Below are 114,725 nucleotides of genomic sequence, written 5' to 3' on the forward strand. Positions count from 1 at the left end.
CAGATGTGGAAGCCCGGTAACGGGTGGAGCTGACTGGTACTAATAGGCCGAGGGCTTGTCCTCAGTTGCTCGCGTCCACTGTGTTAGTTCTGAAGCAACGAACGGTTGCTGGTTTCTAGAGCTAGAACATAACTACAAAGTGTGCTTGTTCGCTCGAAACCGATTAGGGTTTCGGTGGTCATAGCGTTAGGGAAACGCCCGGTTACATTCCGAACCCGGAAGCTAAGCCTTTCAGCGCCGATGGTACTGCAGGGGGGACCCTGTGGGAGAGTAGGACGCCGCCGAACAATTTTTCAAAGGACCCCTGGTCCAGCGTTCAACGCTGGACCAGGGGTCTTTTTTGTTTTTCACCTCTTTTACGCCGAAGCGCGGCCATGGGTTGGTTGCGCAAGAATGACTAGCGGTACCCCGAAGACAGGAGTCACACCCATGTCCAACTCTCCCGACGATCGTCCGGAGCGCGAGCCTCGGCGCAACGACGGCGGTGACAGGGGCGGCTTCCGTCGTGACGACCGTGGCGGTGACCGTGGTGGCTTCCGCCGCGACGACCGCGATGGCCGTCCGACCGGTGGTGGCGGCGGTTTCCGTCGTGACGACCGCGGTGGGCGTCCCGCCGGCGGCGACCGTCCTTCCGGCGGTGGCTACCGGGGCGGCGGCGACCGTCCGACGGGTGGCGGTGGCGGCGGCGGCTTCCGTGGCGGCGACCGTCCTTCCGGTGGTGGATACCGTGGCGGCGCCGGCGGCGACCGTCCTTCTGGTGGTGGCGGCGGTTTCCGTCGTGACGACCGTGGTGGTGACCGTCCGTCCTTCCCGCGTCGTGATGACGAGCGTGGTGGGTTCCGTGGCGGTCGTGACGACCGTGGTGGGGACCGTCCGTCGTACCCGCGTCGCGACGAGGACCGTGGTGGGCGTCCTGCGGGTGGTGGCGGCGGTTTCCGTCGTGACGACCGTGGTGGCGACCGCCCGTCCTTCCCGCGTCGTGACGACCGTGGTGGGGACCGTCCGTCGTACCCGCGCCGTGATGACGAGCGTGGTGGGCGTCCTGCGGGTGGTGGCGGCGGTTTCCGTCGTGACGACCGTGGTGGCGACCGTCCGTCCTTCCCGCGTCGTGACGACCGGGGTGGCGACCGCCCGTCCTTCCCGCGTCGCGACGACCGGGGTGGCGACCGTCCGTCGTACCCGCGTCGTGATGACGAGCGTGGTGGGCGTCCTGCGGGTGGTGGCGGCGGCTTCCGTCGTGACGACCGTGGTGGCGACCGTCCGTCCTTCCCGCGTCGTGACGACCGTGGTGGGGACCGTCCGTCGTACCCGCGTCGTGACGACGACCGTGGTGGGTTCCGTGGCGGTCGCGACGACCGTGGTGGCGACCGTCCGTCGTACCCCCGTCGCGACGATGACCGTGGTGGGCGTCCTGCGGGTGGTGGCGGCGGTTTCCGTCGTGACGACCGGGGTGGCGACCGTCCGTCGTACCCGCGTCGCGACGACGAGCGTGGTGGGCGTCCTGCGGGTGGTGGCGGCGGTTTCCGTCGTGACGACCGTGGTGGCGACCGTCCGTCCTTCCCGCGTCGTGACGACCGGGGTGGCGACCGTCCGTCGTACCCGCGTCGTGACGATGACCGTGGTGGGCGTCCTGCGGGTGGTGGCGTCGGCTTCCGTCGTGACGACCGCGGTGGCGACCGTCCGTCCTTCCCGCGTCGCGACGACCGGGGCGGCGACCGTCCGTCGTACCCGCGTCGTGATGACGAGCGTGGTGGGTTCCGTGGCGGTCGTGATGACCGTGGTGGGGACCGTCCGTCCTTCCCGCGTCGTGATGACCGGGGCGGGGACCGTCCGTCGTACCCGCGTCGTGATGACGAGCGTGGTGGGTTCCGTGGCGGTCGTGACGACCGTGGTGGGGACCGTCCGTCCTACCCGCGTCGTGATGACCGGGGTGGCGACCGTGGTGGGTTCCGTGGTGGCCGCGATGACCGCGGTGGCGACCGTGGCGGCTTCCGCGGGCGTGACGACCGGGGTGGCGACCGTGACTTCCGGGCCGACCGTGACCGGGACCCGGTCAAGCGGCTTCCGATCGACGACGACATCACCGGCCACGAGATCGACGCCGATGTGCGTCAGGAGCTCCTGAGCCTGCCCAAGGGCCTGGCCGAGGAAGTGTCGCGGAACCTGGTCATGGTGGCCCGGCTGATCGACGAGGACCCGGAGCAGTCGTACGCGTACGCCCGCATCGCCCTGCGTCTGGCCTCCCGCGTCGCCGCCGTCCGCGAGGCCGCCGGCTTCGCCGCGTACGCCACGCAGAAGTACAGCGAGGCGCTCGCCGAGTTCCGTGCCGCGAAGCGGATGACCGGTTCCGTCGAGCTGTGGCCCGTGATGGCCGACTGCGAGCGCGGCCTCGGCCGTCCGGAGCGGGCGCTGGCCATGGCCGGTGAGCCCGAGGTGCAGAAGCTGGACAAGGCCGGCCAGGTCGAGATGCGTCTGGTCGCCGCCGGTGCCCGCCGTGACATGGGCGAGCTCGACGCGGCCATCGTCACCCTGCAGAGCCCGGAGCTGGCCTCCAGCTCCGTGCAGCCGTGGACGGCCCGCCTGCGGTACGCCTACGCCGACGCCCTGCTGGCGGCCGGTCGTGAGGACGAGGCGCGCGAGTGGTTCGCCAAGACCCTCGAAGCGGACAAGGAGGGGGCGACCGACGCCTCCGACCGCCTCGCGGAGATCGACGGCGTCGAGTTCGTGGACGCCGCGACCCTCGCGGACAACGCTCACGACGACGACTCGGACGCCGACTTCGGCGACGAGGACGACGAGGACGACGGCCAGGACGACGCCGAAGTCGCCGCCGCCGAGCGCGCGGGTGACCAGGCCGAGTACTACGACGAGGACGACGACGAGTACGAGCCCGTCGAGGACTCCGACGTCGATGTCACCGACGAGATCGTGGTCATCGAGGACGACGAGGACGACGAGGACGACGAGGACGACGAGGACGACGAGCGCGACGACGAGCGCGACGACGAGCGTGATGAGCGCGACGACGAGCCTGACGACCAGCGCGATGAGCTCGACGACCGCGATGCCAGGAACGAGCGCGACGAGCGCGACGACCGGGTCTGAGCGGCCTGACTGACACGCACGAAAGGGCGGTACCCCACCGGGGGTACCGCCCTTTCGTGCGTTCGGGCCCGACCGACCGGCGGGCCGGCGATCAGTCGAGGCTGCGCAGGACCAGGCCCGTCGCCGGCTTCGGTCCGAAGGACGTGGACTTGCGGGGCATCGTGACGCCCTGGCGGGCCAGGTCCCGCACCACGTCCTCACGTACGGGGTGCAGCAGGACGGCCGTGCCGCCGTGCCGTTCGGCCATGGCGACGGTCGCGGGGGCGTCGTGGATGTACGTGATGTGGTCCGGTGCGTCCGGTACCCGCCACAGGGTGTCCAGCAGGGAGGCGTGCAGCACCGTCGCGTCGAGCCGGCGCCAGGCCTCGGGGCGGTCGCGGCGTACGGTGCGGGCGATCAGCTCCGGGTCGGGGTCGGTGACCAGGTGGAAGGTGCCGTCCCCGGTGAGCAGGAAGGCGTTGCCGCGTTCCGATGCGTCCCCGAGGACCTCCAGGGCGAGCGGCAGGGGCCCGTCGACGGGGCGGACGCGGAAGTGCCCTTCGAGTGCGGCCAGCGCGTCGGCGAGGGGGAGGCGGCGCAGCATCCGGTGGATGGCGCGGACCTGGAGCGGGTAGCGGGCCGTGTCGACGAGGAGGACCAGGCCGAAGTCCCACGGGGTGGGGGAGCCGTGCTCCTCCTGGAGGCGCAGGTACGTCGCCCAGCGGTGGTGGCCGTCGGCGATGAGGGCCTGGCGGTGGCCGAGGTCGGCGGCGACGGCGGCCAGTTCGGACGGGTCGGTGACGGCCCACAGCCGGTGCAGGAACCCGTCCTCGGTGACGGTGGACAGCAGGGGGGTGCGGGTGGCGGCCGCCTCGACGACCGCAGCGGCTCCGGTACCCGGTCCGTCACCGCGGTAGGTGAGCAGCAGCGGTTCCAGGTTCGCCGACGTCGCGCGCATCAGGCCGGCGCGGTCGGTGACGACGTCCGGCATGACGTCCTCGTGCGGCAGGACGATGCCGGCGTCCGCGGTCGACAGGGCCAGGGCGCCGACGACGCCGCGTTGCAGGAGAGGGCCCTTGCGCTGCTCGTAGACGTAGAGCGCGGCGTCGGGATCGGCGCTGAGGACGCCCTCGGCCAGCCAGTCGTGGAGGGTGCGGGCGGCCTGCTCGTTGCGGGCGGCCGGGGTCTCGGCCTGCGGGAGGATCAGCCGGACGATGTTGTGCGGGTCGGCGGATTCGAGGTAGTCGACTCCGTCGGGTCGTACGACCACGTCGTACGGCGGCGAGGTGACGGCGGACAGGCTGCCGACGCGTTCCGGGACGTAACGCAGTCCGTGGAAGGGGATCAGGCGCAGCCCGTGCTCCGCGTTGCCAGGTGTGGTCATTGGTGCATGGTAAGACCCGTCTCGCGATGCGGGATGATCGGGGGAGCAGTGGGTAGCGCAATATCGGACAAGTTCGATCATGTGAGGAGCGCACCGGATGACCCGGCAGAGCAGGACCAGTCCCGCGGGCAGTGAGCGGAGTCTGCACCAGTCGTACGACACGGCCCTGCTGGACCTGGACGGGGTGGTGTACGCGGGGGGCCGCGCGATTACGCACGCGGTGGACTCCCTCGCGGTGGCCCGGGAGGAGGGCATGCACCTCGCCTACGTCACCAACAACGCGCTGCGGACGCCGGAGGCGGTCGCGGAGCACCTCGGCGAGCTCGGCATTCCGACGGACGCGGCCGAGGTGATCACCTCGGCGCAGGCGGTGGCCCGGCTGATCGCCGATCAGGTGGAACCCGGCGCGAAGGTGCTGGTGATCGGGGGCGAGGGGCTGCGGGTCGCGTTGCGCGAGCGCGGGCTGGTGCCGGTGGACTCGGCGGAGGAGGAGGGGCTCGCGGCGGTCGTCCAGGGGTACGGGGGGCCGGACCTGGCGTGGGGGCGGTTCGCGGAGGCCTCGTACGCCATCAACCGGGGGGTGCCCTGGTACGCGTCGAACACGGACCTGACGATTCCGGGCGCGCGCGGGATCGCGCCGGGCAACGGGGCGGCCGTGGAGGTCGTACGGATCGCGACGGGCGCGGAGCCGCAGGTGGCGGGGAAGCCGCTGCCCCCGATGCACCGGGAGACGGTGCTGCGGACCGGGGCGAAGCGGCCGCTGGTGGTCGGGGACCGGCTGGACACCGACATCGAGGGCGCCCACAACGGGGACGTCGACTCGCTGCTCGTGCTGACCGGGGTGACGGACGCCGCGCAGTTGCTGCGGGCCGAGCCGAAGCACCGGCCGACGTACGTGGACCGTGACCTGCGCGGGCTGTTGACCGGGCAGCCGGAACCGACGGAACGGGCCGGTGCCTGGCGGTGCGGTGGCTGGAGCGCCGTGGACAGGGGCACGTACCTGGACGTCTCGAAGGCCTCGGACACCGGGGGGACGCCGGGGGCGGAGGCGGACGGGGACGCGGGCGCGGACCCGGACCCGATCGACGGGCTGCGGGCGCTGTGCGCGGTCGCCTGGTCGGCGGCCGGGGACGGCTCCTACGCGCACGACGTGGCGAAGGCGCTGGCCAAGTTGGGGCTCTGAGGCGGGCGTTCAGCCGGGCGTTCAGTCGGGCCTTCACCCGGGCCTCCCCCGGGCGTTCCCGCGGGTGTTCGGCCGGGTCGTTCGGATGAACGTATTGTCGACTAGGTAGGTTAGCCTAACCTTCGTGTTGGTCGACAGTCCCCCCGAATCCTCCGCGTCCGAGCGGAGCACCGTGCCGGTCCCCGCCGGTCGCCCGCGCCACGCCGCGCGCGCGGCCGGGCTGCTCGGCGCGGTCGCCGTACTGGCCCTCGTCCTGGTGGCGAGCATCGCCGTCGGGGCCAAGCCGATGTCCCTCGGCGAGGTCTGGCACGGCCTGTTCTCGTACGCCGGAACCCCGAACGACGTGGTGGTGCGGGACCTGCGGGTCCCGCGCACCCTCCTCGGGGTGCTCGTCGGGTTGGGCCTCGGCCTGTCCGGCGCGGTGATGCAGGCCCTGACCCGCAACCCGCTGGCCGAGCCCGGCATCCTGGGCGTGAACGCGGGCGCCGCGGCCGCCGTCGTGTCGGCCATCAGCTTCTTCGGGGCCGCCTCGCTGACCGAGTTCGTGTGGTGGGCCTTCCTCGGTGCGGGCGTCGTCTCCGTCGCCGTCTACGTGCTCGGGGGCAGCCGCAGCGCGACGCCGGTGCGCCTCGCGCTCGCCGGTACGGCCGCCAGCGCCGCGCTCGTCGGCTACATCAACGCCGTGCAGCTGACGGACTCCAAGGCGCTGGACAAGCTGCGCTTCTGGACGGTCGGTTCGCTGTCCTCCGCGACCATGGACACCGTCCAACAGGTCGCCCCCTTCCTGCTGGCCGGCGCGGCCCTCGCGCTGCTGCTGGGGCGCCCGCTCAACGCCATGGCCATGGGCGACGACACGGCGCGGGCGCTCGGCACCCACCTGACGCGGACCCGGATCGCCGCGATGGTCGCCATCACCCTGCTGTGCGGGGCGGCGACCGCGGCGTGCGGGCCGATCGTGTTCGTCGGGCTGATGATCCCGCACCTGGTGCGGGCCGTGACCGGGCCGGACATGCGCTGGGTGCTGGTGTACTCGGCGGTGCTGGCGCCGGTCCTGTTGCTGGGCGCCGACGTCATCGGACGGGTCGTCACCCGGCCCGCGGAACTGCAGGTCGGCATCGTCACGGCGCTGATCGGCGGCCCGGTCTTCATCCACCTGGTGCGGCGCAAGAGGATGGCCCAGCTGTGAGCGCGAACGGTACGAAGACCGCGGCCGTCGCCGGCGCCGCCGCTCCGAAGGCACGGCTACGGGCGCTGCGCGGGCCCGGGCGGACCTCGCTGCGCGTGGAGCCGCGCGCGCTGGTCACCGGCGTGCTGCTGGCCGTCGCGACCGCGGTGCTCGCCGTCGTGCTGATCGGCACCGGCGACTTCGAGATCGCGCCCGCGGACGTCGTACGGACCTTGTTGGGCAACGGCAGCCCCGCCCACGCCTTCATCGTCAACGACCTGCGGCTGCCCCGGGTCCTCGTCGCCGTCCTGGTCGGCGCGGCCCTCGGGATGTCCGGCGCGGTGTTCCAGTCCGTCTCCCGCAACCCGCTCGGTTCGCCCGACCTGCTGGGCTTCGGGCACGGCGCGTCGGTCGGCGCGCTCGTCGTCATCGTCGTCTTCAACGGCGGCGCCGGCCAGGTGGCGCTGGGCGCGCTGGTCGGCGGTCTGCTGGCGGGCGCCGCCGTCTACCTGCTCGCGTACAAGCAGGGGATCCAGGGGTACCGGTTGGTGCTCGTCGGCATCGGTTCCTCGGCCGTGCTCGTCGCGGTGATCCAGTACCTGATGACCAAGGCCCAGGTCGTCGAGGCCACCCGGGCGATGGTCTGGCTGACGGGTTCGCTGGCCGGCCGGGACTGGGCGCAGGTGTGGCCGCTGCTGGCGACCTGCGCCGTACTGTTCCCGCTGGTCCTCGGGCAGAGCCGGGCGCTGCGCACGATGGAGATGGGTGACGACGCCGCGTACGCGCTGGGCGTGCGGGTGGAGCGCACCCGCATGGTGCTGGTGCCGGCGGCGATCGTCCTGACCACCGCGGCGGCCGCGGCCGCCGGGCCGATCAGCTTCGTCGCGCTGGCCGCGCCCCAGCTGGCGCGGCGGCTGAGCCGCTCGACCGGCTCGAACCTGCTGACCGGCGCGCTGATGGGCGCCGTCCTGCTGCTGGCCTCCGACCTGGCCTCGCAGCGGGCGTTCGGCGCGGACCAACTGCCGGTGGGTGTGGTGACCGGGCTCGTCGGCGGTCTCTACCTGCTCGGGCTGCTGGTCTCGGAGCGCAAGGCGGGTCGCATATGAGGGCGCGGGCCGGCGGAACCCGCCCCGGCGATCAACGCGACGACGAGTCCGGCGACGCGCTCGGCATCGGCAACCAGTCCGGCAACCAGTCCGGCCCTACGAGGAGTACGCACGTGCAGCGGCTGATCGCGGAGAACGTCACGCTCGGCTACGACCAGCGGATCATCGCGGAGAACCTGTCGGTGGAGATACCCGACCACTCCTTCACGGTGATCGTGGGCCCCAACGCCTGCGGGAAGTCGACACTGCTGCGGGCCCTGTCGCGGATGCTGAAGCCGTCCACGGGGCGGGTGCTGTTGGACGGGCAGGCCATCGCGTCGATGCCCGCCAAGAAGGTGGCCAGGACGCTGGGCCTGCTCCCGCAGTCCTCGATCGCCCCCGACGGCATCACCGTCGCCGACCTCGTCTCGCGCGGCCGGTACCCGCACCAGGGACTGCTGCGCCAGTGGTCGCCGCAGGACGAGCGGATCGTGAACGAGTCGATGGCCGCCACCGGGGTCGGCGAGCTCGCCGACCGGTCCGTGGACGAGCTGTCGGGCGGGCAGCGCCAGCGGGTGTGGATCGCGATGGCGCTCGCCCAGCAGACCCCGCTGCTGCTGCTCGACGAGCCGACGACCTACCTGGACATCCAGCACCAGCTCGACGTCCTCGACCTGTGCGCGGAGCTGCACGAGGAACAGGGCCGGACCCTGGTGGCGGTGCTCCACGACCTGAACCACGCCGCCCGCTACGCAACCCACCTGATCGCGCTGCGCGGGGGAGTCGTCGTCGCTCAGGGGCCGCCCGCCGAGGTGGTCACCGCCGAGCTGGTGGAGGAGGTCTTCGGGGTCCGCTGCCAGATCATCGAGGACCCGGAGACGGGAACGCCCCTGGTGGTGCCGGCGGGCCGCTCGGCCCGTACGCGCGCGGCCGCCGGAGCGCCCTGAACCGCGGGGCCCCGCCCTACAGCAGGGACTTCAGGCGCAGCAGATCGCGGAAGCCGGCCTCCAGCCGGACCCGGCCGGAGGCCCAGGCCTTGGGGAACTTCAGCTCGCCCGCGACCAGCGCGAGCAGGTCGTCCCCGGTCATCGCGAGCCTGATCTCGGCCTTCGTACGGGGCGGGCCGGGCTCGACCGCGTCCACCCGGATCCGGCCGTCGTCGAGCCGGCCGGTGAAGGTCCGGTCGAGGTCGGTGATGTGACAGCTCAGGGAGCGGTCCAGGGCGGTCGCGCCGCGCACGTCGCCCTCGGCCCGCGCCAGGTTGTCGGAAAGTCGGTCGAGTGCTTCGCGGCACTCCTCGATCGTAGCCATGGTGATCACGACCGTACCGCAGAGCCGTGCGCGGCCGTCGACGCGCTTCGCGGTAGCGTCGCACCATGACCGACGAACGACCGGAGAGCGCCGCGGACCGCCCCGAGGGGCCAGGAACGGCGTCCGGCGAGGACCTCGCGTCGGAGTCCGCCGCACCGGCCGCGCCCGCTCCGCTGGGCGTCGTACGGACCCCCACGGGCCACGCGGGCGTCGACGGCCATCTGGAGCGGCTGGCGGACGCGGACCGGCTCGCGGCGGACGGACACGTCGAGGTGTACGAGGATGTGCACAGGGGACTGCGCGAGGCGCTGACCGTGCTGGACGCACCGACCGTCCCCGGACCTTACGAAAACAGGAGCTGAACCGATCGTGGCAGGAGTGGCACGCCGCCGCCTGGACGCCGAACTCGTACGCCGCAGCATGGCCCGCTCGCGGGAGCACGCGGCCCAGCTGATCGCCGCCGGTCGGGTGACGGTGGGCGGAACCACCGCGACCAAGCCGGCCACCCAGGTCGAGACCAGCGCGGCCCTCGTCGTGCTGAAGGACGACAGCGACCCCGAGTACGTCTCCCGGGGCGGCCACAAGCTGGCCGGCGCCCTCGCGGCGTTCGGGCCGCAGGGCCTGGTCGTCGAGGGTCGGCGGGCCCTCGACGCGGGAGCCTCCACCGGCGGCTTCACCGACGTGCTGCTGCGGGCGGGCGTGGACCACGTCGTCGCCGTCGACGTGGGCTACGGGCAGCTCGCCTGGTCCCTGCAGAGCGACGACCGGGTCACGGTGAAGGACCGCACCAACGTCCGCGAGCTGACCGTCGAGCTGATCGACGGGATCCCGGTGGACCTGGTCGTCGGCGACCTGTCCTTCATCTCGATCGGGCTGGTGCTGCCCGCGCTCGTACGGTGCACGGCACCCGGCGCGGACCTGGTGCTGATGGTGAAGCCGCAGTTCGAGGTGGGCAAGGACCGGCTCGGCAGCGGCGGCGTGGTGCGCAGCACCGAGCTGCGCGCCGAAGCGGTGCGCGACGTCGCGGCGCGGGCCTGGAAGCTGGGGCTGGGCGTGGTCGGGGTGACGGCGAGCCCGCTGCCCGGGCCGTCGGGGAACGTCGAGTACTTTTTGTGGCTGCGGGCGGGAGCACCGGCACTCGACCCGGGGGATGTGGACCGTGCAGTGGCGGAGGGGCCTCAGTGACAGATTCGTCGGCGTCAACGGGTTCGGCATTTCCGACGGGTCCGGGAGAACCGGATCCGGCGGCTGCGCGCACCGTGTTCCTGGTCGCGCACACGGGGCGGCCCGCGGCCATCCGCAGTGCGGAACTGGTCGTGCAGGGCCTCCTCAAGTCGGGCCTCGGGGTCCGCGTCCTGGAGCACGAGGCGGCGGACCTGCCGCTGCCGCCCGAGGTGGAACTCGTCGCGGAGTGCACGCCCACGGTGCTGGAGGGGTGTGAGCTGCTGATCGTGCTGGGCGGCGACGGGACCCTGCTGCGCGGGGCGGAGTTCGCGCGCGGCTCGGGCGTTCCGATGCTCGGCGTCAACCTCGGCCGGGTCGGGTTCCTCGCCGAGGCCGAGCGCGACGACCTGGACCGGGTCGTGGACCGTGTCGTCACCCGGGAGTACGAGGTCGAGGAGCGGATGACCCTCGACGTCCTCGTACGGACGAACGGTGACGTGGTCCACCGGGACTGGGCGCTGAACGAGGCGGCCATCCAGAAGGTGTCCCCGGAGCGGATGCTGGAGGTGGTCCTGGAGATCGACGGGCGCCCGGTGACCGGCTTCGGGTGTGACGGGATCGTCTGCGCGACGCCGACGGGCTCCACGGCGTACGCCTTCTCGGCGGGCGGACCGGTGGTGTGGCCGGAGGTGGAGGCGCTGCTGATGGTGCCGATCAGCGCGCACGCGCTGTTCGCGAAGCCGCTGGTGACCTCGCCGGACTCGGTGCTGGCGGTCGAGGTGCAGACGGGCACCCCGCACGGCGTGCTGTGGTGCGACGGGCGGCGGATGCTGGAACTGCCGTCCGGGGCCCGGGTGGAGGTCCGTCGGGGCACCGTTCCGGTGCGGCTCGCCCGGCTGCACCACGCGTCCTTCACGGACCGGCTCGTCGCGAAGTTCGCGCTGCCGGTCTCGGGCTGGCGCGGCGCGCCCCACTAGGCGCAGGGCGTCCGAAGCCGCCCTCGGGGACCGTCCCATAAGTCGGTATTGGTACACGTGTTCGAAACGCTCGGGGTGGGTGCTGTCCCATGGCACCGGTGAAACCTCGGTATCGTCGTCCCGTGCTTGAGGAGATGCGGATACGGTCGCTCGGGGTCATCGACGACGCTGTGGTCGAGCTGTCGCCCGGATTCACCGCGGTGACCGGCGAGACCGGCGCGGGCAAGACGATGGTCGTCACCAGCCTCGGCCTGCTGCTCGGCGGCCGCGCCGACCCGGCCCTGGTCCGGATCGGGGCCAAGGCCGCGGTGGTCGAGGGCCGCATCGTCCTGCGCCCGGACTCGCCCGCCGCCCTGCGCGCAGAGGAGGCCGGGGCGGAGCTCGACGAGGGCGTCCTGCTGATCAGCCGGACCGTGTCCGCCGAGGGGCGCTCGCGCGCCCACGTCGGCGGCCGCTCCGTGCCCGTCGGCCTGCTCGGCGAGCTCGCGGACGAACTGATCGCCGTGCACGGCCAGACCGACCAGCAGGGCCTCCTGCGGCCCGCCCGGCAGCGCCAGGCCCTCGACCGGTACGCCGGGGACGCGGTCGCCGTCCCCCTGGAGAAGTACGCCGGCGCCTACCGCAGGCTGCGCGCCGTCGCCGTCGAGCTGGACACCCTCACCACCCGGGCCCGGGAGCGGGCCCAGGAGGCGGACCTGCTGCGCTTCGGCCTCGACGAGGTCGCCGCCGTGGAACCCCTGCCCGGCGAGGACGCCGAGCTCGCGGCGGAGGCCGAGCGGCTCGGACACGCCGAATCGCTCGCGTCGGCCGCCCAGGTCGCCCACGCGGCCCTCGCGGGCAACCCCGAGGACCCGGAGGGCATCGACGCGAACACGCTCGTCGCGGGCGCGCACCGGGCCCTGGAATCCGTACGCGCCCACGACCCGGTCCTCGGCGCGCTCGCCGAGCGCATCGGGGAGCTCGGCATCCTGCTCACCGACGTGGCCGGCGAACTCGCGGGGTACGCCGACGACCTCGACGCCGATCCGCTGCGGCTGGCCGCGGTGGAGGAGCGCCGGGCGGCGCTGACCCAGCTCACCCGCAAGTACGGCGACTCCATCGACTCCGTGCTCCAGTGGGCCCAGCAGGGCTCCGCCCGGTTGCTGGAGCTGGACGGGGACGACGAGCGGATCGCGGAGCTGACCGCCGAACGGGACGCGCTGCGCGACGAACTGTCGCTGCTGGCGCAGGCGTTGACGGACGCACGCGGCGAGGCGGCCGAACGGTTCGCCTCCGCCGTGACCGCGGAACTGGCCTCCCTGGCCATGCCGCACGCCCGCGTGACGATCGACATCCGGCAGACCGAGGACGCCGAGGGCGTCGAGGTCGGCGGCCGCCCGGTCGCCTACGGACCCTCGGGCGCCGACGAGGTCGAACTGCTGCTGGCCCCGCACCCGGGCGCCCAGCCGCGGCCGATCGCCAAGGGCGCCTCGGGCGGTGAGCTGTCGCGGGTCATGCTCGCCGTGGAGGTCGTCTTCGCCGGGTCCGACCCGGTGCCCACCTATCTCTTCGACGAGGTCGACGCGGGCGTCGGCGGCAAGGCGGCCGTCGAGGTCGGGCGGCGGCTCGCGAAGCTGGCCAAGTCCGCGCAGGTCGTCGTCGTCACCCACCTTCCGCAGGTGGCCGCCTTCGCCGACCGGCAGTTGCTGGTGGAGAAGACCGTCGACGGGTCCGTGACCCGCTCGGGCGTCACCGTGCTGGAGGGCGAGGACCGGATCCGCGAACTGTCCCGGATGCTGGCCGGGCAGGAGGACTCGCAGACCGCCCGGGCCCACGCCGAGGAACTCCTCGACGCGGCGCGCGCCGACGCCTGACACCGCCGGAGGGGCCCGCGGCGACGTCCGCCCCGGGCCCCTCCGGCACGTCCGGGAGGGTCGGGGCAGGGCTCCGGCCGGCTCCGGGGTGACGTCGAAGTAGCCCGTGTGGGTGAGGCCTGCGGACGTCGCGCGGTATCCCGTACGGGATCCGCACCCGTATGGTCCCGGAACGCGCGTGCGGACTGGCATCCTGGGCGACGTCCCTGACTCCTCCCCCTGGAGCTTCGGCCCGTGAGCAGCTCCCCGGTTTCCTTCCCCGCCCCCGCACAACCGTACGGGCGGCCCCCGCTGCGCACCGTCCAGATCCTCGGCGGTGCGGGCGCGGGCAGCAGCGCCCACGTACGGTCCCTGACGACCGGTCTGGCCGCGCGCGGGGTACGCGTGACGGTGTGCGCCCCCGTCGCGTCGGAGGGGGAGTACGACTTCACCGGCGCCGGCGCCGAGTTCACGCCGGACGCCGCGAGCGCGCTGCGGGCCGCCTGCGCCGGGGCGGACCTGGTGCACGCGCACGGCGTGCGCGCCGGCATGCGGGCCGCCCTGGCCCTGCGCGGCCGACGGGTGCCGCTGGTGGTGACCTGGCACGGCGGCGCCCCCGAGGCGCCCGGCCCGTTCGGCCGCCTCGGCCGACTGCTGGAGCGGCACGTGGCCCGCACCGCGGCGGTGGTACTGGGCGCCTCCTCCGACCAGGTGGACCTCGCCCGGCTGCGCGGGGCGCGCGACGCCCGACTCGCCGCCGTGGCGGTACCCGCGGGGCTGCCCGACGGGGCGGAGCCGGTGGTCGACGCGGACAAGACCCGGGCCGAACTGGGCGTCGTGGAGCGGCCGTTGGTCATCGCCGTCGGGAGCCTGGTGGCCCGGCGCGGGTACTCCGTCCTGCTGGACGCGGCGCGCGCCTGGCGGGCCCTGGACCCGGTACCGCTGCTCGTCATCGCGGGGGAGGGGCCGCTGCGGGCCGAACTGTCCCGGCGCATCGAGGAGGAGGGCCTGCCCGTACGGCTGCTGGGCCGGCGCCGCGACGCCGACCGGCTGCTGGCCGCCGCCGACGTCGCCGTGCTGCCGAGCCGCTGGGAAGGACGCTCGCTGCTGGCCCAGGAGGCCCTGCGGGCCGGGGTGGCCCTGGTTGCCACCGAGGTCGGCGCGGTGCCCGAGCTGGTCGGCGACGCGGCCGTGCTCGTCCCGTACGGGGACCCCGGCGCGCTGGCCGGCGCCGTGGCCGCGCTGCTCGGCGACCCCGGGCGGCGCGCGGACCTCGCGGCGGCCGGGCGGGCCCAGGCCGCGACGTGGCCGTCCGAGGACGACACGGTCGCGCAGGTCCTGTCGGTGTACGACGAGCTGATGGAACGCGGCCGCTGACGCGGGCCGCCCCCGGGTCCCTCGGAGCGCGGACGCCGACGCGGGCCGCTTCAGGGGTGCCTCAGGACGCTGACGCTGACGCCCGCCGCCCGGGTGCCTGAGGACGCCGACCCTGACGCGGGCCGCCCCAGGGGGGCCTCAGGACGTCGACGCTGATGCCCGCCGCCCCCGGGTGCTTCAGGAGGCCACCACGTGCCGGCGGGCGCGCAGGGCCAGGCTGAGGGAGAGCACCGTCTCCGGGTCGTCCAGGTCCGCGCCCAGCAGCTCGGAGATCCGCGCGAGGCGGTTGTAGAGGGTCTGGCGGTTCAGGTGCAGCTCCCGGGCCGTCTCCGCCTTGCGCCCCGCGTGCGCCAGGTACGTCTCCAGGGTGGGCAGCAGCGGCGGCCGGGACGCGGCGTCGTGGACGCGCAGCGCCCCGATCGCCCGGTCCACGAAGGCCGCCAGGTCGGGGTGCTCGCGCAGCCGCCACAGCAGCAGGTCGATGTCCAGGCGGCGGGCGTCGTACCAGGGCCGGGGCGGGAGCCCGTGGGCCGCCGTGGCCGTCTCGGCGGCGTGCCGCAGGCCCGCCGAGGCGGCCGCCCAGCTGCCGCAGACACCGACGACCACCGCCGGGGGCGCCCCGGCCCGGTCCAGGCCCGCCCGCTCGACGCCCGCCCGCAGCGCGGCCGCGACCCGGTCGGAGACCGTGGTGCGCTCCGACTCCGCGCGCAGCGACACCAGCAGCGGTACCCGTCCCTCCACCGGACGGACGCCCAGCAGCACCGGGACCCCGACCGACGCCAGCTCTTCCAGCACCGCCCGGGCCAAAACGGCCCAGTTCCCCGAGGCCCCCAGGTCGGTGGACAGCCGCATCACGATCGGCAGCAGCGGTCCCGTACCCGGTCGGAAGCCCAGCACGCGGGCCTGCGCCGGGGCGTCCTCCGCCGAGATGCGGCCCTCCGCCAGGTCCGTCAGGAAGTCGCCGCGGCCGCGCGCCGCCAGCTCCTCCTCCTGCCGGGCCTGCATCAGCACCACGGCCAGCACCCCGGCCGTCCGCTCCGCCGCCATCCGGTGCACCGGCAGCAGCGGCGCCGACACCCCGGCCAGCACCAGCCGGGCCCGGACCGAACCGGTGCCGTGACCGCCACCGGGCACGTCGATCACCACCGCGTTCCCCGAGGGCTCGACCTCGCGCTGACCGCGCAGCCCCTCCCACACCTGGAGCGGGTCCGCCGCCGCGTCCCCGGCGACCGGGCCGGCCGCGTACAGCAGCTGCCCGTCGGGTGTCTCCAGGAAGACCGGGTTCGCCGTGAAGTCGGCCAGGATGCGCAGCACCTGCGGGATCCCACCACCCTCCAGCAGGGCCTCCGTACAGCGCCGGTGGACCTCCTCGGCCCGCTGGAGCAGCGCGTAGTGGCCGTTGACGATCTCGGTGTGGACCTCCTCGGTGACCGCGACGAACGGCACCTCCCGGTGCAGTTGCACCAACGGCAGGCCGGCCGCGCGGGCCGTCTCCACCAGGGTCGCCGGCAGCCGCGTGAAGCGCGGCCCCAGCTCGACGACCAGCGCGGCGATGCCCCGGTCCGCGAGACGGCGTACGAAGGCCCGCTGCTCGGCGGGCCGGGTGCCCAGGCCCAGACCCGTGGTCAGCAGCAGCTCGCCGCCCTTGAGCAGCGAGGCGATGTTGGGGACCTCGCCCGCGTGCACCCAACGGACGGTCCGACCGAGCCGGTCGGCGCAGGCCACCACCTCCGGGAGACCGCCGCGCAGCCCCGGCAGCTCCAGTGCCCGCTGAACCGTGATCCCGCCCTGATTGTCCATGTCGCCGGACGCTACCAGGGGGTCACGCGGGAGGAATGTTGTGGTTGAAGCGGAACACGTTCTCCGGGTCGTACTCCTGCTTCACCATCCCCAGCCGGCGCATGTTCTCCGCGCCGAGCCCGGCCACGATCCGCCCCGCGCCCTCGTTCCCGGTGAAGTTGAGGTAGACCGCGCCGGTCGACCAGGGCGCCGCGTCCGCCCGTACCTCCTTGACCCACTGGCGGCACGGCTCGTCGTCCGCCGGGTCCTCCCAGATCGCGAACGGGTGCACCGCCCAGGCCGCGTCCCGGTACGGCACCGGGTAGTCGGCCGGCCCGTCGGCGATCGCGCCGCCCTGCGGGAACACCAGGTGCTGGGTGCCCGTCGGCACCGGCATGGTGCCCGCCCGCGCGCAGAACGCGTCCACGAAGGCGTCCGGGAGGCCCGTCAGGTACTCCGCCGACCAGTAGTTCCGCAGCCCCGGCGGGTCGTCGATCATGCACTGGAGATCGGCGTACGCGATGGCCGTCACGACCTCCGACTCGTGCGGCAGCGCCAGCAGCGGCTCGGCCAGCCTGCGCATCTCGTCCTCGGGACCGGCGTACGTCAGCAGCACGCCCGCCATCAGCCGGCCCACCAGGTGCTTCGGTACGAACTCCTCCGGCGGGCCGGTGAGGTAGAGGGCCGCCCCGCTCGCCTCGCGCGGGCCCTCCTCGACGACGGCCCGGAACGTACGGACCACCTCGGGTCCGTACTCGGGCAGGTACAGCAGGAACGCGATCGACATGGCGGGCAGCTCGTGCAGCCGCAGCGTCATCGACGTGGCGATCCCGAAGTTCCCGCCGCCGCCGTGCAGCGCCCAGAAGAGCTCCGGGTGGTCCTCGGCGGTCGCGGTGACCCTCTCGCCGTCCGCGGTCACCAGGTCCACGCCCAGCAGGTTGTCGACGGCCAGCCCGAACTTCCGGTCCAGCCAGCCCGATCCGCCGCCCAGCACGAAACCGCCGACTCCGGTGGTGGAGGCCCGGCCGCCGGTCGTCGCCAGACCGTGCGGCTGGCAGGCCCGGTCCAGCCGGCTCATGGTCGCGCCGCCGCCCACCCGCGCGACCCGGGCTCCCGGGCTCACCGTCACCTCGTTCATCCGGCGCAGGTCGACCACGAGCGCGCCGTCGCCCGAGGACATCCCCGCGACGCTGTGCCCGCCGCCGCGGACCGCGATCGGCAGGTCCATCTCACGGCCGAAGCGGACGGCCGTGACCACGTCCGCCTCGCTCTCGCACTGGGCGATCACCGCCGGACGCCGGTCGATCATGGCGTTGAAGACCGCCCTGGCCTCGTCGTAGCCGCTGTCCTCCGGAGCGAGGACGGGGCCCGAGAGGTCCTCGCGGAGCGCGGCCAGCGCCGCGGTCGCCTTCGATGGGGAAGCCATGACCGGCCCCTTCCGAGAAGGACAAAGGACCACTCCAGGCTAGGCGCGCCACCGGCCCGGGGCATCCCGGGACCGGACGCCGAACGGGCCGCCCCCACGTGTGTGGGGGCGGCCCGTTCGGGAACGACCGTCGGGCGTCAGCCCCCGTACGCCCCGCTCGCCGTCAGCCGCAGCGCCGTGTCGATCAGCGGGACGTGACTGAAGGCCTGCGGGAAGTTCCCGACCTGCCGTTGCAGCTTGGGGTCCCACTCCTCGGCCAGCAGCCCCAGGTCGTTGCGCAGGGCGAGGAGCTTCTCGAAGAGCCGCCGGGCCTCGTCGACCCGGCCGATCATCGCCAGGTCGTCGGCCATCCAGAACGAGCAGGCCAGGAAGGCACCCTCGTCGCCCTCCAGCCCGTCCACACCGGCCTCCTCGCCGGCCGTCGGGTAGCGCAGGATGAAACCGTCCGGGGTCGACAGCTCGCGCTGGATCGCCTCGATGGTCCCGATGACCCGCTTGTCGTCCGGGGGCAGGAAGCCCATCTGCGGGATCAGCAGCAGCGAGGCGTCCAACTCCCGGGACCCGTACGACTGCGTGAACGTGTTGCGTTCCTTGTCGTAGCCCTTCTCGCAGACGTCCGCGTGGATCTCGTCGCGCAGTTCCCGCCAGCGCTCCAGCGGGCCGTCCGCGTCCCCGCTCTCGATCAGCTTGATCGTGCGGTCCACGGCCACCCAGGCCATCACCTTGGAGTGCACGAAGTGCCGGCGCGGGCCGCGCACCTCCCAGATGCCCTCGTCGGGCTCGCTCCAGTGCGTCTCCAGGTAGCGGATCAGCTTCAGCTGGAGCACCGAGGCGTAGTCGTTGCGGGCCAGACCCGTCATGTGGCCCAGGTGCAGGGCCTCGGTGACCTCGCCGTACACGTCGAGCTGGAGCTGGTGGGCCGCGCCGTTGCCGACCCGGACCGGGCCGGAGTTCTCGTAGCCGGGCAGCCAGTCCAACTCCGTCTCGCCCAGCTCCCGCTCACCGGCGATCCCGTACATGATCTGCAGGTTCTCCGGGTCGCCGGCCACCGCGCGCAGCAGCCAGTCCCGCCAGGCCGAGGCCTCCTCCCGGTAGCCGGTGCGCAGCAGCGACGACAGGGTGATGGCGGCGTCCCGCAGCCAGGTGTAGCGGTAGTCCCAGTTGCGGACCCCGCCGATCTCCTCCGGCAGGGAGGTGGTCGGCGCGGCGACGATGCCGCCCGTGGGCCCGTACGTCAGGGCCTTGAGGGTGATCAGGGAGCGCACCACGGCCTCCCGGTAGGGCCCGTGGTACGTACAGTGCGCCACCCAGTCCCGCCAGAACTCGGTGGTGGCCTCCAGCGCGCCCTCGGCGTCGGGGCGCTCGGGGGCGCTGCGGTGCGAGGCCTGCCAGCTGATGGCGAAGGCGATGCGGTCGCCCGGACCGACGGTGAAGTCGGAGTACGTCGTCAGGTTCTTGCCGTACGTCTCCGCGTCGGTGTCCACCCAGACCGAGTCCGGGCCGGCGACGGCCACGGTACGGCCGTCCACCTTGTGCACCCAGGGCACGATCCGCCCGTAGCTGAAGCGCATGCGCAGCGACGAGCGCATCGGGACGCGCCCGCTGACCCCCTCCACGATGCGGATCAGTTGCGGCGCGTGGTCCTCGCGCGGCGGCATGAAGTCGATGACGCGGACGGTCCCCCGCGGGGTGTCCCACTCCGACTCCAACACGAGCGATTCACCGCGGTAGCGGCGACGGTCGGCACGCGGCGGCTCGGTCCCGGGCGGGACCGCGGGACCGACCCGCCAGAACCCGTGATCCTCGGTACCGAGAATGCTCGCGAAGGCGGCAGGGGAATCGAAACGGGGCAGACACAACCAGTCCACCGCCCCGTCCCGGCAGACCAGCGCCGCGGTCTGCATGTCCCCGATCAGTGCGTAATCCTCGATGCGCCCGGACACGTTGCATCTCCAGTCGAACGGCCACGTCCGCCCCTGAGGGCGCTTGCATTGCGCGGATGCGCGGTCCTGCTGCGCGGAAGGATTTCCGCGTCGAGCTCCAGACTGCCGGACGTGGCGCGGTGACGCCGAATTCCGGCCTGCTCGGCGGCGAGGTAACAGCAGTATCCGAGCAGGGTATGACGGGCACCCTAGTGATCTCCTGAAGTCCCGGGGGAATGTGGCTCGACTGAACGGGTGACCTGCGTGAACGGCCCTCCCGGGCTGCTCCTCGACGGTACGGCGCGGGCGACCCGCCGCGCGCCCGGAGGCAGACCCTCCCGGGCGCTGATAGGCTGGTACCCCGTGGACCGGTGGTCTGCCTGTGCGAATCAGGAACCCCGAAACCGCAGCTTCGGCGCCCCCTGAGAACCGATTCCGGATCTCGCGGAACGGCGCCGGACGCACCTCACCTCGCGACCACGGGAGCCCCCTCTTGGCGACGCCGCCCGCTGCTTTTCGAAACAGCACAGCCATGACGACCAAGCACATCTTCGTCACCGGGGGTGTCGCTTCGTCCCTCGGCAAGGGGCTGACCGCCTCCAGCCTGGGTGCGCTGCTGAAGGCGCGCGGCCTGCGGGTCACGATGCAGAAGCTCGACCCGTACCTGAACGTCGACCCCGGCACGATGAACCCCTTCCAGCACGGCGAGGTGTTCGTCACCAACGACGGCGCCGAGACCGACCTGGACATCGGCCACTACGAGCGCTTCCTCGACGTCGACCTCGACGGCTCGGCCAACGTCACCACCGGCCAGGTCTACTCGACGGTCATCGCCAAGGAGCGGCGCGGCGAGTACCTCGGCGACACGGTGCAGGTCATCCCGCACATCACCAACGAGATCAAGCACCGCATCCGCCGCATGGCGACCGCGGACGTCGACGTGGTCATCACCGAGGTCGGCGGCACCGTCGGCGACATCGAGTCGCTGCCGTTCCTGGAGACGGTCCGTCAGGTCCGCCACGAGGTCGGCCGCGACAACGTCTTCGTCGTGCACATCTCGCTGCTGCCCTACATCGGCCCCTCCGGCGAGCTGAAGACCAAGCCCACCCAGCACTCCGTCGCGGCCCTGCGCAACATCGGCATCCAGCCCGACGCGATCGTGCTGCGCGCCGACCGTGAGGTTCCCACCTCCATCAAGCGCAAGATCTCGCTGATGTGCGACGTGGACGAGGCCGCGGTCGTCGCGGCCATCGACGCCAAGTCGATCTACGACATCCCCAAGGTGCTGCACACGGAGGGCCTGGACGCCTACGTCGTCCGCAAGCTCGACCTGCCCTTCCGTGACGTCAACTGGACGGTGTGGGAGGACCTGCTGGACCGGGTCCACAACCCCGACCACGAGGTGAAGGTCGCGCTCGTCGGCAAGTACATCGACCTGCCCGACGCCTACCTGTCGGTGACCGAGGCGCTGCGCGCCGGCGGGTTCGCCAACCGGGCCCGCGTCCAGATCAAGTGGGTCACCTCCGACGACTGCAAGACCCCGGAGGCCGCGGCGGCGCAGCTGGCCGACGTGGACGCGATCTGCGTCCCCGGCGGGTTCGGCGACCGCGGCGTCAACGGCAAGGTGGGCGCGATCACCTACGCCCGGGAGAACAAGATCCCGCTGCTCGGCCTGTGCCTGGGCCTGCAGTGCGTGGTCATCGAGGCGGCGCGCAACCTCGCGGGCATCCAGGACGCGAACTCCACCGAGTTCGACGCCTCCACCCCGCACCCGGTCATCTCGACCATGGAGGAGCAGCTGGCCTTCGTCGAGGGCGCGGGCGACCTGGGCGGCACCATGCGCCTGGGCATGTACCCGGCGAAGCTCGCCGAGGGTTCCATCGTGCGCGAGGTCTACGGCGACCAGGCGTACGTGGACGAGCGCCACCGCCACCGCTACGAGGTCAACAACGCCTACCGCGGCGAGCTGGAGCAGAAGGCCGGTCTGGTCTTCTCCGGCACGTCCCCGGACAACAAGCTCGTCGAGTACGTCGAGTACCCGCGCGAGGTGCACCCCTACCTGGTCGCCACCCAGGCCCACCCGGAGCTGCGTTCCCGCCCGACCCGGCCGCACCCGCTCTTCGCGGGCCTGGTCAAGGCCGCGGTGGAGCGCCAGCAGTCCGCGAAGTGAGCGCCTGACCGCATACCGTGGACAGCCGGGGTACGGAACATCCGTGCCCCGGCTGTCGCGCGTGGTACGGAGGCATGGGGATGGGCATCAGCGATACGTCGGAAACCTGGGAGACGCTGTCGACACGGCGGCCCTTCCAGGGCGCCAAGACGGCGGTCGACTCGGACGAGGTGCGAATGCCGGACGGGTCCGTCGCCCGTCGCGACTACCAGGTCCACCCGGGCTCGGTGTGCGTGCTGGCCCTCGACGCGCAGGACCGGGTCCTGGTGGTCCGCCAGTACCGTCACCCCGTACGGCACCGGCTGTGGGAACTGCCCGCCGGGCTGCTCGACGTGCCCGGGGAGAACCCGCTGCACGCGGCGCAGCGCGAGCTGTACGAGGAGGCCCACGTCAAGGCCGAGGACTGGCGGGTGCTGGCCGACTTCTTCGCCTCGCCCGGCGGCTCCGACGAGGCGATCCGGATCTTCCTGGCGCGGGGCGTCACCGACGCCGAGGGCGAGCGGTACGAGGAGTTCGACTCGGAGGAGGCCGACATGGAGGTGTCGCGGGTGCCGCTGGCCGACCTGGTGCGCGGGGTCCTCGCGGGGGAGCTGGGGAACCCGGGGCTGGTGACGGGCGTCCTGGCGCTGGCCGCCGCCCAGGCCTCCCCGGAGGGCCCCGAGGGCCTGCGCCCGGCTCTGGCGCCGTGGCCGGCGCGCCCGTACGAAGCGTAGTCACGGCGGGCGCCTGCCCGCGCCGCCCGCGGAACCGTACGAGCGGCGCCGCGCCCGGGGCCCGCGCGAGCCCGGCGCGCGCCCGACCCCGCGCGCTCCGGCGCTCCCGTTTCCCGCCCCCGGTTCCCGCCCCCGTCCCGGCCTGCGCCGGGCCGGGGGCGGGGTCGTGACGGGGGCCGGGGACCGGCCGCGGGGGCGTGGCGTACCCGCGGCACGCGATAAAGCGGACCATCCGCTGATCCGATTGGGTGATCCACCCGCCGCGCTCCACCCGGTCCGTCGCTCTGCGTGAACTACGCTCGGCAACCCGAGGCAGGGAGAGGAGCGGATCCGTGACGGATTTCGTCGGGCGGCGGCGTGAGCTCAAGGAGCTGCGCGAGGACATCGCACGGACCGGGCTCGACACCCTCTCCGGCCGCAAGGCCAAGGCGCCCCGCGCGCGGGTCCTGCTGGTCGCCGGACGGCCCGGCTCCGGCCGCACCGCCCTCGCCGAGGCGTTCGTGCGCGAAGTGGCCGACCAGTACCCCGACGGACAGTTCACGGTCCGTCTCACCACCCCCGGCGGGGAGGCGGTGGCCACCGAACGGGCCGTCCGCACCCTCCTGGAGGCCCTCGGCCGACCCACCCCGCCCGGCGCCGGCGAGGACGACCTGAGCGCCGCCCTGCGCGAGGCGCTGGCCGGCCGGCGGGCGATCCTGCTGCTCGACGACGCCGCCGACCCGCAACAGGTCGACGCGCTGCTGCCCGACACCCCCGAGTGCCTGGTCGTCGTCACCGCGGAAGGGCCCCTCACCGGGATCCCCGACGTCCGCCCCTGCACCCTCGGCGGCCTGGACACCCCCTCCGCCGTCGAGATGCTCGCCCAGCACATCGGCGACACCCGCGTCACCGTCGACCCGCGCGCCGCCGAGACCCTCGCCGAGGAGTGCGGGGGCCAGCCCGCCGCGCTCGCCCTGGCCGGCGGCTGGCTCGCCGCCCACCCCAAGGCGGCCGTCGCCGACCTCGCCAAGCAGCTCCACGACATGCCCCCGAGCACCAGCGGCCCGCTCGCCCGCTCCTTCCGGCTCGTCTACGAGTCCCTCCCGCAGCCCGCCCAGCGCACCCTGCGGCTGCTGCCGCTCGCGCCCGCCGGGATGCTCGACTCGCACACCGCCTCCGCCCTCGCCGGATGCTCGGTGGCGGCCGCGCAGTCCACCCTGGAGGACTTCGCCGGGTTGGGCCTGGTACGGCACGCCTCCAACGGCCTGTTCCTGCTGCCCGGCTGCCTCGCCCCGCTGTTGCAGTCCCTGCTGGAGGCCAAGGAGCGGCCCGCCGAGGTCCAGCTGGCCCGGGCCCGGATGCTGGAGCGGACCGTACGGCTGCTCACCTCCTGCCGTGCCATGGCCGACGAGGACGAGGACCTGCTGCGGGAGCGGCTCGACGGGATGCCCCGCCCGCTGCGCTTCCCCGACCGCCGCGCGGCCGCCGTCTGGCTCGACACCCGGCTGCCCGCGCTGTCGGCCGCCGCCACCCTGGCCGTGGCCGACGGCGACCTGGACACCCTGGCCCGCCGGCTGGTGTCAGGCCTGGTCAGGGCACTCGCCGAGCACCGCGGCACCGAGGCCGCCGCCCCCGAGCTGTACGGGCTGCACCGGCTGGTCCTGGACGTCGCCGAGCGGCGCCAGCTGCACCGCGAGCAGGCCGCCGCGCTGCTGAACCTGGCCGATCTGGACGCCGAGACGGGCCGCACCCAGGAGGCTCTGGAGCGTTACCGGGCCGCTCTCGACGCCGGAAAGGCCGCGAAGGACCCGTACGCCACCGGTCGCGCGATGGAATCCGTAGGCGGTGCCTACCAGGAGTTGGCGGACTGGCAGCGGGCCTCCGACTGGTTCGGCCGCGCGCTCTCCCAGTCCCTCGCCCGCGGCGAGCGCGGGGACGAGGCCAGGCTGTACGGGCGGCTGGGCAACGTGCACACCTACGCGGGCCGCTACGGGGAGGCGCTGCGCAGTTGGCGGGCCGCCGCCGCGGGCTACCGCAAGCTCGCCGATCTCCCGGGCCAGGCAAAGGCGTTGAGCGAGATGGCGCGGGTCCAGGAGTACGCGGGCCGGCCCGAGGAATCCCTGCACACCTGCCGCGAGGCGATCGAGTTGGCGCGCAGGGCCGGCGACCTGCGACTTCAGGCCGCCCTCCAGGTCCGGCTGGCCGACACGCTGGACCGGCTCGGCGACCCCGCGGCTGCCAGGCTGCACCGCTCCGCAGCCGACAGATTGCTGGGAGATGACCCCGCAGCCTGCGAAATCCGCAGTACTTCCGACTGAGATTATTCGTTTGCAAGGCTAGACAGCGACTCATCCTTCATTAGACTGGGTTCACCGCGGCATCCCGTGGTGCATCCCGTTGCGCGTTCTTGTGGGCGGGTATGTATGGAAGTAGCCCGTATTTTCCCCTGAGCCAAGGACCGTGATCGACGATGAAGGTCGGCATCCCCCGCGAGGTCAAGAACAACGAGTTCCGGGTCGCCATCACGCCCGCCGGCGTGCATGAGCTGGTCCGCAACGGCCACCAGGTCTTCATCGAGCAGAACGCCGGTGTGGGCTCCTCGATCACGGACGCCGAGTACGTCTCGGCCGGCGCCGAGATCCTCGGTACGGCGGACGAGGTCTGGGCGACCGCGGACCTGCTCCTGAAGGTCAAGGAGCCCATCGCGGAGGAGTACCACCGCCTCCGCAAGGACCAGACGCTCTTCACCTACCTGCACCTCGCGGCCTCCCGCGAGTGCACGGACGCGCTGCTGGAGTCCGGCACCACCGCCATCGCGTACGAGACGGTCGAGACGGCCAACCGCCAGCTCCCGCTGCTCGCCCCGATGTCCGAGGTCGCGGGCCGGCTGGCCCCGCAGGTCGGCGCCTACCACCTGATGCGCTCGGCGGGCGGCCGCGGCGTGCTCCCCGGCGGCGTGCCCGGCACCTCCGCGGGCGAGGCCGTCGTCATCGGCGGTGGCGTCTCCGGCTGGAACGCCGCGCAGATCGCCATCGGCATGGGCTTCCACGTGACCCTGCTCGACCGTGACATCAACAAGCTCCGCGAGGCCGACAAGATCTTCGGTACGAAGATCCAGACGATCGTCTCCAACGCCTACGAGCTGGAGAAGGCCGTCCTCGCGGCCGACCTCGTCATCGGCGCGGTGCTGATCCCGGGTGCGAAGGCCCCGAAGCTGGTCACCAACGAGCTCGTCTCCCGGATGAAGCCCGGAAGTGTCCTTGTCGACATTGCGATCGACCAGGGCGGCTGCTTCGAGGACTCCCGTCCGACCACCCACGCCGAGCCGACCTTCATGGTCCACAACTCGGTCTTCTACTGCGTCGCCAACATGCCGGGCGCGGTGCCGAACACCTCCACCTACGCGCTGACGAACGCGACCCTGCCGTACATCGTGCAGCTCGCGAACCTCGGCTGGGCCGAGGCGCTCCGTCGCGACCAGGCGCTCGCGCTGGGTCTCAACACCCATGACGGGCAGGTCGTTTACGGTCCCGTCGCCGAGGCCCACGGCCTGGAGACCCTTGAGCTGAGCACGCTGCTCGGCTGATTCGTCAACGACTGACGTCAATCTCACGTATCCGGCCGGACCTTGCTCGCGAGGTCCGGCCGGACGCGTTTGCGGGGTGTCCGCGGACCCGGCTCAACTCGCCTCGAACGTAACCCTTTAACCCTTTCGCACACCCGCGAAACTTCGCAGTGACAGCTCGCACGCCCTTGACAGAGTGGTGTTCGGTTGCCGACACAACGCGTCGGGTCCGGTGGATTGTGTTGCCGCTGAGCGGTGACACGCCATAGAGTCGCCAACCGTCGGCATGGTGCAACGCTGACCTATCGATAAGTGTCCTGGTCACGTCCGAGGAGGTAAGACGACTTGTGAATGAGTCGACATTTGCTCCTGGAGGTGGTCGAGCAGGGATGCCTGAGCGGGGCCAGGGTCCTGTCGGGCTCGAAGCTGTCGGCTCCGTCGCGGTCCGCACCTTCGCAAACCACCAGCACATGACGACGCCCCGAAACAGCATGGACGGCCTAGACGTGAACTCCAGGGCCGGCGACCCGAGCGGCGACAAGCCCGTGGGTTTCGCCGACTACGCAAACGTGCCCGAGGGGCACTTCTACGACCCCGACGCGGAGTACGAACCGGACCCCGAGTACGCGGCCACCCTCGCCCCCGACGCTGCCCGTCAGCGCCGTGAGCGGATCGGCCCGACCGGACGCCCGCTCCCGTACTTCCCGATCCCGGGTCCGCTGGCCGAACACGGCCCGGCGACGATCATCGCGATGTGCAACCAGAAGGGCGGCGTGGGCAAGACCACGTCGACCATCAACCTGGGCGCCGCACTCGCCGAGTACGGACGGCGGGTGCTGCTCGTCGACTTCGACCCGCAGGGCGCCCTGTCCGTGGGCCTCGGCGTGAACCCGATGGAACTCGACCTCACGGTCTACAACCTGCTCATGGAGCGGGGCATGTCGGCCGACGAGGTGTTGCTCAAGACGGCGGTCCCCAACATGGACCTGCTGCCGAGCAACATCGACCTCTCGGCCGCGGAAGTCCAGTTGGTCAGCGAGGTCGCGCGCGAGTCCACGCTCCAGCGGGCCCTCAAGCCCCTGATGGCCGACTACGACTACATCGTGATCGACTGTCAGCCCTCGCTCGGTCTGCTGACCGTGAACGCCCTGACGGCGGCGCACAAGGTCATCGTCCCGCTGGAGTGCGAGTTCTTCGCGCTGCGCGGTGTGGCGCTGCTGACCGAGACCATCGAGAAGGTGCAGGAGCGGCTCAACCCGGAGCTGGAGCTCGACGGCATCCTCGCCACGATGTACGACTCCCGCACGGTGCACAGCCGCGAGGTCCTGGCGCGCGTCGTCGAAGCCTTCGACGACCACGTCTACCACACGGTCATCGGCCGCACGGTGCGCTTCCCGGAGACCACGGTCGCCGGTGAGCCGATCACCACGTACGCGTCGAACTCCGTCGGCGCCGCCGCCTACCGCCAGCTGGCCAGGGAGGTGCTCGCCCGGTGTCCCGCCGAGTGAGTCTGCCCGGAGCCGACGAACTGTTCCGCACGACCGGGGGGATGGCCCTCCAGTCGTCCTCGCCGAGGCGGGGCGCCGACGAGGCGCCGGCCGGCGGCCCGGAGCACGCGGCCGCGCCGGCGGACGGCACGGCACGGACCACCGGGGACAGCCGCGTACGGGAAGCCGGCGATCCCGGGGTCGGCGCGCAGCGCAGGCCGCAGGAAGGTTCTGCCTCTGCCGCCGGGGCGTCCTCGCCCCGGTCCGGCAAGGGGCAGGGCCGGGGCGCGAACCGGCGGCCCAGCGGGCGCGAGCGGCACGACGAGAAGATCACCGTCTACGTCTCCGCCGAGGAGCTCATGGACCTGGAGCACGCCCGACTGGTGCTCCGCGGTGAACACGGGCTGGCCGTCGACCGGGGCCGCATCGTCCGCGAGGCGGTCGCCGTGGTCCTGGCGGACCTGGAGTCCCGCGGGGACGCCAGCATCCTCGTACGCCGCCTGCGCGGCCGCTGATCCGGCTTCCGCCCGGGTCCGGGGCATAGGCTGAGTCAGGGTCGGCCGGCGGCCGTGCCCGCCCGGCCGAACCCTCCGCACCACCCCCTGGACCGCGATGCCCCCGAACGACCTCCCCGCCCGACCGACCCGCCGGAGCCTGGGCCGCGGGCCGGAACCGGCCGAGGAGCCCCAGGCGGGCCCGTCGCGGCCCGCGCCGGTCGAAGGGGCCCCCGAGCGCCCCCGGGGCGCCGGCGCCCCCGTCGAGCCCCGCCAGGAGCGCGCGCGGCAGGCGGTGGGTGAGCCCGACCGGCCGGCCGGGCCGGAAGGCGCGCGGGAAGCCCCGGAGAGCGGGCCCGCCGGGGACGGGCGGTTCACGCTGCGGCTCGCCAACTTCGAGGGCCCCTTCGACCTGCTGCTCCAGCTGATCTCCCGGCACAAGCTCGACGTCACCGAAGTGGCCCTGTCCAAGGTCACCGACGAGTTCATGGCGCACATCCGTGCCATGGGCCCCGACTGGGACCTCGACCAGACCACCGAGTTCCTGGTGGTCGCGGCCACCCTGCTCGACCTGAAGGCCGCCCGGCTGCTGCCCGCCGCCGAGGTCGAGGACGAGGCCGACCTCGCCCTGCTGGAGGCCCGGGACCTGCTCTTCGCGCGGCTCCTGCAGTACCGGGCGTACAAGCGGATCGCCGAGATCTTCGAGCTGCGCGCCGAGGACGAGGGCAAGCGCTACCCCCGGACCGTCGGCCTGGAGCCGCACCACGCCGACCTGCTGCCTGAGGTCGTCATCAGCATCGGCGCCGAGGGCCTCGCCCGACTGGCCGTGCGGGCCATGCGGCCCAGGGCGAAGCCCGAGGTGTACGTCGACCACATCCACGCCCCGCTCGTCAGCGTGCGGGAGCAGGCGGGACACGTCGTACGCCTGCTCAAGGCGCGGGGCGAGGCCACGTTCCAGGAGCTGACCGAGGACGCCCCGGACACCCTGACCGTCGTCGCGCGGTTCCTGGCGCTGCTGGAGCTCTACCGGGAGAAGGCCGTGGTCCTCGACCAGGAGGAGGCCCTGCGGACCCTCACCGTGCGCTGGAGCGGCGGGGACGGCGACGGAATGCCGAAGGTCACCGACGAATTCGACCAGGTCGTGGAGGCGGGCGAATGACACAGGCCCAGGAGCGGGACACGTACGAGGAGGCCGACGCCGGGCCGGCGCTGAAGGGCGCCCTGGAGGCCGTCCTGATGGTGGTGGACGAACCCGCGACGACGGACCACCTCGCCAAGGTGCTGGGCCGCACCCCGCGGGAGGTGGCCGACGCCCTCGGCGAGCTCGCCGACGAGTACACCGCGCAGCGCAGGGGCTTCGAGCTGCGCACGGTCGCGGGCGGCTGGCGGTTCTACACCCGCCCCGCGTACGCGGAGGCCGTCGAGGCCTTCGTCCTGGACGGCCAGCAGGCCCGCCTCACCCAGGCGGCCCTGGAGACGCTGGCGGTCGTCGCGTACCGCCAGCCGGTCAGCCGGTCGCGGGTCTCGGCGGTCCGCGGAGTCAACTGCGACGGGGTCATGCGGACCCTGCTCCAGCGGGGTCTGGTGACCGAGGCGGGCACGGAACCCGAAACAGGTGCGATCCTGTACAGGACGACGAACTACTTTCTGGAGCGGATGGGCCTGCGCGGCCTGGACGAGCTCCCGGAGCTCGCGCCCTTCCTCCCCGAGGCGGACGCGATCGAAGCCGAGACGCAAGAGGGTGTTCCGTCGTTCGATCCGGATGCACCGGATACCTCAGAAGACGACAAGACGACGGAACTTTGATGCGAAGCAGCGGTAACGGCAACGGCAGCGGCAACAGGAACAGCAGCGGCGGCGGTGGCGGCGCACGCGGCGGCAGCTCCCGCGGCGGTGGCTCCGGATCGGGCGGTGGCTACCGCGGCGGTGGCTCCGGCTCGGGCGGCGGCTCCCGCGGCGGGTCCAGCGGCGGCGGCTCGGGCGGCTACCGGGGCGGCTCCGGCGGCTCCGGCTCCGGCGGCTCCTCCGGGGGTGGCTACCGCGGGGGCTCCTCCAGCGGTGGCAGCTCGGGTGGCTACCGCGGTGGCTCGTCCTCCGGTGGCAGCTCCGGCGGCTACCGGGGCGGCCCCTCCAGCGGTGGCAGCTCGGGTGGCTACCGCGGTGGCTCGTCCTCCGGTGGCAGCTCGGGTGGCTACCGCGGTGGCTCGTCCTCCGGTGGCAGCTCCGGCGGCTACCGCGGTGGCTCCTCCAGCGGTGGCAGCTCCGGCGGCTACCAGGGTGGCTCCGACTCGCGTGACCGCGACCGCGACCAGCCGGCGCCCCGCATCCGCAACCCCCGCCCCGAGGAGCGCCGCTACGACGTGGGCCCCGAGGGCGAGCGCAACGGCCGCGGCGGAGCCAAGGCCGGCGGCGGCGGTGCCCGCGGCGCGGCCGACGGCAACCGCGGTGGCGGCGCCCGTGGCGCGGCGGCCCGCGGTGGGGCCAAGGGCGGCCCCAAGACCTCCCGGACCCCGGCCATCGGCGGGGCCGGCGGCCCGCGCCGCGGCCCCGGCAGCCGCAGCGGCCAGTCCAAGCCGCGCGAGCTGGAGGCGCGGATCGAGGAGCGCGTGCGCGACCGGTACGCCGACAAGCCCGAGATCAAGACCCCGAAGACCTTCCCGGGTGCCGAGGAGGAGGGCGAGCGCCTGCAGAAGGTCCTCGCCCGCGCCGGCATGGGTTCGCGCCGCGCCTGCGAGGAGCTCATCGAGCAGGCCCGCGTCGAGGTCAACGGCGAGATCGTGCTGGAGCAGGGCAAGCGAGTCCAGCCGAAGGACGAGATCAAGGTGGACGGCCTGACCGTCGCCACCCAGTCGTACCTGTTCTTCGCGCTGAACAAGCCCGCCGGCGTCGTCTCCACCATGGAGGACCCGGACGGCCGCCAGTGCCTGGGCGACTACGTCACCAACCGTGAGACGCGTCTCTTCCACGTCGGCCGGCTCGACACCGAGACCGAGGGCATCATCCTGCTCACCAACCACGGTGAGCTGGCCCACCGCCTCACGCACCCGAAGTACGGCGTGAAGAAGACCTACGTCGCCGCGATCACCGGCCCGCTGCCGCGTGAGATCGGCAAGCGCCTCAAGGACGGCATCGAGCTGGAGGACGGCTACGCCCGCGCCGACCACTTCCGCGTCGTCGACCAGGTCGGCAAGAACTACCTGGTCGAGGTGACCCTCCACGAGGGCCGCAAGCACATCGTGCGCCGCATGATGGCGGAGGCCGGCTTCCCGGTCGAGAAGCTCGTCCGGACCTCCTTCGGTCCGATCGAGCTCGGTGACCAGAAGTCCGGCTGGCTGCGCCGCCTGACCAACACCGAGGTCGGCATGCTGATGCGCGAGGTCGGCCTGTAGGCCCCACGCCCACCCGAAGAGCCCGCGACGCCCACCGGCGCCGCGGGCTCTTCGCTTGCCCGACGACCCGCCCGCCGTTTATAGTCAACCTGACCATTAAAGGTCGGGAACTTACGAACGCGCGGGGGCCGCCATGGGCTGGAGTACGAGCTGGACCGAGATCCTCGGGTTCGCCACCGGGGCGGTGTGCGTCTGGTTGGTGGCCCGGCAGCACGTCGCGAACTGGCCCGTCGGCATCGCCAACAACGTCTTCTTCATCGTGCTGTTCACCCAGGCCGGCCTCTACGCCGACGCCGGACTCCAGATCGTCTTCATCGCCCTCGCCGCCTACGGCTGGTGGTCCTGGACCCACGGGGGTGGACCAGGAACCGCGGGAGCCCTGCCGGTGCGCCGCACCACGCGCGCCGAGTGGGCCTGGCTGCTCGTGGCGGGGGCGGTGGGGACCGCCGCGCTGACCCTGCTGCTGGACCGCGCCACCGACTCCACCGTGCCGTTCTGGGACGCGCTGACCACGGGCCTCTCGCTCATGGCCACCTACGGGCAGTGCCGCAAGCGCCTCGAATCCTGGTGGCTGTGGATCGCCGCCGACCTCGTCTACATCCCGCTCTACGCCTACAAGGGGCTGTACCTGACCTCGGTCCTGTACGTGGGCTTCCTCGCCCTGTGCGTGGCCGGGCTGATCGGCTGGCGCCGCACGCTCCCCGCGACGGACCTCCGCGAGAGCGCCGGGGTGCGGGCGTGAGCGGCGGCGAGCGCTTCGGACACGGGCTGGTGCTGGGCAAGTTCTACCCGCCGCACGCCGGCCACCACCACCTGGTGCGCACCGCCCAGGCCCGCTGCGAGCGGCTGACCGTACTGGTGTGCGCCGCCTCGGTTGAGTCGGTGCCGCTCGCCGACCGGGTCGCCTGGATGCGCGAGGCGCACCCCGGGGCGGACGTGGTCGGAGCCGTCGACGACGTCCCCGTCGACCTGCACGACCCGGCGGTCTGGGAGGCGCACATGGCGATCTTCCGGAGCGCGGTGGGCCGCCCCGTCGACGCCGTCTTCACCTCGGAGGCCTACGGAGCCGAGCTCGCCCGGCGGTTCGGGGCGCGGGAGGTCTGCGTCGACCCGGAGCGGACGCTGTTCCCCATCTCCGGCACGGCCGTCCGCGCCGACCCGGTGGCCTGCTGGGAGTTCCTGGGGCCGGCCGTACGGGCCGCCCTGACCCGCCGGGTCGTCGTGCTCGGCGCCGAGTCCACCGGCACCACCACCCTGTCCCGGGACCTCGCCGCGCACTACCGGGCGCGGGGCGGGGTGTGGGCGGGGACGGGCTGGGTCGCCGAGTACGGGCGCGAGTACAGCGAGGAGAAGCTCGCCGCGGCCCGGGCGGCCGACCCGGCCGCCTCCTGGTCCGACGTCACCTTCACCTCGCGGGAGTTCCCGGTCATCGCCCGCCGGCAGGACGAGGCGGAGGAACGGGCGGCCCGGCTCGGCTCGCCCGTGCTCTTCTGCGACACCGACTCCTTCGCGACCGGGATCTGGCACGAGCGCTACCTGGGCGGCCGCAACGCCGAGGTCGAGAAGATCGCCTCGTTGACCCGCCGGGACCTGTACCTGCTGACCGACGACGCGGACGTGCCCTTCGAGGACGACGGCCTGCGCGACGGCCCGCAGTTGCGGCCCTGGATGACCGGCCGGTTCCACGAGGAGCTGACGGCCACCGGTCGGGAGTTCCTGACCCTGCGCGGCGACCGGCCGACCCGGCTGGCGGCGGCCGTCACGGCCGTGGACGCCCTGCTCGCCGAGGGCCGGCGCTTCGCGGACCCGCTCCCGGAGAACCGGTGACCGGGCCCGGGCCGCGCGGCGGTGACCATGACCCGGCCGACTACGACCCCCACGCCTTCGAGCCGTTCGCGGTGACCGTCGACCTCGCCGTCCTGACCGTCCGCGCCGGCGCCCTCCACGTCCTGCTGATCCGGCGCGGCCAGGACCCGTACGCGGGAGCCTGGGCGCTGCCCGGCGGGTTCGTCCTGCCCCGCGAGTCCGCCGAGACGGCCGCGCGCCGCGAACTGGCGGAGGAGACCGGACTGGACGGCCCCGTCGTCGCCGGCCTGCACCTGGAACAGCTGCGCACCTACACCGAACCGGACCGGGACCCCCGCATGCGGGTGGTGTCCGTGGCCTTCACCGCGCTGGTCCCGGACCTGCCCGAGCCCGCGGCGCAGGGCGGCGGCGACGCCGACCTGGCCCGCTGGGTCCCCGTCGGGGACGCCGTCGACCTGGCCTTCGACCACGCGCTGATCCTCGCCGACGCCCGCCATCGGGTGGGCTCCAAGCTGGAGTACACCTGCCTGGCCACCGCCTTCTGCCCGCCCGACTTCACGCTCGGGGAACTGCGGGCCGTCTACGAGACCGTCTGGGGAACCCCCCTGGACCGGCCCAACTTCCGCCGCAAGGTACTCGCGACGCCCGGCTTCGTCGAAGCCGTACCCGGCGCCGCCCGACTCACCGGCGGCCGCGGCAAACCCGCCGCGCTCTACCGGGCGGGACCCGCGACCGCCCTCCACCCACCCCTGCTGCGCCCGACGGAAGGCCCCGCGCGATGACGACGAACGCGACCCACGCCCCGACCCACGCCGCCGGGGAGCGGGCCGGCAAGCGCCCCGCCACCGGCGCGCTCATCGGTCTCGCCCTCGGTGACGCCCTCGGCTTCCCCACGGAGTTCAATGACGTTCCCGGGATCCTGGCCAAGACCGGCCCCTGGCGGCAGATGGCCCTGCCCCGCCCGGCCATCGTCACCGACGACACCCAGATGACGCTCGCCCTGGCCCGCGGCATACGCACCGCCGGTGAACGCGGCCCGATCGCCCCGATGCGGCTCGCCCGCCCGGTCCGGGAGGAGTTCGTCGACTGGTACCGGTCCCCGGAGAACAACCGGGCGCCCGGCCACACCTGCATGAAGGCCTGCGGCCTGCTGAAGACGCCCGAGCGGGACTGGCGCGACGCCAGCCAGGTCGGCTCCAAGGGTTGCGGCGCGAACATGCGCGTGGCGCCCGTGGGCCTCGTCCCCGGTTGGACCGAGGAGGAACGCGCGGGCGCGGCGCAGCTCCAGTCCGCCCTCACCCACGGCCACCCGACGGCCCTCGCCGCCTGCGACCTCACCGCCCGCGCCGTCCACCTGCTGGCCCGCGGCACCGAGGTCACCGGCCTGGTCGGGCAGCTGCGCTCGTACGCCCTGGAGAACCGCACCCGCTACCACGAGCGCTGGCTCGGCGACCTCTGGATGCGCGCGACCTCCGACGCCACGCCGGAGTCCTTCATCGCCCGCGGTTGGGACGATTGCCTCGCGGTCCTGGACCGGCTCACCGCCGCCCTGCGCACGCCCTCCCCGGAAACCGACCCCTGCCTGACCACCGGCGAGGGCTGGATCGCCGAGGAGGCCCTGGCCACCGCCCTGCAGTGCTTCCTGCTCTTCCCGGACGAACCCCTGCTCGCGCTGCGCCGCGCCGCCTGCACCGCGGGGGACTCCGACTCGATCGCCTGCCTCGCGGGCGCCTTCGCGGGAGCCCACCTCGGCGCCGACGCGTGGCCCCGCGACTGGGAGGACCGCATCGAGTACCGCGACGAGCTCCTCGCCTTCGGCGCCCTCTGGGAGGCCTGAGCCGTGCTCGACGCGATGACCCTCGACCTGGCCCCGGTCGTGGCCCGCGAGCCCGATCCGCTGCTCTTCGCCACCGTCTCGGGCGCCCACCTGTACGGCTTCCCCTCCCGGGACTCCGACGTCGACCTGCGAGGCGTGCACCTGCTGCCCGCGCGGGCGCTGCTCGGCCTGCGGGACCCCGAGCTGACCCGGACCCGGATGTGGGACGACGACGGGGTGGAGATGGACCTCGTCACCCATGACCTGCGCAAGTTCGCGGCCCTGATGCTGCGGCCCAACGGCTACGTACTGGAACAGCTGTTGTCGCCGCTCGTGGTGCACACCACCCCCGCGCACGAGGAACTCGTGGCGCTCGCCCCCGGCGTACTGACCTCCCACCACGCCCACCACTACCGGGGGTTCGCCGGCACCCAGTGGCGCCTCTTCGGCAGCAGCGGCGAACTCAAGCCGCTGCTGTACGCGTTCCGCGCGCTGCTCACCGGCATCCACCTGATGCGCTCCGGCGAGGTACAGGCCCACCTGCCGACCCTGCTCGACGAGGTGCCCGAGGCGCCGGCGCACCTGGCGGACCTGGTGGCGGCGAAGGTGGCCGCCGAGCACGGCGGGTACGCCGGAGCGCCGCCGACGGCCGACTACGAGGCGCTGCACGCGGTCCTGGACGCGGCGCGGGCAGCGACGGCCCTGCCGGAGCGGGGGAGCGCGTTCGAGGCGCTCGACGCGTTCGTCGTCCGCGCGCGCGGCGCGTAGCCGGACCCGGCGCGCCCCGGCCGTCAGGCCCGGGCGGCCCCGGCCGAGGCGCGGCGGGTCCGCCGCAGGAAGTCCTCGACCCGGGCCCGGTCCGGCTCGGCGGGGAGCGGGCCGGTGGTGAGGGCGGCGTCGGACTCGGCCGCGAGGCGGTTCATCCAGGCGTCGACCTCGTCCCAGTCGACCTCGCCCCGCCGGACCGCGAGGAGGCGTTCGCGGTCGGGGCCCGCGTCGATCGTGAGGCGGCCGGTGCGCAGCAGATCGCGGCAGGATCCCAGGAGCCGCAGCAGGTGCATGGCGTGCTTCCAGCGCGGGGCGCCGTGGACGCGGACGTCGGCGAGCAGCTTGCCGTGCTGGGACTTCGCGTACTGGGTGAAGCTGGTGTGGGCCCGGCGGGAGAGGAACGCGCCGCGCAGGGCGAGGAGTTCCTCCCCCACCGGGGTGACCCGCTCGACCAGGGGGGAGTGCAGGCACTCCAGGACGTTCGGATTGGCCCGCAGCGCCAGCTCGCAGAAGCGTTCCAGCTCCCAGGAGAACTCCTCCTCCCGGGGCCCCTCGACGTGCGTCGGAGGCTTCTCGAACCGCCAGAACAGCGGCGTGGGGGCGAGGTAGACACCGCGCACGTCGGTGTCGCTCGCCTCCGTCGCCAGACCGAAGGCCCGGGAGCCCATGACGCAGCTGTAGATCGTGTGGTCCCGTACCAGGCCGAGGTCGTCCATCCCGGGAGGTTAGGCGGGCCCGGGCCCGCTAGGCGAGCGAGATACTGCCGTCGGCCGCCACTGTGATCTTCTTCTCGGGCAGCGGGCGGGTGGCGGGGCCCTTGGTGGCCGCGCCGTCGGTCACGCTGAACGTGCTGCCGTGGCAGGGACAGTCGATCTGCCCGTCCCGGACCTTGTCGACCAGGCAGCCCTGGTGCGTGCACACGGCCGAGAAGCAGCGGAAGGACCCGGCGGTCGGCTGGGTGACCACCACCTTCTCCTCCTTGAGCACCGTGCCGCCGCCGACCGGCACCTCGGAGGACTTCAGCAGCGCCTTCGCCGCGGGGGCGGCGGTGGACCCGCCCGGCTCACCGGTGGAGGCGCCGCCCGGCTCGCTCGCCGGCTTCTCCGAGTCGCCGCCGCAGGCGGTGATCGTGCCGGCCGCCAGGGCGGCGGCTCCGGCCGCGAGCACGGTGCGCCGGGCGGTCTGCGTGGGGTCGCTCATGTGATCTCCTCGCTGGGGTGCCGGGATGGCGTGGAGCATCCTGGCGCGTGGCGGGCCCCAGGTGAAGCCCGCCACACCGGTTCATCCCTCCGGCTGCCACGGCGTCAGTTCCGCCGGGCGGCCGGGGGCTCGTACGACTTCCCACACGCGGGCCACCGCGTTCCGGTTCAACGGACCGTGCACATGGGGGTAACGGCCGTCCGACTCATCCGACCGGCGGACCTCGGCCGTCAGCGCCGTCTCGTCCAGCTCCACGGCGAGCAGGGTGCCGGGCGTCCGCCGGTAGTGGGCCTCCGCGATGGCCAGCAGGGTCGCCCGGTCCGCCGAGCAGTGGACGAAGCCCTCGGAGGCGAGCGAGGCGGGGGCGTACGGGAGCTCCGGCGCGGCGCTCCAGTCGGCGAGCGGGACGATGTGGAAGATCATGCCGGTCGTTCTACCGCACGGCGCGGGAGGCGGCGCGGGCGGCGGCGCGTGGAGGTCCGCCCTACCGGGGGCACGCGGGTACGGCGAGTGGCGGCTCGGATCGATTCGGGTGACATTGTCCGTGTCTCGACGCCGGGCGCCGCGCTGGATGAGCGGGCCCGCTCCCTCTTCGAAAGGCGTGACCATGGCGGGTAATGACCTCGGCTCCCTGCTCGGCTCCCTCCTCGGCGGCGGCCAAGGCGGCCAGGGCGGCCAGGGCGGCCAGGGCGGCGGCGCGGGCAACATCCTGGGCGCCCTGCTCGGAGCCCTCGGCGGCGCGGGCGGCGGTGGCCAGGGCGCCCAGGCGGCGGGCGGCGGCAGTAACCCGCTGGGCGGGCTGTTGGACATGCTGACCAAGTCCGGTCTGGTCGACCAGGCCCGGTCCTGGGTCGGCACCGGCGAGAACAAGGCCGTCAGCGGAGCGGAGATCGCGCAGGCCCTGCCGGACGAGGCCCTCCAGAAGGTCGCCCAGCAGACGGGCGTCAGCCCGGAGCACGCCGCCGACCAGATCGCCCGGGCGCTGCCCACGGCGGTCGACAAGTTGACCCCGCAGGGTTCCCTCCCGTCGGGCTCGCTGGAGGACATCATCAAGCAGCAGAAGCTGTAGGCGGCAGCCCGCCCCGGGCCCGGCGCCGTCCCACGGGGTGACCGTCGGGCCCCCGCGCCGTACCGGCCGGCTACCCTGAGTGGGGCCTGCCGTCCGCGATCACCCTGGAGCACCCGTGAGAACCGCCGTCGTCATCGGAACCGGACTGATCGGCACCTCCGCGGCGCTCGCGCTGACCGCCCGCGGCATCACCGTCCACCTCGTCGACCACGACCCCTCCCAGGCCCGGACGGCCGCCGCCCTCGGCGCCGGTACCGACGAGGCCCCCGAGCACCGCGTCGACCTCGCGATCGTGGCCGTCCCCCCGGCGCACGTGGCGTCCGCCCTCGCCGACGCGATCGGACGCGGCCTCGCCCGGGCGTACGTGGACGTCGCCAGCGTCAAGGGCGGCCCGCGCCGCGAGCTCGCCGCGCTGGGTGTCGACGCCGGCGCGTACATCGGCACGCACCCGATGGCCGGCAAGGAACGATCCGGCCCGCTGGCCGCGACGGCCGACCTCTTCGAGGGCCGCCCCTGGGTGCTGACCCCCACCCGCGACACCGACCACGAGGTGCTGAACCTGGCGCTGGAACTCGTCGCGCTGTGCCGGGCCGTCCCCGTCGTGATGGACGCGGACGCCCACGACCGGGCCGTGGCCCTCGTCTCGCACACCCCGCAGCTCGTGTCGAGCATGGTCGCGGCCCGGCTGGAGGAGGCCGACGAGACCGCGGTCCGGCTGTGCGGGCAGGGCATCCGGGACGTGACGCGGATCGCGGCGTCCGACCCCCGGATGTGGGTGGAGATCCTCTCCGCGAACCCCGGGCCCGTCGCCGACGTCCTCTCCGGGATCGCCGCCGACCTGGAGGAGACCGTGGAGGCCCTGCGCGGACTACAGTCCGCCGACGAGGCCAAGCGCCGCGGCGGCGCCGCCGGCATCGAGGACGTCCTGCGGCGCGGCAACGCCGGCCGCGTCCGGGTCCCCGGCAAGCACGGCGCGGCCCCCACCGCCTACGAGACGGTCGGCGTCTTCATCAGTGACCGCCCCGGCGAACTGGCCCGGATCTTCGCGGACGCGGGCCGCGCCGGCGTCAACATCGAGGACGTGCGCATCGAGCACGCCACCGGCCAGCAGGCGGGCCTGGTCCAGCTGATGGTGGAGCCGCGCGCCGTCCCCGGCCTGGAGGCGGAGCTGCGCGAGCGGGGCTGGGCCCTGCGCCAGCAGTAGCCCCGTCGGGCCGGGCCGCTCCCGGCCCCCGCGGGGGCCGCCCTCCCGGGCGGAGCCGGCGGGTGCCGGGGCCCGGTAACCTGGGGGGAGGGGCGCTTTTGGCGCGCCCGGACACGTACGCGCAACCAGGAAGGTGCCCGCACCGTGGAAACCGCAGCTCCGTCCGCCGTGATCGTCGCCATCGACGGTCCCTCCGGCACGGGCAAGTCCAGCACCTCCAAGGCCGTGGCCGCCAAGCTCGGACTCCGCTACCTGGACACCGGCGCCCAGTACCGGGCCATCACCTGGTGGATGATCACCAACGGCGTCGACACCGACGACCCGCAGGCCGTCGCCGTCGCCGCCGGCAAGCCCACCCTCGTGTCCGGTACGGATCCGGCCGCCCCCACGATCACCGTGGACGGCCTCGACGCCGCCGCCCCCATCCGCACCCGGGAGGTCACCTCCAAGGTCAGCGCCGTCAGCGCCGTCCCCGAGGTGCGCACCCTGATCACCGACCTCCAGCGCTCCATCGCCGCCGAGGCGGCCGAGGCGGGCGAGGGGATCGTCGTCGAGGGCCGGGACATCGGCACCACCGTGCTGCCCGCCGCCGACCTCAAGGTCTTCCTGACCGCCTCGGCCGAGGCGCGCGCCGCCCGCCGCAGCGGCGAACTGCGCGGCAAGGAGGCCACGGACCTCGCGGCCACCCGGGAAGCCCTGGTCAAGCGGGACGCGGCCGACTCCGGCCGCAAGACGTCCCCGCTGGCCAAGGCCGACGACGCCGTCGAGGTCGACACCACCGAACTCACCCTCGACCAGGTCATCGAGTGCGTCGTGACCCTGGTCGAAGAGCGGCGCACCAGGTGAGCGCAACGCCCTCCTTCAAGGGCGCGGCGGTCGGCAGGCGCATCGGCATCGGGCTCATGTACGGGCTGTGGAAGCCCCGCGTGCTGGGGGCCTGGAAGGTGCCCGTCTCCGGCCCCGTCATCCTCGCGGTGAACCACGCCCACAACATCGACGGACCCATGGTCATGGGCACCGCCCCGCGCCCCCTGCACTTCCTGATCAAGAAGGAAGCGTACGTGGGGCCCCTCGGCCCCTTCCTCGACGGCATCGGGCAGGTGAAGGTGGACCGCGGCGGCGCCGACCGCACCGCCATCACCCGCGCGCTCGGCGTGCTCGACGGCGGCGGCGCCCTGGGGATCTTCCCCGAGGGCAGCCGCGGCGACGGCGACTTCGCGTCCCTGCGCGCCGGACTCGCGTACTTCGCGGTCCGCAGCGGCGCCCCGATAGTGCCCGTCGCCGTGCTGGGCAGCACCGAGGCCAAGGGCCGCGTCGTCAAGGGCCTGCCCCCGCTGCGCAGCCGGGTCGACGTCGTCTTCGGCTCCGCCTTCGACGCCGGGGACGGGACGGGCCGCCGTACGCGGACCGCGCTGGACGCCGCCACCGTACGCATCCAGGACCGGCTGACCGCCCACCTGGCCGACGCCAAGCGCCTCACCGGGCGCTGAGCGAGACTTGAACCAGTAGTGGAACCGCGCTGCGCGGGCACCACCGATCACCACGAACGACGAGGAACGGACTTCATGAACGACCAGCAGGACCACGGAGCACTTGGCGACGCCGAGTACGCGGAGTTCATGGAGCTCGCCGCGGAGGAAGGCTTCGACGTCGAGGACGTCGAGGGCGCGATCCAGGAGGCGGGCCACGGCCCGCTCCCCGTGCTCGCCGTCGTCGGCCGCCCGAACGTCGGCAAGTCGACCCTGGTGAACCGCATCATCGGCCGCCGCGAGGCGGTAGTCGAGGACAAGCCGGGCGTCACCCGCGACCGCGTGACCTACGAGGCCGAGTGGGCCGGCCGCCGCTTCAAGGTCGTCGACACCGGCGGCTGGGAGCAGGACGTCCTCGGCCTCGACGCCTCCGTCGCCGCCCAGGCCGAGTACGCCATCGAGGCGGCCGACGCGGTCGTCTTCGTCGTCGACGCCAAGGTCGGCGCCACCGACACCGACGAGGCCGTCGTCCGGCTGCTGCGCCGCGCCGGCAAGCCCGTCGTGCTGTGCGCCAACAAGGTCGACGGCCAGAGCGGCGAGGCCGACGCGGCCTCCCTGTGGTCGCTGGGCCTCGGCCAGCCGCACCCGGTGTCCTCCCTGCACGGCCGCGGTACGGGCGACATGCTCGACGCCGTGCTGGAAGCACTGCCGGAGGCCCCCGCGCAGACCTTCGGCACCGCTGTCGGCGGCCCCCGCCGGATCGCGCTGATCGGCCGCCCGAACGTCGGCAAGTCCTCCCTCCTGAACAAGGTCGCCAAGGAGGACCGGGTCGTCGTCAACGAGCTGGCCGGCACCACCCGCGACCCGGTCGACGAGCTGATCGAGCTCGGCGGCGTCACCTGGAAGTTCGTCGACACCGCGGGCATCCGCAAGAAGGTGCACCTCCAGCAGGGCGCCGACTACTACGCCTCGCTGCGCACGGCCGCCGCCGTCGAGAAGGCGGAGGTCGCGGTCATCCTGATCGACACGACCGAGAACATCAGCGTCCAGGACCAGCGCATCATCACCATGGCCGTGGAGGCCGGCCGCGCCATCGTGATCGCCTACAACAAGTGGGACGACCTCGACGAGGAGCGCCGCTACTACCTCGAGCGCGAGATCGAGACGGAGATGCAGCAGGTCGCCTGGGCGCCCCGGGTGAACGTCTCGGCGCTCACCGGCCGCCACATGGAGAAGCTGGTCCCGGCCATCGAGACCGCGCTCGCCGGCTGGGAGACCCGCATTCCCACCGGTCGGTTGAACGCCTTCCTCGGCGAGGTCGTGGCGGCCCACCCGCACCCGATCCGTGGCGGCAAGCAGCCCCGCATCCTGTTCGGCACCCAGGCGGGCAGCAAGCCGCCGCGGTTCGTCCTCTTCGCCTCCGGCTTCCTGGAGCACGGCTACCGCCGCTTCATCGAGCGCCGCCTGCGCGAGGAGTTCGGCTTCGAGGGCACCCCGATCCACATCTCGGTGCGGGTGCGCGAGAAGCGCGGAGCGCAGTACAAGAAGAAGAAGTAGGCGACCGCGGGGTCAGTAACCCCGGCGCGGAGCGGGCGGCAGGGCCGCCGGGATGTGCTGCATCCCGGTCTGGTGCTGCCGCCCGCCGCCGTATCCGGACCCGGTGGTGCCGGCGTGGGCGTACGAGGCCTGCGGGGAGGGCGTGGCCGGGACCGGGAGCGGGGCGTGGACGGGCTGCCAGGGGTCGCTCGGCCATGTGGAACTGTTCCATCCGCCGGTGCCGTACGAGCTGTACGAGGCACTCTGGGAGAACGCCGTGAAGCCGAGGTGCTCCTCGCCCGACCGGTCGCCCGGCAGCGCCCGGAAGGAGCGCCGGTACTCCGAGTAGAGCGTGTCGTAGATCGGGGTGTGCGAGGCGGCCGGAGCGGTCTCCCGATCCCGTGAAGGGCGCATCGGGGGGACGCTGCTCGGAAAGGACGGGGCGCGGGATGGGTCGTATGAATGCACGTATCAGCCAACGAACCCGAGGCCGTGCGGATGCGGGGTGACGGGACGGAAAACGCAGATCGCCGGGGGTGCGCGGGACGGACCGCGCACCCCCGGCGCATGCCGCCCGGCCCCTGCGGAGGGGCGGGCGGCCGTTTCGGCGGGGAAGGTGAAGGGGGCGGATCAGGCGCCCGGCGTACCGGCCAGCGGCATGGAGGCGGCGACCAGCTTGCCGTTGCTCGCGGCCTTGTCCAGGGCGTCGCGGAGCAGGTCCTCGCGGGGCTGCTGACCGATGGAACCGACCGGCGCGGCGTAGATCAGCACGCGCTGGGTCCTGTTCACGGCGGCCCGCCAGCCGTCGGTGACGCTCAGCGCCTGGTGCGCCTGCCACCAGGCCACCTGGGGCCCGCCGTCGACTCCCGGCTGGAGGACGGCGTGCAGCTGGCCGCCCGCGAGCAGCACGGACCAGCCGCTCAGCGCCGACGGGACCTCGGCGGTGTCGGTGACCGGGATGAAGCCCTGCTCGATGAGGAGCGGGAGGAAGTCGTCGCCGGGGCCGGTGGTGCCGGGGCGGGCGATGGGGGCGGTCGGCTCGACGACCAGCGCCGGGTGCAGGTCACCGTGGAGCAGGACCAGACCGCTGGTGATGCCGAGGACGGCCTGGCCGCCGGGAACCGCCTGCGGGCCCTCGCCCTCGGGCGTCGGGGCGGGGGCCGGGCTGTCCCCGGTGATGCTGCGGACCGCGCCCTGGAGCTGCTCCTCGGAGACGGTGACCACCTGCGAGGGAATGCAGTTGGCGTGGGCGAACGCCAGGACGGCGGTCTCCTCGCCGACGAACAGCACCGTGCTGGTGGGGTCGCTCTCGGGGTCGCCGGGGGTACGGCAGGAGGTGCAGTCGTAACTGCGCGGGGCGTCGTCGCCGGTGAGCAGCCTGTCGGCTTCCTCGTCACCGATCTCGGCACGTACCTCAAGACTGACGTCGAGCATGCGCGGCACGGGTTGGCTCCTCATTCGTGCGGAGGCCGGGAGGCTCCCGGCTCGCCGGGCTCAACGCGGAAGCGACGGCCGGGGTCACGCCGTTTGAGGGAACGGAATCGAACCGGACACCCGGAAGAGTGAACCGGCCGCGGCCCGCTTCGTGCTCGTGTCAACTCTTGTCCGGATGTGCCCAGTTGGTGGCCACCGTCGGCCGTTTCGGGAGGGGTGGGCGGTCCGCCGTACGGGTGGGGTCGACGGCCGCGCCGCGTGGCGGGGTCGGCCGCCGGTGGGCGCCGCGTACCGTGTGCCGATGCCCCACCTCCGTCCTCGGATGCGGTGGGCCGCGGCCCGCGCCGCCGCCGCGCTGGTGCTCGTCCTCCCGCCGGGCGCGGCCACGGCCGCCCCCGCCGCCGGGTCCCTCGCACCGCCACCCCCCGCACCCGGACCCGCCGGCGCCGCCCATCCCGGCTCGCCCGGGGTGATCGGGCACGGGCCGGGGGACTGCGGGCCGGGCGGCGAGTGGCCCTGGGACTGCGTCGCCGACTGCGAGAGCGGCGGACGCTGGGCGGTCAACACCGGCAACGGCTTCTACGGGGGACTGCAGTTCTGGCAGCCGACCTGGGAGGACCACGGCGGCCTCGCGTACGCGGCCCGCGCGGACCTGGCCACCCGCGCCCAGCAGATCCGCGTCGCCGAGGAACTCCTCGGCACCCAGGGCTGGGAGGCCTGGCCGGTGTGCGCGAAGCGGTACGGGCTGGCCGGGCGGGCGCACGTGGTGCGGCCCGGGGAGACCCTGGCGGGCATCGCCGCCAAGCACCGGGTACCGGGCGGCTGGCGGGCGCTCCACGAGGCGAACCGGGCGGCGCTCGGCGAGCGGCCGCAGCACCTGACGGTGGGTACCCTGCTCACCCTCCCGCCCGCGACCCCGCCCGCGCCGCGGCCCACCCCGGCCCCCGCTCCCGCGCCGTCGGCCTCGAACCCCACCGCGCCGGTGCCCGCGAGGCCGTCCGCGACCCCGCCCGTACTCGCGCCGCCGGCCCCGGCCCCGGCCCCCACCGCGTCCGGGCCCGTGCCGGGGGCCCGGTAGGGGAGCCGAGGCGGTCGGCGAGACTACGGGGATGCTGAAGACCTCCGTACGGGCCCGGCCAAGCTGGAACAGGTGCGGCTGCGGATCCCGGTCGAGGAGGCCGCCCGGCTCGTGGGTCCCGCGGACGGGGCGCCGGAACCGCTCGACGCGGGACAGCTGTCTGCTGCGCACCGGAGCGGTCGGCCTCGACGTCCTGGTCATTCACCTGATGCTGCTCGGCTGTGAGTTCGAGGTGGTGCAGCCCGCCGAGCTGACCGAGCGGATCAGGTCCGCCCGGGACCTTCTCGGCCGCGCCCTGGAAGGCGTAACGGACAAAAGGTGAGGGCGGCGGCCGGGCTTGCGGGGGTGTGGCGCCGCCCAATGCGCGAGGGGAATTCGGTGCCTTGCGGGCGGAATTCGAAAGGGGTTCCGACGGAGGTGCGCGGGAGGCGGGAAGGAATGCCGTCCGGCTCCGGGCGGCGGATCGCGCGCCGACCCCGGCGGGCATTCGACCGTCGACAACCCGTGACACAAGCGTGACCCGGTACGGAGGAACATCCGGGCGCGAGACTGACGGGCCGGGCATATGAACGACGAAGGCGGGCCGGTCAGGTGACCGGCCCGCCTTCGTGCGCGCGGGGAGGGTGTGCGTACCGTCCCGCGCGGTGTCCTCAGCCTCCGGTGGCCGGACGGGCCGCCGCTCCCCGGCTCCCCGTCCGCTCGGTGTGCGCCGGTCGGCGGCTGCCGGCCGGGGTGACCGGGGTGCGCTCGGAGCGGATCAGGTGCGGCCGGGGAGACGCGTGGGTCGCGGGGCGCAGCGCGGGCGAGTGCCCGGCGGGCGCCGCCGTCGCGGGGGCCGGGGCGGCGACCTGGGCCACCACCGGGGCGGCGACCGGGGCGGCGACCGGCGGGGCGGCCGGTGCCCCGGACCCGCCGGCGCGCCGGGGCTGCCACTTGCCGCCCGCGGAGAGCAGCGGGGTGAGCGCGGCGGCGACGGGCTCGGGGATCCGACCCTCCTCCAGCCGGCGCCGGAGCATCTCGCGCAGCTCGAAGACCCAGGCCTCGGCGCGGGCGATGAGCGGCTCGAACCAGGGCAGCGCCAGCATGATCAGGAGGCCGGCCGTCCAGCCGAGCAGGACGTCGGACACCCAGTGCGTACCCAGGTACACGGTGGTGGCGCCGACGCTCAGGGAGACCACCGCGGAGACGATGGACAGCACCCGCCGGGTGACCGTGGTGGACGCCAGGTAGGCCAGGATTCCCCAGGTCACGACGGCGTTGGCGGTGTGGCCGGAAGGAAATATATCGCCGCCCGCGAAGAGTTCGGCGGAGCCGATCTGGGTCGCGTAGTGGGGGCCGAGCCGGCCGAGGCCGAGCTTCACGGCGCCGACGGTGATGTTCAGCAGCAGCAGGGCCACGCCGAGGGTGATCAACGGGCGCAGCGTGTGCTGGCGCCAGGAGCGCCAGCCGAGCCAGGCCGCGACCATCACGGCGGTGGGGCCGCGCTGGCCCAGGACGACGAGGTAGTCGAGGAAGGCGTGCAGCTGAGGCCACTGCTCGTAGGGCCGGAAGAACATGATCTGCCAGTCCAGCCGGACCAGCCAGGACGTCATCAGCACGGCCACGACGATCGCGAGGTAGAACGCGAGGGTCGAGGCGAGGAGCACGACGCGGTGCCGGCTCATCCGCGGGGTTTGCAGATGAGCCGGCCGCTCGGGTTCCCGGTCCAGCCGGGCGAACACCGGCTCCAGCCGGGTCAGCAATTGGTCGGTACGCACTCAATCGACGTTACCGCGCGTCGAAGGGCAGCCCGGTCGAATCGCGGGCTTTGTGATGACCATGTGATGTGGAGTGCGTCTCACGCAGTACTTAATTCCCGTTATTACGACACCCGTTGGAACTCCGGGGATTCAACTCCCGTGGCCCCGGCGGCGTAATTATCTGCATACTTACCCGACGCTTATTGCCGCAGGTCAATTCCTTTGCCCAATCATGGATTGGAATGATCCGTTCCGTGATCGCGGCCTCCTGACCGGTCCGGGGACCTTCCCGCGGCCGTCCTACGGAGGTCCGGACCCGTTGAGCCAGAAGGCCCCGTACACCGCCGAGCCGACGGCCACCGCGCCGAGCACCGCCGCCGCGCGCCGCGTCCCCCACCGGCCCAGGGCGGCCGCCACCGGCAGCAGCAGCGGGAACGCCGGCAGCAGCAGCCGGGGCTTGGAGCCGAAGTACCCGGAGGCGCACAGGGCCAGCGCCACCACGATCCCGCAGTACACGAGCAGCGCGGCGGGCTGCCGCTGCCGGACGCACAGCCGGTACAGCCACAGCACCAGCAGCACGCCGACGACCAGCCCGACCCCGGCGAGGAAGGCGGAGGAGGCGAGCCGCGCCCCGATGAAGCGGGCGAAGGCCCAGCCCCCGTCGAAGCCGTTGCCCCAGCCGGCCTGCACGTCCAGGTACCCCAGCAGCCCGCCACCGGTGCGCCGCCCCACCCACAGCACGTACGCCGCCGCCCCCAGCGGAGCCAGCACCACCCCGGTGGCCGTCCGCCAGGAGCCCTCGCCGCGCCGCCACGCCAGGACGGCCCCCACCCAGAGCGCCGCGACGACGGCGGCGCCGACCGGGCGGGTCAGCCCCGCCCCGGCCGCGAGCAGGCCCGCCGTCATCCAGTGCCCGCGCAGCACCCCGTACAGCGCCCACGCGGCCAGCGCCGTGAACAGGGCCTCGCTGTACGCCATGGACTGCACGACGCCGACGGGCAGCGCCGCCCACAGTGCCACCGCGAGGATCCCGGCGCGGCGCCCGAGGAGCAGATCCGCCACCGCGAAGATCCCCCAGGCGGCGGCGAACCCCGCCACCACCGAGACGACGAGGCCCGCCGACCCGTACGAGAGCCCGGTGACCGCCGCAACGAGCCGCTCCAGCCACGGCAGGAGCGGGAAGAACGCCAGGTTGGAATGGACGGCCCCGCTCGGCAGGACCACCTCGTACCCGTACCCCTCGGCGGCGATCCGGGCGTACCAGAGCGAATCCCAGCGTGCCGAGAGCAGCGTGTGGGGACTGCTGCCGGCCACCGCCCCCCAGAGCGCGAGGACGGCGAGGCCGAGCAGGCGGACGGCCGCGAAGGCGGCCAGGGCGGGAGCGGCCCGCCGCAGCCGGGACGGCGCCGCGGGGGGCTCGCTCACGTCTGTCTCGGGGGGCACGGGGGGCACGGGCGTGTCGTTCACCCCGACAGTCTCGCGGGCCCGGCTCCCGGCGCCCGCGCCGCCCGGCCGCACCGCCGGCGCGGAACCACGGAACGTGCGTGCGCGCGCACCGGGAGAAAAGGGGGAATCGGGGGAGTGGCGCACACCACAGGCCGGCCGTCGTCGAGGTGAGAGCTTGACCACGTGCCGGACAGGCGAACTCGCGTACGCTGACCGTTCACTCGCGTGTCGATGCCGGACCCCGTTGGACGCCGCAAGCGCACCACCCGCGGCGGGCCGACGACGCAGGTCCGCCGAGTGTGAGGGATCACCTGGGAGGTACATGCATGTCGGGCACGCACATGACCGGCGACAGGACCCCTTCCTTCCGGCAGCGGCTCAGCGCGGTCTCCGGCGGGGCGAACCGCTGGTGGGTCCTCGCGGTGCTGTGCGTCAGCCTGGTGCTCGTCGCGCTCGACGCGACGATCCTGCACGTGGCCGTCCCCTCCGTCACCGAGGACCTGCGCCCCGGCGCGATGGAGCTCCTGTGGATCGTCGACGCCTACCCGCTGGTCTGCGCCGCGCTCCTGATCCTCTTCGGCACCCTCGGTGACCGCGTCGGGCGACGCCGCGTCCTGCTCCTCGGCTACGCGCTCTTCGGCGTCGCCTCCGCCATCGCCGCCTTCGCCGACAACGCCCAGCTCCTGATCGCCGCGCGCGCCCTGCTCGGCATCGGCGGCGCGATGATCATGCCGGCCACGCTGTCGATCCTGCGCCAGGTCTTCCCCGACCGGCGCGAGCGGGCCCTGGCCATCGGCATCTGGACCGCCGTCGCCGCGATCGGCGCGGCCGGCGGGCCCGTGCTCGGCGGATTCCTCGTCCAGCACTTCTGGTGGGGCTCCGTCTTCCTCATCAACATTCCGCTGATGGCCCTGATCCTCCCGCTCGGCCGCTGGCTGCTGCCCGAGTCCAAGGGCTCCTCCGACGGACCCTGGGACGTCCTCGGCGCGCTGATGGCCGCCGCGGGCGTGCTCGGCTCGGTGCTCGGCATCAAGCGGATCGGCGCCGAACGCGACCTCGCCGACCCCCAGGCGCTGATCCCGCTGGCCGTCGGCGCGGCGCTGCTGATCCTCTTCGTGCGCCGCCAGAAGCGGCGCGAGCACCCGCTGATCGACATGCGGATGTTCTCCCGGGCCGCGTTCTCCACCTCCGTCGGCTGCATCGTGCTGGCCATGCTGGCCCTGGTCGGCCTCGAACTCATCGCCGTCCAGTACCTCCAGCTGGTGCTGCACCTGAGCCCGTTGGAGACCGGGTTGCGGCTGCTGCCGCTCACCTTCGCGGCCATGGCCGCGGGCGCCACCGGCTCGTACACCCTCCAGCGGGTCGGCCCCCGCACGATGGTCTCGCTGGGCTTCGTGCTCACCGCCGGCGCGGTCCTGCTGCTGACGCTGATGGGCCAGCAGGACAGGCCCCTGCTGCTGACCGTCGGCTTCGTCCTGCTCGGCTTCGGCCTCCAGACGACCCTGTTCGCCGCCTACGAGTCCATGCTGAGCGAGGCCCCGTCGGCCACCGCCGGCGGCGCGGCCTCCATAGGCGAGACCTCGTACCAGCTCGGCGCGGGCATGGGCATCGCGCTGCTCGGCAGCGTGATGAACGCCGCCTACGCGCCCGGCCTCCACCAGGTCCCCGGCGTCTCCGCCGCCGACTCGGCCGGGGCCGCGCACTCCCTCGGCGAGGCCTACCAGATCGCCGCCCGGCTCGGCGGCCCGGCGGGGGAGTCCCTGTACGCCGCGGCGCGGCACTCCTTCGTGCAGGGCCTGCACGTCACCCTCGTCGTCAGCGCCGCCCTGCTGCTGGCGGGAGCCGTCATGGCGCTGAAGCTGCCGCGCGCCATGGACGCCACCGAGCCGGTCGGGGACGAAGAAACCGGAGCGGAATGCTCCGTACGGCTCCCCGCGCAGTCGACGGCCCCCGCCGCGAACGCCGGGGCGCGGATCCCGGGGCCGACCGGGTCCGACCGCGACCCGGCCGTCGGCGGGCGGCCCGGCCGCACCGCCTGACGGCACGCTCCCGGAAGTCGGGGGTGGACCCGGGGCCCGACCGGCGACAAACTTGCACTGCTAGGTTTCGCCCACGTGCCTGCCGGGAGGCCCCTCTTGTCCGCCTCGTCCGCGTCATCCGCGCCGAAGACGCCCTTCGTCCCCACCGATCCGCTCGGCCTCGACGAGCTCCTCGCCCCCGAGGACCTCGCCGTCCGCGACACCGTCCGTTCCTGGGCCGCCGACCGGGTCCTGCCGCACATCGCCCAGTGGTACGAGGACGGCGAACTCCCCGGCATCCGCGAGCTGGCCCGCGAACTCGGCTCCATCGGCGCCCTCGGCATGTCCCTGGAGGGCTACGGGTGCGCCGGCGCGAGCGCCGTCCAGTACGGCCTGGCCTGCCTGGAGCTGGAGGCCGCCGACTCCGGGATCCGCTCGCTGGTCTCCGTGCAGGGCTCCCTCGCCATGTACGCGATCCACGCCTACGGCTCCGAGGAGCAGAAGCAGCGCTGGCTGCCCGGCATGGCGGCCGGCGAACTGATCGGCTGCTTCGGCCTCACCGAACCCGACGTGGGCTCCGACCCCGCGGCGATGCGCACCCACGCCAAGCGGGACGGCGGCGACTGGGTGCTCAACGGCCGCAAGATGTGGATCACCAACGGCTCGGTCGCCTCGGTCGCCGTGGTCTGGGCGCAGACCGACGAGGGCATCCGCGGGTTCGCCGTGCCCACGGACACGGCCGGGTTCTCCGCGCCGGAGATCAAGCACAAGTGGTCGCTGCGCGCCTCGGTGACCAGTGAACTCGTCATGGACGACGTACGGCTGCCGGCGGACGCGGTACTCCCGGGCGTCACCGGGCTCAAGGGACCGCTGGGCTGCCTCAGCCACGCGCGGTACGGGATCATCTGGGGGTCCATGGGCGCGGCGCGCGCCAGTTTCGAGTCCGCGCTCGACTACGCGAGGACGCGGGAGCAGTTCGGCCGGCCGATCGGCGGGTTCCAGCTGACGCAGGCCAAGCTCGCGGACATGGCACTGGAACTGCACAAGGGCATCCTGCTCGCCCACCACCTGGGCCGGCGCATGGACGCGGGAACGCTGCGGCCGGAGCAGATCAGCTTCGGCAAGCTCAACAACGTCCGCGAGGCCATCGATATCTGTCGGACCGCGCGGACCATCCTGGGTGCCAACGGGATCTCGCTCGAATACCCCGTGATGCGGCACGCCACCAACCTCGAATCGGTGCTCACCTACGAGGGCACCGTGGAGATGCACCAACTGGTGCTGGGCAAGGCACTCACCGGGCTCGACGCCTTCCGGTGATGGCCCCGCTCAGCTCTGGTTGAAGAAGTCGCGCGAGCGACCGCCCGCTTCACCGTTGACGATCTGGGTGTCGGCCGGGGTCAGGAGGAAGACTCTGGTCGCCACCCGCTCGATCGAACCGCGCAGGCCGAAGGTCAGCCCGGCCGCGAAGTCGACGACCCGCTTGGCGTCGCCCGGGTCCATCGACGACAGGTTCACGATGACCGGGACGCCCTCGCGGAACAGTTCGCCGATGCCGCGGGCGTCACGGAAGCCGTCCGGCGTCACCGTCGCGATGCGTCGGCCGTGCTCGACGGCCGACTCGGAGGCGACCTTCACACGGGGATCGGTGACCCACTGGTCGCCGGGGCCCGAGACCGAGCCCTGCTGGCGCTCCACCGCCTCCGCGTAGTCGTCGTCGTAGTACCGCTCGTCGTCGTTGTCCTCCACGAGACCCAACCAGGCACTCGCCTTGCGTACCGAACCCATGGACGCCTCCTTTCACCGTGGCCAGTCTTCTTCTTCTCCGTTGCCCCTATGGTCGTCCATGATGCTGACAACGCGCCAAGTGGATAGTCGCCGCGCAGGGGTTTCGTGACGGGACTGGTGCAGAACATCCGTTGCACGGTCAAGGATTCCGGGTGGCTGCCGCTGCTGTCTGAGTGAAAATACGACCGCCGCCGCCGTCCGGGTGAGCCCTTGGGGCGTACGGGTGAACGACCTGGCTGGATACGATGCCCGGGAAAACCGCGGATCACACACGGGGGAACCGGATTGTTCGGCATTGTCAGACCTTGCACGCACCGGCTCGGCGAGCGGTTCAAAATCGAGTGGATGGCCCATCTTTGTGGTCTCTGCCTGGCACTTCGTGGTGACCACGGTCAGTTCGCACGCGTCGTCACGAACTACGACGGGCTGCTCGTCTCCGTTCTGACGGAGGCTCAGTCGGGTCCGCTGCCCGGCGCCCGGCGCACGGCGGGCCCCTGTCCGCTGCGCGGCATGCGGACCGCTCCGGTCGCGAACGGCGAGGGGGCCAGGCTGGCGGCCGCCGTCTCGCTCGTACTGGCGTCCGCGAAGGTGCGCGACCACGTGGCCGACCGGGACGGGCTGTTGGCCCGCGCCCCGATCGCCGCCGCCGCGCGCAAGGTGGCCCGGGGCTGGGACCGGGCCGGCGCCCGCACCGGCGCCTCGCTCGGCTTCGACACGGCGGTCCTCGTCGACGCGGTGGACCGGCAGGGCGGCATCGAGACGCTGGCCGGGCACGGCACCTCCGTGCTGCTGGTGACCGAGCCGACGGAGACCGCGACGGCGGCCGCCTTCGCCCATACCGCCATCCTCGCGGGGCGGCCAGGCAACGGGTCCGCGCTCGCCGAGGCCGGCCGGTACTTCGGGCGGCTCGCGCACCTGCTGGACGCCGTCGAGGACCAGGCCGCCGACGCCGCCGCGGGCGCCTGGAACCCGCTCACCGCGACCGGGACCTCCCTGGCCGAGGCCCGCCGACTGTGCGACGACGCGCTGCACGGGATACGGCTGTCGCTGCGCGAGGTCGAGTTCGCCGACGCGGGGCTCGCCCACCGGCTGCTGGTGCACGAACTGCGCACCTCGGTGGACCGGACCTTCGGGACCAGCGCCTGCGGGCACGGAGTGGCGAACGCCGCGGGCCCCGGACCCGGGCAGCCCCAGGGCGGCCCGTACGGCCAGGGCGGCCCCTACGCGGGCGGCCCGTACCAGGGCGGTCCGTACGGCGGCGCGGGCGGCAACCCGTACGGGCAGCAGCCCACCCCCGGCGCACCGGCCGGGCCGCCGGGGGTGGGTTCCGGCGGCCCGTGGGGGCCGGGCGGTGGTGGCGGTCACGGCGGTCACGGAGGCGGGGGCGGCCACGGCGGCCCCTCCGGGCAGAAGCCGCGCCGCGGACTGCTGGCGGGCTGTGCCGTGGCCATCGGGCTGTTCTGCACCTGCCAGATCTGCTGCACCGAGCACGAGGGGCCGTGGTCGCGGAAGAAGCGTGACCCGTGGTGCGACGCCTGCGAATGCTGTGACTGCTGCCGGCCCAACTCCTCGCCCTCGGGCGGCTCGGGCGGCGGGAGCGGCGGCGGGGACGGCGGCGGGTGCTGCGACTGCAACTGCTGCGGGTGCGACTGCTGACGATCCGCGGGCGCGGCCGCGGGGGGGTGGACGTTTTCCTGAGGCCGCGTCAGTTCTTCCGGGCCCCGGACGGCGTACCGGGGGATTCCCGGCCCGGCCCGTGTGGAAAGGCTGAGCGGCATGAGTGACGACGACGCCGCCACGGCCTGGCGGGAGTGGCACGAGCACCGTACGGCCACGGTTTCCGGGCCGTACGGGCCCCTGACGCTGACCGGTACCCACTGGCTCTCCGAGGCGGGTGCCGAGCACCCGGACGGTCGAATTCCGGCCGTTCCGGGCCGCTGGCGCGCCACCGACGGCGGCGTTCTGCTGAGCGCCGCCGCCGAGGACGGCCTCGCGCTCGACGGCGGGCCCTTCGTCGGCGAGGTCGTCCTCGCCGCCGACGGGGGCGGGGCCGCGCGCTCCCGGATCTCCGCCGGGGACGTACGGCTCCCGGTGATCCGGCGCGAGGGGGAGTGGGCCGTGCGCGTCCACGACCCCGACGCGCCGGCCCGGCGGGCCTTCGCCGGGATCGAGGCCACCGCGTACGACCCCGCCTTCGCGCTGCCCGGCCGCTTCCGCCCGTACGGCGAGGGCCGGACCGTCCAGGTGGCGAACGCCGACGGGCGCGAGCGCGGCCTCGGGCTCGGGGGCGAGTTGAGCTTCTCGTACGAGGGGAGCCCGCACACCCTCCAGGTGGCCGTGGACGACGAGGACGGCAGCCTCTGGGCCGTCTTCGGGGACACCACCGGCGGTCGTTCCAGCTACCGCTTCCGGTTCCTGCGGCCCGGGATCCCGGCCGCCGACGGGAGCATCACCGTCGACCTCAACCGGGCGCTGCTCCCGCCCTGCGCCTTCGCCGATCACTTCGTCTGCCCCTTCCCGCCCCCGGGCAACACGCTGCCCTTCGCGGTCGCGGCGGGGGAGCGGAGGCTGAAAGACGCCCTTGTCGCCGGTATCTGACGCCATGACACTCCCGTCAGCGTCATTCGGCGGACTTGTCAGGGGCACGGCGAAAGTGTGGGGTGGAACCCCGCCCGCCCGTCCTGCCCCTCCGCCGCTCACGGGCTCCGGCACCCCCACGACCGCCGGGCCCCCGACCCCCTTCCGGGAGGACGTGCAGTGAGGATCAATCGCATCACCCGTGTCAGGCTGCTCGCGGTGGCCACCGGCCTGGCCGCCGTCGGCGTACTCGCCGCCCCCACGACCGCCGGCGCCGCCGCACCCGAACCCACCGACAACGGCTTCAGTGCCGCCCGGCTCGCCGCCGCCGAGGCCTCCGTCCTACGGGCCGACATCGCTGGCACCGCCTGGCACACGGACGCCGCCACCGGCACCCTCGTGGTCACCGCCGACTCCACCGTCAGCGCGGCCGACCTGGCCGGACTCCGCCGCGAGGCCGGAGCCGACGCCCGCGCCCTGCGCATCGAACGCACCCCCGGCAAGCTGACCAAGCTCGCCTCCGGCGGCGACGCCATCTACGCCTCCAGCTGGCGCTGCTCGCTCGGCTTCAACGTGCGCAGCGGCAGCAACTACTACGCCCTCACCGCCGGGCACTGCACCGACGGCGCGGGCACCTGGTGGACCAACTCCGCCAAGACCAACGTGCTCGGCTCCACCACCGGCTCCAGCTTCCCGACCAACGACTACGGCCTGATCAAGTACGCGAGCAACACACCGGTCCCGCCGGGCACCGTCGGCAGCCAGGACATCACCAGCGCGGTCAACGCCACCGTCAACATGTCCGTCACCCGGCGCGGCTCCACCACCGGCATCCACAGCGGCAAGGTCACCGGCCTCAACGCCACCGTCAACTACGGCGGCGGCGACGTGGTCTACGGCATGATCAAGACCAACGTCTGCGCCGAACCCGGCGACAGCGGCGGCCCGCTCTACTCCGGCACCCGTGCCGTCGGCCTCACCTCCGGCGGCAGCGGCAACTGCTCCTCGGGCGGAACGACCTACTTCCAGCCCGTCGTGGAAGCCCTGAACGCCTACGGGGTCAGCGTCTACTGACGCACGCGCCCCCGTCGCGCCCCTGGACGTCCTCCCGCCTTCTGGGAGGATGTCCAGGTGCTCGCGTCCTTGGGGGAGGCAGGTTTGCCGCACGCAGGTTTCCACACGAAGCGCATCGGCGTGACCGGACACCGGACCATCCCGAGCGAGGCCCTCGACCACGTGCGGGCGGGGCTGCGGGCCGTCCTGGCGGCGCACGAGGGGCCGCTGGAGGCGCTCTCCAGCCTCGCCGACGGAGCCGACCAGCTCTTCGCCGACATCGCCCTGGAACACGGCGCCGACCTCACCGTCGTCATCCCCAGCGGCGACTACGAGAAGACCTTCGACGACGCGGACGCCCTCGCCGGCTACCGGCGCCTACGGCTGCGCGCCACCCAGGAGGTCCGGATGGCGTTCCCGCGCTCCACCGACGAGGCCTACTACGCCGCCGGCACCTGGATCGCCGACTCCTGCGACCGGCTCGTCGCCGTCTGGGACGGGCTGCCCGCCCGCGGCCACGGCGGCACCGCCGAGATCGTCGCCTACGCCCGGACCCTCGGCAAGCCCGTCACCGTCATCTGGCGGGAGGGCGTGGCCCGGGACTGACCCGCGCGACCCCGCCCCGGTCCGCACCTCAACTGCTGTGCCGGGCCAACCAGTCGGTGTGCTGCGGCGACACGTACCGCTCCGTCTCGTACACGCTGGACGGCCACTGCGCCTCGGTGATCGTCGTCTGCATCACGACCATCATCGCCGACAGGTCCTGCTCGATCAGGGTGTGCGCCTCGATCAGCGGATGGTGGCGCCGCACCTCGTTCCAGGCGATCCCGGCCGCCGCCGCCGCGCTCAGCAACGCCGTCAGCCGCGGCCCCGGACCCGAACCCAACGCCCCGAACAGGGCGAACAGCAGGGCGAGACCGGTCAGCAGCACGATCGTCCACGACCACACCCGGGTCGCCCGCCGCGACACCTCCGTCTTGCGCTGGTACCAGGTGCGCTGCTCGATCAGCCGGTCCCGTACGTACGTCTCCCGCCGGACCTGGTAGTCCATCCCGCGCAGCCGCTGCATCGCCCCGGTGATCTCACCGCCCTCCGGCACCGGCCCCGAGGCGCGCGGATCCCGCCAGCCCATCTTGCGCAGTTCGGCCAGCCCCGCCTCCAACCGCGCGCGGTACGCCGCCTCCACCCCCTCGGTCCCCTTGCCGAACGGCGCCCCGTGCACGGCGTACCGCCAGGCCAACGACTTGATGAACTCGGCCGCGCTGCGGTTCAGCTGCCACTGCGGCCGCGCCCGCCGTCGCGTCGCCCGTACGCCCACGGCCAGCACGCCCGCGTACGCCAGCGTGCTCAGCGCCCCGAACAGGTGCAGCGGACCCACGGCGGGTCCGGACGGCAGGGCGGCGGCCCCGGCGGCCGCGACCAGCAGCAGCAACTGCGCACGGGTGGCCTTCACGGACTCCCGCTGGCGGGAGATCGCCGCCTGGTCGGTGTGGTGGAAGAGGGCCGGCAGGTCCTCGTTGCGAAAGGTCATGCTGTCGGTCACAGCGCCCCCCTGCTGTCGGGTGGCGGGCGGCGGGGGCCCCGCGGTCGCGGAGCCCCCGCCGCCCTCCGTCGGATCACACGGCGAGCGGTTCAAGGTCCCGGTGGACCCGCCGCTCGTCACGGGCGTACCGGGTCAGACCGTGGTCCTCCCCGAGCAGCCGGGTCAGTTCGGCCACCGCCTCCGCCCGTACCCGGGCCGCCTCCTCCTTGCGGCCCATCATGTCCAGGCTCACCGCCATGTTCGACGCGCTCGCCAGGGTCTCCGGATGGTGCGCCCCCAGGGCCTCGCGCAGCCGCAGCACCGAGAGCCGCTCCAACTCCAGGGCGCCCTCCGGATCACCGAGGTCCGCCCGCGCGTTCGCCAGGTTCAGGTGGGCGAAGATCGTGTGCGGGTGGTTGTCGCCCAACACGTCGCGCATGTGCCCGATCGTCAGCCGCAGCATCGACTCGGCCGTCTCGGACGCCCCCGTGCCCCAGTGGAAGACCGCCAGGTTGTTCGCCGCGGCCAGGGTGTACGGGTGCCGATCGCCCGGCACCTTCACGTACTCGTTCACCACCTCCTGCGCCAGGTCCCGCGCGGCGCCCGGATCCCCGGTCGCGAACAGGTCGGCGGCCAGGTTCAGCTCGCAGGCCAGTAGGTCCGGGTTGACCGAGGTGTACTTGGCCCGGTACCGGGCGCGGGTCGCCGTCGTCAGCCGCAGCGCGTCCTCCAGCTCGCCCGCCCGGCGCAGCGACACCGCAAGGTTCTTCGCCGCCGACAGCGTCCCCGGGAAGGACCGGCCCAACTGTCGCTTGTAGATCTCGTAGGTCCGGCCCAGCAACTGCACCGAGTCCTCGTACCGGCCCACCTCGCGCAGGTCCCGGGCCAGGTTCTGCGCCGAGGACAGGGTGTACGGATGGTCCGGGCCCAACACCTCCGTGCGCCGGTCGAAGACCTCCTGGTCGATCTCCCGGGCCCGCGCGTACTGCCCGACCATGCGCAGGTTCAGCGCCAGGTTGTTCGCGGCGGCCAGGGTGCGCGGGTGCGCCTCGTGGAAGATCTGCCCGAACCCCTCGTGCGCCGCCGTCGCCAGCTCCATCGCCTCCCCGTACCGGCCGAGCGCGCCCAGGTCCATCGCCAGGCCGCTGGTCGTCATGTACGTGTGCGGGTGCGAGGGCCCCAACGCCGTCCGCTGCCGCTCCAACGTCACCTCGTCGAGTTCCTTCGCCTCCACGAAACGACCCTGCGACCGCAGGATGTTGGACAGGTGGAAACGCAGGTACAGGTACTGGAGGTCGTCGTTGCCCAGGGTCTCCTTCCAGGTGTCGCGCAGCTCCTCGCCCAGCGCGTACGCGGCCTTGAAGTCACCGCGCTTCCACAGGTAGCGGACCCGGTCGATCAGCAACCTGCGCGTCTCCGGCTCCTTGCAGAACCGCGCCTCCGACGGACTCAGGTGCGGCCAGATGGTGTTGAACCGCGGCCACGTCTCCGGATTGTCTATCGGCTCGTCGTCGTCCGGCCGGGCACCCGCCAGGATCCGGTGCACCGCGTGCCGCGCCTCCCGCTGCTCCTCCTCCGTCAACTGCGCCCGGATCACGGCCTGTACGAGCCGGTGCACCTGAATGCTGTTGCTCACCTGGTCGACCTTGGCCATCGCGAACCGGCCGATCTCCCGGATCACCCGGCCCAGTACCAACTTCTCCTGGAGCGAGGCGTCGTACGGCTTGAGCGCGTCGATCATCTCCTTGCTGTACAGCAGGTTCGCCGAGATCGGCTCCGGCGCGAAGAAGGCGCACAGTTGCAACAGCCGGACCGCGGCGGGGGAGCGGGACTGGAGCCGTTCGATCGACACGTTCCAGGTCGCCGCGACCGGCTCCGGGTAGCCGGGCGGCTGGTTCAGCCCGAGCACCCGAGCCGTCTGCTGGGCCAGCTGCTCCAGGTACGCCGACACCGGTGTCGCGGTCTCCGCGATCCAGGCGCCCGCCTGTTCGACGGCCAGCGGCAGGTCGCCGACCGCCACGGCCACCTGCTCGGCGTCGTCCTTGGACAGCCCGGGCGCGCGACGCTGGAGGTGCTCGATGGACTCCTCGCGCAGGAACACGTCCACCGGCAGCGCGTCCCCGTACTGCGACCAGGACTGGTTGCGGGAGGTCACCAGCACGTGCCCCGGACCGCCCGGCGGGAAGAACCGCTTGAGCGTCTCCGGATCGTCCGCGTTGTCGAAGACCAACAGCCAGCGCGAGGACGGCACGCCGCGCCGCAGCAGGTCGATCGCCTCCTGGGACGCCGCCGACATGTCCTCGCCGGTCTGCGCGCCGAGCCGTACGGCCAGCTCCGCGAGGGCCGCGACCACGTCGTCGGTCTGTTCCGAGGAGATCCACCACACCAGGTCGTAATCGGCCATGAACCGGTGCACGTACTCCAGCGCCACCTGCGTCTTGCCCACGCCGCCGAGCCCGTACAGCGTCTGCGGCTGCGGCAGCACCACGGCCATGCCGCCGCCGAGCTGGTCGCGCATCCGCTCCAGCACGATGCCGCGGCCGGTGAAGCCGGGGTTGCGGGGCGGCGCGTTCCAGATCTTCGGGACCGTGCCCGGGAAGCGGGGCCCCGGATGGGAGGCGCCGGCGACGCTGTCCGGCAGTGCCATAGGCCGCTCCACGGCCCGCAGCAGGGCGGTCGCCGCGTGCACCTCGTCGAGCCGGAACAGGTCCACCGGGTTGCGGTCGATGTACGGCGTCGCGAGGCGTACGTCGCCCACCCGCAGCGGCACCAACTGCCGCCGGCCGCCCGTCGGGTCCTCGGCGGCGGCCCGGTTCCACACGTCGACGGCCCGCGCCGACTTGAGGTAGGCGCTGGAGAGCAGCACCACCGTCCGGGCGGCCGTGTCGACGCTGATGCCCGTCCCGCCCAGGGTGTCGCCGGCGCCCGCCGCGGCCGGCGCCGGGGCCCGCTCGGCCGACACGTCCCGGGGGACGACCCGGAAACCGGCCCGGGTGAGCACGGACTCGATCCAGTCGGCCCACATCCGGTTCTCGGCGACGTAGGACAGGAACAGGTCGGCGGGCAGGGCCGGGCGCCGCCGGGTGAAGGCGTCCCGGATCCGCAGCCGCACCTCCTCGCCGATGGCCGGCATGGAGGTGACCGCACCCTCGGTGACCACCGTGGTGAGCCGCTCGAAGGCGGAGAGCAGGGAGTTGGTGAGCCCGGCCTCGTCGCCGAAGGTGGCCAGGGTCTCCTCGTATGCGTAATAGGGGCGGTACGGGATCTCCACCGCGCCCCAGTACGAGGTGAGTTCGTCGCCGATCAGGCCGTTCGGGAAGCGGTCGAACTTGATCCGGGCCAGCGCCCGGCCCGCGTCGGCCTTCTCCTTCTCGCCCTCGTCGATGCGCATCGGCACGGGGTAGATCTTGATGCCGCGATCGTTGAAGCGTTCGTCGATCTGCCGGGCGACGGAGGCGGCGCCGTCGATGGACTGGTCGGAGAGGGTGAAGCAGTCCACCAGCACGTCGGGGAGGTGGACGGTGCAGATGTCGGCGATGTCGGACAGGCCGGTGCGGCTGTCGATCAGGACGTAGTCGTAGGCGCGCTTCATGTCCGCGCGCAAGGCGTCGAAGAAGAGGCCGCCGCCGAGCCGGTCGTAGAAGTTGTCCCAGTCGAAGGTGGACACGGTCGCCGAGTACTCGCGGTTCTGCTTGCCCGCCGAGACGAAGTCGAGGGTGCCGCCGGCCGGGAACTCCCAGCCCAGGTTCTCCGGGGTGAGCGAGACGGCGTGCGGCTGGATCCGGGCGTAGTCCTTGTGCCAGTCGTCCGCGCGCCGCACCGGACTGGTGGCGGCCCAGGCGTACTCGCTGATCAGGTCGATGACCCCGGTGGTGGCCCCGAGCGTGGAGGGGTCCAGGAAGGGGTGGAAGAAGCGGTGCAGGCCGGGGGCCTCCAGGTCCCAGTCCACGGCGAGCACCCGTTTGCCGTTCGCGGCCAGGATCCAGGCGGTGTTGGCCAGCGCCATGGTCCGGCCGGTGCCGCCCTTGTACGAATAGAAGGTGACGATGTGTCCGTCTCGGTCGTCACGACTCGCTGTCATCCGCGTCCCCCCGGTCGGTGTCGTGTGGGTCGTCGTGCCCTGCGCGTCCTTCGGGTCCGTGCCGCCCGCCGTGCGCTCCCGCGTCCGGTCCTCCCCGTGGTCCCCCGCGCCCGCCGTGGGCGTCGGGCGGGAAGGGGGCCGGCGGGGGCGGGGGCGGGCCGCCCATCCCCATCGGCCCCAGCAGCCGGGGGCGTTCGGTGGTGCTGTTCCCGGCCGGGAGGTAGACCTGCGCGTGTCTGAGGAACTGCTGGGCTGCGGCCTCGACCACCTGCGGCAGGATCTGCCCGAGGGTCTCGATGTTGGCCACCCCGTTCGCGGCGGCCCGGCAGGCGGCCCGGCCCTGGCCCATCTTCACGGGCAGGGTCTCCTCCAACCGCCGGGTCAGTTCGGCCTCCTGTGCCCGGCCCTGGTGGTCGTAGCGGTTCCAGGGCACGACCACGTTGATCCACGGCCGGGCCTCCTGGTCGAAGGCGGCCAGCCGACGGCGGCGGTGTTCGTCCTGGACCGCCCAGCGGTCGACGATGAGGATCTCCGGCCGGGTCGGCGGCTGCTTGCTGTCGAAGTGGCCCGCCTCGTCGTCGAAGGACGACACGGTGGTGCGGTAGTTGAGGTTCTTGACCAGGTCCTCGGCCACGTAGGCGATGGGTCGTTGCGAGACCGGGTGGTACGGGTTCCAGTCCAGCGCGCTGTCCCCGTAGTACTCGGGGCTGCGACCGTCGGGCAGGTCGTGCCGGGAGGCGGCGGCCACGGTCACGTGCAGCGTACGGGCCGGGCTGCCGCTGGGACCGAACGCGCTGGGCACCACCCGGTAGTCCAGGGGACGGACGGGTTCGAGGCGGACGGTCTCCGCCACCCGCACGATGCGCTTCGCCAGCTCGTAGACGGCCCGCTCGTACTGCTCGGCGTACCCGCGCAGCTTGATCAGCCCGTACAGGCCGTCGGTGACGTAGCGCTCGCCGAAGGTGTTGTGGTTGAACTGCAACCGCTCCGCGGGGCCCGGCAGTTGAGCGGGCGGAACGGGCACCCACAGCGCGGGCACGATGGCCTCGGCCCGCTCGTTGCTGGCCGCGCCGTGCTGGATGGCGCGCTGCGCGAAGGCGAACCACTCCTTCCCGCACATCTCGCTGGCGAAGTAGCGCGGCGAGAACAGCGGGACGAAGACCCGGCAGGTGGCGAGCGCCGCCCCGAGCCGTTCCGACCAGCCCTCGCCGCTGCGTATCTCCCGGTCCATGAAGCCGGCGTCGGATCCGGCGGGCAGGTCGGTCAGTGCCATGACGTGACTACAGAGATCGCGGAAGAGGCGCTCGACCCACATGTCGGGATCGGGACCGCCGGCCCCGAACCTCGGTGTATGCGCATAACTGAGAAAAAAATACGGCTGCACTGATGCGGGCACACGACCCCCGTCCCGAAGATGCGAGCGAAGAAACATCATTCCGGAGCTGCTTCGCCACATCCCCTCATCGTTCAGTCAATCAGCGTCTGTTTTCGGTCATCCAGTCCATTGCGTGGTCAACGGCATCCGGAAGGGAGAACAACGTGGCGGGAGCCCCTCCCACCAGCCCCCGGCGCACCGCGGATTCCGGGAATGCGCTGCCGATCACGGCGAAATCACTGTCGTCCAGCGCGACGTCCTCGAAGGTGGTCCACTCTCCCCCCTGCTGACCACCGCGTCCCCCCGGAAGGTTCACCTTCACCACACAGTCGTACATGCGCAAGGGGGGCTTCGGAATTCGGTACTCCGCGAGATGGAAGGCGGTGCAGGCGGAAAAGCCCACATTGATCATCAGAACCTGACCCCCCTCCCCACACAGCTTTCCCAGGGGCGACTCCTCGCCGAGGTGATTGTCGAGCCGGTGCCCGGAACACAGGGCGCGCGCACCCGCGCCGAGCGCGGCGAAGGAGGTCTGCGGATGGTCGCTGCGCGCTGCGCCCGGCGCGGTCCGGACGGCCTCGGCGAAGGCGCCCATGCCCTGGCTCGGGGTGCGTTCCGGGTCGAAGGCCGGCATCCGGGCCCGGAACGCCCGTACCCCCGGCTCGTCCAGCCCCGCGACCCGCGCCCGGTGCGCGGTGGAGGTCAGCGAGTTCTCCGAGGTGAACGCCGGGACGACCAGGGTGCCGAGCGGGCCGAGCAACCCGGTCAGCGCGTCGCGCAGGGTCTCGGCGCGCAGCCCGGTGCCGCCCAGCGCGGCGTGCACCAGCAGCCGGGTACGGGGACGCACGCCCAGCCGCCGCAGCTGCGCGGCGAGCGCGAGCGGGCCGGGGGCGCGGCCGGCCGGGGGCGGGCTCACGCGTCGACCGCCTTCAGCTCCCAGTGCAGTTCCTCGACCAGCCGCTTGCCGGTCACCGTCAGCTCCGCCGCCCCCGCCAGCCGCTCCAGGGCCCGCTGGATCCGGTCCGCGCCGTCCGGCTCGTGGGTGGCGGTGGCCCGCCGGTACGCCTCCACAGCGACTCGTTCGTGCACGTCGGCCAGCAGCCGGGACACCGGTACCGGACGCTCCCGCCACGGCGAGGGGTGCTGCCAGGCCCCGTCCAGCGCGTACAGGTCGGCCACCTCGGTCAGCTCCCGCAGCCGGGCCCGGCGCCGCCCGGTCAGCAGCGCCAGGGCGGTTTCCCGCACCCCGGCCCCGTACGGGACGCCGAGCGCCCCCGGCCCGTGCCGCCCGGCCTCGCCCCAGCTCCCGGCCCGCGGGCCGCCGGCCAGCGGGGTCAGCGTGCTCAGCCCGGCGCCGGCCGCCCGGGCGAACCCGGGGACGGTGCGGTGCAGCAGCGCCCGGGCCGCGTCGAGCCGGTTCCGCCAGGCGTCGGCCTCGCCGGCCCCGAGTCGGAGCCTGGGCGGGCGGGCGAAGCAGTCGCGGTGCGGATCGAGGTCATCCAGCGCCACCGGGGCCGCGTCCGGCTCCGGGGACCAGGTCCGTACGGGGAACCAGCGGGCGTCGCCCGCGTCCGGGCCGAAGCGGTGCTCGGCGCGGCCGTCCCGGGCGGCGTACCCCTCGTCGGTGGCGCGCAGGGCGGCCCGTCCCCGCGTGCCGGGTTCCCCGAGCCGGAGCAGGCCCAGCGTCGGCAGGTACACCTCGCCGTCCCGGTAGGCCACCTCGGCGGGCAGGGCGAGCCCGCCCCGCAGCACCGCGGCGGCGCCCAGCGCGGCGAGCCTGCGGGCCGCGCCGGGGCCGTCCGGGCGACCGTCCCGGGCGGCGTCGAGGGCCGCGAGCACCCAGGTCCGGGTGAACGGGTGGTCCAGTACGGCGTCCAGGGCGTCCGCGCCCGCCTCCCCGGCGGCCTCGACCCCGGACACCGACTCCCAGGCGCGCAGCCATTCGGGGTCGCCGGCGAGGTCCTCGTGCAGCCGGGCCAGCAGGACCCGGGTCAGCTCCGCCTGGGAGCGGGCGAGCTCCGCCGGGTCGGCGAGCTCGGGGGCGGCCTCGCGGTCCGCGGTCCGTCCCGCCACGCCGTCCACGAGTTCGCGCAGGTCCGAGCAGTAGACGGAGGGGTGGTCGAAGCCCGGTCCGGCGGGGCCGTCCTCCCGGTAGCGGTGGGTGTAGAGGCCGCCGCCGCACGAACGTACGACCGGGCAGCGGCGGCACGTGTCGCTGACGCCCGCGAGCCCCAGCTGACGGGCCCGTACGCCGGGGTGCGCGGCGACCTCGTCGAGGGAGTGGTCGAAGACGTTGAACCCGGTGGCGGCGGCGCCCTCGTAGGCGGTCTTGAGCGAGTCGACCTGTTCCAGGCTCCCGTCGGTCTCGACCACGACGAGGTCGGTCGGCGCGAGCCCGAGGGACTCGGTCAGACTCGGGCCGCCGCGCAGGGTGGACAGCAGGGACTCGAAGAGCCGAACGGGTACCGGCCGCCCCAGCCGGTCCCAGTGGTCGAAGACCCGCAGCAGCCAGCGGGCGTAGGCGTCGGGGGCGCCGTCGGGCCGGGCCGGCGGGGCGGCCCAGGTGGCGTGCGGGAGCAGGAAGTCCACCCGGGGCGGCTCCAGCTCGACCAGCGCGTCCAGGACGGCGACGGGGTCGTTGGCCACGTCGACCGTGCACAACAGGCCCTGGTAGAGCGGGCGGTAGGGCTCGGAGCGGAGCAGGTCGACGGCGGCGAGGACCAGCGGGTGGCTCGTCCGGCCGTCGGCGAAACGCCGGTGACGGTCGTTGGCGGCGCGGTCCCCGTCGAGGGAGATGCCGACCCGGACGCCGTACTCGGCGAAGAGGTCCAGGTAACGGCGGTCGAGTTGGAGCCCGTTGGTGTGGATCCGCAGGTCGAGGGCGGCCGTGCCGGCGAGGGCGCGGGTGAACTCCTCGCACACGAGGCGGAGCCGGTCGGTGCCGGCCAACAGGGGTTCCCCTCCGTGGAGGATCACCGTGACGGAGGGGAGGGCATGGTCACGGGCATGTTCGGCGAGCCGTGACGCGGTCCGGGCGATGACCTCGGGGGAGATCGCTTTCGGACGGGCCCGCCAGCTCTGATCTGCGTGTTCGTAGACGTAGCAATGATCACAAGCGAGATCGCATCTGCTGTGAACCTTCAGGACGATCTCGCGAAATGCGATCAGGCCGGTCATTCCGCCAGTCTAGAGCGCGTACTTCCGCGTCAGAGCGCAGAGTTGAAGATCGGTGCCTGAACGCGACGACCGGATTCCGACGGAATCACCCGGCCGAGCGTCGCGGTGGCGGCCGCACTGCGGACGTCGATCAGCGCGAGCGGGACCCGGCGGTCCCTGTTCGTGCTGGTCGGGGGGGTTGCGGAAGTGTTCACGACACCGTCCTCGGGGAGGCCATGCGAAATGGGCGGGGAAGACACCAGCGCGTTGCTGCCGTCAAGCGTGGACTTTACTCGGCCACACCCCATTGGCAACCGAGACATGACGCCTGGTCAAGCGTTCTAGGGAAAGCGTGACGCATTTCTCGGGAACCGCTATTCGGCCGTTTGCCACACGTCAAGATCCTTTTTCCCCACAGCCGTCCGGCGGGCGGTCGGCAGCTGTCCGGCCGGCGGCGCCTCAGGCGGGTTGGCGGGTGTCGAGCGGGGGCGTGGGCAGGTCGCGCAGGAGCCAGGTGAGGACGTCGGGCAGGGCGCGCAGCGCCGCGAAGTGGGCGGCGGCCGGGTCGATGCTGGTGGTGGCCCCGGGGATGCGCCGGGCCAGCCAGCGGGAGTGGCCGACGGGGGAGAACACGTCGAGTTCGCCGTGCCACAGGAGCACCGGGCAGCGGATGTCGGCGGGGTCGAAGCCCCAGGGGCCGCTGAAGGCGAGGGCGTCGTCGATCCAGCCCCAGGCGGAGGTGCGCAGGCCCTCGCGGTAGTTGCGCAGCAGCATCGCCCGCAGTCCCGCGTCCGAGACGATCATGCGGTCGTTGGCGGTCAGCTCGCGGCGCAGTTCGTCCAGCAGGCGTCCGGGATCGCGGCGGATGCCGTCGGCGCGCGGGATCAGCCGGGCGGCCAGCTCCTCGGGGTCGTCGGAGGCGGTGGTGTACTCCCGTACGTTCGAGGCGGCCATCCCCGCGAACCAGTCCAGGTCCTCCGCGTCCCGGGGGGCGAGGGGGACCAGGGCCGCGGTGCGGGTGACCCGGTCGGGGAGCAGCGCGGCGCAGGCCAGGGCGCCGGGGGCGCCGCCCGAGCGGCCGGCGACCGTGAAGGTGTCCAGGCCGAGGGCGTCGGCGATGGCGGCGACGTCCTGGGCCACGTCGGCCACGGTGCGGCCCCGATGGCGGTCGGAGCCGCCGTAGCCGGGCCGGTCGTAGGCGATGAGCTGGGTCCGTCGCTGGTAGAGGACCATGCCCCGGGGGGCGGGGCCCAGACGGCTGCCGGGGGTGCCGTGGAGCAGGAATACGGGCTTGCCGTCCGGGTCGCCCCGACGTTCCGTCATCAGGACGCGTCCGTCGGCGGTGCGCACCTCTTGGCGCACGCGCTTCCTCCCTCACGTCGGTGCGGGCTGTCGGTCAGGGCGATTGTGCTCTTCCCCCGCGGAACGCGATAGGGCGCACTCCGCTGGAAATTCTTGTGAAAGTTTTCACAAGCGCGCAGGGGTCTTTGGTCCTTGACCATCACCGCAGGTCATGAGGGTGCGGGAGGGGTGGTGAACGGCGGTCAACGGTCCTGCGGCCCCCCGGGTCAGGGCCTTTTCGGCGCCGCCGCTTCCGCTTTCGGGTGTCGAATGGAGACATCAGGAAAAGGTCGAAATGAAGGAGTCCTGCCATGCGGGCCAACGAGATGGTGGACGGACTGGTCCAAGGGGCGCTGGCGGCGCTCGGCCGGTTCGAGTCGTTCAACCAGGAGCAGGTCGACCACATCGTCAAGAAGGCCTCCCTCGCGGCGCTGGGCCGGCACGGTGACCTCGCGCGGCTCGCCGTCGAGGAGACCGGGCGAGGCCTCTTCGAGGACAAGGCGGTCAAGAACCTGTTCGCCTGCGAGCACGTGGTGAACTCGATGCGCGGGCTGCGGACCGCGGGCGTCATCCGTCGCGACGAGGTGAACGGCATCACCGAGATCGCCGAACCCGTCGGCGTCGTCTGCGCGATGACCCCGGTCACCAACCCGACCTCGACCACCCTCTTCAAGGCGCTGATCGCCCTGAAGACCCGCAACCCGATCATCTTCGCCTTCCACCCCTCCGCGCAGAACTGCTCCGCCGAGGCCGCCCGCGTCGTGCGCGACGCCGCGATCGCCGCCGGCGCCCCGGAGAACTGCGTCCAGTGGATCACCGTCCCGTCCATGGAGGCCACCGCCGCCCTGATGAACCACCCGGGGGTCTCCACCATCCTGGCCACCGGCGGCAACGCCATGGTCAAGGCCGCCTACTCCTGCGGGAAGCCGGCCCTGGGCGTCGGCGCGGGCAACGTCCCCGCCTACGTCCACAAGAGCGCCAAGCTGGGCCGGGCGGTCCACGACATCGTGCTCTCCAAGGCCTTCGACCACGGCATGATCTGTGCCTCGGAGCAGGCCGTCATCCTGGACGCGGAGATCTACGAGCAGGGCCTCGCCGAGTTCGAGCGGCTCGGCGCCCACGTGGTGAGCGCCGCCGAGAAGACCAAGCTGGAGCAGTTCGTCTTCGGCACCACGGCCCACGCGGCCGACCGCTCGGGCGCCGGGCTCAACCCGGCGGTCGTCGGCAAGTCCCCGAGCTGGATCGCCGAACGGGCGGGCTTCACCGTCCCCGAAGGCACCTCGATCCTGCTCGCCGAATGCGACGAGGTCGGCGAGGGCGAGCCGCTGACCCGCGAGAAGCTCTCCCCGGTCCTGGCCGCCCTCAAGGCCTCCGACACCGACCACGGCCTCGAACTGGCCGCCGCGATGGTCCAGTTCCACGGGCTGGGGCACAGCGCCGCCATCCACGCCGAGGACGAGGCCCTCGTCGAGGAGTTCGGCCGCAGGGTCAAGGCCGTCCGCGTCATCGCCAACTCGCCCTCCACCTTCGGCGGCATCGGCGACGTCTACAACGCCTTCCTCCCCTCGCTCACCCTCGGCTGCGGTTCCTACGGCCACAACTCGGTGTCCAACAACGTCACCGCGGTGAACCTGATCAACGTCAAGCGGATCGGACGGCGCGACAACAACATGCAGTGGTTCAAGGTCCCGCCGAAGATCTACTTCGAGCGGAACTCGCTCCGCCACCTCGGCGAGATGGAGGGCCTCGGCCGGGTCTCGATCGTCACCGACAGGACCATGGTCGACCTCGGCTTCGTCCAGCGGGTCACCGACATCCTGGGCGCCCGTGAGGGCGCGGTCGCCATCCAGGTCATCGACACCGTCGAGCCCAACCCGGAGCTGGACACCGTCCGGGCCGGCGCGGCGATGATGCGCGATTTCCGACCCGACACGATCATCGGCCTCGGCGGTGGCTCGCCGATGGACGCCGCGAAGGTCATGTGGCTGATGTACGAGCACCCCGAGGTCGAGTTCGCGGACACCAAGGAGAAGTTCTTCGACATCCGCAAGCGCGCCTACACGTTCCCCTCGCTCGGCGAGAAGGCGAAGATGGTCGCCATCCCGACCACCTCCGGCACCGGCTCCGAGGTCACCCCCTTCGCGGTGATCTCCGACCCGGCCGCCGCCCAGAAGTACCCGCTCGCCGACTACGCGCTGACCCCCAACGTCGCCATCGTCGACCCCGTCCTGCCCATGGGGCTGCCGCCCACGGTGACCGCGGACTCCGGCTTCGACGCGCTGACCCACGCCACCGAGGCGTACGTGTCCGCGTACTCCAACGACTACACCGACGGCCTCTGCCTCCAGGCCGTCAAGCTGATCTTCGAGAACCTCCAGCGGTGCGTGGTCGACGGGCCGAACGACCCCGGGGCCCGCGAGAAGATGCACAACGCCTCGACGATCGCGGGCATGGCCTTCGCCAACGCCTTCCTGGGCCTGGTGCACGCCATGGCGCACACCCTGGGCAACACCTTCAAGGTGGCCCACGGCCGCACCAACGCGATCCTGCTGCCGCACGTGATCCGGCACAACGGCACCGTCTCGCACAAGGCCACCCCGTGGCCGAAGGCCGAGGTCTACCGGGCGCCGGAGCGGTTCCAGGAGATCGCCCGGATGCTCGGACTGCCGGCCGCGACCCCGGCCGAGGGCGTCGAATCGTACGCCCGGGCCGTCGAGGACCTGCGCACCCGGTGCGGGATCCCCGCCTCCTTCGCCGAGGAGGGCGTGGACGAGGAGGCCTTCGTCGAAGCCCTCCCGGTCCAGGCCATGAACGCCTACGCCGACCAGTGCGCCCCCGCCAACCCGCGGATGCCGATGATCGACGACGTGAAGCGGCTCATGCGGCAGGCCTACTACGGCAACGCCGAGGGCGCCCCGGCCGCAGGGCCCGCCGGCGAGCGGGAGTAGCCCGCGCCGCCGCACCCCGGGGGCCCGCCCGGGCCGGCCGGACCCGGGCGGGCCCTTCGGCGTGCCCGGCGATCCCGACGGGGCGGAGCGCGCTAGACCGGCGGGACCCTGAGCGGGGTCGGGACCAGCAGGGCCGTCGCCGAGCGGGCCCGGGCCAGGGCGGTGGTCCGGTCGGCGCCGCGCTGGCCCAGCACCACGCGGGTGCTCAGCCCGTCCAGCAGGGCGAGCAGCTCCGAGGCCCGGGCGGGTACGTCCAGCGGGGCGAACCGGCCCTGTTCCACGCCCTTCGTCAGCAGCGCCTCCAGGTCCCGCTGCCAGCCCTCGTCGATCTCCTCCTGGGCGGCCTTGAGCGGCTCGTTCGAAGCGGTACGGGCCCACAGCTCGATCCACAGGGTCCAGCGCGGGTCGCGCGGGCCGAGCGGCAGGTACAGCTCCACGAAGAGGCTGAGCTTGCGCTGAACGGTGACCCGACGGTTCATCAGTTCCAAGCGTTCGGCGCCCAGTTGGGCCTCGCTCCAGCGCAGGGCCTCCAGCAGGAGCCGGTCCTTGCTGCCGAAGTAGTACAGGATGTGGCCGCCGCTGGTGCCGAGCCGCTCGGCGAGCGCGGACATGGTGAGCGCGGCCAGGCCGTCCTCGGCGATCGCCGCCATGGCCTCTTCCAGCATCCGCTCCTGGGCGATCCGCCCGTCGCGCCGCCGTGCCGCTCCAGCCACCGGTCCGCCGCCTCCCTGATCTTCCTGGCCCGACCTTATCCCGGACAGGGTCTTGACGGGGCCGCCGTCCAGCGCGCATCTTGAATGCCATTCAAGAACTTAGAACGTCATTCAAGGTTCATCGTCGAGTCAGGGGCCCGTCATGAGACAGCAGGAGCAGGAGCAGGGGAGCGCCGACGTCGACGAGGTGTTCCGGGTCGAGACCCACGGGATCGACCCCATCCCCGACGCCGAGCGGCACGGCAGCGCCAAGGACCTCTTCTGGCTCTGGTTCGGTTCCAACCTCACCTTCACCTACGTGATCAACGGCGCCCTCGCCGTGGCCTTCGGGCTCTCCTTCTGGCAGGCCACCGCCGTGGTCGTGATCAGCGGCCTGTCCTTCTTCGCGATCAGCGCCGCCGGCCTCAGCGGCATCCGCACCGGCACCGCCACCCTGGTCATCTCCCGCGCCGCCTTCGGGGTCCGCGGCAACTTCCCGGCCGGCGTCCTGAACTGGGTGGTGAGCATCGGCTACACCATCGTCAACACCGTGGTCGGGACGCTCGCCCTGGAGGTCTTCCTCGCCGAGGTCGGCCTCGGCGGCGGCACCGCCGTGCGCGCCCTGGCGCTCACGGTCACCCTCGCGCTGACCTTCGCCGTCGCCATGTGGGGACACGCCACCGTGCAGTTCGCCGAGCGGTGGATGGCCTACGTCCTGGCCGCCGGGTTCGGCGTCCTGCTGCTGTTCGTGCTGCCCGGCGCCGACACCTCCGCCCCGGCCGCGGCCCCCGGCCCGTCCGGGTGGAGCCTCGCCTTCGTCGTGATGCTCGCGGGACCGTTCTCGTACCTGCCGATGCCCGCCGACTACACCCGCTACCTGCCCCGGACGACCTCGCTGAAGTCGATCACCTGGATGGGCGCGCTGGGCGGCTTCGTCTCCTCCGTGGCCCTCGGCGTCGCGGGAGTCGCCGCGGCCACGCAGACCGACATGACCGACGCCGTGGCCGGGGCCGAGAGCCTGCTGCCCGGCTGGTTCCAGCCCCTGTTCCTGGCCCTCGTGCTCGGTGGCTCCGTCACCAACTCGATCATCACCCTCTACTCCTCCAGCCTGAACCTCCAGGTCCTCGGCATCCCCTGGAGCCGCGCCCGCGCCATCGTGATCAGCGCCGCCGTCACCGCCGCGGGCTCCCTGGCCGCCCTCTTCCTCACCGACTTCACCACCTCCCTGCTCTCCTTCCTCTCCCTGCTGATCATCGTGTTCGCCCCCTGGGGCGGGGTCTTCCTCGCCGACATGCTGATGCGCCGCTGCCGCTACGACGCCGAGGCGCTGCACTCCGGCAGCGAAGGCGCCTACTGGTACCGCTCCGGCTACCACCCGGCCGGCCTCGCCGCCCTCCTCGCCGGCATCACCTTCTCCGCCCTGACCTGCGACTCCGCCCTGTGGACCGGGCCCCTGGTGGCCCCCCTCGGCGGTGCCGACCTCACCCTGCTCGGCGCGGTCGTCTCCGGGCTCACCTACTGGGCCCTGGCCCGGCGCGCGCCCTCGTACGCCCCGGCGGCCTGACGCCGCCTCCCCCTCCCCGTCCCACCCCTCTGCACAGGAGCGCCACCCCATGGCACCGCAGCCCTTCCCCGCCGACCTGCTGCTCACCGGAGCCCGCATCCACACCGTGGACCCGGACCTGCCCGAGGCGGAGGCCCTCGCCGTGCACGACGGCCGGATCGTCTGGGTGGGCCCCGACGCCGGCGCCGCGGACTGGGCCGGCCCGGACACCGAGCGGATCGACGCCGGCGGGAAGCTGGTCCTGCCCGGCTTCATCGACGCCCACAACCACGTCCGGCTCGGTTCCGACGACGCCTGCGTCCAGCTGGCCGGCGTACGGACCCTGGAGGCCATCCTCGACCGCATCGGGACCTGGCGCGAGGCCCACCCGGACGCCCCCTGGATCGAGGCCGAGGCCTTCGACTACTCCGCCATCCCCGGCGGCCGGATGCCCTGCGCCGCCGACCTCGACCCGGTCACCGGCGACACCCCCGCGATCGTCCTCTCGTACGACGTGCACACGGCCTGGCTGAACACCGCCGCGATGCGCCGCCTGGGCGTCACCCGCGAACGTACCGACCTGCCCTTCGGCACCGCCGCGGTGGACCCGGAGACCGGCGAGCCCACCGGCTTCGTCAAGGACTTCGCGATCAAGGGGCTCTCCCGGGACGGCCACCGCGCGCTGCGCGACCTCGGCGTGCCGTGGGCCTCGCCCGACCGGCAGTACGGGCGCCTCGCCAAGAGCCTCGACGACGCCATCGGCTTCGGCATCACCACCGTCGTGGAACCGCAGAACTCCCTCGACGACCTGGAACTGTACGAGCGGGCCCGCGCCGAGGGTCGGCTGCGCTCGCGGATCGTCGCCGCGCTGTTCCACCCGCGCGGCACCACCGAGGCGGAACTCGACTCCTTCGCCGCCGCCGCCCGCAGGTACGCCGGGGACCGGCTGCGGGTGGGCCCGCTCAAGCTGTACATCGACGACGTGGTGGAGCCCCGTACGGCCGCCCTGCTGGAGCCGTACACGGGCTGCGGCAAGCATCGGGGCGAGACCTTCTACCCGGCCGAGGAGTTCGCGGAGCTGCTGGCCGGGCTGGACGCGCGGGGCTTCCAGTGCTTCGTCCACGCCACCGGCGACCGGGGCATCCGTACCGTCCTCGACGCGGTGGAGCACGCCCGTACGGTCAACGGCCCGCGCGACGCCCGCCACCAGGTCGTGCACGTGGAGTGCCTGGACCCGGCGGACGTGCCCCGCTTCGCGGAGCTGGGCGTGGTCGCCTGCATGCAGCCCCGCCACTGCGCCCCGGAGATCGCGGGCCCCGGCCAGGACTGGGCGGAGAACGTCGGCGAGGACCGCTGGCACAAGGCCTGGCCGATGCGCAGCCTGCACGACGCGGGGGCCGTGCTGGCCTTCTCCAGTGACTGGAACGTGGCCGAGATGGACCCCATGGTCGGCATCTACACGGCGGTGACCCGCCGCCCGCTGGGCGGCGGCGACCCCTGGCAGCCGGCCGAGACGGTGGACGTGCGGACCGCCGTCCACGGCTACACGATGGGCTCCGCCCACGCCAACTTCCTGGAGGCCGAACGCGGTTCGCTGACCGTGGGCAAGGCCGCCGACTTCGTCGTGCTGTCCCGCGACATCCTCGCCATCGCTCCGGAACGCATCCCCGGCACGGTCGCGGAGACGGTGGTGGTGGCGGGCGAGGTGGTCCACCGGGCCGCCGCCTGACCGGGGTCGCGGGCCGGGCGGGACGGGGTTCACGTCTCCGGTTGGTCCTCGGGACCGGCGGGGGCCGGGAAGCGGCGGTGAACCCGGCAGGCCGAGCGCCCCCAGCCGCGCCTGGGCGCCGGGCTCCATCCGCTTGACGGGGACGGCCTGCTCGGCCGGTCCCCGACGGTTGCGGAAGGCGGGTGGTTCACCGGCGCGGGGTTCCGTCGTCGGCGAACCGGGCGACGGCGGGGGAGTCGTCGTCGAGGCCGCTGCCCACGGCGGCTCCCGGCCGGCCCTTGCGGAAGGCCGCGCAGGCGATCGTGATCGCCGATCCGGCCACCGCCCAGGCCGCCAGCACCAGCATCGGCCCGCCCGCGCCGTTGCCCTTGAAGTAGGCGATGGACCGCGCGGCGTAGGTGCCGGCGCCCGGCGGCAGGGCCGGACCGATGGCGCTCCAGAACGGCGGGAGCAGGGGGTACGGGTAGGCGCCGCCCGCGCTCGGGTTGCCGAACACGACGACCAGCAGGATCGCCAGGCCGATGCCGACGACGCCCGCCAGCCCCTGGAGGGCCAGGGTGATCGCGCCGACCGCGAAGACGACCAGGGTGCCGAGGCCCCACAGGGCCATCAGGGAGCCGGGCAGCGCGTCCAGGACGGGGCCCGCGATGACCGCGCCGAGCAGCCCGGCGACGATCGCGTACGCGAGCAGCGCGCCGAGCCGGATGACCGCGCGGGCGGAGTTGGCGGGCCGGGCCCCGGCGCTGATCGCGAGGATCGCGGCGCACAGGTAGCCGCCGACGCACCAGCCGACGACGAGGTAGAAGGAGCTCAGGCCGCGTCCGTCACCCGTGGCGGACGGGGCCACGTCGGTGATCCGGACGGTGCGGCCCCGGCTCTTCTCCGCGAGGGCGACGACTTCCTCGATGGCCTGGGAGAGGGAGGCTCCGGCGCCGCCCGCGACGAGCAGCCGGTCGGTGGTGCCCTCCGGGTCGACGACCAGGGCGCCGTCCACGTCGCGGTTCTGGATCAGCCGGACGGCGTCCATCTCGTTCGTGGCCACCCGGGTGTCGAGCGGCTTGCCGGGCAGCCCGTCGAGCTGTTGCGCGGTCCGCTGGGCGAGCGGCGCGGAAGGCGCCGCCACGGCGATCGGGATCCCGCTGGGCTTCGGGTGGTGGAAGGCCCCGATGTAGGAGGTGATGAAGGCCAGCTGGAGGGCCAGTACGCCCAGGACCAGCAGGGCGGCCCGGACGGTCACGGCGTCCTTGATCTCGGCGAGGAAGCTGCCGGGCGGACCCGGGTCGGTGCTCTGGGTGGGCTGGGTCATGCCTCCCACGCTCGGCGTGTCGGGGGCGCGGCGCAGCAGGGGAGGACCGAACGGATGACCGAACAAGTGTTTCGCACGAATATTCGAATTGCTCTATGGTGGAGAGCGGGGGACAGACCGAACGAGCCGGGGGGCATCGAAGGAAGCAGGAGGCCGCGGGTGCCTGGTTTTACGCATCTGCACACCGTTTCGGGGTTCTCCACGCGCTACGGAGCCTCCCACCCGGAACGGCTGGCGGAACGCGCCGTCGAGCGGGGCATGGACGCCCTCGCCCTGACCGACCGCGACACCCTCGCGGGCGCGGTGCGGTTCACCAAGGCCGCCGCCGCAGCCGGGATCCGGCCCCTGTTCGGAGTCGACCTGGCGGTGGCTCCGGCGGCGGACGCGGGAGGCCCTTCGGGCGATCCGGTGTCCGCGCCGGGCGGGACCCCGCACCGACGGCGCGTCCCGGTCAAGGGCGGGGCCTTCGTGGACGAGTCCGCCGCGCGCGCCGTCTTCCTCGCCCGGGACGGCGCCACCGGCTGGGCCGAGCTGTGCCGGATGGTCACCGCCGCGCACGCGGCGGACGCCGCCGCCGACCCGGGCGCCACCGGCACCGCCCGCACCCGGGCGCCGCTGCTGCCCCGGGAGGCCCTGCGCGGCGACGGGGTGTTCGTCCTGCTCGGCCCCGGCTCCGAGGTCGGCCGGGCCCTCGCCGCGGGCCGCCCCGACCGGGCCGCCCGACTGCTCGCGCCCTGGCGGGAGGTCTACGGGGACTCCCTGCGCCTGGAGGCCGTCCACCACGGCCGCGCCGGTACCGGCTCCGGCTCGCTGCGGCTGGCCGCCCGTACGGTCGGCTTCGCCGAGCAGCAGGGCGTACCGGCCGTGCTGACCAACGCCGTCCGGTACGCCGACCCCGGCCAGGGCCCGGTCGCCGACGTCCTCGACGCGGCCCGCCGGCTGGTCCCCGTCGACCCCCGCGGCCCCCACGACACCGGCGAACGCTGGCTCAAGGCCCCCGCCGCCATGGCCGAGGCCGCCGACCGGATCGCCGAAGCCGCCGGGCTGCGCCCCGCCGACGCCCGGCGCCTGCTCGCCCGTACCCGGGAGACCGCCGAGGCCTGCTCCGTCGACCCCGAGGGGGACCTCGGCATCGGCTCCGTGCACTTCCCCGAGGCCCGCCTCGTCGGCGCCGCCCACCGCACCGCCCAGCGGGTCCTCGCCTCGCGCGCCGCGGCCGGCATGGTGCTGCGCGGGCACGCCGGCGAGCGCGCGTACTGGGACCGGATGCACGAGGAACTCGACGTCATCGCCCACCACGGCTACGCCTCGTACTTCCTGACGGTCGCCCAGGTCGTGGACGATGTGAGGGACATGGGCATCCGGGTGGCCGCCCGCGGCTCCGGCGCCGGCTCCCTGGTCAACCACCTCATCGGCATCGCGCACGCCGACCCCGTCGCGCACGGCCTGCTGATGGAACGCTTCCTCTCCAAGCGCCGCCGCGTCCTGCCCGACATCGACATCGACGTGGAGTCCGCCCGCCGGCTGGAGGTCTACCGCCGGATCATCGCCCGCTTCGGCGCCGAACGCGTCGCCACCGTCTCGATGCCCGAGACCTACCGGGTCCGGCACGCCATCCGCGACGTCGGCGCGGCCCTGTCCATGGACCCGGCCGCCGTCGACCGGCTCGCCAAGGCCTTCCCGCACATCCGGGCCCGTGACGCCCGCGCCGCCCTGGAGGAACTGCCCGAACTGCGTTCCGTGCGCGCGCAGTCGTACGGCCGGCTCTGGGACCTCGTCGAGGCGCTGGACGGGCTGCCGCGCGGCACCGCCATGCACCCGTGCGGGGTGCTCCTCTCGGACGCCTCGTTGCTCGCCCGCACCCCCGTCGTCCCGACCAGCGGGGAGGGCTTCCCCATGTCCCAGTTCGACAAGGAGGACGTGGAGGACCTCGGGCTGCTCAAACTCGACGTGCTGGGCGTCCGCATGCAGTCCGCGATGGCGCACGCGGTCGCGGAACTGCGCCGGGAGACCGGGCGGGAACTTGACCTGGACGACCCGGCGCAGCTGCCGCCGGGCGACCCGGCGACGTACGAGCTGATCCGCTCCGGCGAGACGCTGGGCTGCTTCCAGATCGAGTCCCCGGGCCAGCGCGACCTGGTGGGGCGGCTCCAGCCCGCCACGTTCCACGACCTCGTGGTCGACATCTCGCTGTTCCGGCCGGGACCGGTCGCCGCCGACATGGTGCGGCCCTTCATCGAGGCCCGGCACGGGCGGGCCCCCGTCCGCTTCCCCCACCCGGACCTCGCCGACGCGCTGCGCGAGACGTACGGGGTGGTCGTCTTCCACGAGCAGATCATCGAGATCGTGCACGTCATGACCGGGTGCGGCCGCGACGAGGCGGACCGCGTCCGGCGCGGGCTGTCCGACCCCGGCTCGCAGGCGCGGATCAAGGTCTGGTTCGCGGCGGCGGCCGGCGGCCGCGGCTACGCGCCCGAGGTGATCGCCCGCACCTGGGAGATCGTCGAGGCCTTCGGCAGCTACGGCTTCTGCAAGGCGCACGCGGTGGCCTTCGCCGTGCCCACCTACCAGTCGGCCTGGCTCAAGACCCACCACCCGGCGGCCTTCTACGCCGGACTGCTGACCCACGACCCCGGCATGTACCCCAAGCGGCTGCTGCTGGCCGACGCCCGGCGCCGGGGGGTGCCCGTGCTCCCGCTCGACGTGAACCGGTCGACGGCCGCCCATCGAATCGAACTGGTGTCCGGTCCGCCGGAGCGGTGGGGGCTCCGGCTCGCCCTCTCCGACGTCCACGGCATCAGCGAGGCCGAGGTCGCGCGCATCGAAGCCGGACGACCCTATGCCTCCCTGCGCGACTTCTGGGACCGGGCCCGGCCCGGCCGCCCGGTCGCCGAACGCCTCGCCCAGGTCGGCGCCCTGGACTGCTTCGGCGCCAACCGCCGTGACCTGATGCTGCACCTGGCGGAACTGCACGGCGCCCACCGCGCCTCGGGCTCCGCAGGCGGCGGGAGCACCCAACTCCCCCTGGGGGGAGGCAGGTCCACCGCCCGCGTCGGCCTGCCCGACCTCGGCGACGCCGAACGGCTCAGCGCGGAACTCGGCATCCTCGGCATGGACGCCTCGCGCCACCTCATGGGCGACCACCACGCCTTCCTCACCGAACTCGGCGTCACCCCGGCCCGCCGGCTGCGGGACACCGACCACGGCCGGACCGTCCTGGTCGCGGGCGCCAAGGCCGCCACCCAGACCCCGCCGATCCGCTCCGGCCGCCGCGTCATCTTCAGCACCCTCGACGACGGCACCGGCCTGGTCGACCTCGCCTTCTTCGACGACAGCCAGGAAGCCTGCGCGCACACCGTCTTCCACTCCTTCCTGCTCCTCGTACGAGGAGTCGTGCAGCGGCGCGGACCGCAGAGCCTCAGCGTGGTCGGCGCCGCCGCCTGGGACCTCGCCGCCCTCGCCGAACTGCGCGCCGGCAGCGGCCTGGAAGCCGTCACCGCCCGGCTCGCCGAACCCCTGCCCCAGGGCTCCGGCGACTCCGGCGACTCCGGCCGCCGCATCCACCTGCCGACCGGCTACGAGATGAACCCGTGGGCCGACCTCCGCCCGCCCGGCGAAGGCGCCGCGACCGGCCGCAAGTTGTGGCACTCCAGCCCCGGGAGCGCCGGATGACCGCGATCCTCCACGTCCGCTGCGCCCCCGCGCTCCCCGAGCGGGGCTACCGCGACGTCCTGGACCTGCTCCGCGAGTTCTCCCCCCTCGTCCAGGCGCTGCCGCCGCGCGCCGCCCTCGTCCAGGCGCGCGGCGCCCAGCGGTACTTCGCCGCCGACGCCCCCCGCATCGCCGAGGTCGTCCGGCTGCGCGCCGTGGCCCGCCTCGGCACCGACGTGCGCATCGGCGTCTCCACCACCTGGGCCGTCGCCGCCACGGCCTCCGCGCGGATCCCCGGATCCGGCGGGATCCTCGCCGTGCCCGCGGACGAGGTCGCCGCGTTCCTCGCGCCGCTGCCCGTGGAGGAGCTGCACGGACTCGGGGCCCGGCAGGCCGAAGCGCTGCGCGGGTACGGGCTGCACACGGTCGGGGCGCTCACCCGGGTCCCGCCCGGAGTCCTGGAACGGATCCTCGGCAAACGGGCCGGCCGCACCGTCGCCGAACGCGCCCGCGGCGTCGACCCCCGCCCCGTCACCCCGCGGGACCTGCCCGCCTCCGCCGTCGTGCGCACCCGCTTCACCCGGCAGGAACTCGACGGCCCCCGCACCCGGGCCGCCCTGCTCGCCCTCGTGGTCCGGCTCGGCGCCGGCCTGCGCGAACGCCGGCAGGCCGCCCGCTCCCTTGGCCTGACCCTCCACTTCGCGGACGGCACCCGCTGGGAGAGGTCCCGGCGGCTCACCGAGGCCTCCGCGCACGACGAGGACCTGCGCACCCTCGCGTACCGCCTGATGTACGCGGCGGGACTCCAACGGGCCCGGCTGACCGGCATGACGCTGCGCGCCGAGGACCTCACCGGCGCGGCCGGGGTCACCCGGCAGCTCTCCCTCGACCCCGTCCGCGAATCCCGCCTCACCGTCGAAGCCGCCGTCGACCGGGCCAACGCCCGCTTCGGCCCGGGCACGGTCAGGCCGGCGTCCACCTTCCTGGCGGATCACGTCCCCGGGGTGGTCGCGGCCTGACTCACAGGTCTTCGAGCATCAGCCGGGCCGTTTCCGTACGCAGGGACGTGGTCTGGGCCTGGATCAGGTGGAACTGCGCCTCGCGGGAGAGCCGGCCGGCGGTGTGCCCGTACTGGATCGCGCGGCCGCCCGTCACGGCCACGCAGGTCGCGGCGGCCCGCACGGCCAGGTCCAGTGCGGCCGCCCGCAGCGCGAGCCGCTCCGCCGCCCCCTCGCCCGGCGGGAGTTCGTCGCGCAGCGCGTACGCCCGCGCCCGCAGCCCGGCCGTCCGGCGGGCGACCCGTACGCCGAGGTCCTCGTACGGGGGCGACGCGAGCAGGAAGTCGGCGGTGGCCCGCAACTGGCCGAAGATCGCGGGCTGGGCGTCGGCGTTCTCCAGGTCGTACGCCCGGATCCAGTCGGCCCGCGGTTGTCGGCCCAGCACCCGGGCGTCGGGCACGTGGACGTCGCGCAGCTCCACGGAAGCCGTGTGCGTACCGCCCATCGCCCACAGCGGGGCCCCCGCGACGGTGGTCATGCTCCCGTCCGATGCCCGGTCGACCAGCGCGAGGACCACCTCGTCGGAGGCGGTGACGGCCCCGACGAACAGGGAGTCGGCCGCCTCCCACCCGGTCACCCAGGGGGCCCGGCCGGCCAGCCGCCACCCGCCCGGTACCCGTTCGGCGGTGACCGGCGGGCGCGGGTGGCGCAGGAAGGCGAAGCCGGCCGTGGCCCGTCGGGTGCCACCGGCCAGCGCGGGCAACCATTCCTCGCGCAGCGCGGCGCCCACCGGGCCGTCCGCCGCGAGCAGCGCCTTGGCCAGCGGAACGTGCTGGGTCCACACGAACCACGTCGACGGGTCCACCGCCGCCAGCACCTCGTGCACCTCCCGGCCCACCTGACGCGGTGTCAGCTCGCTCCCCGGCGCCGGTTCGTATCCGATCAGGCCGTACGCGCCGCAGGCGGTCAGCGCCTCCAGGTGCCCGGCGGGCACCCCCGCCCGGGCCGTCCGCTCCGCCTCGGGCCGCAGGACGCGTACGGCGGTCTCCGTGACGGCCGCGACCAGCGGATCGGCCGCCAGGGCCGGAGGGGCGGCGAGTTCGGTACCGGCACCAGGGGCCCTCTGCATGGCCGTGCTCACCTCAACCGGGGGTTCGGGGGCGTCCATTGTTCCCGAGCGACACCGGAGAAGTACTCGACACGCGATTTTTTACCGACGCGTAACTTCCCTGTCTTGCTACTCGCCCGTAATTTAACGGCAGCAGCCCCACCTTGTGATCCGGATCACGGGCCGAACCCCCACGCATTCCCCTTGACCCGCAAGGAGATCACACGATGCTGCCCTGGAGACGCCTGCTCCGCCCGCTGGCCGTCCTCACCCTCACCGCCGCCGCCCTCGTCGCCCCCACCGGCGCGGCGCAGGCGGCGCCGACCGCACCCAGCAGCGGCTGGAACAACTGGTCCTGCAAGCCGTCCGCCGCGCACCCCCGCCCCGTCGTCCTCGTCCACGGCACCCTCGGCAACTCCGTCGACAACTGGCTCGGGTTCGCGCCGTACCTCGTCCACCGCGGGTACTGCGTCTACTCCCTGGACTACGGGCAGCTCCCCGGCGTGCCCTTCTTCCACGGCCTCGGCCCCATCGACAAGTCGGCCGGCCAGCTCGACGTCTTCGTCGACAAGGTCCTCGCCGCCACCGGCGCCTCCAGGACCGACATCGTCGGCCACTCGCAGGGCGGCATGATGCCGCGCCACTACCTGAAGTTCCTCGGCGGCGCCGCCAAGGTCAACGCGCTCGTCGGCATCGCCCCCGACAACCACGGCACGACCCTCCTCGGCCTCACCCAACTCCTCCCGTACTTCCCCGGAGCCGAGGACCTGATCAGCACCGCGACCCCGGGCCTCGCCGACCAGATCGCCGGCTCCCCCTTCCTGACCCGGCTCAACGCGGGCGGCGACACCGTCCCCGGCGTGAAGTACACCGTGATCTCCACCCGGTACGACCAGGTCGTCACCCCGTACCGGAGCCAGTTCCTCGACGGGCCGAACGTCCGCAACGTCGTGCTCCAGGACCTGTGCGCCCTGGACTTCTCCGAGCACGTCACCATCGCCCTGACCGACCGACTGACCTGGCACGAGGCGCTCAACGCCCTCGACCCGGCCAACGCCGAACGGACCACCTGCGCGTCGGTCTTCGACTGACGCGCAGGTGGTCCGCGGCGGGAGGGCGCCGTTGGGGCGGCGCCGTGGATCATGACACCCGGGTCGGAACCTCGGCCCCGACCCGGGTCCGGTGCTCAGCGGCCGTGCCGGCCCGCGGTCGCGCGGCGGCGGGCCAGCCCGAACAGGACGGCCGCGCCGGCGGCCAGCGCGCCCGCGCCGGCGATCGCGATCGTCGGGGTGGCGCCGCTGCCGCCGGTCTCCGCGAGGTTGTCGCCCTTGGCGACCACCGGCGACGAGGACGCGAGCGGCGCGGGGCCGCCGGTGTCGGTGCGACCGTTGGTCTTCGCGTCGTCGTCCCCGTGACCGTTGTGCTCCACCGAGGACTTGTCCGCGCCGTCCGCGATCTGCTGGTCCGTCGGGGCCTGCGGCTTCGGGGCCTGCCCGCCGGTGGCGGGCGTGGCGGGGGCGGAGGTGACCGTGCCCGGCTTGGCGCTCGGCTTCGTACCCGTCGGCGCGCTCGCCGAGGCGCTCGGCTTGCCACCGGGGGCGGGCGCGGTCGTACCGCCGCCCGCGGAACCCCCGTTGTCCTTGCCGAAGACGACGTCCGAGCAGGTGTAGAAGGCCTCCGGGCTGTCCGAGCGCTGCCAGACGCTGTAGACGAGGTGGCGGCCGGTCTTCTTCGGGACCGTCCCGCTGAACACGTAGTCGCCGTTCTGCATCCCCGGGTCGGTGACCTTCGCGAACGGCGCCGCCTCCAGGTCGGACCACTTCAGCGGCTTCGTCGGGTCGTAACCGTCCTTCGTCACGTACAGCTCGAAGGAACCCCTGTGCGGGGCGGTGCCCTTGTAGCGGAAGGTGTGCGCGCCCGCCGTCATCGGGCTCGCCGGCCAGTCCGCGCGGGGCAGGTCCAGGCCCTTGTACTTGGCGTTGCCCGCCGAGCACAGCTGTCCGTCCGGGATCAGGGACTTGCTCTTGCCGGCCGCGTTGGCGATGTTCACCGCGTTCCAGTCGTAGAACGCCTGCGCCCCGCTCGCCGCGACGGCCGCCTTGCACGCCGCCGACTTCGGGGATTCCGGACCCTCCGCGTAGCACGCCGCCACCCGGCTGACCGGGTCCGTCATCGAGCCGTGGGCGGCCGCGGGCACGGTGGCGTACGCGGCCACCGCGAGCGGGGCGAGACCGACGACGGCGATCCGGGTGGCGGTGCGGCGTACGGGCATGGGGGAACTCCTTCGGGCACGGGGCAGGGTGCGCCAGCGGGCCCGGACTGCGCGGCGCCGCCCCCGAATCGGGACCCGGCGCCGTCCCCGGCCCTCCCTGGCCCCGCCAAGCTAGCCCGCCGAAACGCCCGCTCCGCCCCCTCGGACCCACCGAAGCCGATCCTTAGGCTCCACTTAAGGCAGGGACAAGCGGGGGCTCAGGTACGGGGCCCAGTCGTCGACGGATCCGGCGTGCACCGGCATGCCGAAGCGCCCGGGGACGTGATCACGGCCCCGGGCGCTCGCGCCCGTCAGGTGTTTTTCGGGGCCGGTGGTTCGTGGCCCGGGTAGACGTGGGCGGGGGTGACGATGCCGGTGACGGCCTCGCCGAAGAGGGTGCTGGGCTCCTGGCCGTCATGGAGGTTGTCCGTGTTGAGGAGGATGACCATGGTGGCCTGCGCCTCGGGCAGGTATACCGGGAGGACCTCGTAGCCGGGGATCGAGCCGTTGTGGCCGATCCAGCCCTGGATGTTGAAGATGCCCAGGCCGTAGCCGTCGCCCGGGATGTTCATCGGGGTGGTCCTCAGGCGCTCGGCCTGCGTCGCGGGCTTCAGGAGCGTGCCGGTGGCGAGCGTGCGGGCCCAACTGCGCAGGTCGTCCAGGTCGGAGGCCATCGCGCCGGCGGCCCACCCCCAGGAGGGGTTCCAGGCGGTCGCGTCCACGGTGCTGCCCGAGGGCGTCTGGTCGGTGTAGCCGTGCGCGTACGGGACCGGCAGCGCCGCGTTCGTGGGGAAGACCGTGTTGCGGAGCCCGGCCGGTTCGATGACGTCCCGCTCGATGACCTCGTTCAGCGGCCGGCCGGTCACCTTCTCCAGCACCAGACCGAGGAGGATCAGGTTGGTGTTGGAGTAGTCGAACCGTGCGCCCGGCGCGAACTGCACGGGGTGCTTGAAGGAGTAGTCGAGCAACTGGCGTGGGGCGATGGGCTTTTCCGGCGCGGATTCGAGCCGCTTGATGAAGTCCGCGTCCTGGCTGTAGTTGAAGAGCCCGCTGCGCATGCCGGCCAGTTCGCGCAGGGTGATGCGGTCCCCGTTCGGGACGCCCTCGACGTACTTGCCGATGGGGTCGTCCAGGCCGACCTCGCCCCGGTCGACCAACCGCAGGAGGGCGGTGACGGTGAACGTCTTCGTCTCGCTGCCGATGCGGACGTGCAGCCCGGTCGTCATGGGCGCGCCCGTCGCCTTGTCCGCCACGCCGAAGGTCCTGACGTAGCTCCCCTTGCCCGGCGCCCACAGCCCCACGATCGCGCCCGGCACCCCCGTCTCGCGCATGACCCGGCGCAGGGCGGCGTCCAGCCGCGCCGCGACGGCCGGCGTGAGCTGTGGGAAGTCGTCGTCGGTGCTCGGCGAAGGGGCGGCGGGGGCGGCGGTCACGGACCGCGCGGGCGGCTGGGCCCCGTACGCGGACCCCGTGAGCATCGGGGCGGCGAGCAGGCCCGCGGCGGCGGCGGTCGCGCAGGCCCGGCGGAGCCGGATGTGGGTTGGCGTCACGGCAGTCTCCGGTCGTCCGGGAACCAGGCGAACCACCTCAGCGTAGGCCCGCCCCACCCCGGTCGCGCGGTGAGCCGTCCGGGGCCCGGCCGCGGGGATCTACGGGAGGAGCGGGGCGAGGCCGTCGGGGGCCTTGGCAAGGTCCTCCAGCGCGTCCAGGGCCCGCACCGCCCGGGCGGCCGCCTCGGGGTCGCGCGTCCGCAGGCCGCTCGCCTCGAACTCGTCCTCGTCGAGCCGCAGCACCGACGCCCCGTCCGCGGACACCCACAGGTCGAGGTCCAGGTCCTCGACCAGGATCTCGCCCTCGCGGACCACCGCCGGGCGCGTGATGTCGCAGTACCAGCCCTTGAGGACGCCCTCGCCGGTCCACACCTCCTTCACCGCGTACCAGCGCGTCCGCCAGAAGTGCTCGACGAACACGTCGCCGGGTTCGAAGCGTACGAAGCCGAAGTCCTTGACGCCCTCGGCCGCCCAGGGCGCGCGCACGGAGATCCGGTCGCCGTCGTCGGCCACCTCCGTCGCCGGATAACGGATCTTGGTGCGGCCCGCCTTGGTCAGGGTGACGGTCCACCGGCGGGTGTTCATCGGGCGGCTCCCGCCTTCTTCGTGTAGCGCGTCTCGGACGCGCAGATCTCGTACCCGAACCACCGGTTGATGGCGAGCATCGGTTCGTTCCCGCTGTCGTTGCCGGTGAACGCCTCCCGGTACCCCGCGGCGCGGGCCCGGTGCAGGGAGTCGGTCTTGGCGAGCTTGGCCAGTCCGCGGCCGCGGAAGGCGCGCAGGGTGCCGGTCATCGCCGAGCCGTAGCGGCCGGCCCCGTCGGTCCGCGCCGCGGAGAAGGCCGCCACGACCCCGTCGACGAGGACGGCCGTGGTCAGCTCGTGGTCGAGGCCCGGGTCGAGCCACACGTCGTTCAGCCAGTCCTCGTAGTCGTCCAGCCCGACCGGCACGTCCCCCGGCTCGTCGGCCGTCGCCTCGGCGTCGGCCCGGTACAGGGGGCGCGGATCGGAGGCGAAGGCGCTGCCGGGGCGCAGCTCCACCCCGGCGGGCAGCCGCGCGGGCAGCGGCGGCAGGGTGGCGGCCGTCAGGTCCAGGCGCAGGAAGTGCGCCGAACGGCTCGGTCGGTACCCGCGCCGCTCCGCGAACGCCCGGTGCTCCGGCTCGTCCAGCACCCAGGTGTACGTGTCCATCACGTCCAGGGCCGCCAGATGCTCCTCGGCCGCCCGAACCAGTAGGCCGCCGGCGCCCAGTCCGCGGTGCTCGGGGTCGACGTACGCGTTGAGGTACGCCTGTCCGGGCTCCGTTCCCCGGTGGGCCACGCCCACCGAGACGGTGCCGACGGGAAGCCCACCGGCCTCGGCGAGCAGGACGCGGTGGTGGCCGTCGGGGTGCGCGGAGGTGAGCTCGTGGGCCACGCCCGCCGCGGTGGTGATGAGGAAGGGGAGTGCGGAACGGCGTACCCGGACGACGGATTCGGCGTCGGCGACGTCGCCCGCACGGAGGTCGCGGATCGTGGGAATCATGTGGCCGACGCTACGTCCGCGAGGGTGGGGGACGCCTCCGAATTACCCGGCGGTGGGGGAGAATCGGCCGGGTGACCCCGACGAACCTGAAGATCACCCTTGACGACGGGGCGGGCTCGCCCGCCCCCTACGAGCAGCTGCGCGCGCAGATCGCCGACCGGGCCCGGTCCGGGAAACTGCCGGCCGGCTTCAAGCTGCCCACCGTACGGGGGCTGGCGGAGGAGCTGGGACTGGCCGCCAACACCGTCGCGAAGGCCTACCGGGCCCTGGAGACCGACGGGGTCATCGAGACGCGGGGCCGCAACGGCACCTTCGTCGCGGCGGCCGGGGAAGGCGCCGCCCGCGAGGCCGCCGGGGCCGCGCAGGCCTACGCGGAACGGGCCCACCGGCTGGGGCTGACCCGCGAACAGGCCCTGGCGGCGGCCACGGAGGCCCTCCGGGCCCGGTACGGGAAGTAGCTCCGGCGCGTGCCCCCGGTGCCGTCGGGGCGCCCCTCGGCGTCAGAGGTAGAGGCCCGCTTCCCGGTCGGGGGACTGCGCCGGCAGGACGGCGGCCGGGCCGGTGCCGCGCCGCAGGGCGAAGAGCTCGGCCAGGGTGGCGCCCTCGCGGGACACGCCCTCGTCGGTGCCGAGCCACTCCACGGCCTCCCCGTGGGTCAACCGGCCGACCTCGACGCGGGCCAGGCAGCGGCCCGGCCGGACCACCGCCGGGTGGAGCCGCTCCAGGTCCTCGTTGGTGGTGACGCCGACCAGGACGTTGCGGCCCTGACCGAGCAGACCGTCCGTCAGGTTCAGCAGCCGTGACAGCGCCTGGCCCGCGGTGTGCCGGGCCTCGCCGCGGATCAGCTCGTCGCAGTCCTCCAGCAGCAGCAACCGCCAGCGGCCCTTCGCCGTGCCCTCGTCCTCGCCGATCGCGATGTCCATGAGGTAGCCGACGTCGTTGAACAGCCGCTCCGGGTCCAGGACGCAGTCCACCTGGCACCAGTCCCGCCAGGACCGGGCCAGCGTGCGCAGCGCCGAGGTCTTGCCGGTGCCGGGCGGTCCGTGCAGCAGGAGCAGCCGCCCGGCGATGTCGTCCGGGGTGACCTTCATCAGCCGGTCCATCGCACCGGCGACCGGAGCCGTGTAGTTGGGGCGGACCTCGTCCCAGGTGCCCGCGGAGATCTGCCGGGTCGTGCGGTAGGGGCCGCGGCGCGGGGAGACGTACCAGAAACCCATCGTGACGTTCTCCGGCTGCGGTTCGGGCTCGTCCTGCGCCCCGTCCGTGGCCTCGCCCAGGACCCGTTCGGCCACCTCGTCGCTGACCGCCGTCACGGTCACGTCGGCGCCCCGGCTCCACCGGGAGACCAGCAGCGTCCAGCCCTCGCCCTCGGCGAGGGTCGCGCTGCGGTCGGTGTCGCGCGCCGAGCGCAGGACGGTCGCCGCCGGGGGTAGCAGCGTCGCCTCCGTCTTCACCCGTTCGATGGAAACGCTCTGCGAATAGGGCTGTTCGCCGGACGCGAAGCGGCCCAGGAACAGCGCGTCGACCACGTCCGACGGCGAATCGCTGTCGTCGACATTGAGCCGGATCGGCAGCACGGCATGCGGGTCTGGTGGCATGGCGCCCATGATCCGGCACGAACTGGCCTCCTGCACCTGTGTTTCGCCGGATGGGGTGTCCGAATTCCCTCTTCAAACGCGTCGGGAGTGAAGATTCCGGCGCGTTCCCACCCCGAACATTCTTGGCATGAACGCTTCCAGAAACCGCCGGCTGCTTGTACCACGGACTCAGGAGTAACCCCCACAAGGAGCCGCACACATGAGCATGAGAATGTCGCGCTTCGCAGCACTCGCCTCCACCCTGGTCCTCGCCGCGGGTACCGCCCTGTTCGGCGCCGGTCAGGCGTCCGCCGCCCAGGCCGATTTCGGATACGTCGCCCTCGGCGACTCGTACTCCTCCGGCGTCGGCGCCGGCAACTACGACAGCGGGAGCGGCAACTGCAAGCGCACCAACCGGGCCTACCCAGCCCTGTGGGCCGCCGCCCACTCCCCGCAGACCTTCTCCTTCACCGCGTGCTCGGGCGCCCGTACCGGTGACGTCCTCGCCAACCAACTCGGCCCGCTCAACTCCGGCACCGACCTCGTCAGCATCACCATCGGCGGCAACGACGCCGGATTCTCCGACGTCATGACGACGTGTGTGCTCCAGTCGGAGTCCACCTGCGTCAACCGCGTCAACCAGGCGAAGGGGTACGTCGACTCCACGCTGCCCGGTCAGCTCGACCAGGTCTACAACTCCATCCGCGGCCGTGCGTCCGGCGCCAAGGTGGTCGTCATCGGCTATCCCCGCTTCTACAAGCTGAACGGCAACTGCGTCACCGGCCTCACCGAGGGCGAACGCTCCGCCATCAACGGCGCGGCCGACCACCTCAACGCCGCCATCGCCAAGCGCGCCGCCGACCACGGCTTCACCTACGCCTCGGTCGCCGGCGCCTTCACCGACCACGAGATCTGCTCCGGCAACGCGTGGCTGCACAGCCTCAACTGGCTCAACATCGGCGAGTCGTACCACCCCACGGCCGCCGGTCAATCGGGTGGCTACCTGCCGGTCTTCACGTCGAAGGCCTGAGCCCCTGGCCCGAGTACCCGGGCCTCAGCCCCGGGGAGTGAGCCTCAGGAAGTGAGCTCCGGACCCGGCGCCCCGGAGGGCGTCGGGTCCGCAGACCCGGACGTCGACGGCGTCGGCGAACCGGACGGGGAAGGGGAGGGCGGCGTACCCGTCGGGGTCGGCGCCGCGCAGGTCACCGAGAAGTCCAGCCACGCGGAGTCCGTCCGCACCGGCTGCCGCACCTCCAGCCGCACCGCGTCGGCCAGGACGGCCCCCGCCCGGTGCGCGAGCTCGGTGTGCAGGAGCTGCCGGGTCCGCGGCCCGCCCTCCTCGTACGCGAGGCTCACCCAGCCCTGCCCCGTCGGCACCCCGCTGCGCGTGGCCCACCGGTACTCCAACTCGGCGGGGGTGCGGGCGACCTCCAGGGTGGCGGTGAAGGCGGGCGCGCCCACCGCGGGCGGCGGGCAACTCCCGCTGTACGCGGCCCGCAGGGTGTGGACGTGGACGGTGACCACCTGAGCGGCCGCCGTCCCGGCGGACACCGAAGCGGATACGGAGGCCGAAGCCGAGGGCGACGGGGAGGCGGAGGCCGACGCGGAGTCCGGGGCAGCGGCCGAGGGGACCGACGCCCCGGCGCCCTTCCCGTCGCCGCCCGGGGGGTCCTCGAACAGCAGCCACACCAGTACGCCCAGGGCCACGAGCAGCACCACGACCCCGAGGACCAGCACCGTCCCCGCGTTCCCCTGCCGCGAAGCCGCCCCCGGCCCGGGCTCCCGTACCGGCGCCGGCATCGCCGGCGTGTCCGCCCCGTACGGGCCGCCGCCCTCCTCCTGCCGCAGCCGCACCGTCGTCGCCGCGGCGCCCGGCCCCGACACCGGGCCGCCGGAGGCCCGTGCGGCGCCGCCCGCGCCGATCACGCGCAGCATCCGGGTGGCCTCCGCCGCGTCCAGCCGCCGCTCCGGGTCCTTGCGCAACAGCCCCTCCAGTACGGGCTCCAGGGCGCCGGCCCGGCGGGGCGGCGGCAACTCCCCGTCCACCACGGCCCGGAGCGTCGACAGCGGGGTGTCCTGCCGGAACGGCGAGACCCCCTCCACGGCTGCGTACAGCAACACCCCGAGTGACCACAGGTCCGACTCCGGCCCAGGGTCGCGCCCGAGCGCCCGCTCCGGCGCCAGGAACTCGGGGGAGCCGATGACCTCGCCGGTCATCGTGATGGCCGAGGAGCCCTCCAGGCTCGCGATGCCGAAGTCGCCCAGCACCACCCGTCCGTCGTTGGCGATCAGCACGTTGGCCGGTTTGACGTCGCGGTGCAGCACGCCCGCCTCGTGGGCCGCGCGGAGCGCGGCGAGCACCTGCTCGCCGAGGTGCGCCGCCCGCTGGGGGCTCATCGGTCCCTCGGCCTCCAGCACCTCAGCCAGCGAGAGTCCGCGCACCAGCTCCATCACGATCCAGGGGCGGCCGTCCTCGTTCGGCACGTCGTAGACCGTGACGACCCCGCGGTGCGAGACCCGGGCCGCGGCCCAGGCCTCCCGCTCCAGGCGCCGGTACATGCGCGCCATCCCGGCCGCGTCCGTCCCGGCGGGCGCGCGCACCTCCTTGACGGCGACCTCGCGGCCCAGCACCTCGTCCCGGGCCCGCCACACGATCCCCATGCCCCCGCGGCCGAGCGGACCGAGCAGTCGGTACCGTCCGGCGACGACACGCGCGGCGTCGTCACTTTCGTTCCCACTCACGCCTACCCCCATGCGTCACCGGGCGATCACTCCAAGTTAGCGCAGGAGGGGTTCGTCGGCCCCTGTCGTGACGACAATCTCCACGAGGCTCCCCAAGTGGGCCGATTTGTGCAGAGAGTTACGAATGACTGCGTTGAGTAATCGTCAACTACCCGTAAGGACAGGGGTAATTCACACCACCGGGATACCCGAGCGCGACGCGGGGGCGATAGGGTTAACCTGCCCGGGCCGGGTGCCCTCGTACGGGTGGGGAGAGACATGGAACAGATAGCAATGCGCAGCAGGCCGCCCCGCGTGCCTGCCATCACCTGCGGCAGCAAAGCGACAAGCTCGCGCCTCGACCGTCACCTCGCGGTGTTGGGCGGCCCCGCCGTCCCGCACCACGAGGCCGCCGAGGCGACCCTGCTGATGCGTGAGCTCACGTCCCGCGACCACACGCACGTACAGCGGAGCCGGAGCGCGCGCGTCGCGCTCTTCGCGCCGCTGCGCAGGCTGCGGCGCACGCTCTTCGGCAGCCGCCGCTCGTAACTGCCCCGTAGTGCAGCCGGTCGCCCCGGCCGCACCCCGGCACCCGTCCCTACGCGCCGGCGTCTCCCCGGCCTCCGGCGATCACACCGTCCCGGCGCAGCCCCGCGATCTGCGCGCCCGTCATCCCCAGGGCGCGCAGCAGGGGCTCGTCGTGCTCGCCGAGCGCGGGCACCGCACCCATGCGCGGTGCCGCGCCGCCCGGCAGCCCGATCGGCGGCAGCAACGCCCGCAGCGGGCCCACCGGCGAGTCCACCTCCCGCCAGCGCTCGCGCGCCGCCAACTGCGGGTGCCCGGCCAGCTGCGCCACCGAGTTCAGCCGCGCACAGGCGATCCCCGCCTCCTCCAACCGGCGGACCGCCTCGTCCGCCCCCAGTACCGCGAGCGCCGCCGCCACGACCGCGTCCGTCTCCGCGCGGCCCCGGGTGCGCGCCGCGTTCGTCGCGAACGCCGGGTCCTCGGCCAGGTCCGGCCGCCCCAGCACCTGCCGCGCCAACCGCCGCCACTCCCGGTCGTTCTGCACCGACAGCAGCACCCGGTCCCCGTCCGCCGTCGGGTAGGCGTCGTACGGGGCGATCACGGCGTGCGCGAGCCCCGTGCGCACGGGCTGCTCCCCGCCGTGCATCGTGTGGTGCAGCGGATGCCCCATCCACTCGGCGAGCGAGTCCAGCATCGAGACCTCGACGGGGCCGCCTCGCCCGGTGACGCCGCGGCGCAGCAGCGCGGCGAGGACGCCCGAGAAGGCGTACATGGCCGCCGCGATGTCGGCGGCCGGGATCCCGGCCTTCACGGGCTCCTCCGGGGTGCCGGTCACGGACACCAGGCCCGCCTCGCACTGCACGAGCATGTCGTAGGCCCGCTTGTGGGCGTACGGGCCCCGCGGGCCGTAGCCCGAGACGTCCACGGCGATCAGTCGCGGGTGGCGGGCGCACAGCGTGGCCGCGTCGAGTCCGAGGCGGGCGGCGGCCCCGTGCGCGAGGTTCTGGACGAAGACGTCGGCCCCGTCGAGCAGCCGGTGCAGCACCTCCAGGCCGCGCGGGTCCTTCAGGTCGAGCGTCAGGGACTCCTTGCCGCGGTTGGCCCACACGAAGTGCGAGGCCAACCCGTGGGCGGCGGTGTCATAGGCGCGGGCGAAGTCCCCGCCGTCGGGGCGCTCGACCTTGATCACGCGGGCGCCGAGGTCGGCCAGCTGACGGGTGGCGAAGGGCGCCGAGACGGCCTGCTCGACGGCGACGACGGTGATCCCGGCGAGGGGGAGGGGCTCGGTTCCGGGGCGGGGGTGCGGGTGGGAATCGTTGTCCATGACACCGATCCCTATCCCGGCGAGCCCCGGCCTGTCACCAGGCACGGACGTGGCGCCGACGGTTCGCCCGGGTTCATCCGCGTACGGTCCCGGGATGTCGGACCGCGTACGGAGGTCCACGGAGGTCAGAGCAGCGCGAACTGGCCGCCCGGGCCCTCCTCCTGGTGGTCCAGCACCGAGGCGGGCCGGCGGGCCGCGCGCGGCGGCGGCAGCACCCCGCCGGCCGCGAGTTCCGCGGTCGTCAGCAGCGGCCCGGGGGTGAACGCGGCCCGCTCCGGGGCCAGCTCCGCGAGCAGCGCCAGGGTCGTCACCAGCGCGAGCAGCTCCGAGGTCCAGGCCTGCGGCCACCCGGCGGGGCCCAGCGCGTCCAGCCCGTCCGCGTCCGGCCCGCGGTGCGCGCACCGGGCGGCGAACCAAACCTCCAGGACGCGGACGCCCTGGGCCTCGTACTCCCACGCCGCCTCCGGCACGGGGGCGACGACCCCGTCCCCGAGGGTCAGCGTCAGCGTCCGCGGGTCGTACGCGAGGCCGTCCGGCCAGCCCGTGACCGCCGCCCGTACGTACGGGCGGCGCCCGCCGGGCAGCCTCGGCGGCTCCCCGCCCCGCGCCCCGCGCAGCTGGACGGACAGCAGGCGGTGCCCCAGCTCCAGGCCCGCCCGCCAGCGCTCCGGATCGGCCGCCAGGGGCACCTCGTACCCCCGGGGTCCCGGGCGGCCCGCGGCGAGGATCCAGCACAATACGTCCTCCGGAGTGACCCAGCCGCCGTGGCGCTCGCCGAGCAGCGTCAGCAGCCCCGGCGCGAGGTTCGGCTCGGCGCCGCCCGGCCGGCGGTGCAGCGGCCGGATCCGGCCCAGCCGGCCCGCCGGGAGGTGGGCCGTGACCAGCAGCTCCGGGGTCTCCACCGCGAACAACTGGTACCCGTCCCGGACCCGCCACAGCTCCGGCCGGGCCGCGTCGATGAGCCGCTGGTCGGGCAGCAGCCACTGTTCGTCGAAGGGGGCCCGGAGCACCCGTACGGGTTCGGGGAACGGGCCGGGCTCGTCGGCGAACCGGGCCGTCGCGGAACGCTGCCCCGGCAGCGCGGCGGCGCCGGCGGCGGTCGTACGGCTCCGGGACGGGCGGAACAGCCGCTCCCGCTCGGTCCCTTCGGCGCCCGTCAGAGCCGTCCAGCGGGCCCGCAGCGTGGCCGGGTCGGGGGCCGCGACCCAGTCCCGGCCCAGGCGCAGGCCGCCCACGGCCCAGGGCATCAGGTCGTCCAGCAGCGGGTTCGGCGGCGGTGTCTCAGCGCTCACCCGGCAGATGGTAGCGACGCCCCACGGGGCCGGGCCCCGTCCTGGCCGAAGCGTTACGCTCCTTATGGGAGTGGATGCGGCATTTCTGCCCATCCGTACCGACGGAGGAGCGGCCATGAGCCAGTACGACGAGTACACGACGCCTTCGCAGGCCGAGGGCGAGCGCCTCGACGAGGACCTGGACGAGACCCAGCGCAAGCAGCGCCACCCGCAGACCACGCGCACCACCCCCTCCCAGGCCGAGGGCGAACGCGCGGCGGACGACGACGACCGGAAGTGACGGCGGGGGCGCGCCGACCTCGGGCCCCGTCGCCGGGCTCGCCCCGGGTTGAGGGCGCCTCCCGGGGTTCAGGGCGCCTCCCGGGTTCAGGGCGCGTCCCAAAGTCAGGGCGCGTCGACCGTCACCGTGAAGGAGAACCGGTCGCCCCGGTACCGGATGCGGGCCACGTCGGCGACCCGTCCGTCCTCGTCGTAGGTCACGCCCGTGTAGTGCAGGATCGGGCTCAGCAACGGCACCCCGAGCAGTTCGGCCGTCACGGGGTCCGCCAGCCGGGCCTCGACCGTGTCCGTGATCCGGCTGATCCGCACGCCGACCACGTCGCGCAGCACCTTCGTCATCGGCCACCGCGCCAGGTCCGCCAGGTCCACGCCCTCGGCCAGGTCCGGACGGACCGCGTTCTCCGCCCAGTTCGACGGCTCGTCGCTCTCGCCGTCGTACCGGAGCCTGCGGTACGTGACCACCTCGGGCGTGTCCGGGAAGTGCTCCAGCAGTTCCCCGGACACCGGGGTCCGTTCGTGGCCGAGGATCGTCGTGCGCTCGCCCGACTGCTGCGCGACGATCGCGTCCACCGAACCCAGCAGCCGCACCGGGGCGCCCCGCCGCGCGCCCGGCTCGATGAAGGTCCCGCGCCGCCGGTGCCGGCTGATCAGGCCCTCGCCCTCCAGCTCCTTGAGTGCCTGGCGCATCGTCAGGACGCTCACCCCGTAGTGCTCGGCGAGCTGTTCCTCGGTCGGCAGCCGCAGCGAGGCGTCCGGGGTGCGACCGAGTATCGAGGCGCGCAGGGACTGCGACACCTGATACCAGAGCGGCAACTTCCGGTTCAGTACGAGGGAGTCGGGAGCGAAGGCGGTCACGGGTGGTTCTCCGTACGGCTGGCTGGACGTCATGCGGTGCGCGGCGCTAACGCGGGCGGGCGGGGGTGCGGGCGGAGGCGGGGGCCGAAGGCGGAGCGGGTGCGCGGCCGGTTTCGCGCCGGCGTCCCCGCCCTGGCCCTCGTGTCCGTCCTCGTCCTCGCGCTCGCCCCCGCTCCCGCCCCCGTTCCCACCGCGCATGCGCATGTTAGGCGCGGAAGTGGCGTTCGAGACCCTGCCACACGTCGTCGTATCCGCGCTGGAGGTGGTCCGCGTCGGCCGCCTGCGGGGTGGCGGTGATCGGCCAGCGGGTCTCGAACATGAAGGCCAGCCCGTCGTCGATCTTCTGCGGCTTCAGCTCGGCGGCGCTCGCCTTGTCGAAGGTCTCCCGGTCCGGCCCGTGCGCGGACATCATGTTGTGCAGCGAGCCGCCGCCGGGGACGAAGCCCTCGGCCTTCGCGTCGTACGCGCCCTCGATCAAGCCCATGTACTCGCTCATCACGTTCCGGTGGAAGTACGGCGGCCGGAACGTGTCCTCGCCGACCAGCCAACGCGGTGCGAACACCACGAAGTCGACGCCCGCGAGCCCGGGAGTGTCGGATGGCGAGGTCAGCACGGTGAAGATCGACGGGTCCGGGTGGTCGTAGCTGATCGACCCGATGACGTTGAAGCGGCGCAGGTCGTACACGTACGGGACGTGCGTACCGTGCCAGGCGACCACATCGAGCGGCGAGTGGTCGTACGTCGCCGACCAGAGGTTGCCGCAGAACTTGTTGACCACCTCGGTCGGGCGCTCGCTGTCCTCGTACGCCGCCACCGGGGCCCGGAAGTCACGCGCCGAGGCGAGGCCGTTGGCGCCGATCGGGCCCAGGTCGGGCAGCTCGAAGGGGCGGCCGTAGTTCTCGCAGACGTACCCACGGGCGGGCGCGCCCTCGGAGTCCAGCGGCTCGACGCGGAACCGGACCCCGCGCGGGATCAGCGCCATCTCGCCGGGACCGGCGCTGAGCAGGCCGAGTTCGGTGCGCAGCAGCAGGCCGCCGCGCTCGGGAACGATCAGCAGCTCGCCGTCGGAGCTGCTGAACACCCGGTCCGTCATCGGGGCGTTGGCGGCGTAGAGGTGGATGGCCATGCCGCTGCGCTGGGCGGCGTCGCCGTTGCCGCCGAGGGTCCACAGGCCGGCCAGGAAGTCGGTGCCGGGCGCCGGGTCGGGCAGCGGGTTCCAGCGAAGCCGGTTGGGGTCGGGGACCGCCTCGGTGAAGGGCGCCGTGCGCAGGGCGCCGTTGTCGACGCGGACGAAGGCCGGGTGTGCGGCCGACGGGCGGATCCGGTAGAGCCACGAGCGGCGGTTGTCGGCGCGCGGCTCGGTGAAGGCGCTGCCGCTGAGTTGCTCGGCGTAGAGGCCGAGCGGCGCGCGCTGGGGCGAGTTCCGGCCGAGCGGGAGAGCGCCGGGCACGGCCTCAGAGCTGTGCTCGTTGCCGAAGCCGGTGAGGTACTCCAGCCCCTCCGCCGTCTTCCTGGCCTGCTCACTCATGTGCTGCTCCCGCTCCGTCGAAGGAATCCTATGCCTGACAGTAGGATTCCGCGACCCCGCCGTCAACGCCCCCTCGCCCGAACAGGCGGCATGCGGATTCCCGCAGAGGGGGATCCGAAAAGATGAACATTGCTCTACTCTCTCGCGCATGTCGTGGACCCGCAGGTTCCCTGCCGTGCCGGCGGCGCTCCTCGCCGCCCTCCTCGCTCTCCTGTCCCTCCTCGTCGCCGCGCCCGCCGCCCGCGCGCACGAGGAGCGCCCCGTCACCTTCCCCGACGGCACCGGATCCGTCCCGCAGTACCGTTCCACCGCGCCCGACCTGCTGGTCTGCAAGACCGACCGGGCCGCCTTCGAACGCCGCACGGCGGGCTTCCCCGACGCCCTGCGGCAACGCAACCTGGCCCTGTACGAGCAGTGCGAGAAGAGCGGCTACCGCCACCTCCAGGAGGCCGTCGACGCCGTCGACCGCCCCGGCATGAACATCGCGATCCTCCCCGGCCTCTACGAGGAGGAGCCCTCGCTGCCGAAACCGACGGGGGAGTGCGCCGCGCTCAAAGCCCCCAACTCCTCCTTCGGCTACCAGATCCTGACCTACGAGCAGCAGGCCCAGTGCCGCCACAACCAGAACCTCGTCGCGATCCTCGGCAAGACCGACCTGCAGATCGAGGGCACCGGGGCATCCCGCACGGACGTGATCATCGACGCCAAGTACCAGAAGCTCAACGGCCTGCGCGCCGACCGCTCCAACGGCATCTACTTCCGCAACTTCACCGCGCAGCGCACCACCTTCAACTCGTTGTACGTCCTCGCGGGCGACGGCTTCGTCATCGACGACGTCCTGACCCGCTGGAACGACGAGTACGGCTTCCTGACCTTCGCCAGCGACCACGGCCTGTACAAGAACTGCGAGTCGTACGGCAACGGCGACTCCGGCATCTATCCCGGTAGCGCCTCCAACATCAACGACGGCCGCGGCTACGACGTCCCCCGCTACTCCATCGAGATCACCGGCTGCCGCAGCCACCACAACATGGTCGGCTACTCCGGCACCGCGGGGGACTCCGTGTGGGTCCACGACAACGAGTTCGACCAGAACATGGGCGGTGCCTCGATGGACAGCGCCTTCCCCGGCCACCCCGGCCTGCCGCAGAACCACGCCCGGTTCGAACGGAACCTGATCCACGACAACAACCAGGACTACTACCGCTACGTCGCCGACGGCACCTGCGCCAAGCCGCCCGCCGAACGCGGGTACGAACAGGGCGTGGTCTGCCCGCAGATCTCCATGCCTCCCGGCACCGGCATCATCACCGCGGGCGGCAACTGGAACCTGTACGAGGACAACTGGGTGTACGGGCACCGACGCGCGGGCTTCTTCCTCAGCGCCGTCCCCGCCTTCATCCGAGGCGAGGAGGAGTGGTCCAAGCAGACCGACACCTCCCACCACAACCGGTACGCCGGCAACGTCCTCGGCAAGGACAAGTCCGGCGCATCCCGGCCCAACGGCACGGACGTGTGGTGGGACGGGCAGGGCAGGGGCAACTGCTGGCAGGACGGACCCGACGGCTCCACCCCGGGCACGCTCCCGCAGTGCGGATCCGCCCGCGGCGACGTCAGCGGAGCCTCGGCCCGACTGGTCGGCGAACCGGTGAAACTCGCCCAACTGATGGTCTGCGCGGACTACAACGTCCAGGCGCGCAAGCTCCCGGCGGGCTGCGACTGGTACGGAGCCCGCGGCCTGGAACGGGTCGAGACCCAGCTGGCGCTGGGCGTGGCCGCCGTACTGCTGCTGGTCGGCGGAGTGCTGTGGCGACGCCGGCTTGCGGGCTCCCGACTGGGCGCGGCAGCCTCCCTGCTGGGCCTCGCCGGGCTGGCCCTGGACGTCGCCGGATCCACGATGCCCCTCGTGGACACCTTCGTTCCGGCGCTCGCCCTGTTGCTCCTGGGCCTGTGGTGGACGGGCGCCGGGCTGGTCCTGCGCGCGGAACGCCCCTGGCTGGCACGCCTCACCCTGCTACTGGGGGCCCTGACCCTGCTCGACGCGTTCGACAAGGCCGTCCTGATGATCCCCTGGACCCCGCTGAGCCCCGCCTGGGTACGGGCCCTGGTCGCGGTGGTGTGGGTCCTGTGGGCCGTCGCCGCCTCGGCCCGCCCCACCCCGCCCACCCCGACCCACCCCGCCGACCCGGGCGCTGCCGCCGACCCGGGCGCCGCCGACCCGGGCGCCGCCGACCCGGGCGCCGCCGACCCGGGCGCCGGCAACGGCCCGGGCGGCGGCAACGGCCCGACCCACCCCGCCGACCCGGGCGACGCCGGGGACGCCGCCGTCCCGGGCGACGGCCCGGAGGGCGACCGAGCCCCGACCCCGGCCACCCCACCCCCACCGCCCCCCGCAGCGGACACCCCGACCCCGTAACACCCCGACGGACGGAGCGGGGGCATGCGAGAGCGCCCCGGCTCGGGGTGCGGGGGAGTCGAGCCGCTTCCCCGCATCGGGGCTCCGGAGCGCCCGCTCCGGAGGGGCCGGCGCGTTGCCCCGCAGCGCCGCCTCCACACCGGGCCCCGCGCCGGGCCCCGCGCCGGGTCCCGGGCCGGCCGGGGTGGACGCCCGTCGTCCCGCCCCGGCCGGCCCGGAACACCGATATGACGACCCGTTCCGAGACCGGAGGTCCGCAGTGAGCGTCCGTCCCGAAGACCGTGTCCGGTGCGACGCGTGCGGGATACCCAACCGCACGGCCCGCACGGCCGGGCCGTCCCGCCGGGCCACCCGGCTCGCCGCGCTGGTGGCCGTCCTCCTGCTGCTGGTCGGCGGCGTGGTAACGGGCTGCGGGGGCCGGGCCACGACCCACCACAAGCCCGGCACCACCCACGAAGAGGCGTCCGGCGGAGTCGGGACCCTCCTGGAGGTGCAGGACGGTACGGGCCACCGCCTGCGCGAGGTCCCCGCGCAGGGCGCGCCGGAGGTCCGGCTCACCGCACGACCCGACTCGGAGGACGGCTGGAACCTCCAACTGGCCGTGACGAACTTCCGCTTCACCCCCGACAGCACCGGCGGCGGCGCCCTCCCGGGCGCCGGCCACGCCCACCTCGAACTCGACGGCCGCAAACTGGCCCGGGTGTACGGCCCCTGGTTCCACCTGCCCGCGGCGCAGGTACCCCAGGGCCCGCACACCCTGACCGTCCGCCTGTACGCCGACGACCACACCGCGTGGGCCGTCGCCGGCAAGGCGATCGAGGCTGCCGTTCCGCTGACCGCCGCCCCCGCGGGCGCCGACCACAGCCACCCGGCGGGCACCCCGAGCGCCGGCGGCACCCCGACCGGGGCCCCGCAGGCGGACCGGACCGTCACCCTCGCCGTCCGGGACGGCAAGGTGCACCCCGCTCCCGACCGCACCGAGCTCAAGCGCGGTGAGCGCGTGGCCCTGATCGTCACCAGCGACCTCGCCGACACCCTCCACGTCCACGGCTATGACAAGGAACTCACCCTGCCCGCGGGCCAGGAGGCGACCTTGGTCCTGACGGCCGACCGCACCGGCCTCTTCGAGGTCGAGACCCACACGTCCGGCCTGCTCCTGACCCAGCTCGTCGTCCGATGACCACCACCGCCACCGCCACCGGAACGGGCGCAGGCGCAGGCGCAGGAACAGCCACGGGGACCGTCACCACCGCCGCCGCACCCGGCCCCGCCGCATCCGGCGGCACCTGGCCGGGCGGTGGCCCGGCTGTGTGGCCCGATGTCGGCGTCACCGCCACGAGCCCGACTGGGAGCCCGGTCGGGTTCACCACCGCGAGCCCCGCCGACATCCCGTCCGCGATCGCCGCCGGATTCGGCCCCGCCCCCGGCCCCGGCGCGAGCCCGGTCGGCTGGTCCGGCCAGAGCGTGGTCCTTCACCCGGCCGACCCGTCGATCCTGCTGGCGCACGGGATCGGATCCCAGCACGACCTGCCCATCTCCCCCTTCTACGCCTTCGCCGGCGCCTTCACCGCCCTGTTCGTCTCCTTCCTGGCCCTCGGCCTGCTCTGGTCCGTGTCCCGCTTCCGCGGCGACCGCTCCGGGCTCGCTCTGCCCGCCGGGTTCCAGCGGGTGGCCGACGCGCCGGCCACCCGACTCGTCCTGCGCGGACTCGGCCTCGCCGCAGCCCTCGCCGTACTCCTCCACCTCCTCCTCGGTCCCGACGACCCCACCCGGAACCCCGCGCCGGGGACCGTCTACGTCCTGTTCTGGGTCGGCCTCGTGCCCACCTCCCTCCTCCTCGGCCCCGTCTGGCGCCTGGTCAACCCGCTGCGCACCCTCCACCGCCTCCTTTCCCGGGGCCGGGCCCGGCTCCTGGGCCGCCCGCCCGGACCCGGACGCCCCCTGCCCGCACGGCTGGGCCAATGGCCCGCCGCCGCAGGCCTGTTCGGCTTCACCTGGTTGGAGCTCGCCGCCCCCGATCCCGCATCCACCACCACCCTCCTCATCGCCCTCGTCGGCTACGCGTCCGTCCACCTGCTCCTCGCCGCCCGCCACGGCGAGCGCTGGTTCACCGACGCGGACGCCTTCGAGGCCTACTCCGACCTCCTGGCCCGGCTCGCCGTGCTCGGCCGTCGTAGCGACGGCCGCCTGGTCCTGCGCAACCCCTTCCACGGACTCGACGCGACGCCCGAGCGACCCGGACTCGTCGCCACCGTCTGCGTCCTCCTCGGTTCCACCGCCTACGACGGCTACAGCGACAACCCCTCCTGGATCAACGTCGTTCAGACCTCCCCCCTCGGCCGCACCCCCACGGCCACCCTCGGACTACTCGCTTCCGTCGCTCTCGTCGCCGGCCTCTATTGCCTGTGCGCGGCGGCCACCCGCCTCGTCGCCGGACCTCATCCCGGACCGCTGACCGCCTTCGCGCATTCACTCGTGCCGATCGCCCTCGGCTATCTCATCGCTCACTACTTCTCCCTCCTGGTCACCGAAGGACCACGCACAGTGAGCATCGCACTCGGCACTGACAACGGCCCCGATCCCAGTCCCCCCATGGGCCCCGGCGGTCTCGCAGCCCTCCAGGTGATCGCCGTCGTGACCGGACACGTACTCGGAGTGATCGCCGCGCACGACCGTTCCGTTCGGCTGTTCCCGCCCGCCAAGGCGGTGGCGGGTCAACTCCCGCTGCTGGCGCTGATGATCGCGTACACCGTCGGCGGGCTCGCCCTCCTGCTCAACTGACCGGTCGGGCGCGGGCAGGGAGGCCGGAAGGCTGGACCGAGAAGCCAGGAGCGGCATCATGGACACCGTGCCTCCCGACCAGCCCCTGCGCAGGACCCCCGTCCAGCAGCGCAGCGCCGACCGCCTCGTGCGGATCCTCGACGCCTGCGCCGAGCTCCTCGATGAGGCGGGGTACGAAAACCTCAGCACCCGGGCCGTCGCCCTGCGCGCCGGAGTGCCCATCGGATCGGTCTACCGCTTCTTCGGCAACAAGCGGGCCATGGCCGTCGCCCTGGCCCACCGCAACCTCGACCGCTACGCCGACGGCATCCAGCGCCGCCTCGCCGAGCTGCCCGCCGACTCCTGGCGGCCGGCGGTCGACGCGGTGCTGGACGAGTACCTGGCCATGAAGCGCAGCGTGCCCGGCTTCGCCCTGGTCGACTTCGGCGTGCCCGCACCGCCGTCCGACGGCCCGGCCTCCGACCCCAACCACCAGGTGGCCGCCCGGCTCACCGAACTGCTCTGCGCCCACCTCGGACTGACGCCCGACGCCGACCTCCGCAGGGCGGTGCTGGTCGCCGTCGAGGCGACCGACGCGTTGATCCAGCTCGCCTTCCGGACGGACCCGGCCGGAGACGCCGGCATCGTCGCCGAAACCCGGGCGATGATGCGGGCCTATCTCGCGCGCGTCCTCGACTGATCCGCCGCCGGACCGGCGCCCCGGACCGGCGCCCCGGACCGGCGCCCCGGACCGGCGCCCCGGTCCGTAGCCAGCCGACGCAGACCCCTCCCGCCCGTGCCTACCGGTCGGTATGCTCGGGACGCCCCAGCCGGCCCGGCCCCCGCGGTCGGCTCCGGGTCGTGTCCGTGCCGCAGCCCGCCGCCTCCCAGGAGCGTCCATGCCTCGCACCGCCCCGCGCATCTGCCCGCTCTGCGAAGCCACCTGCGGCCTCACCCTCACCATCGAGGGCGCCACCGTGACCGGCGCCCGCGGCGACCGTGACGACATCTTCAGTCGCGGGTTCATCTGCCCCAAGGGTGCCGCCTTCGGTGCACTCGACGCCGACCCGGACCGGCTGCGCGGCCCCCTCGTACGCCGCGACGGACAACTGCGCGAAGCCGGCTGGGAGGAGGCCTACGAGGCCATCGCCGCCGCGGTGCCGGCGCTCGTCGCGGAGCACGGAGCTCAGTCCGTCGGCGTCGTCCTCGGCAACCCGAACGTCCACACCATGGCCGGCGCCCTCTACCCGCCGCTGCTGGTCAACGCCCTGGGCACGCGGAACCTGTTCACCGCCAGCACCCTCGACCAGATGCCCAAGCACGTGTCCAGCGGGCTCCTGTTCGGCGATCCGTTCGCCATCCCGGTGCCCGACCTGGACCGCACCGACTTCCTCCTGGTCCTCGGCGCCAACCCGGTCGAATCCAACGGCTCGTTGTGCACCGCCCCCGACTTCCCCGGCCGGCTCAAGGCGCTGCGCGCCCGCGGCGGCACGCTCGTGGTCGTCGACCCGCGCCGTACGCGCACCGCCCGGCTGGCCGACCGTCACCTCGCCCCGCGCCCCGGCAGCGACGCCCTCCTGCTGGCAGCCCTCGCGCACACCCTGCTGACGGAGAAGCTCGCGAAGCCCGGTCCGCTCGCCGAACACATCGAAGGACTCCGGGAACTCGCCGACGCCCTCGGGAGTTTCACCCCTGAGGCCGCCGCCCCCGCCTGCGACCTCCCGGCCTCCGAGATCCGCGCCCTCGCCCGCGACCTCGCGGCCGCGCCGACCGCCGCCGTCTACGGGCGGATCGGCAGCTGCACCGTCGAGTTCGGAACGCTCGCCAGCTGGCTGGTCGACGTACTGAACATCCTCACGGGCAACCTCGACCGCCCGGGCGGAGCCCTCTTCCCGCTGGCCGCGGCGGGCCCGCGACCCCGTCCCGCCGGACCGGGTCGGGGGTTCGCGCTGGGCCGCTGGCACAGTCGGGTCAGCGCTCATCCCGAGGTGAAGAGCGAGCTGCCCAGTGCGGCACTGGCCGAGGAGATCGAGACGCCCGGCGAGGGGCGGATCCGCGCCCTGATCTCCATCGCGGCCAACCCGGTGCTGTCCGCCCCCGACGGCCGCCGGCTCGACGCCGCCCTCGCCGGACTCGACTTCATGGTCAGCGTCGACCCTTACCTCAACGAGACCTCGCGCCACGCCCACGTGGTCCTGCCCCCGCCGCCGCCCTCGCAGAGCGCCCACCACGACTTCGCGTTCAACGGCTTCGCCGTCCACAACCAGGTCCGCTACACGCGCCCGGCCGTCCCGCTGGACGCGGACCGAAGCGACGAATGCGAGATCCACGCCCGTCTCGTCCTCGCCGTCTCGGGCCTGCACGGCGCCGCCGAACCCTCCACCGTGGACGACCTCGCCATCCGGGCCGTCCTCGTCAAGGAGACCTCCGACCGGCACTCCCCGCTGCACGGTGCCGACCCCGAACGCCTCGCCGGACTCCTCACCGGCGAGAACGGCCCCGAGCGCCGGCTCGACCTGATGCTCCGACTCGGCCCGTACGGCGACCGCTTCGGCGCGCCCGGATACGTCGCCCCCGAGGCGGCGCCGCACGGGGCCGGCCTCAGTCTCGAACGGTTGCTCGCCCATCCGCACGGCATCGACCTGGGCCCGCTGCGGCCCCGGCTTCCGGGCGTGCTCAGGACCCGCAGCGGCAGGATCGAGCTGCTTCCCGACCCGATCGCGGCCGAGCTCCCCGGGCTCCGCGCGGCGCTCGCCGAACGCCCCGCCGCCCTGGTGCTCGTGGGCCGCCGCCACCTGCGGTCCAACAACAGCTGGTTGCACAACGTCCCGGCCCTCACCGGAGGTTCCAACCGGTGCACCCTCCAGGTCCACCCCGAGGACGCGGCGCGCCACGGCCTCACCGACGGCGGCCGCGCCAGGATCAGCGCGGACGGCGGCAGCCTGGACGTGCCCGTCGAGGTCACCGACACGGTCCGCGCCGGCGTGGTCAGCCTGCCGCACGGCTGGGGTCACGACCGGCCCGGCACCCGGCTCGCGGTGGCCGGCGCCGACCCCGGCGCCAACGTGAACCAGCTGCTCGACGGCACCCGGCTGGACCCCCTGTCCGGCACGGCGGTGCTCAACGCCTTCCCCGTCCAGCTGGCACCCCTGCCCTGAGCTGGGGTTTTGCTCGTATTGCTCACGCGCGGACATCTTGTTGGGCGTGGCAGGGGGCACCTACGTTCCCTGCATGCTGACCTTCCTCGGCTTCGCCATGATCGCGACCTTCCTGGTCCTGATCATGCTGAAGAAAATGTCGCCCATCGCGGCGCTCGTGCTCATCCCCGCGCTCTTCTGCGTGTTCGCCGGCAAGGGCGCACATCTCGGGGACTACGTCATCGACGGGGTCGGCAAACTCGCGCCGACCGCCGCGATGCTGATGTTCGCCATCGTCTACTTCGGGCTGATGATCGACGTCGGTCTCTTCGACCCGATCGTGCGCGGCATCCTGCGCTTCTGCAAGGCCGACCCGATGCGGGTGGTGGTGGGCACGGCCGTGCTCGCCGCCATCGTCTCGCTCGACGGGGACGGCTCGACCACCTTCATGATCACGGTCTCGGCCATGTACCCGCTGTACAAGCGGCTCGGCCTGAGCCTGGTGGTCATGACGGGCGTCGCGGCGACCGCCAACGGCGTCATGAACACCCTTCCCTGGGGCGGCCCCACGGCCCGCGCCGCCACGGCCCTCAAGCTCGACGCCGGCGACATCTTCGTGCCGATGATCCCGGCCCTCGCCGTCGGTCTGCTCTTCGTCTTCGCCCTGGCCTACGTCCTGGGCGTCAAGGAGCGCCGTCGGGTCGGCTCCCTGGTGATGCCCGGCGGGGATGGTCTCGAAGGTGAGGGGAACGCCGGTGCGGCCGGCGCGGAGGTACTGGTTCCGTCCGGTGCCCGTACCGGCGGCGCCACCGACGGTTCCGGCGCCCCGGCGGTCGCCCCGTCCTCCGACGGCGTACCCGGATGCGACGGAGCCGAGGCCGACCGGCCCGCCCGTGCCCCCCAGCCGACCGGCCCCATCCCGACCGGCTCAGGCCCGAGCGGCCCCGCCCCGGTCGACACCTCGCCGGACGCCCCGTCCGACACCGAGGGCTTCCAGGGCCTCGACCCGCGCCGCCCGACGCTGCGCCCCCGCCTCTACTGGTTCAACGCGGGGCTGACGATCGCCCTGCTGACGGCCATGATCATGGAACTGCTGCCGATCCCGGTGCTGTTCCTGCTCGCCGCCGCCCTCGCGCTCACCGTGAACTTCCCGCACATGCCCGACCAGAAGGCCCGGCTCGCCGCGCACGCCGACAACGTGCTGAACGTGGCCGGCATGGTCTTCGCGGCCGCCGTCTTCACCGGGGTCCTCACCGGTACGGGCATGGTCAAGGACATGGCCGACTGGCTGGTCGGGGCCATCCCCGAGGGCATGGGCCCGCACATGGCCCTGGTCACCGGACTCCTCAGCCTGCCCCTCACCTACTTCATGTCCAACGACGGCTTCTACTTCGGCGTCCTGCCGGTGCTCGCCGAGGCGGGCGCCGCCCACGGGGTGTCCCCGCTGGAGATCGCCCGCGCCTCCCTGGTCGGCCAGGCCCTGCACATGTCCAGCCCGCTGGTCCCGGCCGTCTACGTGCTCGTCGGCATGGCCAAGGTCGAGTTCGGCGACCACACCCGCTTCACGGTGAAGTGGGCGGCCCTCACCTCCCTCGTGGTCCTCGCGGCGGGGATGCTTTTCGGCATCATCTGATCCGGGCCACCCCTGGCGCCCGGAAAACTACCGACGCTAGTTTGTAGGGTGTTGGTGACGTCAGGTCTACGCGCTCGTGCGTGCTCGGGAGGAATGCCATGAAGGCCCAGGACGGGATGTACATCGGCGGGGCGTGGGTGCCCGCAGCCGGCGCCGGCCGGATCCAGGTCGTCAATCCGGCGGACGAGCAGGTCATCGCGGAGGTGCCGGCCGGCAGCGCCGAGGACGTGGACGCGGCCGTACGGGCCGCCCGCGCGGCCTTCCCCGGCTGGGCGGCCACCGCCCCGGCCGACCGGGCGGCCCTGATCGGCGTCCTCCGGGACGTACTGGTGGCCCGGAAGGGCGAGCTGGCCGAGACGGTCACCGCCGAACTCGGTTCCCCGCTCGGCTTCGCGGAGGCGGTGCACATCGGGTCGCCGATCGCGGTGGCCGGCTCGTACGCCGAGCTGGGGGCCTCGTACGGCTTCGAGGAGCGGATCGGCAACTCCACGGTCCTGCTGGAGCCCGTCGGCGTGGTCGGGGCGATCACGCCCTGGAACTACCCGCTGCACCAGATCGTTGCCAAGGTGGCACCCGCACTCGCCGCCGGCTGCACCGTCGTCCTCAAGCCCGCCGAGGACACCCCGCTGACCGCACAGCTCTTCGCCGAAGCCGTGCACGAGGCGGGCATCCCGGCCGGGGTCTTCAACCTGGTGACCGGCACCGGGCCGGTCGCCGGTCAGGCCCTGGCCGAGCACGAAGGGGTCGACCTCGTCTCCTTCACCGGCTCGACCGCCGTCGGGAAGAAGATCGGCGCCACGGCAGGCGCCGCGATCAAGCGTGTCGCCCTCGAACTGGGCGGCAAATCGGCCAATGTCATCCTGCCCGGGGCGGACCTCGCCAAGGCCGTCGCGGTGGGCGTCGGCCACGTCATGAACAACTCCGGTCAGAGCTGCAACGCCCTCACGCGCATGCTCGTCCACCGGGACCAGTACGAGGAGGCCGTCACCCTCGCGGCCGCCGCCGTCGCCAAGTACCCGTCCGGAGACCCCCGCGACCCGGGCACCCGCCTCGGCCCGGTCGTCAACGCCACCCAGCGCGACCGCGTCCGCGCGTACATCGCCAAGGGCGTCGAGGAAGGCGCGCGCCTCGTCGCGGGCGGCCTCGACAGCCCCCACGAGCAGGGGTACTTCGTGGCCCCGACGGTCTTCGCGGACGTCACCCCCGCGATGACCATCGCCCAGGAGGAGATCTTCGGCCCCGTGCTGGCGATCCTCCGCTACGAGGACGAGGACGACGCCCTGCGCATCGCCAACGGCACCGTCTACGGCTTGGGCGGCGCGGTGTGGGCCGAGGACGAGGAGACGGCCGTGGCGTTCGCCCGCCGCATGGACACCGGGCAGGTGGACATCAACGGGGGCCGCTTCAACGTGCGCGCGCCGTTCGGTGGGTACAAGCAGTCGGGTGTCGGCCGCGAGTTGGGCCCGCACGGCCTGGGGGAGTACCTCCAGACCAAGTCCCTGCAGTTCTGACCGCCCGAGACGGAGAAAAGATCATGGTCCGCGCCGCCGTCCTGCCCGCCGTCGGAGCCCCGCTGGAGATACGGGAGATCGTGCTGCCCGAGCCCGGCCCCGGTCAGGTCCGGGTACGCCTCGTCGCAGCCGGGGTCTGCCACTCCGACCTCTCCCTCACCAACGGCACCATGCGGGTGCCCGTCCCCGCCATCCTCGGCCACGAGGGCGCGGGTACGGTCCTCGCCGTCGGCGAGGGCGTCACCCACGTCGCCCCGGGAGACGGCGTCGTCCTCAACTGGGCGCCGTCCTGCGGGGAGTGCCACCACTGCCTGATCGGCGAGGTCTGGCTCTGCGCCAAGGCGCTGAGCGGAGTCGGGGCCGTCCACGCCCATGACGCCGAGGGGACCGAGCTGCACCCCGGGCTCAACGTCGCCGCGTTCGCCGAGGAGACCGTCGTCGCGGCGAACTGCGTGCTGCCCGCGCCCGCCGGGATCCCGCTCACCGAGGCCGCCCTCCTCGGCTGCGCCGTCCTCACCGGCTACGGCGCCGTCCACCACAGCGCGCAGGTCTTCCCGGGCGAGTCGGTGGTGGTGTTCGGCGTCGGCGGCGTCGGCCTGGCCGCGCTCCAGGCGGCCCGGATCGGTCAGGCGGGTCCCATCGTCGCCGTGGACGTCTCCCCGGCCAAGGAGGAGCTCGCGCGGGCGGCCGGAGCCACCGAGTTCGTGCTCGCCTCGGACACCACCGCCAAGCAGGTCCGCGCGGTCACCGGCGGCCGGGGCGCGGACGTCGCCATCGAGTGCGTGGGTCGCGCGGAGAGCATCCGCGCGGCCTGGGAGTCGACGCGGCGGGGCGGCCGCACGACGGTCGTCGGCATCGGCGGCAAGGAACAGCAGGTCACCTTCAACGCGTTGGAGATCTTCCACTTCGCGCGCACGCTCAGCGGCTGCGTCTACGGCAACAGCGACCCCGCCCGGGACCTTCCGGTGATCGCCGACCACGTCCGCGCGGGCCGACTCGACCTCGCGGGCCTCGTCACCGACCGGATCACCCTCGACGGCATCCCGGCCGCGTTCGAGGCGATGCTCGCGGGCAAGGGAGGCCGCTCGCTGGTCGTCTTCTGACCCACCCCGACGGGCACACCCGCCCGACTCCGCCCCACCCCGCCCGACCCCGACCCACGCCCTCCGGGCGGGAGTCAGGCGGGGTCGGCGGGAAGGGCGTCGAACTGGAGGGCCAGGCCGTCGAGCAGGGCGGCCAGACCCGTCTCGAAGGCTCCCTCGTCGACCTCGCGGCGCCGCTCCGCCAGCAGGTGGGCCTGCCCCAGGTGGGGATAGTCCGTCGGGTCGTACGCCGTCTCGTCGTCGACGAAACCGCCGGCGAACGAGGCCACCGCCGAGCCCAGGATGAAGTACCGCATCAGCGCCCCGATCCGGGTCGCGTGCGCCGGCGGCCAGCCCGCCTCCGTCATCGCGCCGAACACCGAGTCCGCCAGCCGCAGTCCCGCCGGCCGCCGGCCCGGCCCCCGGGCCAGGACCGGCACGATGTTCGGATGGTCGGACAGGGCGTCGCGGTACGAGTGCGCCCAGGCGTGCAACGCCGGCCGCCAGTCCCGGCAGTCTTCGAACATCGACAGGTCCACCCGCGCGCTCACCGCGTCGGCCACCGCCTCCAGGATCTCGTCCTTCGTGCGGAAGTGGTTGTACAGGGACGGCCCGCTCACCCCGAGCGCGGCGGCCAACCGGCGCGTCGAGAGCGCCTCCAGACCTTCCGCGTCCACCAGCGCACCCGCCGCCTCGACGATGCGGGCTCGGCTGAGGAGGGGCTTGCGCGGTCTGGCCATGCGCCACATAGTAGGGCCTGCCCGTCATAAACTACCGGTGCTAGTTAAAGGCCGGTCGAGACGCCCCGGAGGTGCCCGGTGAACCTGGAGCCGAGCGAGGAGCAGAGCGCCGTACGCCGACTGGCCCGCGCGTTCACCGAGCGCGAGATCGTCCCGTACGCCGCCGCGTGGGACCGGGCCGAGAGCGTGGACCGGGGCATCGTGAAGAAGCTCGGCGACGTCGGGTTCCTGGGCCTGACGGTGCCCGAGGAATACGGCGGTTCGGGCGGGGACCACCTCTCCTACGCCCTGGTCACCGAGGAACTCGGCCGCGGCGACTCCGCCGTGCGCGGCATCGTCTCCGTCTCCCTCGGCCTTGTCGCCAAGACCATCGCCGCCTGGGGCGACGAGGCGCAGAAGCGGGACTGGCTTCCCCGACTGTGCTCCGGCGAGGCCCTCGGCTGCTTCGGCCTGACCGAGCCCGGTACCGGCTCCGACGCGGGCAACCTCACCACCCGGGCCGTGCGCGAGGGGGACGCGTACGTCATCAGCGGCAGCAAGATGTTCATCACCAACGGCACCTGGGCCGACGTCGTCCTCCTCTTCGCCCGCACCGACGACACCCCCGGCCACCGCGGGATCTCCGCCTTCCTGGTGCCCGCCGACGCCCCCGGCCTCACCCGCCGCGAGGTCCACGGGAAGTTGGGCCTGCGCGGCCAGGCCACCGCCGAACTCGTCCTCGACGGCGTCCGCGTGCCCGCCTCCGCCATGCTCGGCCCCGAGGGCAAGGGCTTCTCCGTCGCCATGTCGGCACTGGCCAAGGGGCGGATGTCGGTCGCCGCGGGCTGCGTCGGCATCGCCCAGGCGGCGCTGGACGCCGCCGTCTCGTACGCCGCGCAGCGCGAGCAGTTCGGCAAGCCGATCGCCCAGCACCAGCTCGTCCAGGAACTCATCGCCGACATCTCGGTCGACGTGGACGCGGCCCGGCTGCTGACCTGGCGCGTCGCCGACCTCATCGACCGCGGGCAGCCCTTCGCCACCGAGTCCTCCACCGCCAAGCTCTTCGCCTCGGAAGCCGCCGTGCGCGCCGCCGGCAACGCCCTCCAGGTGCACGGCGGCTACGGCTACATCGACGAGTACCCCGTCGGCAAACTGCTGCGCGACGCCCGCGTGATGACCCTCTACGAGGGCACCAGCCAGATCCAGAAGCTGCTGATCGGCCGCGCCCGCACGGGGGTCTCCGCTTTCTGAGTACCCGGCTGAGTACCTGCGCCCATGTGCGCCCGGCCGTCGCCGCCGATGCTGGAGCCATGAACGAGACACCGGTCAAGCAGCAGAACACGGGGGCGTACTACGGCCAGGCCGTCGCCTCCTTCGGCGTCGCCATCGCCGCCGTGGCGCTGGGGATCTACAACATGGACGCCGACGGCTGGGTCCGCGCCTTCCTCGGCATCGCGGTGCTCTACCTCACCACCTCGGCGTTCACCCTCGCCAAGGTGATCAGGGACCGTCAGGAGGTGACGCAGATCGTCACCCGCGTCGACCAGGCCCGGATGGAGAAGATCATGACGGGCTACGACCCCTTCGCGCCGAAGCCCCCCACCCAGGACCGCTGACCGCGCGGTCCGGGACGCTCCCGTCACGCCACGCCCACCCCTGCCCGTCCGGCGCGGCTAAGCGCTTGCTCACCCTCCGGTAGGGTGTTCCTTCCTACAAGAGGAAGAGGTGGACGGGCCATGGACAGCGCGGCGGAAACCGGCGGATACCAGCCGTGGTCGGAGGTCACCCCCGACGCCGCGCGGCGGCTGCTCGTCGCCGCCGTCGAGGCCTTCGCCGAGCGCGGCTACCACGCGACCACCACCCGGGACATCGCCGGCCGGGCCGGGATGAGTCCGGCCGCGCTCTACATCCACTACAAGACCAAGGAAGAACTGCTCCACCGGATCAGTCGCATCGGTCACGACAAGGCGCTGGAGATCCTGGAAACCGCCGCCTCCGGCCCGGGCGCCGCCGCCGAGCGGCTCGACGGCGCCGTACGGTCCTTCGTCGGCTGGCACGCGGCGCACCACACCACCGCCCGCGTGGTCCAGTACGAGCTCGACGCCCTCGCACCCGAGCACCGCTCCGAGATCGTGGCCCTGCGCCGGCGGAGCGACGCGGCCGTACGACGGATCCTCGCCGACGGCGTACGGGCGGGGGAGTTCGCGGTGCCGGACGTCCCGGGCACCACCCTCGCCGTGCTGTCCCTGTGCATCGACGTGGCCCGCTGGTTCAGCGCGGCCGGACCGCGCACGCCCGACGAGGTCGGCGCGCTCTACGCCGACCTCGTGCTGCGCATGGTGAGCGCGGCCCCCGCCGCGTCCGCTCAGAAGTAGTAGCGGGACACCGACTCCGCCACGCACACCGGCTTTTCGGCGCCCTCGCGCTCCACCGTCACCGTCGCGGCGACCTGCACGCCCTCGCCGACCTCGGTGACCGACGTGATCAGCGCGGTGGCGCGCAGCCGCGAACCTACCGGCACCGGAGCGGGGAAGCGGACCTTGTCCACGCCGTAGTTGATGCCCATCCGCATGCCCTCGACCCGCATGATCTGCGGCACCAGGCTCGGCAGCAGCGACAGCGTCAGGTAGCCGTGCGCGATCGTCGAACCGAACGGCCCGGAAGCCGCCCGCTCGGGGTCCACGTGGATCCACTGGTGGTCGCCCGTCGCGTCGGCGAACAGGTCGATCCGCTTTTGGTCCACCTCCAGCCATCCGCTCGGGCCGAGCGGCTCGCCGATGCCGGCGCGCAGTTCCTCGGCGGATGTGAAGATCCTCGGATCGGCCATGCCCTGCCCCTGTCGGTAGACGTCTCCCACGCGGTCCTCAAGCCTGCTCGCCCGGCACACTCAGACGAATAAGCGTTTGCTCAGCATGCTGCGCCGCGTGTGTGAATGTCAACGCACCTCCGACTAGGCTCGGCAGGGTGCCGCAGATTCCCGAGAAGATCCACGAACTCACCGTCGGTCAGCTGTCCGCGCGCAGTGGAGCCGCCGTCTCAGCCCTCCACTTCTACGAGACGAAGGGCCTGATCAGCAGCCGCCGCACCTCCGGCAACCAGCGCCGCTACAGCCGTGACGCGCTGCGCCGGGTCGCGTTCGTACGCGCCGCTCAACGGGTGGGCATTCCGCTCGCCGACATCGGCGAGGCGCTGTCCCAACTGCCGGAAGGGCGCACGCCGAACCGCGAGGACTGGGCCCGCCTGTCGGAGGCCTGGCGATCCGAACTCGACCAGCGCATCGAGCAACTCAGTGATCTCCGCGACCGTTTGACGGACTGCATCGGCTGCGGCTGCCTCTCCATGAAGACCTGCGCGCTGTCCAACCCGGACGATGTCTTCGGCGACCGCATGACCGGCTCACGGCTCGCTTACTGACACCCGCCGCCCGCACCGGTACTCACCGCCCCGCCCGACCGGCGGACGCCGGAGCCCCCGCCGGACCGGCCTCGGCGGTGATCTCCCGGGCCGCCGCCACCAGTTCGGCGTTCGACCGGGCCGGGCGGCCGTCCGGCAGGTGGAGAACCTCTCCTACGCCGATCCGCGCACCGGCGCCGCACCGGGAGGCCAGCCGCAACACGGGCCAAGCGGCTCCGTCCTTCCCGTACAGCAGCACGGGTACGGGAGGCAGCCACCGCAGCCCCGCCACCAACGCGGGATCCGCCCGCGCCAGCTCCGCCACCAGCCGCACCCGCCCGTGGTCGGCCGGGGCCCACGCCAGGAAACGGGCCAGTGGCCCGGGCCCGGCACCGCCGCCCAGCGGTACCACCGCGTCCACCGCAACCCCGCGCGCCAACAGGGCCGAACCCAGCTCGTACGCGCCGGCTTCGGCGAAGGACACCGTCGCCCGGTCCGGCAGCACCTCCCAGCACCGCACCCGCTCCAGCCGCCCCGCCGGATCCGGCTCCGCGGCGACGGAAGCGGGCACCGTCAGGGGGACCCGGACCCCCGCGCCGCGCAACTCCTCCAGCAGTGGCCCCACCACCCGGGGCGAGAGGCCCTCCCGGCCGCACGGGGTCCGCGGGTGCACCAGTACCTCGCCGGCCCCGGCGGCGACCGCGGCCAACGCCGACTCCGCCAGCGCCCGCGGCGACATCGGTACGGCCGCCCCGTCGGCGGCGCCCCGCGACCCGTTGAGCCCGACCTGAAGCACCCGGGCCACACCGGCCGACCCCACCGCATCGGCCGTCCCGCTCACACCGGCCGTCCCAACACCATCGGCCGTCCCGTTCACACCGGCCGTCCCGCTCACACCGGCCGCCTCGCCGACCCCGGCCGCCCGGCCCGCCGAAGCCCCCGTCCCGCCCCGGTCACGCCGCGTCCGCCGAAGCCGGGCGCACCACCGCCGCGTAAGCCAGGGCGGGTCTCGGCACCACGATGCCGCAGCCCCCGCACACCGGGCCGTCCCACGACCAGGCCCCGGCCCAGTCGCCGTGCCGGGCCGCCGGTACGGACGGCCAGCGCAACTCCTCCTCGCCGCACACCGGACACGAGGTGCCCGGCTCCGACTCCAGCGCTGTCACCAGCCGCCGCAGAACCTCGCCCAGCGTGCCCTCCGGCCGCACCCACGGGTCGGCGCAGCGCACCACCGCGTCCCCGTTGCCGCCCCAGGCCCACTCCGGGCGGCGCACCCCGTCGTGCTTCTCACGTCTGCGTCGCGCCGCGAACAACTTCTCGTACTCCAACCAGACCGCCCGCGCCTCTTCCAGTTCCTCCAGCGCCGCGACGAGCCGCAACGGGTCCGCACCCCGGTCCTCGGGAGCGATCCCGTGCCGGTCGCACAGGTGCCACCACGTCGCGCGGTGCCCGTACGGGGCGAACCGTTCCAGGCAGCGGCGCAACGAATGGCGCCGCAGGGCCCGGTCGTTGCGCGCGTCGCGCACCTGATAGGCCAGACTTCGAAAACCCGCCATCGCACCTTCACCTCCGCCGTCCCCCCACACCCGTGCCCGTGCCACTCCGTCGAACGAAGCAGCCCGCCCCGACGTGCCCAACATGCCCTGCGGGATGTGGGCGCATGCGGGGGCGGTCGAGGCGTATAGGTGGCACATGGCCGAATTTCAGCGCCC

The 114,725-nt window shown here is 73.4% G+C and carries 95 protein-coding genes, 1 rRNA gene and 2 pseudogenes (1 of these 98 running past the window's edge); 61 read left to right on the forward strand and 37 right to left on the reverse strand.

Translation table 11 applies throughout. The features are described from left to right. The first annotated feature begins 170 nt into the window (after positions 1-170). From rrf to ACZ4XJ_RS20755, 3 genes and pseudogenes are all read left to right on the forward strand, one after another. Positions 171-287, forward strand: a 5S ribosomal RNA gene (rrf, locus tag ACZ4XJ_RS20745). 142 nt (positions 288-429) lie between these two features. Continuing rightward, a pseudogene (locus tag ACZ4XJ_RS20750) lies at positions 430-1,875 on the forward strand (hypothetical protein); the annotation flags it as partial. A 246-nt stretch (positions 1,876-2,121) separates the two neighbouring features. Next, a pseudogene (locus ACZ4XJ_RS20755) lies at positions 2,122-2,733 on the forward strand (tetratricopeptide repeat protein); the annotation flags it as partial. A gap of 463 nt (positions 2,734-3,196) precedes the next feature. On the opposite strand, the gene ACZ4XJ_RS20760 reads toward ACZ4XJ_RS20755, so the two are convergent. After that, entirely contained in the window at positions 3,197-4,468 is a 1,272-nt protein-coding gene (locus ACZ4XJ_RS20760; protein ID WP_362877384.1) for a DUF1015 domain-containing protein, read from the reverse strand. A 97-nt stretch (positions 4,469-4,565) separates the two neighbouring features. Here ACZ4XJ_RS20760 and ACZ4XJ_RS20765 point away from each other — a divergent pair, with 97 nt between their 5' ends. The 4 genes from ACZ4XJ_RS20765 (at position 4,566) to ACZ4XJ_RS20780 (ending at position 8,848) form a co-directional block, all read left to right on the forward strand. Beyond that, on the forward strand, positions 4,566-5,651 hold the full coding sequence (locus tag ACZ4XJ_RS20765) for an HAD-IIA family hydrolase (RefSeq protein WP_468496978.1): 1,086 nt from the start codon (positions 4,566-4,568) through the stop codon (positions 5,649-5,651). Between the two features lie 124 nt (positions 5,652-5,775). Continuing rightward, positions 5,776-6,837 (forward strand): FecCD family ABC transporter permease, encoded by a 1,062-nt coding sequence (locus tag ACZ4XJ_RS20770; RefSeq protein ID WP_468496979.1) that lies wholly within the window; start codon positions 5,776-5,778, stop codon positions 6,835-6,837. Continuing rightward, positions 6,834-7,922, forward strand: coding sequence for a FecCD family ABC transporter permease (locus tag ACZ4XJ_RS20775; RefSeq protein WP_468496980.1), 1,089 nt, complete (start codon positions 6,834-6,836; stop codon positions 7,920-7,922). Before ACZ4XJ_RS20770 ends, ACZ4XJ_RS20775 begins: the two co-directional genes overlap by 4 nt. Beyond that, positions 7,919-8,848, forward strand: coding sequence for an ABC transporter ATP-binding protein (locus ACZ4XJ_RS20780; protein ID WP_468496981.1), 930 nt, complete (start codon positions 7,919-7,921; stop codon positions 8,846-8,848). Before ACZ4XJ_RS20775 ends, ACZ4XJ_RS20780 begins: the two co-directional genes overlap by 4 nt. 16 nt (positions 8,849-8,864) lie before the next feature. Here the strand turns inward: ACZ4XJ_RS20780 and ACZ4XJ_RS20785 are convergent, their stop codons facing one another. Beyond that, the gene (locus tag ACZ4XJ_RS20785) at positions 8,865-9,212 is read right to left on the reverse strand and encodes an SCP2 sterol-binding domain-containing protein (RefSeq protein ID WP_468496982.1); all 348 of its coding nucleotides are present in this window, start codon (positions 9,210-9,212) and stop codon (positions 8,865-8,867) included. A 65-nt stretch (positions 9,213-9,277) separates the two neighbouring features. Between ACZ4XJ_RS20785 and ACZ4XJ_RS20790 the strand changes: the two genes are divergently transcribed. From ACZ4XJ_RS20790 to ACZ4XJ_RS20810, 5 genes are all read left to right on the forward strand, one after another. Continuing rightward, complete coding sequence (locus tag ACZ4XJ_RS20790) at positions 9,278-9,574, forward strand: hypothetical protein (RefSeq protein WP_362877380.1); 297 nt, start codon at positions 9,278-9,280, stop codon at positions 9,572-9,574. A 7-nt stretch (positions 9,575-9,581) separates the two neighbouring features. Beyond that, on the forward strand, positions 9,582-10,397 hold the full coding sequence (locus tag ACZ4XJ_RS20795) for a TlyA family RNA methyltransferase (RefSeq protein WP_468496983.1): 816 nt from the start codon (positions 9,582-9,584) through the stop codon (positions 10,395-10,397). Positions 10,398-10,471: 74 nt separating this feature from the next. Then, on the forward strand, positions 10,472-11,353 hold the full coding sequence (locus tag ACZ4XJ_RS20800) for an NAD kinase (RefSeq protein ID WP_362877378.1): 882 nt from the start codon (positions 10,472-10,474) through the stop codon (positions 11,351-11,353). Positions 11,354-11,487: 134 nt separating this feature from the next. Beyond that, positions 11,488-13,206: a DNA repair protein RecN gene (recN, locus tag ACZ4XJ_RS20805; RefSeq protein WP_362877396.1), complete on the forward strand. Its 1,719-nt coding sequence runs from the start codon at positions 11,488-11,490 to the stop codon at positions 13,204-13,206. Positions 13,207-13,440: 234 nt separating this feature from the next. Then, positions 13,441-14,562 carry a glycosyltransferase family 4 protein gene (locus ACZ4XJ_RS20810; protein ID WP_362877377.1) on the forward strand — a complete coding sequence of 374 codons (1,122 nt, stop codon included), beginning with the start codon at positions 13,441-13,443 and terminating at the stop codon, positions 14,560-14,562. A 177-nt stretch (positions 14,563-14,739) separates the two neighbouring features. Here ACZ4XJ_RS20810 and ACZ4XJ_RS20815 read toward each other — a convergent pair whose 3' ends face one another. The 3 genes from ACZ4XJ_RS20815 to ACZ4XJ_RS20825 all read right to left on the reverse strand — a co-directional run bounded on the left by ACZ4XJ_RS20815 (position 14,740) and on the right by ACZ4XJ_RS20825 (position 19,710). Then, positions 14,740-16,362 (reverse strand): PucR family transcriptional regulator, encoded by a 1,623-nt coding sequence (locus ACZ4XJ_RS20815; protein ID WP_384004133.1) that lies wholly within the window; start codon positions 16,360-16,362, stop codon positions 14,740-14,742. Positions 16,363-16,384: 22 nt separating this feature from the next. Further along, positions 16,385-17,767 (reverse strand): FAD-binding protein, encoded by a 1,383-nt coding sequence (locus tag ACZ4XJ_RS20820; RefSeq protein ID WP_468496984.1) that lies wholly within the window; start codon positions 17,765-17,767, stop codon positions 16,385-16,387. Positions 17,768-17,904: 137 nt separating this feature from the next. After that, the gene (locus tag ACZ4XJ_RS20825) at positions 17,905-19,710 is read right to left on the reverse strand and encodes a glycoside hydrolase family 15 protein (protein WP_362877374.1); all 1,806 of its coding nucleotides are present in this window, start codon (positions 19,708-19,710) and stop codon (positions 17,905-17,907) included. Positions 19,711-20,221: 511 nt separating this feature from the next. On the opposite strand from ACZ4XJ_RS20825, the gene ACZ4XJ_RS20830 reads away from it, so the two are divergent. The 14 genes from ACZ4XJ_RS20830 (at position 20,222) to ACZ4XJ_RS20895 (ending at position 35,876) form a co-directional block, all read left to right on the forward strand. Beyond that, positions 20,222-21,859 (forward strand): CTP synthase, encoded by a 1,638-nt coding sequence (locus ACZ4XJ_RS20830; RefSeq protein ID WP_362877373.1) that lies wholly within the window; start codon positions 20,222-20,224, stop codon positions 21,857-21,859. Positions 21,860-21,939: 80 nt separating this feature from the next. Next, complete coding sequence (locus ACZ4XJ_RS20835; protein WP_384002460.1) at positions 21,940-22,572, forward strand: NUDIX domain-containing protein; 633 nt, start codon at positions 21,940-21,942, stop codon at positions 22,570-22,572. Between the two features lie 332 nt (positions 22,573-22,904). Continuing rightward, on the forward strand, positions 22,905-24,869 hold the full coding sequence (locus ACZ4XJ_RS20840; protein WP_362877371.1) for a tetratricopeptide repeat protein: 1,965 nt from the start codon (positions 22,905-22,907) through the stop codon (positions 24,867-24,869). Between the two features lie 152 nt (positions 24,870-25,021). After that, complete coding sequence (ald, locus tag ACZ4XJ_RS20845) at positions 25,022-26,137, forward strand: alanine dehydrogenase (protein ID WP_362877370.1); 1,116 nt, start codon at positions 25,022-25,024, stop codon at positions 26,135-26,137. Positions 26,138-26,505: 368 nt separating this feature from the next. Beyond that, the gene (locus ACZ4XJ_RS20850; protein WP_362877369.1) at positions 26,506-27,624 is read left to right on the forward strand and encodes a ParA family protein; all 1,119 of its coding nucleotides are present in this window, start codon (positions 26,506-26,508) and stop codon (positions 27,622-27,624) included. After that, positions 27,609-28,118: a hypothetical protein gene (locus ACZ4XJ_RS20855; protein ID WP_362877368.1), complete on the forward strand. Its 510-nt coding sequence runs from the start codon at positions 27,609-27,611 to the stop codon at positions 28,116-28,118. The genes ACZ4XJ_RS20850 and ACZ4XJ_RS20855 overlap by 16 nt, the downstream gene beginning before the upstream one ends. Positions 28,119-28,215: 97 nt before the next feature. Next, entirely contained in the window at positions 28,216-29,256 is a 1,041-nt protein-coding gene (locus ACZ4XJ_RS20860) for a segregation and condensation protein A (protein WP_468496985.1), read from the forward strand. After that, positions 29,253-29,903, forward strand: a complete 651-nt coding sequence (scpB, locus tag ACZ4XJ_RS20865) for an SMC-Scp complex subunit ScpB (protein WP_468496986.1) — start codon at positions 29,253-29,255, stop codon at positions 29,901-29,903. The genes ACZ4XJ_RS20860 and scpB overlap by 4 nt, the downstream gene beginning before the upstream one ends. Further along, complete coding sequence (locus tag ACZ4XJ_RS20870) at positions 29,903-31,486, forward strand: pseudouridine synthase (protein WP_468496987.1); 1,584 nt, start codon at positions 29,903-29,905, stop codon at positions 31,484-31,486. Before scpB ends, ACZ4XJ_RS20870 begins: the two co-directional genes overlap by 1 nt. Before the next feature lie 133 nt (positions 31,487-31,619). Further along, positions 31,620-32,228: a nicotinamide riboside transporter PnuC gene (gene pnuC, locus ACZ4XJ_RS20875; RefSeq protein ID WP_362877364.1), complete on the forward strand. Its 609-nt coding sequence runs from the start codon at positions 31,620-31,622 to the stop codon at positions 32,226-32,228. Continuing rightward, complete coding sequence (locus ACZ4XJ_RS20880; protein WP_468496988.1) at positions 32,225-33,313, forward strand: AAA family ATPase; 1,089 nt, start codon at positions 32,225-32,227, stop codon at positions 33,311-33,313. The genes pnuC and ACZ4XJ_RS20880 overlap by 4 nt, the downstream gene beginning before the upstream one ends. Then, positions 33,310-34,074, forward strand: coding sequence for an NUDIX hydrolase (locus ACZ4XJ_RS20885; protein ID WP_362877362.1), 765 nt, complete (start codon positions 33,310-33,312; stop codon positions 34,072-34,074). The genes ACZ4XJ_RS20880 and ACZ4XJ_RS20885 overlap by 4 nt, the downstream gene beginning before the upstream one ends. Beyond that, on the forward strand, positions 34,071-35,129 hold the full coding sequence (locus ACZ4XJ_RS20890; protein ID WP_468496989.1) for an ADP-ribosylglycohydrolase family protein: 1,059 nt from the start codon (positions 34,071-34,073) through the stop codon (positions 35,127-35,129). The genes ACZ4XJ_RS20885 and ACZ4XJ_RS20890 overlap by 4 nt, the downstream gene beginning before the upstream one ends. A gap of 15 nt (positions 35,130-35,144) precedes the next feature. Continuing rightward, on the forward strand, positions 35,145-35,876 hold the full coding sequence (locus ACZ4XJ_RS20895) for a nucleotidyltransferase domain-containing protein (RefSeq protein WP_468497147.1): 732 nt from the start codon (positions 35,145-35,147) through the stop codon (positions 35,874-35,876). Between the two features lie 23 nt (positions 35,877-35,899). Here the strand turns inward: ACZ4XJ_RS20895 and ACZ4XJ_RS20900 are convergent, their stop codons facing one another. The 3 genes from ACZ4XJ_RS20900 to ACZ4XJ_RS20910 form a co-directional block, all read right to left on the reverse strand. After that, positions 35,900-36,592: a nucleotidyltransferase domain-containing protein gene (locus ACZ4XJ_RS20900; RefSeq protein WP_362877359.1), complete on the reverse strand. Its 693-nt coding sequence runs from the start codon at positions 36,590-36,592 to the stop codon at positions 35,900-35,902. 28 nt (positions 36,593-36,620) lie between these two features. After that, on the reverse strand, positions 36,621-37,076 hold the full coding sequence (locus tag ACZ4XJ_RS20905) for a Rieske (2Fe-2S) protein (RefSeq protein ID WP_468496990.1): 456 nt from the start codon (positions 37,074-37,076) through the stop codon (positions 36,621-36,623). 81 nt (positions 37,077-37,157) lie between these two features. Further along, positions 37,158-37,499, reverse strand: a complete 342-nt coding sequence (locus ACZ4XJ_RS20910) for a DUF952 domain-containing protein (RefSeq protein WP_362877357.1) — start codon at positions 37,497-37,499, stop codon at positions 37,158-37,160. Between the two features lie 184 nt (positions 37,500-37,683). Here ACZ4XJ_RS20910 and ACZ4XJ_RS20915 point away from each other — a divergent pair, with 184 nt between their 5' ends. The 5 genes from ACZ4XJ_RS20915 to der all read left to right on the forward strand — a co-directional run bounded on the left by ACZ4XJ_RS20915 (position 37,684) and on the right by der (position 42,375). Next, the gene (locus ACZ4XJ_RS20915) at positions 37,684-38,145 is read left to right on the forward strand and encodes a YidB family protein (RefSeq protein WP_468496991.1); all 462 of its coding nucleotides are present in this window, start codon (positions 37,684-37,686) and stop codon (positions 38,143-38,145) included. Positions 38,146-38,260: 115 nt separating this feature from the next. Next, a complete protein-coding gene (locus ACZ4XJ_RS20920) occupies positions 38,261-39,349 on the forward strand; it encodes a prephenate dehydrogenase (RefSeq protein ID WP_362877355.1) in 1,089 nt (362 codons plus the stop codon). 144 nt (positions 39,350-39,493) lie between these two features. Next, complete coding sequence (gene cmk / locus ACZ4XJ_RS20925) at positions 39,494-40,195, forward strand: (d)CMP kinase (protein ID WP_362877354.1); 702 nt, start codon at positions 39,494-39,496, stop codon at positions 40,193-40,195. Beyond that, the gene (locus ACZ4XJ_RS20930; RefSeq protein ID WP_384002416.1) at positions 40,156-40,839 is read left to right on the forward strand and encodes a lysophospholipid acyltransferase family protein; all 684 of its coding nucleotides are present in this window, start codon (positions 40,156-40,158) and stop codon (positions 40,837-40,839) included. Before cmk ends, ACZ4XJ_RS20930 begins: the two co-directional genes overlap by 40 nt. 75 nt (positions 40,840-40,914) lie before the next feature. Then, positions 40,915-42,375, forward strand: coding sequence for a ribosome biogenesis GTPase Der (der, locus tag ACZ4XJ_RS20935; protein ID WP_362877353.1), 1,461 nt, complete (start codon positions 40,915-40,917; stop codon positions 42,373-42,375). Positions 42,376-42,387: 12 nt separating this feature from the next. Here the strand turns inward: der and ACZ4XJ_RS20940 are convergent, their stop codons facing one another. Together ACZ4XJ_RS20940 and ACZ4XJ_RS20945 are read right to left on the reverse strand one after the other, a co-directional pair. Beyond that, positions 42,388-42,768: a hypothetical protein gene (locus ACZ4XJ_RS20940; protein ID WP_384002410.1), complete on the reverse strand. Its 381-nt coding sequence runs from the start codon at positions 42,766-42,768 to the stop codon at positions 42,388-42,390. 216 nt (positions 42,769-42,984) lie between these two features. Continuing rightward, positions 42,985-43,797, reverse strand: coding sequence for a hypothetical protein (locus tag ACZ4XJ_RS20945; RefSeq protein WP_468496992.1), 813 nt, complete (start codon positions 43,795-43,797; stop codon positions 42,985-42,987). Positions 43,798-44,089: 292 nt separating this feature from the next. Between ACZ4XJ_RS20945 and ACZ4XJ_RS20950 the strand changes: the two genes are divergently transcribed. Both ACZ4XJ_RS20950 and ACZ4XJ_RS20955 read left to right on the forward strand, forming a co-directional pair. Next, positions 44,090-44,866 carry a LysM peptidoglycan-binding domain-containing protein gene (locus ACZ4XJ_RS20950; protein ID WP_468496993.1) on the forward strand — a complete coding sequence of 259 codons (777 nt, stop codon included), beginning with the start codon at positions 44,090-44,092 and terminating at the stop codon, positions 44,864-44,866. 31 nt (positions 44,867-44,897) lie between these two features. Next, on the forward strand, positions 44,898-45,188 hold the full coding sequence (locus ACZ4XJ_RS20955; RefSeq protein ID WP_468496994.1) for a WCX domain-containing protein: 291 nt from the start codon (positions 44,898-44,900) through the stop codon (positions 45,186-45,188). A gap of 328 nt (positions 45,189-45,516) precedes the next feature. Here ACZ4XJ_RS20955 and ACZ4XJ_RS20960 read toward each other — a convergent pair whose 3' ends face one another. Further along, positions 45,517-46,623, reverse strand: coding sequence for a phosphatase PAP2 family protein (locus ACZ4XJ_RS20960; RefSeq protein WP_362877349.1), 1,107 nt, complete (start codon positions 46,621-46,623; stop codon positions 45,517-45,519). A gap of 282 nt (positions 46,624-46,905) precedes the next feature. Next, entirely contained in the window at positions 46,906-48,030 is a 1,125-nt protein-coding gene (locus ACZ4XJ_RS20965; RefSeq protein ID WP_468496995.1) for a hypothetical protein, read from the reverse strand. Positions 48,031-48,377: 347 nt separating this feature from the next. On the opposite strand from ACZ4XJ_RS20965, the gene ACZ4XJ_RS20970 reads away from it, so the two are divergent. Together ACZ4XJ_RS20970 and ACZ4XJ_RS20975 are read left to right on the forward strand one after the other, a co-directional pair. Continuing rightward, complete coding sequence (locus tag ACZ4XJ_RS20970) at positions 48,378-50,090, forward strand: MFS transporter (protein ID WP_468496996.1); 1,713 nt, start codon at positions 48,378-48,380, stop codon at positions 50,088-50,090. Positions 50,091-50,186: 96 nt separating this feature from the next. Next, positions 50,187-51,389, forward strand: a complete 1,203-nt coding sequence (locus ACZ4XJ_RS20975) for an acyl-CoA dehydrogenase family protein (protein ID WP_362877346.1) — start codon at positions 50,187-50,189, stop codon at positions 51,387-51,389. A gap of 9 nt (positions 51,390-51,398) precedes the next feature. On the opposite strand, the gene ACZ4XJ_RS20980 is transcribed toward ACZ4XJ_RS20975, so the two are convergent. Then, entirely contained in the window at positions 51,399-51,857 is a 459-nt protein-coding gene (locus tag ACZ4XJ_RS20980) for a cell division protein SepF (protein WP_362877345.1), read from the reverse strand. A 285-nt stretch (positions 51,858-52,142) separates the two neighbouring features. On the opposite strand from ACZ4XJ_RS20980, the gene ACZ4XJ_RS20985 reads away from it, so the two are divergent. The 4 genes from ACZ4XJ_RS20985 to ACZ4XJ_RS21000 all read left to right on the forward strand — a co-directional run bounded on the left by ACZ4XJ_RS20985 (position 52,143) and on the right by ACZ4XJ_RS21000 (position 56,093). After that, positions 52,143-53,513, forward strand: a complete 1,371-nt coding sequence (locus ACZ4XJ_RS20985) for a DUF5685 family protein (RefSeq protein ID WP_468496997.1) — start codon at positions 52,143-52,145, stop codon at positions 53,511-53,513. Between the two features lie 120 nt (positions 53,514-53,633). Then, positions 53,634-54,455, forward strand: a complete 822-nt coding sequence (locus ACZ4XJ_RS20990) for a DUF1684 domain-containing protein (protein WP_468496998.1) — start codon at positions 53,634-53,636, stop codon at positions 54,453-54,455. 159 nt (positions 54,456-54,614) lie between these two features. After that, positions 54,615-55,508 carry a S1 family peptidase gene (locus ACZ4XJ_RS20995; protein WP_362877342.1) on the forward strand — a complete coding sequence of 298 codons (894 nt, stop codon included), beginning with the start codon at positions 54,615-54,617 and terminating at the stop codon, positions 55,506-55,508. Positions 55,509-55,628: 120 nt separating this feature from the next. Further along, positions 55,629-56,093 carry a hypothetical protein gene (locus ACZ4XJ_RS21000; protein WP_468497148.1) on the forward strand — a complete coding sequence of 155 codons (465 nt, stop codon included), beginning with the start codon at positions 55,629-55,631 and terminating at the stop codon, positions 56,091-56,093. A gap of 28 nt (positions 56,094-56,121) precedes the next feature. Here ACZ4XJ_RS21000 and ACZ4XJ_RS21005 read toward each other — a convergent pair whose 3' ends face one another. The 6 genes from ACZ4XJ_RS21005 to ACZ4XJ_RS21030 all read right to left on the reverse strand — a co-directional run bounded on the left by ACZ4XJ_RS21005 (position 56,122) and on the right by ACZ4XJ_RS21030 (position 66,944). Beyond that, positions 56,122-57,018: a DUF4231 domain-containing protein gene (locus ACZ4XJ_RS21005; RefSeq protein WP_362877393.1), complete on the reverse strand. Its 897-nt coding sequence runs from the start codon at positions 57,016-57,018 to the stop codon at positions 56,122-56,124. Positions 57,019-57,103: 85 nt separating this feature from the next. After that, a complete protein-coding gene (fxsT, locus tag ACZ4XJ_RS21010; protein WP_468496999.1) occupies positions 57,104-61,090 on the reverse strand; it encodes an FxSxx-COOH system tetratricopeptide repeat protein in 3,987 nt (1,328 codons plus the stop codon). After that, a complete protein-coding gene (locus ACZ4XJ_RS21015; protein ID WP_362877392.1) occupies positions 61,074-62,522 on the reverse strand; it encodes a TIR-like protein FxsC in 1,449 nt (482 codons plus the stop codon). Before ACZ4XJ_RS21015 ends, fxsT begins: the two co-directional genes overlap by 17 nt. A gap of 43 nt (positions 62,523-62,565) precedes the next feature. Beyond that, on the reverse strand, positions 62,566-63,381 hold the full coding sequence (locus ACZ4XJ_RS21020) for an AAC(3) family N-acetyltransferase (protein ID WP_468497000.1): 816 nt from the start codon (positions 63,379-63,381) through the stop codon (positions 62,566-62,568). Beyond that, positions 63,378-65,642 carry a radical SAM/SPASM protein FxsBH, inactivated beta-hydroxylase extension form gene (gene fxsBH / locus ACZ4XJ_RS21025; protein WP_362877339.1) on the reverse strand — a complete coding sequence of 755 codons (2,265 nt, stop codon included), beginning with the start codon at positions 65,640-65,642 and terminating at the stop codon, positions 63,378-63,380. Before fxsBH ends, ACZ4XJ_RS21020 begins: the two co-directional genes overlap by 4 nt. Positions 65,643-66,080: 438 nt before the next feature. Beyond that, entirely contained in the window at positions 66,081-66,944 is an 864-nt protein-coding gene (locus ACZ4XJ_RS21030; RefSeq protein ID WP_383994725.1) for an alpha/beta fold hydrolase, read from the reverse strand. Positions 66,945-67,273: 329 nt separating this feature from the next. Here ACZ4XJ_RS21030 and adhE point away from each other — a divergent pair, with 329 nt between their 5' ends. Continuing rightward, the gene (gene adhE / locus ACZ4XJ_RS21035) at positions 67,274-69,910 is read left to right on the forward strand and encodes a bifunctional acetaldehyde-CoA/alcohol dehydrogenase (RefSeq protein ID WP_468497001.1); all 2,637 of its coding nucleotides are present in this window, start codon (positions 67,274-67,276) and stop codon (positions 69,908-69,910) included. Between the two features lie 92 nt (positions 69,911-70,002). Here the strand turns inward: adhE and ACZ4XJ_RS21040 are convergent, their stop codons facing one another. Beyond that, the gene (locus ACZ4XJ_RS21040) at positions 70,003-70,623 is read right to left on the reverse strand and encodes a TetR/AcrR family transcriptional regulator (RefSeq protein ID WP_362877337.1); all 621 of its coding nucleotides are present in this window, start codon (positions 70,621-70,623) and stop codon (positions 70,003-70,005) included. 142 nt (positions 70,624-70,765) lie between these two features. On the opposite strand from ACZ4XJ_RS21040, the gene ACZ4XJ_RS21045 reads away from it, so the two are divergent. Beyond that, positions 70,766-72,166 (forward strand): purine-cytosine permease family protein, encoded by a 1,401-nt coding sequence (locus ACZ4XJ_RS21045; RefSeq protein WP_468497002.1) that lies wholly within the window; start codon positions 70,766-70,768, stop codon positions 72,164-72,166. A 49-nt stretch (positions 72,167-72,215) separates the two neighbouring features. Next, positions 72,216-73,874: an amidohydrolase gene (locus ACZ4XJ_RS21050; protein ID WP_362877335.1), complete on the forward strand. Its 1,659-nt coding sequence runs from the start codon at positions 72,216-72,218 to the stop codon at positions 73,872-73,874. 187 nt (positions 73,875-74,061) lie between these two features. Here the strand turns inward: ACZ4XJ_RS21050 and ACZ4XJ_RS21055 are convergent, their stop codons facing one another. Further along, positions 74,062-75,180 carry a DUF3533 domain-containing protein gene (locus tag ACZ4XJ_RS21055; RefSeq protein ID WP_468497003.1) on the reverse strand — a complete coding sequence of 373 codons (1,119 nt, stop codon included), beginning with the start codon at positions 75,178-75,180 and terminating at the stop codon, positions 74,062-74,064. 159 nt (positions 75,181-75,339) lie between these two features. Between ACZ4XJ_RS21055 and ACZ4XJ_RS21060 the strand changes: the two genes are divergently transcribed. Continuing rightward, the gene (locus ACZ4XJ_RS21060) at positions 75,340-78,852 is read left to right on the forward strand and encodes a DNA polymerase III subunit alpha (protein WP_468497004.1); all 3,513 of its coding nucleotides are present in this window, start codon (positions 75,340-75,342) and stop codon (positions 78,850-78,852) included. After that, positions 78,849-79,850: a DNA polymerase Y family protein gene (locus tag ACZ4XJ_RS21065; protein WP_362877332.1), complete on the forward strand. Its 1,002-nt coding sequence runs from the start codon at positions 78,849-78,851 to the stop codon at positions 79,848-79,850. Before ACZ4XJ_RS21060 ends, ACZ4XJ_RS21065 begins: the two co-directional genes overlap by 4 nt. A 1-nt stretch (position 79,851) precedes the next feature. Here the strand turns inward: ACZ4XJ_RS21065 and ACZ4XJ_RS21070 are convergent, their stop codons facing one another. Further along, positions 79,852-80,958: a hypothetical protein gene (locus ACZ4XJ_RS21070; RefSeq protein WP_468497005.1), complete on the reverse strand. Its 1,107-nt coding sequence runs from the start codon at positions 80,956-80,958 to the stop codon at positions 79,852-79,854. Between the two features lie 206 nt (positions 80,959-81,164). On the opposite strand from ACZ4XJ_RS21070, the gene ACZ4XJ_RS21075 reads away from it, so the two are divergent. Then, a complete protein-coding gene (locus tag ACZ4XJ_RS21075) occupies positions 81,165-82,028 on the forward strand; it encodes an esterase/lipase family protein (protein ID WP_362877330.1) in 864 nt (287 codons plus the stop codon). 95 nt (positions 82,029-82,123) lie between these two features. Here the strand turns inward: ACZ4XJ_RS21075 and ACZ4XJ_RS21080 are convergent, their stop codons facing one another. The 4 genes from ACZ4XJ_RS21080 to ACZ4XJ_RS21095 all read right to left on the reverse strand — a co-directional run bounded on the left by ACZ4XJ_RS21080 (position 82,124) and on the right by ACZ4XJ_RS21095 (position 86,261). Beyond that, on the reverse strand, positions 82,124-83,209 hold the full coding sequence (locus tag ACZ4XJ_RS21080; RefSeq protein WP_468497006.1) for a lytic polysaccharide monooxygenase auxiliary activity family 9 protein: 1,086 nt from the start codon (positions 83,207-83,209) through the stop codon (positions 82,124-82,126). A gap of 290 nt (positions 83,210-83,499) precedes the next feature. Continuing rightward, the gene (locus ACZ4XJ_RS21085) at positions 83,500-84,738 is read right to left on the reverse strand and encodes a serine hydrolase domain-containing protein (protein WP_468497007.1); all 1,239 of its coding nucleotides are present in this window, start codon (positions 84,736-84,738) and stop codon (positions 83,500-83,502) included. 99 nt (positions 84,739-84,837) lie between these two features. Then, positions 84,838-85,323 (reverse strand): ribonuclease FAU-1 family protein, encoded by a 486-nt coding sequence (locus tag ACZ4XJ_RS21090; RefSeq protein WP_362877328.1) that lies wholly within the window; start codon positions 85,321-85,323, stop codon positions 84,838-84,840. Then, on the reverse strand, positions 85,320-86,261 hold the full coding sequence (locus ACZ4XJ_RS21095) for a GNAT family N-acetyltransferase (protein ID WP_468497008.1): 942 nt from the start codon (positions 86,259-86,261) through the stop codon (positions 85,320-85,322). The genes ACZ4XJ_RS21090 and ACZ4XJ_RS21095 overlap by 4 nt, the downstream gene beginning before the upstream one ends. Positions 86,262-86,332: 71 nt before the next feature. Here ACZ4XJ_RS21095 and ACZ4XJ_RS21100 point away from each other — a divergent pair, with 71 nt between their 5' ends. Continuing rightward, positions 86,333-86,719, forward strand: coding sequence for a GntR family transcriptional regulator (locus tag ACZ4XJ_RS21100; RefSeq protein WP_362877326.1), 387 nt, complete (start codon positions 86,333-86,335; stop codon positions 86,717-86,719). A gap of 42 nt (positions 86,720-86,761) precedes the next feature. Here ACZ4XJ_RS21100 and ACZ4XJ_RS21105 read toward each other — a convergent pair whose 3' ends face one another. Next, on the reverse strand, positions 86,762-87,859 hold the full coding sequence (locus ACZ4XJ_RS21105) for a DUF5925 domain-containing protein (protein ID WP_362877325.1): 1,098 nt from the start codon (positions 87,857-87,859) through the stop codon (positions 86,762-86,764). Positions 87,860-88,064: 205 nt separating this feature from the next. Here ACZ4XJ_RS21105 and ACZ4XJ_RS21110 point away from each other — a divergent pair, with 205 nt between their 5' ends. Next, on the forward strand, positions 88,065-88,868 hold the full coding sequence (locus ACZ4XJ_RS21110) for an SGNH/GDSL hydrolase family protein (RefSeq protein WP_362877391.1): 804 nt from the start codon (positions 88,065-88,067) through the stop codon (positions 88,866-88,868). Positions 88,869-88,912: 44 nt separating this feature from the next. Here the strand turns inward: ACZ4XJ_RS21110 and ACZ4XJ_RS21115 are convergent, their stop codons facing one another. Further along, complete coding sequence (locus ACZ4XJ_RS21115; RefSeq protein WP_468497009.1) at positions 88,913-90,592, reverse strand: serine/threonine-protein kinase; 1,680 nt, start codon at positions 90,590-90,592, stop codon at positions 88,913-88,915. A 246-nt stretch (positions 90,593-90,838) separates the two neighbouring features. On the opposite strand from ACZ4XJ_RS21115, the gene ACZ4XJ_RS21120 reads away from it, so the two are divergent. Then, positions 90,839-91,108 carry a hypothetical protein gene (locus ACZ4XJ_RS21120; protein WP_281205829.1) on the forward strand — a complete coding sequence of 90 codons (270 nt, stop codon included), beginning with the start codon at positions 90,839-90,841 and terminating at the stop codon, positions 91,106-91,108. 49 nt (positions 91,109-91,157) lie between these two features. Here ACZ4XJ_RS21120 and ACZ4XJ_RS21125 read toward each other — a convergent pair whose 3' ends face one another. Then, positions 91,158-92,408, reverse strand: a complete 1,251-nt coding sequence (locus ACZ4XJ_RS21125) for a CaiB/BaiF CoA transferase family protein (RefSeq protein WP_468497010.1) — start codon at positions 92,406-92,408, stop codon at positions 91,158-91,160. A gap of 125 nt (positions 92,409-92,533) precedes the next feature. Then, on the reverse strand, positions 92,534-93,655 hold the full coding sequence (locus tag ACZ4XJ_RS21130; protein ID WP_468497149.1) for a type ISP restriction/modification enzyme: 1,122 nt from the start codon (positions 93,653-93,655) through the stop codon (positions 92,534-92,536). Between the two features lie 160 nt (positions 93,656-93,815). Here ACZ4XJ_RS21130 and ACZ4XJ_RS21135 point away from each other — a divergent pair, with 160 nt between their 5' ends. Continuing rightward, the gene (locus tag ACZ4XJ_RS21135) at positions 93,816-93,980 is read left to right on the forward strand and encodes a hypothetical protein (protein ID WP_383994637.1); all 165 of its coding nucleotides are present in this window, start codon (positions 93,816-93,818) and stop codon (positions 93,978-93,980) included. A 104-nt stretch (positions 93,981-94,084) separates the two neighbouring features. Here the strand turns inward: ACZ4XJ_RS21135 and ACZ4XJ_RS21140 are convergent, their stop codons facing one another. Beyond that, entirely contained in the window at positions 94,085-94,834 is a 750-nt protein-coding gene (locus tag ACZ4XJ_RS21140) for a GntR family transcriptional regulator (protein WP_468497011.1), read from the reverse strand. A 205-nt stretch (positions 94,835-95,039) separates the two neighbouring features. Then, positions 95,040-96,362, reverse strand: coding sequence for a homogentisate 1,2-dioxygenase (hmgA, locus tag ACZ4XJ_RS21145; protein WP_362877320.1), 1,323 nt, complete (start codon positions 96,360-96,362; stop codon positions 95,040-95,042). 148 nt (positions 96,363-96,510) lie between these two features. Here hmgA and ACZ4XJ_RS21150 point away from each other — a divergent pair, with 148 nt between their 5' ends. The 8 genes from ACZ4XJ_RS21150 (at position 96,511) to ACZ4XJ_RS21185 (ending at position 108,922) form a co-directional block, all read left to right on the forward strand. Beyond that, positions 96,511-98,778, forward strand: coding sequence for a right-handed parallel beta-helix repeat-containing protein (locus tag ACZ4XJ_RS21150; RefSeq protein WP_468497012.1), 2,268 nt, complete (start codon positions 96,511-96,513; stop codon positions 98,776-98,778). A gap of 304 nt (positions 98,779-99,082) precedes the next feature. Beyond that, a complete protein-coding gene (locus ACZ4XJ_RS21155) occupies positions 99,083-99,958 on the forward strand; it encodes a cupredoxin domain-containing protein (RefSeq protein WP_468497150.1) in 876 nt (291 codons plus the stop codon). Further along, entirely contained in the window at positions 99,955-101,559 is a 1,605-nt protein-coding gene (locus ACZ4XJ_RS21160) for a hypothetical protein (RefSeq protein ID WP_468497013.1), read from the forward strand. Before ACZ4XJ_RS21155 ends, ACZ4XJ_RS21160 begins: the two co-directional genes overlap by 4 nt. Positions 101,560-101,617: 58 nt before the next feature. Further along, complete coding sequence (locus ACZ4XJ_RS21165; protein ID WP_468497014.1) at positions 101,618-102,238, forward strand: TetR/AcrR family transcriptional regulator; 621 nt, start codon at positions 101,618-101,620, stop codon at positions 102,236-102,238. Positions 102,239-102,437: 199 nt separating this feature from the next. Next, a complete protein-coding gene (locus ACZ4XJ_RS21170) occupies positions 102,438-104,696 on the forward strand; it encodes a molybdopterin-dependent oxidoreductase (protein WP_468497015.1) in 2,259 nt (752 codons plus the stop codon). 73 nt (positions 104,697-104,769) lie between these two features. Beyond that, a complete protein-coding gene (locus ACZ4XJ_RS21175; RefSeq protein WP_468497016.1) occupies positions 104,770-106,308 on the forward strand; it encodes a CitMHS family transporter in 1,539 nt (512 codons plus the stop codon). A 98-nt stretch (positions 106,309-106,406) separates the two neighbouring features. Beyond that, positions 106,407-107,819, forward strand: a complete 1,413-nt coding sequence (locus ACZ4XJ_RS21180) for an aldehyde dehydrogenase family protein (RefSeq protein WP_468497017.1) — start codon at positions 106,407-106,409, stop codon at positions 107,817-107,819. Between the two features lie 23 nt (positions 107,820-107,842). Beyond that, the gene (locus ACZ4XJ_RS21185; protein WP_383994611.1) at positions 107,843-108,922 is read left to right on the forward strand and encodes a zinc-binding dehydrogenase; all 1,080 of its coding nucleotides are present in this window, start codon (positions 107,843-107,845) and stop codon (positions 108,920-108,922) included. Between the two features lie 74 nt (positions 108,923-108,996). Here the strand turns inward: ACZ4XJ_RS21185 and ACZ4XJ_RS21190 are convergent, their stop codons facing one another. Continuing rightward, the gene (locus tag ACZ4XJ_RS21190; RefSeq protein ID WP_468497018.1) at positions 108,997-109,641 is read right to left on the reverse strand and encodes a TetR/AcrR family transcriptional regulator; all 645 of its coding nucleotides are present in this window, start codon (positions 109,639-109,641) and stop codon (positions 108,997-108,999) included. A gap of 78 nt (positions 109,642-109,719) precedes the next feature. Here ACZ4XJ_RS21190 and ACZ4XJ_RS21195 point away from each other — a divergent pair, with 78 nt between their 5' ends. The 3 genes from ACZ4XJ_RS21195 to ACZ4XJ_RS21205 all read left to right on the forward strand — a co-directional run bounded on the left by ACZ4XJ_RS21195 (position 109,720) and on the right by ACZ4XJ_RS21205 (position 111,995). After that, a complete protein-coding gene (locus ACZ4XJ_RS21195; protein WP_362877311.1) occupies positions 109,720-110,871 on the forward strand; it encodes an acyl-CoA dehydrogenase family protein in 1,152 nt (383 codons plus the stop codon). Between the two features lie 59 nt (positions 110,872-110,930). Beyond that, positions 110,931-111,236 carry a YiaA/YiaB family inner membrane protein gene (locus ACZ4XJ_RS21200; protein WP_362877310.1) on the forward strand — a complete coding sequence of 102 codons (306 nt, stop codon included), beginning with the start codon at positions 110,931-110,933 and terminating at the stop codon, positions 111,234-111,236. Positions 111,237-111,356: 120 nt separating this feature from the next. Then, a complete protein-coding gene (locus tag ACZ4XJ_RS21205) occupies positions 111,357-111,995 on the forward strand; it encodes a TetR/AcrR family transcriptional regulator (protein WP_468497019.1) in 639 nt (212 codons plus the stop codon). On the opposite strand, the gene ACZ4XJ_RS21210 is transcribed toward ACZ4XJ_RS21205, so the two are convergent. Then, on the reverse strand, positions 111,986-112,447 hold the full coding sequence (locus ACZ4XJ_RS21210) for a MaoC family dehydratase (RefSeq protein ID WP_362877308.1): 462 nt from the start codon (positions 112,445-112,447) through the stop codon (positions 111,986-111,988). The two genes, ACZ4XJ_RS21205 and ACZ4XJ_RS21210, sit on opposite strands and share 10 nt — an antisense overlap. 137 nt (positions 112,448-112,584) lie before the next feature. Here ACZ4XJ_RS21210 and soxR point away from each other — a divergent pair, with 137 nt between their 5' ends. Further along, entirely contained in the window at positions 112,585-113,034 is a 450-nt protein-coding gene (gene soxR / locus ACZ4XJ_RS21215; RefSeq protein WP_362877307.1) for a redox-sensitive transcriptional activator SoxR, read from the forward strand. A 22-nt stretch (positions 113,035-113,056) separates the two neighbouring features. On the opposite strand, the gene ACZ4XJ_RS21220 is transcribed toward soxR, so the two are convergent. The 3 genes from ACZ4XJ_RS21220 to ACZ4XJ_RS21230 form a co-directional block, all read right to left on the reverse strand. After that, a complete protein-coding gene (locus ACZ4XJ_RS21220; RefSeq protein ID WP_468497020.1) occupies positions 113,057-113,854 on the reverse strand; it encodes a 3-keto-5-aminohexanoate cleavage protein in 798 nt (265 codons plus the stop codon). Between the two features lie 112 nt (positions 113,855-113,966). Next, a complete protein-coding gene (locus tag ACZ4XJ_RS21225; protein WP_362877305.1) occupies positions 113,967-114,569 on the reverse strand; it encodes a hypothetical protein in 603 nt (200 codons plus the stop codon). A 147-nt stretch (positions 114,570-114,716) separates the two neighbouring features. Then, positions 114,717-114,725, reverse strand: partial view of a serine-threonine protein kinase gene (locus tag ACZ4XJ_RS21230; protein ID WP_468497021.1) — the 3' portion only. The gene runs 1,545 nt beyond the window's last position; the window shows 9 of its 1,554 coding nt (coding positions 1,546-1,554); its start codon lies beyond the right edge, outside the window; it ends in the stop codon at positions 114,717-114,719.

It is taken from the genome of Streptomyces sp. NPDC029836, from assembly GCF_055574495.1.

Coding starts and splice junctions, on each gene's coding strand:
- ACZ4XJ_RS20970 (WP_468496996.1), top strand. CDS start 48,378: ATGTCGGGCACGCACATGACCGGCGACAGGACCCCTTCCTTCCGGCAG.
- ACZ4XJ_RS20905 (WP_468496990.1), bottom strand. CDS start 37,076: ATGAGCGACCCCACGCAGACCGCCCGGCGCACCGTGCTCGCGGCCGGA.
- ACZ4XJ_RS21080 (WP_468497006.1), bottom strand. CDS start 83,209: ATGCCCGTACGCCGCACCGCCACCCGGATCGCCGTCGTCGGTCTCGCC.
- ACZ4XJ_RS21055 (WP_468497003.1), bottom strand. CDS start 75,180: ATGACCCAGCCCACCCAGAGCACCGACCCGGGTCCGCCCGGCAGCTTC.
- ACZ4XJ_RS20955 (WP_468496994.1), top strand. CDS start 44,898: ATGCTGAAGACCTCCGTACGGGCCCGGCCAAGCTGGAACAGGTGCGGC.
- ACZ4XJ_RS20780 (WP_468496981.1), top strand. CDS start 7,919: ATGAGGGCGCGGGCCGGCGGAACCCGCCCCGGCGATCAACGCGACGAC.
- recN (WP_362877396.1), top strand. CDS start 11,488: ATGCGGATACGGTCGCTCGGGGTCATCGACGACGCTGTGGTCGAGCTG.
- ACZ4XJ_RS21110 (WP_362877391.1), top strand. CDS start 88,065: ATGAGAATGTCGCGCTTCGCAGCACTCGCCTCCACCCTGGTCCTCGCC.
- ACZ4XJ_RS20850 (WP_362877369.1), top strand. CDS start 26,506: ATGCCTGAGCGGGGCCAGGGTCCTGTCGGGCTCGAAGCTGTCGGCTCC.
- ACZ4XJ_RS21075 (WP_362877330.1), top strand. CDS start 81,165: ATGCTGCCCTGGAGACGCCTGCTCCGCCCGCTGGCCGTCCTCACCCTC.
- ACZ4XJ_RS20890 (WP_468496989.1), top strand. CDS start 34,071: ATGACGACGAACGCGACCCACGCCCCGACCCACGCCGCCGGGGAGCGG.
- ACZ4XJ_RS20940 (WP_384002410.1), bottom strand. CDS start 42,768: ATGCGCCCTTCACGGGATCGGGAGACCGCTCCGGCCGCCTCGCACACC.
- der (WP_362877353.1), top strand. CDS start 40,915: ATGAACGACCAGCAGGACCACGGAGCACTTGGCGACGCCGAGTACGCG.
- ACZ4XJ_RS21210 (WP_362877308.1), bottom strand. CDS start 112,447: ATGGCCGATCCGAGGATCTTCACATCCGCCGAGGAACTGCGCGCCGGC.
- ACZ4XJ_RS20835 (WP_384002460.1), top strand. CDS start 21,940: ATGGGCATCAGCGATACGTCGGAAACCTGGGAGACGCTGTCGACACGG.
- ACZ4XJ_RS20900 (WP_362877359.1), bottom strand. CDS start 36,592: ATGGACGACCTCGGCCTGGTACGGGACCACACGATCTACAGCTGCGTC.
- ACZ4XJ_RS20820 (WP_468496984.1), bottom strand. CDS start 17,767: ATGGCTTCCCCATCGAAGGCGACCGCGGCGCTGGCCGCGCTCCGCGAG.
- ACZ4XJ_RS21070 (WP_468497005.1), bottom strand. CDS start 80,958: ATGCAGAGGGCCCCTGGTGCCGGTACCGAACTCGCCGCCCCTCCGGCC.
- ACZ4XJ_RS20860 (WP_468496985.1), top strand. CDS start 28,216: ATGCCCCCGAACGACCTCCCCGCCCGACCGACCCGCCGGAGCCTGGGC.
- ACZ4XJ_RS21185 (WP_383994611.1), top strand. CDS start 107,843: ATGGTCCGCGCCGCCGTCCTGCCCGCCGTCGGAGCCCCGCTGGAGATA.
- ACZ4XJ_RS21160 (WP_468497013.1), top strand. CDS start 99,955: ATGACCACCACCGCCACCGCCACCGGAACGGGCGCAGGCGCAGGCGCA.
- ACZ4XJ_RS21205 (WP_468497019.1), top strand. CDS start 111,357: ATGGACAGCGCGGCGGAAACCGGCGGATACCAGCCGTGGTCGGAGGTC.
- ACZ4XJ_RS21115 (WP_468497009.1), bottom strand. CDS start 90,592: ATGGGGGTAGGCGTGAGTGGGAACGAAAGTGACGACGCCGCGCGTGTC.
- ACZ4XJ_RS20895 (WP_468497147.1), top strand. CDS start 35,145: ATGACCCTCGACCTGGCCCCGGTCGTGGCCCGCGAGCCCGATCCGCTG.
- ACZ4XJ_RS21200 (WP_362877310.1), top strand. CDS start 110,931: ATGAACGAGACACCGGTCAAGCAGCAGAACACGGGGGCGTACTACGGC.
- ACZ4XJ_RS21120 (WP_281205829.1), top strand. CDS start 90,839: ATGGAACAGATAGCAATGCGCAGCAGGCCGCCCCGCGTGCCTGCCATC.
- ACZ4XJ_RS21180 (WP_468497017.1), top strand. CDS start 106,407: ATGAAGGCCCAGGACGGGATGTACATCGGCGGGGCGTGGGTGCCCGCA.
- scpB (WP_468496986.1), top strand. CDS start 29,253: ATGACACAGGCCCAGGAGCGGGACACGTACGAGGAGGCCGACGCCGGG.
- ACZ4XJ_RS21125 (WP_468497010.1), bottom strand. CDS start 92,408: ATGGACAACGATTCCCACCCGCACCCCCGCCCCGGAACCGAGCCCCTC.
- fxsT (WP_468496999.1), bottom strand. CDS start 61,090: ATGACAGCGAGTCGTGACGACCGAGACGGACACATCGTCACCTTCTAT.
- ACZ4XJ_RS20790 (WP_362877380.1), top strand. CDS start 9,278: ATGACCGACGAACGACCGGAGAGCGCCGCGGACCGCCCCGAGGGGCCA.
- ACZ4XJ_RS21030 (WP_383994725.1), bottom strand. CDS start 66,944: ATGACGGAACGTCGGGGCGACCCGGACGGCAAGCCCGTATTCCTGCTC.
- ACZ4XJ_RS20765 (WP_468496978.1), top strand. CDS start 4,566: ATGACCCGGCAGAGCAGGACCAGTCCCGCGGGCAGTGAGCGGAGTCTG.
- ACZ4XJ_RS21165 (WP_468497014.1), top strand. CDS start 101,618: ATGGACACCGTGCCTCCCGACCAGCCCCTGCGCAGGACCCCCGTCCAG.
- ACZ4XJ_RS20950 (WP_468496993.1), top strand. CDS start 44,090: ATGCCCCACCTCCGTCCTCGGATGCGGTGGGCCGCGGCCCGCGCCGCC.
- ACZ4XJ_RS21135 (WP_383994637.1), top strand. CDS start 93,816: ATGAGCCAGTACGACGAGTACACGACGCCTTCGCAGGCCGAGGGCGAG.
- ACZ4XJ_RS21130 (WP_468497149.1), bottom strand. CDS start 93,655: ATGCCCTGGGCCGTGGGCGGCCTGCGCCTGGGCCGGGACTGGGTCGCG.
- ACZ4XJ_RS20785 (WP_468496982.1), bottom strand. CDS start 9,212: ATGGCTACGATCGAGGAGTGCCGCGAAGCACTCGACCGACTTTCCGAC.
- ACZ4XJ_RS21050 (WP_362877335.1), top strand. CDS start 72,216: ATGGCACCGCAGCCCTTCCCCGCCGACCTGCTGCTCACCGGAGCCCGC.
- ald (WP_362877370.1), top strand. CDS start 25,022: ATGAAGGTCGGCATCCCCCGCGAGGTCAAGAACAACGAGTTCCGGGTC.
- ACZ4XJ_RS21090 (WP_362877328.1), bottom strand. CDS start 85,323: ATGAACACCCGCCGGTGGACCGTCACCCTGACCAAGGCGGGCCGCACC.
- ACZ4XJ_RS21225 (WP_362877305.1), bottom strand. CDS start 114,569: ATGGCGGGTTTTCGAAGTCTGGCCTATCAGGTGCGCGACGCGCGCAAC.
- ACZ4XJ_RS20830 (WP_362877373.1), top strand. CDS start 20,222: ATGACGACCAAGCACATCTTCGTCACCGGGGGTGTCGCTTCGTCCCTC.
- ACZ4XJ_RS21045 (WP_468497002.1), top strand. CDS start 70,766: ATGAGACAGCAGGAGCAGGAGCAGGGGAGCGCCGACGTCGACGAGGTG.
- pnuC (WP_362877364.1), top strand. CDS start 31,620: ATGGGCTGGAGTACGAGCTGGACCGAGATCCTCGGGTTCGCCACCGGG.
- fxsBH (WP_362877339.1), bottom strand. CDS start 65,642: ATGACCGGCCTGATCGCATTTCGCGAGATCGTCCTGAAGGTTCACAGC.
- adhE (WP_468497001.1), top strand. CDS start 67,274: ATGCGGGCCAACGAGATGGTGGACGGACTGGTCCAAGGGGCGCTGGCG.
- ACZ4XJ_RS21150 (WP_468497012.1), top strand. CDS start 96,511: ATGTCGTGGACCCGCAGGTTCCCTGCCGTGCCGGCGGCGCTCCTCGCC.
- hmgA (WP_362877320.1), bottom strand. CDS start 96,362: ATGAGTGAGCAGGCCAGGAAGACGGCGGAGGGGCTGGAGTACCTCACC.
- ACZ4XJ_RS20910 (WP_362877357.1), bottom strand. CDS start 37,499: ATGATCTTCCACATCGTCCCGCTCGCCGACTGGAGCGCCGCGCCGGAG.
- ACZ4XJ_RS21005 (WP_362877393.1), bottom strand. CDS start 57,018: ATGACCTTTCGCAACGAGGACCTGCCGGCCCTCTTCCACCACACCGAC.
- ACZ4XJ_RS20980 (WP_362877345.1), bottom strand. CDS start 51,857: ATGGGTTCGGTACGCAAGGCGAGTGCCTGGTTGGGTCTCGTGGAGGAC.
- ACZ4XJ_RS21170 (WP_468497015.1), top strand. CDS start 102,438: ATGCCTCGCACCGCCCCGCGCATCTGCCCGCTCTGCGAAGCCACCTGC.
- ACZ4XJ_RS21095 (WP_468497008.1), bottom strand. CDS start 86,261: ATGATTCCCACGATCCGCGACCTCCGTGCGGGCGACGTCGCCGACGCC.
- ACZ4XJ_RS21190 (WP_468497018.1), bottom strand. CDS start 109,641: ATGGCCAGACCGCGCAAGCCCCTCCTCAGCCGAGCCCGCATCGTCGAG.
- ACZ4XJ_RS20815 (WP_384004133.1), bottom strand. CDS start 16,362: ATGGACAATCAGGGCGGGATCACGGTTCAGCGGGCACTGGAGCTGCCG.
- ACZ4XJ_RS20760 (WP_362877384.1), bottom strand. CDS start 4,468: ATGACCACACCTGGCAACGCGGAGCACGGGCTGCGCCTGATCCCCTTC.
- ACZ4XJ_RS21015 (WP_362877392.1), bottom strand. CDS start 62,522: ATGTTTCTTCGCTCGCATCTTCGGGACGGGGGTCGTGTGCCCGCATCA.
- ACZ4XJ_RS21105 (WP_362877325.1), bottom strand. CDS start 87,859: ATGCCACCAGACCCGCATGCCGTGCTGCCGATCCGGCTCAATGTCGAC.
- ACZ4XJ_RS21175 (WP_468497016.1), top strand. CDS start 104,770: ATGCTGACCTTCCTCGGCTTCGCCATGATCGCGACCTTCCTGGTCCTG.
- ACZ4XJ_RS20915 (WP_468496991.1), top strand. CDS start 37,684: ATGGCGGGTAATGACCTCGGCTCCCTGCTCGGCTCCCTCCTCGGCGGC.
- ACZ4XJ_RS21065 (WP_362877332.1), top strand. CDS start 78,849: ATGACCGCGATCCTCCACGTCCGCTGCGCCCCCGCGCTCCCCGAGCGG.
- ACZ4XJ_RS20870 (WP_468496987.1), top strand. CDS start 29,903: ATGCGAAGCAGCGGTAACGGCAACGGCAGCGGCAACAGGAACAGCAGC.
- ACZ4XJ_RS20990 (WP_468496998.1), top strand. CDS start 53,634: ATGAGTGACGACGACGCCGCCACGGCCTGGCGGGAGTGGCACGAGCAC.